The sequence below is a fragment of the Shewanella sp. AC34-MNA-CIBAN-0136 genome (genome assembly GCF_040309945.1).
GTDB lineage: Bacteria > Pseudomonadota > Gammaproteobacteria > Enterobacterales > Shewanellaceae > Shewanella.
The window spans coordinates 1-115,343 of sequence record NZ_JBEOPJ010000007.1 but is presented as its reverse complement, the minus strand read 5'-3'; the positions used below and the strand labels follow the sequence as shown (position 1 = coordinate 115,343).

The 115,343-nt window shown below is 41.0% G+C and carries 89 protein-coding genes and 2 tRNA genes (1 of these 91 running past the window's edge); 59 read left to right on the top strand and 32 right to left on the bottom strand.

All coding sequences use genetic code 11. The annotated features are described in order from the left end of the window. From AAEY94_RS09030 to AAEY94_RS08970, 13 genes are all read left to right on the top strand, one after another. A protein-coding gene (locus tag AAEY94_RS09030) for a tetratricopeptide repeat protein (RefSeq protein WP_350978498.1) crosses the window boundary here: on the top strand, positions 1-57 show its 3' end. The gene continues 666 nt to the left of window position 1, outside the view; only the last 57 of its 723 coding nucleotides appear in the window; its start codon lies beyond the left edge, outside the window; it ends in the stop codon at positions 55-57. Between the two features lie 999 nt (positions 58-1,056). Further along, complete coding sequence (locus AAEY94_RS09025) at positions 1,057-1,449, top strand: hypothetical protein (RefSeq protein WP_101087119.1); 393 nt, start codon at positions 1,057-1,059, stop codon at positions 1,447-1,449. An 85-nt stretch (positions 1,450-1,534) separates the two neighbouring features. Then, complete coding sequence (locus tag AAEY94_RS09020) at positions 1,535-2,293, top strand: CpaB family protein (protein WP_101087120.1); 759 nt, start codon at positions 1,535-1,537, stop codon at positions 2,291-2,293. Positions 2,294-2,334: 41 nt separating this feature from the next. Further along, on the top strand, positions 2,335-3,678 hold the full coding sequence (locus AAEY94_RS09015; RefSeq protein WP_101087121.1) for a TadA family conjugal transfer-associated ATPase: 1,344 nt from the start codon (positions 2,335-2,337) through the stop codon (positions 3,676-3,678). Continuing rightward, entirely contained in the window at positions 3,665-4,531 is an 867-nt protein-coding gene (locus tag AAEY94_RS09010; protein WP_101087122.1) for a type II secretion system F family protein, read from the top strand. Before AAEY94_RS09015 ends, AAEY94_RS09010 begins: the two co-directional genes overlap by 14 nt. Further along, positions 4,528-5,352: a type II secretion system F family protein gene (locus tag AAEY94_RS09005; protein WP_101087123.1), complete on the top strand. Its 825-nt coding sequence runs from the start codon at positions 4,528-4,530 to the stop codon at positions 5,350-5,352. The genes AAEY94_RS09010 and AAEY94_RS09005 overlap by 4 nt, the downstream gene beginning before the upstream one ends. A 12-nt stretch (positions 5,353-5,364) precedes the next feature. After that, positions 5,365-6,573 (top strand): hypothetical protein, encoded by a 1,209-nt coding sequence (locus AAEY94_RS09000; RefSeq protein ID WP_350978496.1) that lies wholly within the window; start codon positions 5,365-5,367, stop codon positions 6,571-6,573. A gap of 11 nt (positions 6,574-6,584) precedes the next feature. After that, the gene (locus AAEY94_RS08995) at positions 6,585-6,923 is read left to right on the top strand and encodes a hypothetical protein (RefSeq protein ID WP_350978495.1); all 339 of its coding nucleotides are present in this window, start codon (positions 6,585-6,587) and stop codon (positions 6,921-6,923) included. 575 nt (positions 6,924-7,498) lie between these two features. Continuing rightward, positions 7,499-8,035, top strand: coding sequence for a Csu type fimbrial protein (locus AAEY94_RS08990; RefSeq protein ID WP_101087126.1), 537 nt, complete (start codon positions 7,499-7,501; stop codon positions 8,033-8,035). Between the two features lie 67 nt (positions 8,036-8,102). Beyond that, positions 8,103-8,612: a Csu type fimbrial protein gene (locus AAEY94_RS08985; RefSeq protein ID WP_101087127.1), complete on the top strand. Its 510-nt coding sequence runs from the start codon at positions 8,103-8,105 to the stop codon at positions 8,610-8,612. Between the two features lie 12 nt (positions 8,613-8,624). Beyond that, a complete protein-coding gene (locus AAEY94_RS08980; protein ID WP_101087128.1) occupies positions 8,625-9,362 on the top strand; it encodes a fimbrial biogenesis chaperone in 738 nt (245 codons plus the stop codon). Positions 9,363-9,364: 2 nt separating this feature from the next. Then, a complete protein-coding gene (locus tag AAEY94_RS08975; RefSeq protein WP_101087129.1) occupies positions 9,365-13,165 on the top strand; it encodes a FimD/PapC C-terminal domain-containing protein in 3,801 nt (1,266 codons plus the stop codon). Then, on the top strand, positions 13,162-14,085 hold the full coding sequence (locus AAEY94_RS08970) for a spore coat protein U domain-containing protein (protein WP_335691966.1): 924 nt from the start codon (positions 13,162-13,164) through the stop codon (positions 14,083-14,085). The genes AAEY94_RS08975 and AAEY94_RS08970 overlap by 4 nt, the downstream gene beginning before the upstream one ends. A 55-nt stretch (positions 14,086-14,140) precedes the next feature. Here AAEY94_RS08970 and AAEY94_RS08965 read toward each other — a convergent pair whose 3' ends face one another. The 3 genes from AAEY94_RS08965 to AAEY94_RS08955 form a co-directional block, all read right to left on the bottom strand. Further along, entirely contained in the window at positions 14,141-17,029 is a 2,889-nt protein-coding gene (locus AAEY94_RS08965; RefSeq protein ID WP_350978492.1) for a DEAD/DEAH box helicase family protein, read from the bottom strand. 10 nt (positions 17,030-17,039) lie between these two features. Next, positions 17,040-17,627, bottom strand: coding sequence for a class I SAM-dependent DNA methyltransferase (locus AAEY94_RS08960; RefSeq protein WP_350978490.1), 588 nt, complete (start codon positions 17,625-17,627; stop codon positions 17,040-17,042). A gap of 80 nt (positions 17,628-17,707) precedes the next feature. Next, a complete protein-coding gene (locus AAEY94_RS08955) occupies positions 17,708-18,298 on the bottom strand; it encodes a hypothetical protein (RefSeq protein WP_335691963.1) in 591 nt (196 codons plus the stop codon). Between the two features lie 354 nt (positions 18,299-18,652). Between AAEY94_RS08955 and AAEY94_RS08950 the strand changes: the two genes are divergently transcribed. Next, positions 18,653-19,657 (top strand): DUF4382 domain-containing protein, encoded by a 1,005-nt coding sequence (locus tag AAEY94_RS08950; protein WP_350978488.1) that lies wholly within the window; start codon positions 18,653-18,655, stop codon positions 19,655-19,657. Between the two features lie 195 nt (positions 19,658-19,852). On the opposite strand, the gene AAEY94_RS08945 is transcribed toward AAEY94_RS08950, so the two are convergent. Further along, the gene (locus tag AAEY94_RS08945) at positions 19,853-20,206 is read right to left on the bottom strand and encodes a YkgJ family cysteine cluster protein (RefSeq protein WP_101031310.1); all 354 of its coding nucleotides are present in this window, start codon (positions 20,204-20,206) and stop codon (positions 19,853-19,855) included. Between the two features lie 228 nt (positions 20,207-20,434). Then, entirely contained in the window at positions 20,435-21,115 is a 681-nt protein-coding gene (locus AAEY94_RS08940; protein ID WP_350978486.1) for an Hpt domain-containing protein, read from the bottom strand. Positions 21,116-21,334: 219 nt separating this feature from the next. Here AAEY94_RS08940 and AAEY94_RS08935 point away from each other — a divergent pair, with 219 nt between their 5' ends. The 3 genes from AAEY94_RS08935 to AAEY94_RS08925 all read left to right on the top strand — a co-directional run bounded on the left by AAEY94_RS08935 (position 21,335) and on the right by AAEY94_RS08925 (position 24,945). Next, positions 21,335-21,742 (top strand): response regulator, encoded by a 408-nt coding sequence (locus tag AAEY94_RS08935; protein WP_182743462.1) that lies wholly within the window; start codon positions 21,335-21,337, stop codon positions 21,740-21,742. A 3-nt stretch (positions 21,743-21,745) separates the two neighbouring features. Then, positions 21,746-24,496 (top strand): PAS domain-containing protein, encoded by a 2,751-nt coding sequence (locus tag AAEY94_RS08930; protein ID WP_350978484.1) that lies wholly within the window; start codon positions 21,746-21,748, stop codon positions 24,494-24,496. A gap of 281 nt (positions 24,497-24,777) precedes the next feature. Beyond that, positions 24,778-24,945 carry a hypothetical protein gene (locus AAEY94_RS08925; RefSeq protein ID WP_350978482.1) on the top strand — a complete coding sequence of 56 codons (168 nt, stop codon included), beginning with the start codon at positions 24,778-24,780 and terminating at the stop codon, positions 24,943-24,945. A gap of 232 nt (positions 24,946-25,177) precedes the next feature. Here the strand turns inward: AAEY94_RS08925 and AAEY94_RS08920 are convergent, their stop codons facing one another. The 4 genes from AAEY94_RS08920 to AAEY94_RS08905 form a co-directional block, all read right to left on the bottom strand. Then, positions 25,178-26,056, bottom strand: coding sequence for an NAD(P)-dependent oxidoreductase (locus tag AAEY94_RS08920; RefSeq protein WP_101087147.1), 879 nt, complete (start codon positions 26,054-26,056; stop codon positions 25,178-25,180). A gap of 597 nt (positions 26,057-26,653) precedes the next feature. Continuing rightward, complete coding sequence (locus tag AAEY94_RS08915) at positions 26,654-29,638, bottom strand: TonB-dependent receptor (protein ID WP_350978480.1); 2,985 nt, start codon at positions 29,636-29,638, stop codon at positions 26,654-26,656. Between the two features lie 649 nt (positions 29,639-30,287). Next, a complete protein-coding gene (locus AAEY94_RS08910) occupies positions 30,288-32,528 on the bottom strand; it encodes a peptidase U32 family protein (protein WP_162023181.1) in 2,241 nt (746 codons plus the stop codon). Positions 32,529-32,819: 291 nt separating this feature from the next. Further along, positions 32,820-34,421 (bottom strand): ABC-F family ATPase, encoded by a 1,602-nt coding sequence (locus AAEY94_RS08905; protein ID WP_101087233.1) that lies wholly within the window; start codon positions 34,419-34,421, stop codon positions 32,820-32,822. A 303-nt stretch (positions 34,422-34,724) separates the two neighbouring features. Here AAEY94_RS08905 and AAEY94_RS08900 point away from each other — a divergent pair, with 303 nt between their 5' ends. The 4 genes from AAEY94_RS08900 (at position 34,725) to AAEY94_RS08885 (ending at position 41,604) form a co-directional block, all read left to right on the top strand. Next, entirely contained in the window at positions 34,725-35,867 is a 1,143-nt protein-coding gene (locus AAEY94_RS08900) for a PcfJ domain-containing protein (protein WP_350978477.1), read from the top strand. 256 nt (positions 35,868-36,123) lie between these two features. Next, positions 36,124-36,900, top strand: a complete 777-nt coding sequence (locus tag AAEY94_RS08895; protein WP_350978475.1) for a hypothetical protein — start codon at positions 36,124-36,126, stop codon at positions 36,898-36,900. Between the two features lie 509 nt (positions 36,901-37,409). Next, entirely contained in the window at positions 37,410-40,124 is a 2,715-nt protein-coding gene (locus tag AAEY94_RS08890) for an EAL domain-containing protein (RefSeq protein ID WP_350978473.1), read from the top strand. Positions 40,125-40,701: 577 nt separating this feature from the next. After that, complete coding sequence (locus tag AAEY94_RS08885) at positions 40,702-41,604, top strand: homocysteine S-methyltransferase family protein (RefSeq protein WP_182743454.1); 903 nt, start codon at positions 40,702-40,704, stop codon at positions 41,602-41,604. A gap of 523 nt (positions 41,605-42,127) precedes the next feature. Here the strand turns inward: AAEY94_RS08885 and eat are convergent. From eat to AAEY94_RS08870, 3 genes are read right to left on the bottom strand one after another with little or no spacing between them, the layout of a single operon-like run. Continuing rightward, positions 42,128-43,531, bottom strand: a complete 1,404-nt coding sequence (gene eat / locus AAEY94_RS08880; protein ID WP_101087155.1) for an ethanolamine permease — start codon at positions 43,529-43,531, stop codon at positions 42,128-42,130. Between the two features lie 49 nt (positions 43,532-43,580). After that, the gene (gene eutC / locus AAEY94_RS08875) at positions 43,581-44,474 is read right to left on the bottom strand and encodes an ethanolamine ammonia-lyase subunit EutC (RefSeq protein WP_101087156.1); all 894 of its coding nucleotides are present in this window, start codon (positions 44,472-44,474) and stop codon (positions 43,581-43,583) included. Beyond that, entirely contained in the window at positions 44,474-45,877 is a 1,404-nt protein-coding gene (locus AAEY94_RS08870) for an ethanolamine ammonia-lyase subunit EutB (protein WP_350978470.1), read from the bottom strand. The genes eutC and AAEY94_RS08870 overlap by 1 nt, the downstream gene beginning before the upstream one ends. A gap of 215 nt (positions 45,878-46,092) precedes the next feature. Between AAEY94_RS08870 and AAEY94_RS08865 the strand changes: the two genes are divergently transcribed. After that, positions 46,093-47,052, top strand: a complete 960-nt coding sequence (locus AAEY94_RS08865; RefSeq protein WP_335691953.1) for a helix-turn-helix domain-containing protein — start codon at positions 46,093-46,095, stop codon at positions 47,050-47,052. A gap of 192 nt (positions 47,053-47,244) precedes the next feature. After that, entirely contained in the window at positions 47,245-48,135 is an 891-nt protein-coding gene (locus AAEY94_RS08860) for a dienelactone hydrolase family protein (RefSeq protein WP_350978468.1), read from the top strand. Positions 48,136-48,157: 22 nt separating this feature from the next. Here AAEY94_RS08860 and AAEY94_RS08855 read toward each other — a convergent pair whose 3' ends face one another. Continuing rightward, the gene (locus tag AAEY94_RS08855; protein ID WP_182743451.1) at positions 48,158-49,066 is read right to left on the bottom strand and encodes a sensor histidine kinase; all 909 of its coding nucleotides are present in this window, start codon (positions 49,064-49,066) and stop codon (positions 48,158-48,160) included. After that, positions 49,059-49,604, bottom strand: coding sequence for a heme NO-binding domain-containing protein (locus tag AAEY94_RS08850; RefSeq protein WP_162023172.1), 546 nt, complete (start codon positions 49,602-49,604; stop codon positions 49,059-49,061). The genes AAEY94_RS08855 and AAEY94_RS08850 overlap by 8 nt, the downstream gene beginning before the upstream one ends. A 185-nt stretch (positions 49,605-49,789) precedes the next feature. On the opposite strand from AAEY94_RS08850, the gene AAEY94_RS08845 reads away from it, so the two are divergent. From AAEY94_RS08845 to AAEY94_RS08835, 3 genes are read left to right on the top strand one after another with little or no spacing between them, the layout of a single operon-like run. Further along, positions 49,790-50,155 carry a response regulator gene (locus AAEY94_RS08845; RefSeq protein ID WP_162023171.1) on the top strand — a complete coding sequence of 122 codons (366 nt, stop codon included), beginning with the start codon at positions 49,790-49,792 and terminating at the stop codon, positions 50,153-50,155. Continuing rightward, positions 50,152-50,730 carry a chemotaxis protein CheC gene (locus AAEY94_RS08840; RefSeq protein ID WP_101087163.1) on the top strand — a complete coding sequence of 193 codons (579 nt, stop codon included), beginning with the start codon at positions 50,152-50,154 and terminating at the stop codon, positions 50,728-50,730. The genes AAEY94_RS08845 and AAEY94_RS08840 overlap by 4 nt, the downstream gene beginning before the upstream one ends. 14 nt (positions 50,731-50,744) lie before the next feature. Continuing rightward, positions 50,745-52,037 (top strand): PAS domain-containing sensor histidine kinase, encoded by a 1,293-nt coding sequence (locus AAEY94_RS08835; protein WP_350978465.1) that lies wholly within the window; start codon positions 50,745-50,747, stop codon positions 52,035-52,037. Here the strand turns inward: AAEY94_RS08835 and AAEY94_RS08830 are convergent. Continuing rightward, positions 52,026-55,130, bottom strand: a complete 3,105-nt coding sequence (locus AAEY94_RS08830; RefSeq protein ID WP_350978463.1) for an ATP-binding protein — start codon at positions 55,128-55,130, stop codon at positions 52,026-52,028. The two genes, AAEY94_RS08835 and AAEY94_RS08830, sit on opposite strands and share 12 nt — an antisense overlap. A gap of 90 nt (positions 55,131-55,220) precedes the next feature. Then, on the bottom strand, positions 55,221-56,555 hold the full coding sequence (nosR, locus tag AAEY94_RS08825; protein WP_350978461.1) for a response regulator c-di-GMP phosphodiesterase, NosR family: 1,335 nt from the start codon (positions 56,553-56,555) through the stop codon (positions 55,221-55,223). A gap of 100 nt (positions 56,556-56,655) precedes the next feature. On the opposite strand from nosR, the gene AAEY94_RS08820 reads away from it, so the two are divergent. The 3 genes from AAEY94_RS08820 to AAEY94_RS08810 are packed head-to-tail and all read left to right on the top strand — an operon-like array spanning position 56,656 to position 60,378. Continuing rightward, positions 56,656-57,258 (top strand): response regulator, encoded by a 603-nt coding sequence (locus tag AAEY94_RS08820; protein WP_350978459.1) that lies wholly within the window; start codon positions 56,656-56,658, stop codon positions 57,256-57,258. Positions 57,259-57,262: 4 nt separating this feature from the next. Further along, positions 57,263-59,248, top strand: a complete 1,986-nt coding sequence (locus tag AAEY94_RS08815; RefSeq protein WP_350978457.1) for an EAL domain-containing response regulator — start codon at positions 57,263-57,265, stop codon at positions 59,246-59,248. After that, positions 59,245-60,378 carry an HDOD domain-containing protein gene (locus tag AAEY94_RS08810; protein WP_335691948.1) on the top strand — a complete coding sequence of 378 codons (1,134 nt, stop codon included), beginning with the start codon at positions 59,245-59,247 and terminating at the stop codon, positions 60,376-60,378. Before AAEY94_RS08815 ends, AAEY94_RS08810 begins: the two co-directional genes overlap by 4 nt. A gap of 186 nt (positions 60,379-60,564) precedes the next feature. Here the strand turns inward: AAEY94_RS08810 and AAEY94_RS08805 are convergent, their stop codons facing one another. Continuing rightward, positions 60,565-61,479 carry a LysR family transcriptional regulator gene (locus AAEY94_RS08805; protein WP_335691947.1) on the bottom strand — a complete coding sequence of 305 codons (915 nt, stop codon included), beginning with the start codon at positions 61,477-61,479 and terminating at the stop codon, positions 60,565-60,567. A 402-nt stretch (positions 61,480-61,881) separates the two neighbouring features. On the opposite strand from AAEY94_RS08805, the gene AAEY94_RS08800 reads away from it, so the two are divergent. From AAEY94_RS08800 to AAEY94_RS08715, 18 genes are all read left to right on the top strand, one after another. Continuing rightward, a complete protein-coding gene (locus tag AAEY94_RS08800; protein WP_101087171.1) occupies positions 61,882-62,616 on the top strand; it encodes a histidine phosphatase family protein in 735 nt (244 codons plus the stop codon). A 54-nt stretch (positions 62,617-62,670) separates the two neighbouring features. Then, positions 62,671-63,441, top strand: coding sequence for an SDR family oxidoreductase (locus AAEY94_RS08795; RefSeq protein WP_350978455.1), 771 nt, complete (start codon positions 62,671-62,673; stop codon positions 63,439-63,441). Between the two features lie 65 nt (positions 63,442-63,506). Next, the gene (locus AAEY94_RS08790) at positions 63,507-64,631 is read left to right on the top strand and encodes an NADH:flavin oxidoreductase (protein ID WP_350978453.1); all 1,125 of its coding nucleotides are present in this window, start codon (positions 63,507-63,509) and stop codon (positions 64,629-64,631) included. Between the two features lie 90 nt (positions 64,632-64,721). Next, positions 64,722-65,933, top strand: coding sequence for an acyl-CoA dehydrogenase family protein (locus AAEY94_RS08785; RefSeq protein WP_350978451.1), 1,212 nt, complete (start codon positions 64,722-64,724; stop codon positions 65,931-65,933). 210 nt (positions 65,934-66,143) lie between these two features. Continuing rightward, on the top strand, positions 66,144-67,178 hold the full coding sequence (locus tag AAEY94_RS08780) for a phosphotransferase family protein (protein ID WP_335691941.1): 1,035 nt from the start codon (positions 66,144-66,146) through the stop codon (positions 67,176-67,178). A gap of 162 nt (positions 67,179-67,340) precedes the next feature. Continuing rightward, on the top strand, positions 67,341-68,102 hold the full coding sequence (locus AAEY94_RS08775; protein WP_101087176.1) for an SDR family NAD(P)-dependent oxidoreductase: 762 nt from the start codon (positions 67,341-67,343) through the stop codon (positions 68,100-68,102). Positions 68,103-68,205: 103 nt separating this feature from the next. Further along, entirely contained in the window at positions 68,206-70,011 is a 1,806-nt protein-coding gene (locus tag AAEY94_RS08770) for an acyl-CoA dehydrogenase (protein WP_101087177.1), read from the top strand. Positions 70,012-70,396: 385 nt separating this feature from the next. Continuing rightward, positions 70,397-70,858: a MaoC family dehydratase gene (locus tag AAEY94_RS08765; RefSeq protein WP_059743536.1), complete on the top strand. Its 462-nt coding sequence runs from the start codon at positions 70,397-70,399 to the stop codon at positions 70,856-70,858. Between the two features lie 74 nt (positions 70,859-70,932). Further along, complete coding sequence (locus tag AAEY94_RS08760) at positions 70,933-71,853, top strand: SDR family NAD(P)-dependent oxidoreductase (protein ID WP_350978449.1); 921 nt, start codon at positions 70,933-70,935, stop codon at positions 71,851-71,853. Between the two features lie 121 nt (positions 71,854-71,974). Further along, the gene (locus AAEY94_RS08755) at positions 71,975-73,156 is read left to right on the top strand and encodes an acetyl-CoA C-acyltransferase (protein ID WP_101087179.1); all 1,182 of its coding nucleotides are present in this window, start codon (positions 71,975-71,977) and stop codon (positions 73,154-73,156) included. 89 nt (positions 73,157-73,245) lie between these two features. After that, positions 73,246-74,916: an AMP-binding protein gene (locus tag AAEY94_RS08750; RefSeq protein WP_182743437.1), complete on the top strand. Its 1,671-nt coding sequence runs from the start codon at positions 73,246-73,248 to the stop codon at positions 74,914-74,916. Between the two features lie 54 nt (positions 74,917-74,970). Further along, positions 74,971-76,035, top strand: a complete 1,065-nt coding sequence (locus AAEY94_RS08745) for a patatin-like phospholipase family protein (protein WP_182743436.1) — start codon at positions 74,971-74,973, stop codon at positions 76,033-76,035. Between the two features lie 84 nt (positions 76,036-76,119). Then, the gene (locus AAEY94_RS08740; protein WP_182743435.1) at positions 76,120-77,118 is read left to right on the top strand and encodes an NADP-dependent oxidoreductase; all 999 of its coding nucleotides are present in this window, start codon (positions 76,120-76,122) and stop codon (positions 77,116-77,118) included. Positions 77,119-77,319: 201 nt separating this feature from the next. After that, positions 77,320-79,434: a molybdopterin-dependent oxidoreductase gene (locus AAEY94_RS08735; protein ID WP_182743434.1), complete on the top strand. Its 2,115-nt coding sequence runs from the start codon at positions 77,320-77,322 to the stop codon at positions 79,432-79,434. Between the two features lie 74 nt (positions 79,435-79,508). Next, positions 79,509-80,342: an AAA family ATPase gene (locus tag AAEY94_RS08730; RefSeq protein ID WP_101087184.1), complete on the top strand. Its 834-nt coding sequence runs from the start codon at positions 79,509-79,511 to the stop codon at positions 80,340-80,342. A gap of 6 nt (positions 80,343-80,348) precedes the next feature. Beyond that, positions 80,349-81,521, top strand: coding sequence for a vWA domain-containing protein (locus AAEY94_RS08725; protein ID WP_101087185.1), 1,173 nt, complete (start codon positions 80,349-80,351; stop codon positions 81,519-81,521). A gap of 142 nt (positions 81,522-81,663) precedes the next feature. Further along, the gene (locus tag AAEY94_RS08720; protein WP_182743433.1) at positions 81,664-82,572 is read left to right on the top strand and encodes a haloalkane dehalogenase; all 909 of its coding nucleotides are present in this window, start codon (positions 81,664-81,666) and stop codon (positions 82,570-82,572) included. Positions 82,573-82,674: 102 nt separating this feature from the next. Continuing rightward, positions 82,675-83,466 (top strand): SGNH/GDSL hydrolase family protein, encoded by a 792-nt coding sequence (locus AAEY94_RS08715; RefSeq protein ID WP_259395378.1) that lies wholly within the window; start codon positions 82,675-82,677, stop codon positions 83,464-83,466. A 614-nt stretch (positions 83,467-84,080) separates the two neighbouring features. Here the strand turns inward: AAEY94_RS08715 and AAEY94_RS08710 are convergent. After that, positions 84,081-84,419 carry a cytosolic protein gene (locus tag AAEY94_RS08710; protein ID WP_350978570.1) on the bottom strand — a complete coding sequence of 113 codons (339 nt, stop codon included), beginning with the start codon at positions 84,417-84,419 and terminating at the stop codon, positions 84,081-84,083. Between the two features lie 1,034 nt (positions 84,420-85,453). Beyond that, positions 85,454-85,753, bottom strand: coding sequence for a phage integrase N-terminal SAM-like domain-containing protein (locus AAEY94_RS08700; RefSeq protein WP_350978569.1), 300 nt, complete (start codon positions 85,751-85,753; stop codon positions 85,454-85,456). A 422-nt stretch (positions 85,754-86,175) separates the two neighbouring features. On the opposite strand from AAEY94_RS08700, the gene AAEY94_RS08695 reads away from it, so the two are divergent. Then, the gene (locus tag AAEY94_RS08695) at positions 86,176-87,198 is read left to right on the top strand and encodes a hypothetical protein (protein ID WP_350978444.1); all 1,023 of its coding nucleotides are present in this window, start codon (positions 86,176-86,178) and stop codon (positions 87,196-87,198) included. A 1,076-nt stretch (positions 87,199-88,274) separates the two neighbouring features. Here the strand turns inward: AAEY94_RS08695 and AAEY94_RS08690 are convergent. The 9 genes from AAEY94_RS08690 to AAEY94_RS08650 all read right to left on the bottom strand — a co-directional run bounded on the left by AAEY94_RS08690 (position 88,275) and on the right by AAEY94_RS08650 (position 98,526). Next, positions 88,275-89,372 carry a PQQ-dependent sugar dehydrogenase gene (locus tag AAEY94_RS08690; RefSeq protein WP_350978442.1) on the bottom strand — a complete coding sequence of 366 codons (1,098 nt, stop codon included), beginning with the start codon at positions 89,370-89,372 and terminating at the stop codon, positions 88,275-88,277. Positions 89,373-89,444: 72 nt separating this feature from the next. Continuing rightward, entirely contained in the window at positions 89,445-90,230 is a 786-nt protein-coding gene (locus AAEY94_RS08685; protein ID WP_182743429.1) for an alpha/beta fold hydrolase, read from the bottom strand. A gap of 90 nt (positions 90,231-90,320) precedes the next feature. Continuing rightward, positions 90,321-91,175 carry a crotonase/enoyl-CoA hydratase family protein gene (locus AAEY94_RS08680; RefSeq protein ID WP_182743428.1) on the bottom strand — a complete coding sequence of 285 codons (855 nt, stop codon included), beginning with the start codon at positions 91,173-91,175 and terminating at the stop codon, positions 90,321-90,323. 10 nt (positions 91,176-91,185) lie between these two features. Next, positions 91,186-91,878 carry a crotonase/enoyl-CoA hydratase family protein gene (locus AAEY94_RS08675; RefSeq protein WP_162023146.1) on the bottom strand — a complete coding sequence of 231 codons (693 nt, stop codon included), beginning with the start codon at positions 91,876-91,878 and terminating at the stop codon, positions 91,186-91,188. Positions 91,879-91,912: 34 nt separating this feature from the next. Continuing rightward, positions 91,913-92,824, bottom strand: coding sequence for a bile acid:sodium symporter family protein (locus AAEY94_RS08670; protein ID WP_101088248.1), 912 nt, complete (start codon positions 92,822-92,824; stop codon positions 91,913-91,915). 86 nt (positions 92,825-92,910) lie between these two features. Next, positions 92,911-94,116: a DUF2855 family protein gene (locus AAEY94_RS08665; protein WP_350978439.1), complete on the bottom strand. Its 1,206-nt coding sequence runs from the start codon at positions 94,114-94,116 to the stop codon at positions 92,911-92,913. 125 nt (positions 94,117-94,241) lie between these two features. Beyond that, positions 94,242-95,246, bottom strand: coding sequence for an alpha/beta fold hydrolase (locus AAEY94_RS08660; protein ID WP_350978437.1), 1,005 nt, complete (start codon positions 95,244-95,246; stop codon positions 94,242-94,244). Between the two features lie 25 nt (positions 95,247-95,271). Next, positions 95,272-95,934, bottom strand: coding sequence for a nitroreductase (locus AAEY94_RS08655; protein ID WP_350978435.1), 663 nt, complete (start codon positions 95,932-95,934; stop codon positions 95,272-95,274). Between the two features lie 141 nt (positions 95,935-96,075). After that, positions 96,076-98,526, bottom strand: a complete 2,451-nt coding sequence (locus tag AAEY94_RS08650) for a TonB-dependent receptor (RefSeq protein WP_350978433.1) — start codon at positions 98,524-98,526, stop codon at positions 96,076-96,078. A gap of 576 nt (positions 98,527-99,102) precedes the next feature. On the opposite strand from AAEY94_RS08650, the gene AAEY94_RS08645 reads away from it, so the two are divergent. Beyond that, positions 99,103-100,899: an acyl-CoA dehydrogenase C-terminal domain-containing protein gene (locus tag AAEY94_RS08645; RefSeq protein ID WP_335691905.1), complete on the top strand. Its 1,797-nt coding sequence runs from the start codon at positions 99,103-99,105 to the stop codon at positions 100,897-100,899. 270 nt (positions 100,900-101,169) lie between these two features. Next, a complete protein-coding gene (locus AAEY94_RS08640; protein WP_101088255.1) occupies positions 101,170-102,909 on the top strand; it encodes a DUF885 domain-containing protein in 1,740 nt (579 codons plus the stop codon). A gap of 126 nt (positions 102,910-103,035) precedes the next feature. On the opposite strand, the gene AAEY94_RS08635 is transcribed toward AAEY94_RS08640, so the two are convergent. Further along, on the bottom strand, positions 103,036-103,644 hold the full coding sequence (locus tag AAEY94_RS08635; protein WP_101088256.1) for a flavin reductase family protein: 609 nt from the start codon (positions 103,642-103,644) through the stop codon (positions 103,036-103,038). A gap of 587 nt (positions 103,645-104,231) precedes the next feature. On the opposite strand from AAEY94_RS08635, the gene AAEY94_RS08630 reads away from it, so the two are divergent. Next, the gene (locus tag AAEY94_RS08630) at positions 104,232-104,519 is read left to right on the top strand and encodes a sll1863 family stress response protein (protein WP_101088257.1); all 288 of its coding nucleotides are present in this window, start codon (positions 104,232-104,234) and stop codon (positions 104,517-104,519) included. Positions 104,520-104,706: 187 nt separating this feature from the next. Beyond that, a complete protein-coding gene (locus tag AAEY94_RS08625) occupies positions 104,707-105,174 on the top strand; it encodes a hypothetical protein (protein ID WP_101088258.1) in 468 nt (155 codons plus the stop codon). A 131-nt stretch (positions 105,175-105,305) separates the two neighbouring features. Here AAEY94_RS08625 and AAEY94_RS08620 read toward each other — a convergent pair whose 3' ends face one another. Then, the gene (locus AAEY94_RS08620) at positions 105,306-105,518 is read right to left on the bottom strand and encodes a hypothetical protein (protein ID WP_011637494.1); all 213 of its coding nucleotides are present in this window, start codon (positions 105,516-105,518) and stop codon (positions 105,306-105,308) included. A 380-nt stretch (positions 105,519-105,898) separates the two neighbouring features. Here AAEY94_RS08620 and nhaA point away from each other — a divergent pair, with 380 nt between their 5' ends. The 7 genes from nhaA (at position 105,899) to AAEY94_RS08585 (ending at position 114,147) form a co-directional block, all read left to right on the top strand. Continuing rightward, positions 105,899-107,260 (top strand): Na+/H+ antiporter NhaA, encoded by a 1,362-nt coding sequence (gene nhaA / locus AAEY94_RS08615; RefSeq protein ID WP_350978428.1) that lies wholly within the window; start codon positions 105,899-105,901, stop codon positions 107,258-107,260. A 151-nt stretch (positions 107,261-107,411) separates the two neighbouring features. Further along, positions 107,412-107,627 (top strand): TetR/AcrR family transcriptional regulator, encoded by a 216-nt coding sequence (locus AAEY94_RS08610; RefSeq protein ID WP_157822837.1) that lies wholly within the window; start codon positions 107,412-107,414, stop codon positions 107,625-107,627. Positions 107,628-108,551: 924 nt separating this feature from the next. Then, the gene (locus AAEY94_RS08605) at positions 108,552-109,709 is read left to right on the top strand and encodes an iron-containing alcohol dehydrogenase (protein ID WP_335692379.1); all 1,158 of its coding nucleotides are present in this window, start codon (positions 108,552-108,554) and stop codon (positions 109,707-109,709) included. Positions 109,710-109,721: 12 nt separating this feature from the next. Further along, on the top strand, positions 109,722-110,756 hold the full coding sequence (gene curA, locus AAEY94_RS08600; RefSeq protein ID WP_350978425.1) for an NADPH-dependent curcumin/dihydrocurcumin reductase: 1,035 nt from the start codon (positions 109,722-109,724) through the stop codon (positions 110,754-110,756). Positions 110,757-110,887: 131 nt separating this feature from the next. Then, complete coding sequence (locus AAEY94_RS08595) at positions 110,888-112,270, top strand: NAD-dependent succinate-semialdehyde dehydrogenase (protein WP_182745088.1); 1,383 nt, start codon at positions 110,888-110,890, stop codon at positions 112,268-112,270. Between the two features lie 580 nt (positions 112,271-112,850). Further along, the gene (locus AAEY94_RS08590; protein WP_350978422.1) at positions 112,851-113,129 is read left to right on the top strand and encodes a substrate-binding domain-containing protein; all 279 of its coding nucleotides are present in this window, start codon (positions 112,851-112,853) and stop codon (positions 113,127-113,129) included. A gap of 301 nt (positions 113,130-113,430) precedes the next feature. Beyond that, positions 113,431-114,147 (top strand): NUDIX hydrolase, encoded by a 717-nt coding sequence (locus tag AAEY94_RS08585; protein ID WP_310734201.1) that lies wholly within the window; start codon positions 113,431-113,433, stop codon positions 114,145-114,147. A 994-nt stretch (positions 114,148-115,141) separates the two neighbouring features. Here the strand turns inward: AAEY94_RS08585 and AAEY94_RS08580 are convergent. Next, positions 115,142-115,218: transfer RNA gene (locus tag AAEY94_RS08580), tRNA-Val, on the bottom strand. Between the two features lie 48 nt (positions 115,219-115,266). Further along, positions 115,267-115,343: transfer RNA gene (locus tag AAEY94_RS08575), tRNA-Val, on the bottom strand.

Below are 115,343 nucleotides of genomic sequence, written 5' to 3'. Positions count from 1 at the left end.
AGACTGCTGTATTTAAGTGACCATCCTGAGTGTCGAGTCCAGTTAAGTAGTCTGTAATGTCATTATTCAGCTTGTAAAAGTCCCCAAATGGGGACTTTTTGCTTTAGGCCAATGCTCTTATCTGTAATACAGAGCTGACTAACGATTCGCTTAAGCCAAAACGTTGTCGTTGGTAACGATAAGCCAGTAAATATCGTATTAATTTGCTCTGTGTAAGAGTATTTATAAAAATTTACTCAACAGCTCAACAGCTCAACAGCTCAACAGCTCAACAGCTCAACAGCTCAACAGCTCAACAGCTCAACATTCATATACTCAGCAACTCAGTATCAGTTAAGTGATTACAGCATGGAATTGATTAACACCTCAGTTGTCGCAATAGGCTGCAAAAAATCACATTAAGAGAATATGCCCAAGCCGTTATTCCTGGCACCAACAGCAACACGGTAATAACGGATGACATTGGCCTTAATCACTTATTACCTTGAGCCAAAAATTTAGAAATGCAGCAACACTAACCGCAAACCAATGGAGCTGCTAAAGCCGTCGACAATAGCCGCCAATAAGGGCCTCAGTTATCTAACAATGTAATTACTAATGACAGGTGAATGTAGATCCGATTGATGATTCAGGCGTTAAGCATGGAATGCAAACGTACTGACAACCGTACTAATAACACTCACAGAACCAGTGTTCATGAGTCACGCTATTGAATTAATGGACTGCGCAAAAATTGGATTAACAGTAGATTTGCAACTTTTCGCATTTTGCCATTCACTCTGCAATTCATATCCATTTTCAATCCGATACTGTTGATAATCTCATTGTATGTAAAATTAACTTAAAATATGTAAGCGCATGACAAATAACAAGTTTAAAATTTATTTTATGAATATCCTATATTGGCATGTTGTTCGCAATTACTTATACAGAGGCAATTTATAGCAGTATCTAGATTCCTCTTAATGTAACAGAGCAAGTTAATTCTCTACCCAATTTCACAATACAACATTTGATGGCTGTGAACATGATAGTTAATAACATGAGGTAAACATTATGAAATCTATTAAATCAATGATTAAAAACAATAAGAAGCAAGGCGGTTTTGTTATGACATCTGAGTTGATTTTATTATCAACTGTCATGGCAGCAGGCTTAGTAGTAGGACTTACTACAATGCGAGATTCGGTTACTGCAGAACTAGAAGATGTTGCAGAAGCGATTGGTTCGCTAGACCAAAGCTACGCATTTGACGGCATCATTAATGCTGAAAATACGGCAGAAATCAGTGGCTCAGGCTTTATCGATGCTGTGGATGTGAATGCTGGTGATGGTGCAACCTTCCAGTTTGTTGCAACCGACTTCGCAGAATCTGCTGTGTTGATTTCAAATTCACCTAGTGCAGGTGCTGCTTCGGCCTCTCAGGCTGACGGTAGTTTAGATAACTAATTTAATCTAAGTCTACGTCGGTTGTCTCACACAGAGGCAATCGGCGCCTAATCTTTAGATTAACAACATAACGCAAAGGTGCATCATGAAACGCAAATTCACAGGTAGTACGACAATAGCCATTGCACTATTCGTCACCTCCGGCGTATTGGCTTCAGCACTGGGTATTCGTCAAGTAGACCGTTTATCTACAACCACTGCGGTAGTGTTAAGCCAAGATTTGAAAGCCGGTGACACTATTACTTTATCAACACTAACAAGGAGCAAAACAGATAAATCGGATACAGAACAAAGTGTACAAAATCCACAGCAGTTACTTGGCAAAGTACTTAATGTAGCCAAACGCAAAGGTGATGTGGTTTTTGCTAACGAACTCATTTTACCCACAGTTAAATCGTTATCGTATGCAGTACCAGAGGGCCGGGTGTTATTCACACTTTCACAATTACCTACAGGCCTGCCGTTTGCCAAGCTTAATCAAGGCGACCGATTCGATATTTTAGTTCGCGGACGTAAAAGTGTCAGAACCGTTGCTCGCAACGTGCAATTAATTGGTTTACTTAAGCCGCCCAAAAAGGCCAATAACAGTAAAGGGGCAATCGACCGTTTAAATGACCAAAGTACCAGTTCATCCAATGGCGCATTAGCGCTAGTTATGGCCGTTAGACCAGGAGATGTTTATCCACTAGCCAGTATTGGTGCCAGCGATATTGTGTCTATTGTATTACACAGCGCCTACGATATTGCCAACGGAACCCAGCCGTTACTGGGAATGGCCCAAACGCACAGAGACATCATTATTCACAGTGGTAATAGCCGCAAAACGGTCAGTATTGAACGTTAATAATCCGCACAAATGGAAGTCACAATGCAGTGAGGTGAGATATGTTTAATTCCGAACATAATATTTTTTCCCCGACAACATTGAACGTCTCATCAATTCCCAACGATGAAATGCGTCGACTTAAGCAACTGCTCCATAACAGCTTAATTGATGATATGGACAACGACGACTCATTGCATTTAAAGCAACCCACTCAGCTTAAGCAGCAGCTTGAGCAACTAATCGATTTATTGCCAGGGCAACAACAACAGCCATTAAATACTTCAGATAAGGCACTCCTTATCCAGCAAGTTATCGAAGAACTACAAGGGCTAGGGCCAATTTCTGAATTAATGTTAGACCCAGCCGTTACCGACATTTTAATTAATGGTCCTTTTTCAATTTGGGTTGAGCGTCACGGAGCATTACGCAAAACAACTCAAGCGTTCGATAACGACTCGCACCTAAGACGATTTCTAGAGCGTATCGTGAGTGCGCAAGGTCGCCAGTTAGATGCTAATAATCCTATGGTGGATGCAAGATTGGCCGACGGCAGTCGTTTACATGCGGTTATACCACCGTTATGTACTATTGGCGCTGTAGTATCAATACGCCGTTTTCATCATGAAACCATTAGCGCAGAGACATTAGTGTCTAGTGGGTTTATCAGCCAAGACATTCTAACCTTTCTAGAAAAAGCCGTTATTGCAGGCATTAATATCGTTATTGCTGGTAGTGCGGGCTCAGGTAAAACCAGCTTACTTAATGTGATTTCCGGCTTTATCCCTAACAGCGAACGCGTTATCACCATTGAAGAAACGGGCGAGCTGCAACTACATCATCCGCATGTTATTCCACTGGAAAGTCGTGGAACAAACGGCGAGGGTAATGGCGAAGTGTCATTACGAGACTTAGTGAAAACGGCATTAAGAATGCGCGCTGACCGCATTATTGTTGGCGAAGTCAGGGGCGGTGAAGTATTTGATATGCTCCAAGCCATGAACTGTGGCCACGATGGAAGCCTAACGACTGTGCATGCCAATAACCCACAAGATGTGATCAACCGTCTACGCTCATTGGCCCAAATGGAAGAAGCGGCAATATGCCGTGACACCATTGATCATATGATCAGCTCATCAATACAAGTCATTGTTCAAGTTAGACGTTTTAGAGACGGTAGCCGTCGAGTAGTGAGTGTATGTGAAGTGATACAAACCGCAGCTATAACGGAGGTAAAACCACTTTTTGAGTTTCAACAACAACCGCAAACAGATCATAACCATATCGTAGGCCAACATGTTTGCAGCGCAACACAATGCCAGTTAAGCGAACAAATTGCAGCCAAAGGCTTTGATGTTACCGAGCTTAACTCGCTATTTTCGGAGGTAGATTATGCCTTGGTATGAAGTGATTGTATTGGTGGTGTTATTGGCTGTGATGCTTGTGTGTGCCAGGGCTTGGTGGTTTGCCGATGTCCAACCTAAGCAGCAAGAGCTAGAACCACAAACTAAATTAACTAGCGGAATACGCCAAAAGTTACGATTATTAGACATTAACTTAGCGCCAATTAGTGTGCTGATTGGTATTTTAACCCTATCCATATGTGCCTATATGGCGATTCATACGGCGTTTCCTCAACATCAAAGCATCGCGGTGATCATGGCATTAGCCATATTAGTCAGTAGTTATTTTGTATTAGATGACTTAGTCACATGGCGTATAAAACGGGTAGAAACTGAATTAGTAGATGCAATGGATACCATGCATTCATCACTACAAGCGGGGTTGTCACCACTACAAGCTATTTCAACCGCAGCCAGTTTAGCCAAAGGGCCATTAAAAGCAGAGCTGACAGAAATTGTCACGCGGTTGTCATCGGGTTATGACGCCAGCCAATCGGTTAATCGATTAGTCAATCGCTACAACACCGAAGGCACCCGATTATTTGCTCAAGCATTGGTAGCAAGGCATCAAACCGGCAGCGACTTTAATGCCATGTTACAAGCAGTAACGAAGCTTATGCGTCAACGTATTCAGCAGTATCACTTTATTAATAGCCAAATGTCGGGCACACGTTATGCGGCGTTCTTTTGTGGGCTTATGCCTTATGCACTTATTCCATTGTTTGTGTCGCAGGAGCAGCATTGGTTTGCACCATTACTAGATCACCCTAATGGCGCTAACTTCTTAAGCACTGCGTTGTTATTACAAATTATTGGCTTCTTTTGGTTACGTAAAGTATTAAAGGCCAACTTATGAATACATCACTTTTTACCGATCTTATTTTAGGCGTGTTATTGGTTCTAACTTGTTGGTTATTTTACTTATTCCACAATACTCGTGTCGACGATAAAGACATTACTTCTTTTGGTGACTTACTACCTTTAGACAACATTTATCCAGCAAACCTGATTAGACAAGCAGGTTTATCGGTATTTCGTAACCGGTTGCTGTATTGGTCTATTAAAATCAGCTTAGCGATTACAGCCGTTATCATGGTGCTTGAATTTATGCCGACAATGCCGGTATGGCTTCACATTCTGGTCAGCGTTATTGCCTTTTTCATGCTAGATGGCTGGTTACTGTTAAAACGCCAAATGAGAAAACAGCGCATCGATGCATCATTAGAATTTTTTATCAGTTTATTAGTGGTCTATTTACAATCCGGAACACCTCTAAGCCAGGCATTTAGACTGTCGGCAAAATATGGCTTAACCAAAGAACACCCATTAGCAGATGAGTTATTACTGCTGTCTTTAGAATTAGAGTCTGGTCGTGATAGACAACGCGCTTTTGCGGATTTAGCCAAACGAACCGGGGTGCAAAATCTGAATAAATTGGCGGCTATTATTAACATTGGTTTGCAAATTGGCTCACCATTAATCAATTGTCTGCAATCACAACTCAGTGCAATACAACAGCAACGCCAGCAATTGGTAAACAGTAAAATTAATCGAAAGTCGCTAGAAGTATTATTGCCGATGTTATTGGTGTGTTTTCCGATGTTTCTGGTGTTGGTTTTTTTCCCCGCCGCAATTCAGTTTATGGATTTGCTGAGCGTTTTAGCCGATTCATTATAAGAGGCCGCCACCATGATAAATAACATATCAACCAGGTTAAGGAAGCAGGCTGGTTTTGTACTGACCATTGAACTTATATTAATCACAACCATTTTAATTATTGGCAGTTTTGTGGGTATATCGGCGGTAAGAAACGCGCTGGTTAAATCTCAAGTGGCACAGCAAAACAGAGACATCACCGTTGCTGACAGTAATGGGGTTAAGTTAGGTAAAATGCTCAGTTTAAATGAGCACGAAACCCCAATTGTACCGTTTATTGATGGCGGCGTTGCACCATTAGCGCCCGATCCTGCACACAAAAACTACCGGGCAATTTTAGGGGTAAGGGATGACCGTTTTACCTCACGTGAACCAGTTTATTACGATTCACCTAACTGTACTGGTAACCCTTGTATTAAAGGAATTAGCGATGAAACCTCAGACAATCGAGGCGTTGATAACATTGATGCTTCCGGTGCCGTGAGTTATTTGCATGCGCTTCAAGGCGGGCCTAATTATGCCATTGGCCGATCAAACAATGCTGTGACTGGGTATTTATTTCGTTCAACACCGCAGCAATGTCCGGTGAATATAAGCCAAATTGAGTCACGCTATTTATCGCAAAAAGTGGTCTCAGGTATGCCATGCGAGTCATTTAGTGTAGAGCAAGCCGAAGCCGATGTGAGTTGCCTGGTGGGGGTAGAGTCGGGGTCATCGATCATTAATATCGGTTCTACAATTGATAACCCAGTGTGCGATCAATGCCCTGCAGGTACCGAGGCGCAAGGGGACACGTTAGACAGAAATCGCTCAACGATAGAACCACTCATCAATACTGTTTTTAGTACGTTATCGTTAACCGGTTTAGTCCCCAATGTCGATGTCACGTTAGGCGAGGTATGTTGTCCTATTGGCACTCGATTGGACGAAAACAACGATCTCATTAGCTCTGTCACCTATATTGCATTAGCCAACGCCTTTGATCTGCTAAACGTTAATTTAATCGATAACCCATTGGTCTCAAACTTACTTGCAAGTTTGGGCATACAACAAGGGACACTCAATTGTGTCGCCGATATTAATTTGCTCAGTGCTGAGCAAGTGGTTGATCTATTTAACGATAATCAAAACGTATTACAGCGTTTTACCGCGCCATTTAAGGTTAATTTACCGAGTATCAATAACGAAGATAGCTGGATTTATGTCGCGCCAGATGGCGAAGGCGATAACAGCAGATTATAGGGGAATAGGTTATGCCGCAATTACATGAGCAAACGTTGCAACAAATGTACTTAGCGTCGTTAACTTTTATAGCGGCGCATAATGAAGATAAATCAAATCAATTACTCACCCAATTAAAGGGGGATACCCAATCATTATTAGCTTGTACATGTCGGCCATTACAGGTGTCGGAGCTGCATATGCTTGAGTTTTGCCGCGATGTATTAACCTGTTTGTCTAAAGAATCAACACCGAGCCATGTGCAACATAAAATTGATCATTTGGATATTGTAGGCTGTTCTAACGATGATAATGCCGCGCCACTGGCTGACGAAGAACTTGCGTTTATTCAGCAGCAATTTAATGAGTAGATGAGTCATGATCACATATTGACAAAGCCAGTCAATGGTATCCGACAAAACCTAACATAATGGTCATCTGTGGAATCATTCCATGCCAGCAACAGATTAAAATGAGTATTGCATGACTTCATGTTAGCCACACTTATTGTTCATCAAGTTCCCCTTAAGCCTTCCTTTAAGTTTTACTTATATCAACCTAACCACTCAACAATTCTATACATCATTACGCAAATGCTATCTAAAAGAACGTCCATTTTCATATGGGCTTAACCCTAGTTCATCCCAAATATCTGAACTCTCACCTCTGATCATATTGCAGTGATGAGTGCAGTGACGAGAGCTGTGATGAATTCGTCGCGGTTTAACAATCAACCCATCGCAAATTGCTCATCATTTGCAAATTGCGAATACAGCGTTGCATTTTGCAAACCTATCAGAGTAGTAAAGCACAGTCAAAAACCATTAATCAATTTAAAGCCTTATAAAACAATGTCTTAATTTTTTGTTGATAGTTGGCATCCTACCTGCAATATCTTAATCGAGTTCCAAATAACTCTTAATTTAAAACAACACCGAGGTGACATATGAAAAAACTACATATCGCAATCGCAGCATTATTATCTTCTTCTGTAGCTATGAGCCCATCATTTGCAAGTGAAATACGTGGTGATGTTGATGTATCACTCGTTATTGGTGAAGGCTGTGCCGTAAACGGTACTACAGATGCCGGTGCTGGTATTAATAAATTTGGGTCAGTCGATTTTGGCGAGCAAAGCAACTTAGAGCTGTTTATTGATGCTGAATCGGCAGGTGCAGCAGGTGCAGGCAGTATTGAGCTGACGTGTAACACCAGCTTAGCGTACAGCGTCGCGCTTGATGATGGTTCAAACCCGCAGGCCGGTCAACGTCGTGTATCTCGCGGTGGTTTAGATTTTGTGAACTATGAACTTTATCAAGATGCAGCCCGTTCGGTTCGTTGGGGTGAAGGTCCACAGTCACAAGCCTTAACCGGAACAGGCGCAATACAACCATTAACTATTTATGGTCGTGTATTAGCAGGACAAACCACACCGGCGGCAGGTAACTATTTAGATACAGTGCGCATGACTATCTCGTGGTAAGCAACCTGCAGGGCGTCATTTTAACTCAGTAAATGACGCCGCATTCTTCATCAAACGAGGATGAACAATGATGACCAAGACATTAATCGCACTACTCAGTATGACCCCGCTGATTGTCATCGCTGAACAAGCTCAAGATATTAGCGAAATTAGCATACAGATTGAACAAGGCTGTGTGTTAGACAACGGCAGCGGTGCAACGGCGTTTGGTGCGATTAATTTTGGTGAACTGAGCAGTTTATCATATGGAGCACAAGCCACATCGACACCCGGAAGTGGTTCTATCGGCTTTAGATGCTCCCCTAATTTAAGTTACAGAATTGAACTAGGCAACGGGTTAAACGGCACCGACAGTAGCAACCGCCTGCTACTCAATAACGTGACCGGAGAAACCGTGCCATATCAATTATTTCAAGACCCTGGACGTGCGCAAATATGGGACAGCACTAATGCCGTCAGCGGTAACGCCAGTGGATTATTTGAATGGCTGCCGATATACGCCGCTATTTCGCCTCAAGCAGTGACTCCCTCAACCGGGAACTACCAAGACAGCGTAGAGGTTGTACTTATTTTTTAAGGAGAAACAAAAATGAAGCATTTAGCATCGATGATATTCGCCGGCGCATTAGTCATGAATCCTCTCAACCTTACTGCCGCTGAGTTATTGATTTCACCCGTGAATATTGATATTGCCCCAGGTGAAAAGGCAGCACTACTCAAATTGCAAAACAACAGCAATACCGCAATGAAAATTCAAGTGCGTGTGCGTCAGTGGGACGCACACAACAGTAAACAAGATAAACCCAAAGTGGTGGTGAGTCCGTCATCACTCAATATTTTACCGGGCAAACAGCAAGTGGTGAGAATTGTTAACACCGGCCCCGCAAGTGATATTAACAACGAACGTTTGTATCGGGTGTTTTTAGATGAAATTCCAGATATGCAAAACACTTCTGATCAAGGGTTATTACTGCAAGTTCGTTATGCTTTACCGTTGTTTATTGGTGGCCCAGACTTATCGGTCGCGCGCACTGAAAATTTTGACCAATTAACCAGTATCTGGAACCGCGCGTTAACCTATTCGTACAACAAGCAATCCAATCAGTTGGCTTTTAAGAACCAGGCAAACGGCCACGCCAGAATATCTAAAGTTCGTTACACCAACGGCAGCGACAAAGAGAGCGTTGTATTCGGTGGCTTACTTGGCTATGTCCAAGCCAACAGTCAGGCAGCGTTTAATGTGTCGCCCGTTGCGCTTACCTCTTCGTCGAAACTATTCGCAGAAATCAATGGTGTCGATGTGGAGATTAACCACGATGGGAGGTAACAATGAAAAAACTAACCAAAGTTATCTTAGTCGCTGCAAGCACCTACACCAGCGCTGTTTCTGCTGAAACCTTATATTTAGACGTGTACCTTAATGGCGTCCAGGTTAACCAACTTATTGAGTTTAATCATATCCAAAATCATTTTTGGAGCACTGAAAACGTTCTAGGCGGTTCATCTTTAGCTGAGTATGCCAGTGGCTTAAGTGGTCGTGTAGACTACTGTAATTTACAAGCCGTATCGTGTGTTTATAGCTACGAAACTCAACGCCTTTATCTTACCGCTGACATCGATTTATTTCCTGCCCAGGTGATTAACAGTAAAAAAAGAACCTCTATTCCTATTACGCGCTCAAGCGGTGCCCTGGTGAATTACGATATGTATTATCGCGATTACCAATCTGGCACAACCACCGTTGATTTACTGCAACAATGGCGTGCGTTTGGCGATTTGGGCGTATTCGAAACCACGGCAAATTACCGTAAAGAGCTCGGTGGAAGTGATAACAGCACCGTTGATGAAGGGATGATCCGCTACGACAGTTTTTGGCAATATAACGACGAAGAAAATATGCGTTACTGGCGTGTCGGTGACATGATCAGTGGCGGTAATCCTTGGGCTCGTCAAGTCAGAATGGGCGGGATTAAACTGTCGCGTCGTTTTGAGCTAGATCCACAATATGTAAGTTACCCATATCCTGAATTTATCGGGAGTGCTGTGTTGCCGTCAGATGTTGAAGTGTTTGTTAATAATTACAAAATGTATTCTGGCAATGTAGAACCCGGAAATTTTATTTTAGACAGCGAACCCACGGTGAATGGTTTCGCCAGTGCTAGCATTGTCACCACTGACATTAATGGCCAGGCGGTTAGCCGAGATTTACAATTTTATGTTGCGCCAGAGCTGCTTAAGCAAGGCGTGTACGACTACGACCTTAACTTAGGGGTACTAAGACAAGGTTTTGGTCTTGACTCATTTAACTATGACTCAGATCTCACCGCTATTGCCGATGTACGTTACGGCTTAACCGACAACATGTCGGTGTCTTCGCATGCCGAACTGAGCAAAGATGTGTACAACGTAGGTGTTGGTGCCGATTTTACCCTGGGTAATCTGGGGGTATTTTCGTTTGCGGCAGCCCATGGGCAAGACAAAAATAACAGCGGTTGGTTAGGCCTCGCTGGTTATCGTTTTCAAGCCAATAACTGGGGGTTTTCTGCCCAAGTTAAGCAACAGCAACAAGGTTATCGTGACACGGGGTCAACCCAATTTGTGTCGCAAATCGAACGTGAAGTGCAAGCTAATGCCGCATACTCATTTGATAATGGCGTTTCTGTTGGTGTGGGTTATTTTGATATCACTAAGTTCGATGACGACAACCGTCGCCTGGTATCTGCTTTTTATAATCAATCAATCGACACAGCCTCTATTTCAGCGAGTGTTAACTGGGATCCAGACCGCGACGATGTTAGTGTTGGGTTAAATTTATCGATCCCATTTGGTACTCGTTCACGTGCTAGCGTCAGCCATGTGCGTGACAATAAAGGTGAAGACCGGACCGTTGCCTCAGCCTCATTTGCCCGCAATGGCAACCGTGGTTTTAGAGGTAACGTAAGTAATGTTGTTGGCACCGGTGATTTTTCAGCTAACGGCAGCTGGAGAGGTGACAAAGTTGAATTAACCGGTGGGTACTATAACCGTGGTGGTTCAAGTGGCCATTGGGGTCAAGCATCGGGGTCATTAATTTGGTCTAAAAGTCGTTTCTTGTTAGGTAATCGCGTAGCAGATACTTTTGCCGTGGTATCAACAGGTGGTATTGCAGATGTGCCGGTATTAATTGAAAACCAGGAAGTAGGTGAGTCAGACGATGACGGTATGTTATTGGTTACTGGCCTTGCATCATATAATCCTGTCAATATCAGCATTAACACCAAATCATTACCGTTAGACACCAATGTGGTGAACGATCAAATACAAGTGATGGCAGCAGAAAGCCATGGTGTAGATGTCAATTTTGAACTGTATCAAACCAAAGCGGCCATTGTGATTGTGAACGACGAGCAAGGTCAGCCTATTCCTGTTGGTGCATTAGCGACCCTTAATGGTGAGCAAAATGGAGGCTTTGTTGGCTGGGATGGTGAGTTATATCTTGAAAAACTACTAGACAACAACACCTTAACCCTTATATGGGACGGTAAGCAGTGTGTACTTGAGTTTGCCTACAGCAAGCAAGAAGATGACATTCCTGTTCTTGGCCCATTGGTATGTGCGCCTGAAGTAGCCAATGCACTGGTAATGATAAACGATCAACAAGGCCAACCGGTACCCGCAGGAACCTTAGCCATTATTAATGATCAACTTGAACCACAAGTTGTCGGTAAAAATGGTCAGTTGTCATTATCATCGCTTACGGCGCAAAACATCGTCACCCTTAACTGGGCTGATCAGCAATGTTCTGCAGAGTTTGAATACCGTAAAACGGATGAGCAAACACCCGTAATCGGCCCAATTACCTGCGAACCTAAACAGTTCATTGCGACTGTGATTGTTAACGACAGCAAAGGTAACCCAATCCCTGCAGGTGCCAGCGCCATAATTAACAGTGATGAGCAACCACAGACTGTAGCGCATCACGGTGAAGTTTATCCGCAAGCACTACAAGCGGAAAATCAAATGGTATTGCAATGGGATAATAAACAATGCTCAGTTGAGTTTAGTTATACCCAAATCAATCATCAAAAAGCCATCATTGGGCCATTGGTATGCCAACATGCAGACAGTATGGCTAATGTCGCATCGCCTGAAACCCAGACAGACTCTAAGCCTGAAACGCTTGACGCCATCAACACGGTTGCTATCGATGTTCGTCCAAGTCATACAAACACGCCAAGCCATGTAGAAAAGCAAACTCATGTCGACGCACAAAGCATGCAAGCCATGGTTAACACTCAGGCATCTGTGAGCTTTTATGCTCCTGTTGATACTCAAGTAGCCGTAGATACTCAAGCTGTATTGGATACACAAGCAGCGCAGAGTGCAGAGGATGCAGTGAATACTCAGGTATCAGTCAGTAATGAGGCATCTGCTAATGAGGTGATAGTGAATACCCAAGCGGATATTAACACTCAAGCTAGCGTTAACGTTCGAACTCATGTTAACACTCAAGCATTGGTTATAGAGCAACATCAGAACAGTATAAACCTGGAGTACATATCAGCTACAGTGCAACAGGTTGCCTCACAGTTAACGTTAACCGCTCAAACACCAGCGATAGCGTCAACCGACTACCCCGCTATTACAGAGATGAGCCAAATCCATAGCGATACCTTAATCGTAATAGCACAACAATTTGTAACAGATACAGCCAAGTGGTTTTATGAAAACAAGCGACTTTATGCAAACAAGTGGATTAAAGAACAACAAGTCGCTGTTTATACCGCCATCGCTGGTACTCAAAGCATCGACGTTACTCATACCACTATCCCGAAAGCCGCTAAACAGGCCGGAAGCATGAAAAGGCTTAATCAAGCAACCATTAATGCTATGGAACTTAATCGGATAAACGAAGCGTTGCTTGCAAAGGGCAACAGGTATGCAGTTAAAAAAATGAGAACAAGCATGGCCTCAATGGTATACATGCCTAATGCGCCGAATCGGTACAAGCAACGGCGACGGTATTACGCCAGTATCCATCATTTAAAACACCATGACTCGAAGCTACAACAAGCACCACCACAACGATATTTAATGTACCAACCACGCACAAGTTTCATTACACAGCAAAGTAAAGGGGAAACAGTATGAACATAATAAGCAAACTGTGTTGTACAGCCGTTATGGTGTTCACATGCCAACATGTTTACGCAGACTGTGTTGTGGGCGGTAACAGTAATCAAAACCTAGGCACGTTTAGTTCAGCGTCAATTTCCACCGGTATTGTAGAAACATCGTTTAGCTCAGACTTTGGCTGTTCAGGTTTTGTTAACTTATTGGATTTTAGTGAAATTGATGCCACGTTAGTGGGAGCTGATTTTCAATTGAGCACTGTTAATGGAGATGCAATACCATATACACTTTATACCGCACCAGAACGTACCGACCCGTTTACCCTTAACGAAACAGTCAGCTTTGGCTCTTTCAATCTATTGGATTTACTGGGCCTATTTGGCGACGATGGTACCATTCCTATTTACCTGTCTACGGGAACTGCGAATGTAGGTGTGGGTACCTATAACGACACCATCTCAGTGCTATGGCAATGGGATTATTGCTCAGGAATTGGCTTATTGGGGATCTGCTTAGGACGTGACAATGGCTCAGCCACCGTGGTGATTAACGTACAACTTACCGTAACCGCAAGTTGCAGCGTGCAAACATCAGACGTGTCGTTAGGCGCTGTGTCGTACCTAGGCGCAGCCCACAGTGCCATATTGCCGCTAGACATTAACTGTACCAAACAGCTGAGCTATCAATACTTTGTCGACGGTGGAGACAACTTCAGTACCGGTACACGTAACATGGTATTTAACAGCGATAATATCGGTTATAAAATCACTACTACCGATGGCAATACACTCATCGGCCCAGACTTAGCAGCAAGCGTTGCCGGTGTTGGTATTGGTAACAACCAAGCCTTCCAGTTTTTGGTTGAAACTCTAGTAGAAGACCGATTTCCCGCCCCTGGCTTATATCGTGATCAAGTCAGGGTAATAGTAGAGTTTTAATCTGAGAGCTAACGTTATTAAAATAAGCAGCCAGAGCTGCTTATTTTTTTATTGTTTATACAAAGTCAGCCTTGTCCAAGACTTGCTTTAATCTGGCAAAGGTCTGCATTGAGTCATTTGCTAGTATTGATGAGTACGCTGGATTATGGGCATTAAGTTGATACTGACCATTAGTGAGTTTATTCACTTTACGCAATAAATATTGGTTATTACCTGTATCATCTTGGATTTCAATCGCGATGATTTTATCAGTAATCGAACCAGCATTGAGTGCTGTTATGCGCTCTAATAACAATAAATCACCGTCTTCAATTGGATTTTTACCACCGTTCATAGAATCACCACTGGCTGGGGCAATAAAGAAAATCGATGGATCGAGTTTACTAAAAGTCGTGTTTAACGTCAGAGTTTCACTATTGTCGTCAGTACCCGTTTTAAAATGACCGCAGGCAATTTTTAGATCTGGGTAATAACTAAGGGATGCCTGTTCATCGCGACTCACTTCAATTGGAAGTGTAACCACATTCGATTGTACAGTTTTGCTTATTGGAGTGAGTGTCGATGCTGATTGGCGTTGGCTATAACGCGCTAACAACAATTCGCTTAATTCGCTCATTGCGGTAGACATTACTTCAATATCATCAACTTTTACATCAACATTTGCATGTAATCTATTTTCTTTTACAGCAAACCAAGACTGTGTGTCTGACTTATCTTGTTTGCATAAAAACGTAATTGGGTTGTCTAACCAATACTTACGCCATTTTGGGGAATCGGCGTCGATTAGCTGTAAATCGGTTTTAACATCTTGAGTCCACAATTTCGGATAACGTTTAAATACCTGCCAACTCTTAATGCATACCGCTTCAATTGTGGGGGGATAGTTTAATCCGTCTAACTCAATAAATGCTTCGAGTAAAATGGCTTTAAAGCATTTCGTCATTGTGGCTTTTTCAACGCCTAGACTCAAAAATGGCAAATAGGGCGTTAACGCCAGTAATGTTTTGTCTTCACGTTCTTGGGTTAATACCAGTTCAAACCAACTACCATTTTGCTTGGTCATTTTACTCCAAACATAACCATTGTGATAAAACTCAGTGGCAGTAGGGCGGTGACCTAAATCATCTTTGAGTAATTGGTATTGTTGATCTGCTTTGGTGTAATCAAGTTTTAGCTGTTGCCAAAAGTCGACCAATTCGGGATCGATATTGATTAAGCACTTAGAATCGATTTCAGGATTGTTAAGACGCTTAATCGCTTCATTGGCATTCGCTGCTTGCAATAACGCCATTGGACGATTTAAAAAGCTGATGTGATTACCGATGAAATCGATAACCGAGACAAAGGTTTTATTGGTTTCGGCAGATGTGCGTAACCCACGGCCTAACTGTTGCAAAAATAGAATTTTAGATTCAGTCGGACGTAAGATTAAGATAGTGTCTATTGAAGGTAAATCAGTACCTTCATTGAACAAATCGACTGAAAATATCACTTCTATTTCACCCGATTTTAATTGGCTAAGTGCTTCGCCGCGTCTAACTTCTGAGCCGCTATGCACCGACACCGCTTTAATACCTCGAGCAGAAAACCATTGGGCCATAAAGTCGGCATGAGCTTTAGAGACGCAAAATGCTAAGGTGCGTTGCTGCTTGTGGGTTTTCCAATGGCCAAACACGTGTTTAGCACGCTTCTGTGTAGCAAATAGATTCATTAATTGTTGCGGATCAAACTTACCATTGCGCCACGGTAGTTCTCGGTAATCGACCGTCTCGTCTTTAATACCTTGGTAATGAAATGGTACCAGAATGCCCGATTCAATTCCGTCGATTATGTTTTTTTCAAACACCAAATTATTATCACATAACGATAGAATATCAGCTTGATCCGTGCGCTCTGGCGTGGCCGTTAAACCGAGTAAAAATTGCGGGGTAAAGTGGTTGAGTAATAACCGATAACTGACGGCGCCAGCATGATGAAACTCATCAACAATGACGTAGTCGAAGTGAGCTTGATCTAGTTTATTAAGATATTCCGGTTTGCCTAATGTTTGAATCGATGCAAATACAATGTCAGCATCAATGACTTTAGTTTTGGCATTAAAGTGGCCAGTTGTACTTTGAGGTAATAAGGTTCTAAAAGTCCGTTCTGCTTGAATTAATATCTCTTCTCTATGAGCAACAAATAGCACTTTTTTAGCGTTGAATTGCAATACATCAAATGCAGCTAACCATGTTTTACCCATGCCTGTGGCTAATACAACCAGTCCCTTGGATTGCTTAGCTAAACGTGTATCCGCTAATGCTATCAAGGCTTCTGCTTGGGCAGAATTAGGTACAGGTTCTTCTGGCTCTGTTTCATGAACAATAGCTAAAGGTGGTTTACACAATTTACGTTTTTGGGCATAGTCGTTGATGAAGGTATCACTTAGATCGATTGCCTGCGAATGATTGAAAATATTCAAGAATTGTTGGCGGATATGGTTAAACTCTTTAGGATCTTGATTCGGCAATAAGTCATGGCGCAAGCACCATTCAAATGCGTGTGTGAATGCAGCTTTACTGATGTTATTTGAGCCAATAAAAGCGCTCCCGATATCTGCTAATCCGGTTTGTTGCTGGACGAAAATATAGCTTTTCATATGAAAGCTTTGATTGCTATTACAGGTAAATATTTTGGTTTTTGCACCACGAGATTGCAAAATCATTAAGTGTCGCAATGCAACTGGGTCGGTAATCAAAAGATAGTCTGAAGTGATAATTGAAATGCTAGCATCGCGCTCTAATGCATCGGATAAAGCATCAAAAATTAAATCTAGCCCAGATCGTTGAATAAACGACACCGACATTTCAATGCTAGTCGCACGGTTAATGGCTTGCGTTAATTTTGGTAAAAAAGGGTCATCCAAACCACCGCTGGTTAATACAGGTCCTTCTGCTAGCTTCATTTTTACATCTCTATTTTAACGTCTTGATGAGGATGGCATTGAGCCATTTTTCGTTTTCACGACCCGAGCGCACATCTGTAGTCACCCAAGTCTGTTTAATCATTAAACCTGTTTGTTGAATCCACTGTTCTACTAGTGACTCATTAGCATCGGTAAAAAACCGACCGTTATGAATTCGCTCTTGATCACCATATTTAAATGAACAATAGAATACGCCACCATTAACCAAACTGTTAGCCAAAATTTCAAAGGTGTTGGGTAGAGCGCTTGCTTCAACATGAAGCAGAGATGCACAAGCCCAAATGCCGTCAAACTGAAGCGATGTGTCTATTTCATCAAAGGTACAAACCGTGACATGTTGGCCAATATAATCAGATGCCGCTTTGGCTAATTCGGCACTGGCATCAATGGCGGTAACATTGAAGCCCAATTGAGTAAAGGCTTTACTGTCACGACCAGAACCACAACCAGCATCCAATACACGTGCGTTAGAAGGGAGTTGTGCGACAAAGGCTTGATACAATTCGCTGACATCAGCATTCACAGTCGACTCGAAAAAATCATGCGAATGTTGATCATAAAACGCAATAGTAGACATGGTTAACCCTATAATTTAAATCGTTTAAATATGAATGATTAAGTCTGAATGCTTCAGTGTGATTTTATAACCTATTACAATCAATAACCCACTTGCTGGATCACCGCGATTGCCGTTTCATCACGGCCTTTTTTAGACGGTACGCGATGGCCGGTCTCGGCATTGGTTTTCATGGTTTGTATAAATTGATTCATTTGCGGGCCAATGCTGATGTGTATCGGTCGATTTTTACCGTAGTAGTACAGGCGATCAAATTTCAGGTTTTCACACATCCATAGTGCAACTTGCTGCATATTAATCGGTTGGCCATTGTTGCTGCTTACTAGGGTAAAGTCACAGGCGGCACCTAGGCGGTCGCAGATGATTTTTTGATTTTGATTGAGTTCGTGCGAGCAATGTTGATCAAGCTTTGGGGCAATATGCGGATTACGATTTTTAGCTATTTTTCTAACAAGCTCGGGTGAACAAAAACCATAAGTTAAACGCAATGGGCCAAATTTGTCGACAATTGGGTCCAGTATTTGAGTGGCCAATAAACTCAGGGCGCGCCAGGTGTCAGGTTGTAATGGCAGGTTTTCAATATTATGTTCGAGCGCGGTTGCACCACAATTAATGAGATCTGCGTAAGTGAAAAAGCGGCTGGCTTTACCGTTGATATTATAGGTAAACAATCAAAATCCATCGTGTACGTTCATTTGGGACAACAATAGCGCTTATTGCTCAAGCTGGCTAGATGGAACTGTGGGATGGTTGTGAGATTGATTAAATATCGTTTAATATCATATTTTTTGAAGTGAAATGGGTGTTAAATTGTCGTTAATTTTTGTTTATCAAAAAATATAATAATTTAATTATTTACTGAGCTTTGTTATAGAGCTCAGTAAACAGCCCATATTGCTGAATTGAATACTTACAGGGTTATTGAGTTTTGGTTGTATAAAAATCGAACATGATTTATTTAGTGATCAATACTTTTTACAGTTGTAAAACAAACAGTAAAAAATGCACGATTAATGAGGTTTATTATGAAAAAGCTTAATACGTTACTTGCCGTCTCGATATCGGCTTTACTGGTAGCTTGTGGGGGGAGTGACGATAAAACAGACTCTCCTCAAATGGGGGTATTTAGTTTAGGTGTATCAGATAACCCAAGTGATGCCAAAGACGTGACGATCGCTTTTAAACAAGTTGTGTTAAAAAATGACTCGGGGAGTATTTCGTTTGATGTGTCAGATGATGGTGCTTTGAAACAAGTTAATTTACTTGAATTTCAAGGGCAAGCAGTTGACACACTTGTGAGTGGGCAAAGTATTCCTGTTGGTGAATACCAAATGTGTATTTATATGCAAAGAAGTGAAACCCCGAATGCGGACAGTTCATATGTCATAACCAAAGACGATAATTTATTTGGTTTAACGACCAACAGTAATGGTTCATGTGGCGGAGTCGGTGCAACGGATACCGATACTGGACGGCTATTTTTTAATAAGGCATTTACGATTGCAGCAGGCACAAATAGCTTTGTTGCTGAGTTTGATCTGTCTAGTGGATTACAAGACCCCCATGGCAATAAAGACTATTGGACTTTAAAACCTACGTCGGTGCAGTTACATAACATTTCTGAAGTTGGTGCGATTGAGGGAAGTATTCCTGCTGACATGATGACTCAATGTGAAGTTGCCGCTGGCGGAAGTGCATTTAGCCATGCGGTTTATTTATATCAAGATACTGCGCTATTAGAAAATATGGCTGATTTTAATATTGATGCCGTCGTTGCTCCAGACGCTGCGCCTATTGCTTCTGCAAGAGTTAACGCTATTTTAGATCAAAACAATCAAGTGATAGGCCAAGGCTATGAGTTTGGTTTTGTGGTAGCGGGTAATTATAGTCTGGGTTACACCTGTGTTGCACAGTACGATGATCCAGATGTAAAAAATACACTTGATGATGTAGAAAGTCCTTTCTTTTTACATGCTGATTTACAAGATATTGAAGTGACAAATGGTACTGTCGCGAATGGTGAGTTTTAAGCTCATCTAACATTTAGTCTTATGCTGGCATTTTCGTGAATACGAAAATGCCTTTATATCAGCATAATCATTGTACGTGTGTCGTTGGCATGCCTTGTTAATGCATTGACTGGTATTCCTATGCCGCCTTACCAGACATAAATATTATCTGTTCTGGCAGGTTCTATCACTGCTGTATTTACTACCGATTAAATGTCAAACCAGTACTTGGCGGGTGTTGGCGATATAGTGATGGATCTGCGCCTCCGTTTTTGTATCAATCATCACTTCCGGTCGACGGTGCTCAGGGCAAGGCATACGTGGTGTTGTACCAAAAACACGACATATCAATGGGCGCTCTTCATAAACCTCGCAACCATTTGGACCTAAGTATACGCAGTTCCACTCTTTTAATGCGGCTTCATGTTGGGCGTTAGTTTTAAAGGGGAGGCGTGCCATTTCTTCTGAAGATGTGGTTACTGGACCACAACAATCGTGACAACCTGGCTTACATTCAAATGACGGAATGCGTTCACGCAGCAGATCGACTATCTCTATGTTATTTTTCATTAATGCCTAACGTTTAAAGAGTTCGCGGACATTATACGTCGATAGTGGGTTCACTAAAAGTTGCCAAGGTATATATTTGGCCGCAACTTATTTAGTAGCCACTTATTTAGTAGCAATGGACCCTTTGTGCAGGATGGTATATTAGTGGAATAACACTTTTTGTTTAATATTTGCCTAGTGGCATCAAAGATAAATCTGCTTTTACACCAAGTAACGGCTAAATGGCTATTACAACTTGTTGGATAATGAAGATAATGCAACAAGTGCATTGTCGAAATCTAATATTTCTACTGCATCATATAGCACTGCTAATTCATGCTTAACCAATAAATTATTTGCCAACATATTTTGCAGGTTTAGGATGATATTCACCGCTTCTAGATTGTTATTTTCGAGGTGTTGTTTCAGTTCTGCGAGCATAGCGGTGAGCTCTGGGATTGAATAATCAACTGTTAGGCGTTGTGTTTCAACTTCTTTTTCTGCTAATAAAGCATGGATTTTTGATAGTTCAGCTTGTGTCACTGAATGTAACTGGGGCGCCAGTTCGACACAAAGTATCTCAAAAGCATTTGAACTATTCGCGTCCTTGAGTTTTATCTCCCAGGCACATAAGGCTTGATAGATTGATGTTAAGCCAGCTGTCCCAGAAGTCCCTTTAAGCGTATGAACAATGACCAATATCTCATTGGTGTTGTTTTGCAAGATCATCTGTTCTAGATTATTCAGTTGCTGATCCAGATTTGCTTCAAAAACCTTAAGTAAACGCCGATAAAACTTTTCATTACCACCAAAAGGCTTAAGTAAACTTTCTAGCTCCTTATTATCAGATTCTGATCTAAAATTATTAACGTCATGTTTATTCATTTCATCAAGTGGCTGCTGATGAGCAGTAATTTTAGTAGATTTCATATGTATGACTCTCGGAACATGATGACTTTCTAAGTACACTATAGAAAAGATAACAGCAGTTTACTGTATTATTGAGTTTCAATGGATGTCCTATCATCATAAAAAGTTAGGATTTATTGTTAATCAATAGCTTAGTTTGCTTCAACAAAAATTATAATGCAATATTAGTCGATATAATTCGACATATTTGGGGTTTACGCCAATCAAACTGGAGTCGGCATGCAATTAGATAAAATTTTACACGTAGAGGATGATGAGTCGATTCGAATCATTGTTGAAATGGCTCTCGTTGATATATCTGGATTTACCCTGTTGGCTTGTGATGGCGGACATGAGGCCATTAGCCAAGTGGAGGCTTTCGCACCAGATTTAATATTGTTAGACGCCATGATGCCGGGTATGGATGGTATACAAACGCTGATTGAAATTCGTAAAAAACCAAATTGTTTAAACATTCCAGCTGTTTTTATGACCGCGAGGATTCAGGAGTCTGAAAAACAAGAATATTTGGATGTTGGTGCCGTTGCTGTGATTGAAAAACCCTTCGATGCTATGAGTCTAGGTGATAGGTTAGAATCTATTTATCAAGCTAGCTTAATCTCTCAAGAAATCCACAATCAAGAGTAACTTATGCAAACTCCTGTATTTCCTATTTCCGAGACAGAAAGACTTACCGCGCTAAATAATACTGGGCTGTTAGATACGGGCCCAGAAGAACGTTTTGATCGTTTAACGCATTTAGCTCAACTTTGTTTAGGCACGGAAATTGTGCTTATTTCATTGGTAGACTCCAATCGCCAATGGTTTAAGTCGAAACAAGGTTTAGATGCATGCGCGACAAGCAGAGATATTTCATTTTGTGGCCATACCATTTTAGGCGATGGTATTTTTGAAGTTGCTGATGCTCTGCTTGATAGTCGGTTTGCTGACAATCCATTAGTTGTCTCAGCGCCGTTTATTCGATTTTATGCCGGTGTGCCTTTAGTGTGTAATGGTGAAAAAATTGGCACACTTTGCTTTATTGATAGCAAACCTCGCCAGTTCACTGACAAAGAACGAGATATTGCATACGGTTTTGCTAAAAGTATTGAACAAGAAATTATTGATAGATTACAAGATCAAGCACATGAGCAATTAGTGGCAAGCGAGCAAATGTACAGGTCGGTGCTTGACGGAACGAGGATCGGTACTTGGCAGTGGAATATTCAAACGGGTGAAACCCATTGCAACGAACGTTGGGCTGAGATTATCGGTTATACGCTTGCCGAGCTAGAACCCATTACCATTGATACTTGGTTATCCATGATACATCCCGATGATCTCGACTATTCAGATGCAGCTTTAGATGATCACCTCAATGGCTTAATTCCATTTTATGACGTTAAATGCAGAATGAAGCACAAAGATGGTCATTTTGTATGGGCGCATGATCGAGGCAAAGTCGTTTCTTATACCGCAGATGGTAAGCCACTGATGATGTATGGCACACATGCTGATATCACCAAAGAAAATAATAGTAACTTAGCATTATTACAAAGCCGAGATCAGTTTAAGACCTTGGTTGCCAATATACCGGGAATGACTTACCGATGTCTGCATGATGAACATTGGACCATGCTGTATATGAGTGAACATATTTATGCACTTACAGGCTATCCTGCCAGCGATTTTATCAATAACGGTCAGCGCAGTATTGTTAGTATGGTTCATCCTGATGACAGGGCATTGGTATTTGAAGTCATCGAAAAAGCTGTGCTTAGTCATTCTAGTTGGGTATTAAATTGCCGTCTTTTGCATAAAAATGGATCTGTTATATGGGTAGAAGAACGCGGCGCTGCTGAATATGACAGCAATGGTGTCGTTCAACACCTTGACGGTTTTGTTATGGATGTTAGCAAAGAAAAAAAACTGCAAGACCAATTGTACAAACTGACACAGCAGCTTCCGGGTGTGGTTTATCAGTATCAGGTGTGGCCAGACGGACGCAGCGCATTCCCATATGCTAGCTCTGGAATCGAAGATATTTATGGTGTTAAACCGGAAGATGTTCTTACAGATGCTTCCAATGCATTTTCTACAATTTACCCTGAAGATGTACCTGCAGTTGTTCAGAGTATTGAAGTCTCTAGCCAACAACTGACTATATGGGAACAGGAATATCGTGTTTACCGGGATGACAAATCGATAATATGGTTATTAGGCAGAGCAACACCGGAAAGGATGCCAGATGGTAGTACGTTATGGCATGGCTATATTCATGATATTACCCAAACTAAAGAATACTATCTCAAACTTGAGGATCTCAATCTTCAGCTGAATGTTACTCAGCAAAGCCTTGATTTAGCGAGTGAGCAAGCCAAAATTGGTTATTGGCATGCATCGCTTGAGCATGGAACATTTTGGTGGTCACCTATTATTTATCAAATTTTTGGGTTTAACGCTGAAGATGTGGTGCCGAGTTCTACATTGTTTAAAAATGCTGTTCATCCTGACGATATCGATAAAGTGCTTAAAAATGAGCAGCAGACTCGTTCGACAGGTATTGTTAACGAAGTTTACCGAATCATCCGCCCTAATGGGGATGTTCGCTGGGTACATGAATTAGGACAGCTGGTCGCCGAAGATCAGAATCCGGATAAGATAATGATAGGTTCTGTGCAAGATATTACCGAGCGGATGACATTACAGAAAATTAAAGATGAATTCATTTCAACCGTGAGTCATGAGCTTCGCACTCCGTTAACATCAATTTATGGCGCATTAAGTTTATTGCAGTCTGGTAAGTTGGTCACACTACCTACAAAAGCGGAGAAATTGGTTGAGATTGCGAGCAGTAACTGCAAGCAGCTTAGTCGTTTGATTAATGACTTATTAGATATTGAAAAACTGGCTGCTGGTAAAATGTTGTTTGAAATGAAACGATTAAATGTAGTTCCACTTTTACAAAGAGCTATCAATGATCATCAACCATACGCCGACCTGCATAAAATTACTTTAGCGTTACATGTAGATAAGCAAATAGATGAATTGTTTGTATATGTTGATGAGCATCGTCTGTTACAAATTCTGACTAACTTTCTATCCAATGCGGTTAAATTTTCTCCCGAATCGGGGAGTGTAATATTGTCTGCGACTGTCACTTCTGATGAAATTGAAATTGCTGTACAAGACCAAGGAGCCGGAATCCCTGAAGATTTTAAGAGCAAAATATTTGCAAAGTTTTCGCAAGCAGATGCAAGCAGCTCTAAAGTGAAAGGAGGCACGGGTTTAGGCTTAGCCCTTTGTAAGGAGCTTGTTGAAGCAATGAACGGAAGCATTGACTATCGCTCCGAACCCGGCTGTGGCGCTCGGTTTTTTGTTAGATTACCCTTATCTGTTTAACGAAAAAACAATATCGTGAGTTTGATCTACCGCTACATAAGTGTGGATTTGGCAACATATTTAGACAACATTATATTTAGAGCAACCGACTAGTATTGACCATTAGTGATAATAATAAAATGGTGACTTAATCTTAGTGTGACTTAATCTGAGTGAGATTTGAAACAACCGTTGTCGACATACATGACTCGAGAGAGCCAATGGTCCTGATCCATTGTTAAATAATATCAATACAGAAGAAGTGATGGCTGTAATCGTCTGGCAAATCAGTTGGTGTTTTCATGCACTCATGGATATTGAAGTCTGCGATTATATTATGTTTAACCAGCATGCATTGGTGTTACGCGGAACATAAAGTCGAAGCGTTGATGAGTATTGAAATCGATACTGTAGACGTTAGCGGTATTGGCAGCAGTATTGGCAGCGGTAATAACACTTATACCGAATGACTTTATACAGAGTGACTTTTTTAATCAACAGAAGTGTAGTGAAGAATGGTGTAGTTAAAAGTAGTGAAGTTAAAAGTGCTGCAGTGAAAGGTTGTGTAGCGAAGGGCAATGTAGAGTCTTAATGATAGTTTAAGTTTAAGTTTAAGTTTTAGTTTTGGCTTTAGTTTTGATATAGACCTTTTCATCTGCAATCGTCACAGATGAAAAGGTTTTATTCACTCAGCTTTATGAATTACTTGGCTAGTTTTACAAAGTAGTCAAATATCTCAGGTACATTGCCGTTACCTAAACCCGCGTCAAATGCAGCTTGTAGATTAGCAGATGAACCTTCAGCAATTTTAGATTCTGTGCCTAAGTCTTCTACCATTTTTAAGAAGTAGCCAAGATCTTTGTTAGCGTTAGCAATAGAGAAGCCTAAATCGCTTACACCGTCTACTGCATAGTTTTTACAGAATTTCATGAACGGTGAGTTAGATGGACCCGCTGACATGATGTCGAACAGTTGCGCACGGTCAACACCAGCAAGATCTGCAACAGCAAAGGCTTGAGACATAGCACAAACGGTAGTCATACCCATAAAGTTGTTGATTAGCTTAGTCGTGTGACCTGCGCCTAATGCACCTAAATGGAATACGTTTTCGCCTTGCTCGTCTAATACTGGCTTAACCTTATTAAAGGTCTCAAGATCGCCAGCTGCCATGATGTTTAGTAAACCGTCTTTAGCGTGAGCAGGAGTACGGCCGAGTGGGGCATCAATCATACCTGCGCCTTTTGCTGCAAGGTCTGCACCAATTTTACGCGTAGATGACGGAATTGATGTACCAAAATCAACTAGTACAGAACCTTCTTTAATGCCCGCGAGAATACCATCGTCACCATAAACCAGTTTTTCAACTACGGCAGATGTGGTTAAGCACAGCATAACGATGTCGCTAGATGCAGCAAGTTCTTTTGCTGTCGTTACGGTTTTTGCACCGCGAGCAACACATGTAGCAACCGCTTCTTTGTTAAGGTCCATTACATTTAGCTGGTAACCTCTGTTTTGTAAGTTCTCAACCATGTTGCCGCCCATAAGGCCAAGGCCGATAAAACCGATGACTGGCTTTGTCATGTCTAACTCCTAAATATATTGGTAAATGCGTATTTCAATTTTATTCAGCTCACCGAATGTGCCAGTGCGCTATGTAATTTGTATAAAGAGCCATCTTGAGTTCAGGATTGCTATAAGCCAATTGAGTGGGTTAATGTCCTTTCAAATGGTGTATTCCTGTTTACTCTTCAAAAACGACTCATTATTTATCATTTAATATTGCCGGACTGAAAATATCGGTAACAATGATGCTTACTCTTGCTTGAATTGGTTATCAAGTGGTATTACAAAATTGTAAGTAATACTAAGATTATTGTCAACCAATTATCTTACCAAGGTTATACCAAAAATGTGATTGGTAAGGGTGGCGTTGTTGGTTGTTAACTAAAACTAGAATTAATGATGGTGTGGTAGCAAGGTATCGCTATTTGTAATTCGACATTTTTATCAACTAATAAATCGTTTATATGACCCTGCACATACGTACCGCGTTAAGCCGCTGCTAGTGTCAGATCCATTTAACGCTCTAATATCGTTTGTAGTGACGGTCAATAATATTGTTGTCGTTAATGGTAGAGCCTATCAATTTGATAGGCTCTACTTTAAGACATCAGTTGATTAAAACTTAGCTCGAACACCAAGAGTGTAGCGACGGTCTGCTTCACTGTAAGCCCAGATAGAATCTAGCTCAGTAGTATAAACAATTGGTTCACCCGTTAGGTTTACCGCATTGGCTACAACAGTGAAGTTTTCGTTGATATCCCAGCTAACTGAAAAATCAAGTTGGCCTCTATCTTCTCGGTAGCTGTTACCCACGGTAGGGTCGTAGTTATCAGCAGAAGGGTCATTCTGGTTGAAAACGTTATAACCTAAAGCGCCAACAGTTTGTACACGCTTGGTGCTTTGGTCGTCTAAATAACGGTCACGCCAGTTGTAGGCTAAACGTAACTGAACTTCTTCACCTTCCCAGTAAACTTGAGTGTTAGCGGTGTGCTTAGAAATATTCAGTAATGGATTGCCATCGGGTTGCTCACTATCTGCATAGGTATAGTTTGCGTTAACACCTAAACCTGCCCAAATGCCGGGTAAAAAGCTGAACTGTTGCTGGTAACCTAATTCCAAACCTCTGACTTCACCGCTACCACCATTCACATCAGTGTCGATGACGATACCCGTTTGACCTGCGGCTTTTTGAGCATCAACATATGCTAAACCTTGGTCTTGAGTCGCATTAACAATGTCACCTTGGCTTTGACCCGCGGTGTTAAGTAAACAAATATTATTCCACTGCGTGGTATTTTGTCCGCTTATCGTGCTTGAGTCAGCTAAACAGCTGCTGTCGGTTTGGGTGAACGAGTTAACGTCTTTATAGAAAATTGCTGCAGAAAGTAAACCACCATCGCCGAAGTAATGCTCTACAGAAAGGTCATATTGAGTAACACGATACGGTTCTAACTGGTACGAACCTTGAGTACCGGTAACTAAAGAGTTATCGATTGATAATGCAGGACTTAATTCATCAAAATCAGCACGGCGCATCACTTTAGCAGCCGCAAAACGCATTAAGGTTTCTTCTGATAAAGTATAAGTGACATTCAAGCTAGGTAAAAAGTCTGAATAATCGTTACTACCAGTATTGAGGATTTTGTTACCGTTACTGTCTACAGAATCGACAATGCTTGATTCTAATTCTGTTTGAATATAACGCCCACCAACCACTGCAGTAATGTCATCAAAATCTAAATGAAACTGTGCATAGATAGCACGAGTCTTTTCGTTGATGAACTTATAGGCGCCAGTGTCTTCAACCATGTTGTCAGCTAAAGTACCGTTCATTGCATAAGTGGTACCTGCTAGCATTTGCTGAGCTAACAAATAGGTTGCTTGAGCATCTTGCAGCTTTTCAGCGTCATACACGTTGTATGTTAATAAGTCGTTTTGACCCGCAATACCGGTTTGGTCGAATGAGTTACTGGCGTTTATTGTTTTAAAGCTATCGCTGATAATGGGGTTATCAATCCAGGTTGGGCTGTATAAACCGTCTGCGTTTTTAGCTTTTTTATAAGCATCTTTAAGCGTGGTTCCGTTAGGTGCTAAGTCAAAGCGATTTGAACTGTAATCTCTATCGGTAAAACGAACGCCCGTTTTTATTGCAGAGATAAAATCTACACCTACATCATGGATTTTAAAGTCAAAGCGTAATGCTTGTTCTTCGTTATCTGTGTCTAATGTTTTGTGGTAAAACTCACGGAATACCAAGTTGTCTGGATTAGTTAACATACCGGTGTCTTCAAAGACATAAGATGGAATGCCACTACCATTAGTCATGCTTGCTGTGCTGGTATGTGTGACTAAATCAAGGGTAGGGTCTGTGCGTTCAATTGGACGTAAGTTAAATTCAGAAGCTGTTTGACGTTCTTCTGATTTCGAAATTGAATATTCACCCGAGATTTCGATGTTATCAGTAATATTCCACTCACCACCAATAGCATGAGAAGTTGTTTCTGATGTTGTAAAGTCACTCCAGGTTTTAGGAATAACCAATACGCCACTTAGGTCGTAATTTTGCAGTTGTCCATTACCATCGTAGTAGGAATCACTTCTTGGCACCACGGTACCACCAACATCGAGAATTGAATAAGCCGCTTGGCCGCCATCCAGTTTTGTCGAGTTCATGTCAACGTAGAAATTAAGCTCTTCGCTGGTTGGCGCCCACTGTAGTGATAAACCAAATGCTGTACGTTCACGTTGTTCTGTTTTTTGTTCTACTGTACTTTCTGTTCTACGAAGGTATTTGCCGTTAGGGCCACCAGATACATCAACAGTGCCATCACCGTCTAAATCGATATCGTCTTGTAAATCAACCTTGTTAAAATACTCGTCACGACGTAATTCACGGTCTTGGTACGATACGTTAGCTGCAGCACCGAAGGTACCGGCATCACCTAAATCCCAGCTATTACCGATTGCGGCGGTAAAGTTAGGTGCAACATTTTCAGTTTTGTCTGCGTATTCACCGTCGAGGGTAATCGCAATTAGCGGCTCACTAAGTTCTAATGGGCGTACTGTCTGCATGTTAACTGTGCCACCTAAAGCACCTTCAATCATTTCAGGCGTTGGAGATTTAATCACTTCAACTGTTTTTAAGAAACTAGCAGGGAAGTCATCTAAACTAATACCGCCACGTCCTGGGCCTGCTGTTGAGCGGCCATTGAGCAGAATAAGGTTTTCTGATACACCACGGATAGTGACAGATTCACCGACACCAAAATCAGATTCAATAGAAACACCTGTTATGCGTTGCAATGCTTCGGCAATGTTGTTGTCAGGTAATTTACCAATATCTTCAGCAACGATAACATCGACAATACGTTCGTCAGTACGTTTAAGTAAGTTAGCGGCTTTTAAACTGCCAAATATACCTCGAACGGCTATAACTTCAATTTCACTTGTATTAACTTTTTCCGCTTCAGTTTGTGCTACAGGTTCTGCTGCAAATGCTGGCATCGTTAACATGGCTGTTAAAGTCGCGCCAAAAATGGTTATATTGTTGGCTTTGTTTTTTGCGCCACTGAACATGGCGCTTATTTTATTCAACTTCATAATTCCCCCCAAAGAAATTTTTTGATTTGGTATTACCAATGTTGTTGTTTTAATCAACAGGTACATTTATATAACACGTTACCAACAATTGCAATTGATCATTACCAAATAATTTTATTTGTCTTACCAAAATTAATCGCGCTAATCTTTATGTTGATGAGAGTTACTTGTCAGCCATTATTCTACAATGCAGTCATACTCTGGCTTGTGACTATCGCGTTTAAAACAGAGATTCTTCACTTGATGCGGTCGATATAAGGCTTATATGTGATGAATACTGGTTTTACAGAGTCAGATTTAGAGATGAATATTGGTAAGGTAGGTTTGTGTATTGGTATTACAAGTGGTCGGCGGTTGTTGTCGTCGCTGTGGTTAACACATCAAAGTAGCCACTTTTAGAAGGTTGCTAGAGGTTTTCGCGAGATAGCTTGCCAATATGTTAGCTTGAAATTAATGTCGATAAAAAGTGTTACAGTCGGAATTAACCGTGGATCACTTCAGAAACAACAAGGGTCGCACTAATGCGACCCTTGTTGTTTCTATGATGGACAATCAATACAGAGTAGCTATATTCTCATCTCTATCCCGAGTTGAGGTTATTGAGTTAACCATTTACATGCTCTATTGATTGAGTCATTAACAAATTTTATTACAAACCTTGCTGATACTGGGCGTTAGTAGAAATGGTCACAAGTTGATTTAGCTCTACTTTAGATTCGGTGACGCCTTTAAGGACGTTTTCGAAGTGAGCGACCAGCTGAGTTTTATCGATTTCCGCTTTTGAGCCAGATCCTATGTTGGTGAGATCGATAAAGAACTCATCAAATAAGTGTGATAGATCTTCAACGGCTTCGATGTTTAAAAACTGCTCGTGGTTATAGATGCTCGGGTAACCGCCTTTTTGTTTGTCTACTGCAAACGAAATACCTTTCACATTAGTGATGGTAGTGGCTTTTTCACACTTGAGCATGCAACCGTCTTCAATGCTGGGCTTATTACAGCCTACCGTTTGTTGGAAAAAGCATTGTCTGCTGGTCATCATCAAAATAGGGTGATAGATGCTGTAAAGCAGTTTGAAGTTTTCTGGTCTGGCGATGTTTTTAATTTGGTTACGATTTATCTCGTTCGAAATAAACGCACCAGCACAATTCAATTGCTCTTGTAATGTTAGCAAGGCATACGAGTTAGTGGTGTTTAAAAACGGCCCCGCAATCCACTCGATGTCCATTTCATAGGCTTTAAACGCAACGCCAGTATTATTTGTGACAATACGCTTAGGCTTTACTACTTCTAACACTCTTACCGCTTCGATGTAATCTTTGCCTATAAGTACAGCCGGAAACCACGGGATTAACCTTGGATTACGTAAAAAGATATCAATATACTTGTTGTCGTTTTTCTTAAAGCTTTCTGGCAGCTTAAAGTAAATATCGGCATCGGTAACATCACACAAGTTGACGTCTTTTTCATCACTAATAAGCAAAGACAATGTCGGTGTGTCGGTCACTTTAGGATGTTTAGGTAACTTGGGTAAGGTTACTGCGCCTATGTATTCTCTTTGTGTTAGCTGTAATAACAGTTGGTTTTTAAGCTGAGTTAACTGACTAAACGGCAGGCTTAAATCAGTCTGCAAACCGTCATAATTAAACGCTTGTAACAAGTAACCACTGCCTTTTAAGCTTTTAAAGCGTTTTTCAATTGCGGCTTCATCAACCCGTGATTCTGTTGCTTGGGTTAGAGAGATAGATGATTCAATCACAAAGTGTTGATCTGGCGTGGTCACAGTGATCGACAATGGTTGATTGACTTGACCAGAAAATGCCAGTGCTAGCGTAGGCTTGGCAATGCTCAGGTGATTAATTTTTTCGGCAACCAATTGCACAATGGCGTCTTTTTCTGACGACAGTGTTTGTTGGGCTTCTTGAATTTGAACCACTGATATCGCGTTACTTTTGTCGTTAGCATGTTTAAAGCTGTTATCGCGTGGATTATCGATAAACATGTCTTTGGTGAGGTTACCCTTTAAAAACGAGTTGGTAAAATCACGGTTGAACACTTTATGTAAGTTTGAGTCATCGGCTAATAGCTTGCCTGTTTCGATAAATTTGTCGATCTGTTTGCGCCAGCTGTCCACCACGGTATGGACATATTGTGCACCTTTAATGCGGCCTTCAATTTTGAGCGAGTCGACACCGGCATCAACCAATTCTGGTAAATCAAAGTAAGCTGAGTTGTCTTTTAGATTCAGCGGAAACTTGTTACCGGCTGCTGTGACTTCGTATTCATCACGACATGCCTGGCTGCAGCGGCCACGGTTGCCAGAATTACCAACACTGACTGAACTTGAATAACATTGACCCGAGAAGGCAATACATAATGCGCCGTGAACAAAAACTTCGGTAAGCACCTCGTGGTCGTGGGCGAGGGTGGTAAGGCTTTTAATTTCGCCAAGGTTTAGCTCGCGAGATAAATTGACACGAGTGGCACCGATTTTGGCTAAGAAGCCAATTTGACCTTCGTTATGAGTTGTCAGCTGGGTAGAAGCGTGAATTGCTAGGCTTGGAAAATGCTTAGTGACTAGATTAAACAAGCCTAAATCCTGGACAATAATGCCGTCGATACCCGTATTCACTAACTGATTGAGCAATTTAACCAATGTCGGAACTTCGTTTTCTAAAATAACGATGTTCATGGTGAGAAACACTTCACACTGATATTGGTGAGCAAGCGCGATAACACCAATTAAGTCATCGAATGACAGGTTGGCCGCTCGGTTACGGGCGTTGAAGGTATCTAGGCCACAATAAACGGCATTTGCACCGGCTATAATCGCAGCTTTGATCGCATCGACATCTCCACCGGGTGCCAATAATTCGATTTTTCTATTCATGATATTTTCGCTATTTTATGTCGTTGGTTATTAATTTTACAGGCCGATTTTACGTGTATCTGCAACGGATTACTATTGATTAGGCTTTTCGAATATAAATAACCTGAACTCGGGATAACAAACGTCGCTCAAACAGCCCTTTGTATTGCTTTGCTAACTGCTTAGCTTTCATCTCTATGATGAATTAAACAAAAAAGGTCTTCGTCATTGCAACATTATGCAACATGAAGACCTTACTTTAACGATGTTATCCGTTAATGGACATTGAGTAATGCATGCCCAAAAAAGATGTTAGCCTCTGGCTTCTGCTTCAGCTTGGCTTGCAAGGTATTCATCAAATGTACCTTGGAAGTTTATCAATCTTTTGCCTTTTACATCAATAATGCGTGTTGCCAAAGATGACACAAACTCACGGTCATGGCTGACAAATATCAATGTGCCTTCAAATAATTTCAAGGCTTGGTTTAGCGCTTCAATCGCTTCCATGTCCATGTGGTTGGTTGGCTCGTCCATTACCAGTACGTTAATATCCATCATCATTAACTTACCGAATAACAAGCGGTTTTTCTCACCACCTGAACAGTTGCGGACTTTTTTGTTGGCGTCGTCATCAGAAAATAATAGACGACCTAACATGCCGCGAACCATTAAATCATTGTGCTTTGGTGTGCGCCATAATGACATCCAATCAAATAAAGTCATGTCATTATCAAAATCTGCGGTGCTGTCTTGCGGGCAGTAACCAATTGCAGCATTTTCAGACCATTTAATTCGGCCATGATTGTGTTGTAATTGATTCACTAAGCAGCGTAATAGGGTCGTTTTACCCACACCGTTTTCGCCAATAATCGCCAGTTTAGAACCCGCTTCAAGAATAAGGTCGCCGTGTTCGAATAACACTTCGTCGAATCCGTGTGACAACTCTTCAAGCACGAGTGCTTGGCGATGCAGCTTTTTGCTTTCTGCAAAACGAATTGATGGGGTAATACGGCTAGATGACTTAACATCATCTAACTTAATTTTGTCCATCTTTTTAGCGCGTGAGCTAGCTTGTTTTGCTTTAGATGCGTTAGCACCAAAACGGTTAACGAAGTCTTGCAGCTCGTCAATTTCAGCACTTTTCTTGGCATTGCCCGCTAACAGTTGCTCGCGAATTAAGCCTGATTGAGCTAAGAAATATTCGTAATTACCTGGGTAAACACGTAATTCGCCGTAATCGATATCAGCCATGTGGGTACAAACAGAGTTTAAGAAGTGTCTGTCGTGCGAAATGATGATCATGGTGCATTTACGTTTGTTTAGCTCTGTTGCCAACCAACTAATGGTATGAATATCCAAGTTGTTGGTAGGTTCGTCGAGTAACAAAATGTCTGGGTTAGCGAACAAAGCTTGTGCTAATAGCACGCGCAGTTTCCAACCTGGAGCAACCTGTTGCATTAAACCAAAGTGAAATGACTCTTCAATACCGGCTTCTAGCAGAATTTCACCCGCACGACTTTCAGCTGTGTAGCCGTCCATTTCAGCGAACTGACTTTCTAGGTCGCCTACTCGCATACCGTCTTCGTCGGTCATTTCTGCTTTGGCGTAAATGCTGTCGCGTTCTTGTTTGACTTTCCACAGTCCGACATCACCCATGATCACTGCGTCGACAACACTATATTGTTCAAACGCGAATTGATCTTGACTAAGCGTACCGACTTTAAAGCCTGGTGTAATCGACACGTTTCCTGATGTTGGAGCCAAAGCACCACTCAAAATTTTCATGAACGTGGATTTACCACAGCCATTTGCGCCGATTAAACCGTAACGGTTACCGTGACCAAATTGAGCCGAGATGTTTTCAAATAATGGCTCAGGGCCAAACTGCATGGTGATATTAGCGGTAGAAATCAAAGCAATGTTCCAACTGTGTACTACTGAATATTTATCAACAATAGGCAAGACAACAGCCACGTGTGAATAAGACAGACATGAGTATATGTAAGTAAATAGGCCGCGGATTATACAGGTTAGTGCTAAGTTGTCGATTTATAATCTGCTTATATAGCAGACAATGGCGTTAACGCGGGGCTAGGAAAGCATTGAACTGAGTAAATTGGCTGATATCTGCGCGGTTGAATCGTTTGCAATAGAAACTGATGCCATATTAGTTTCAATATCAGCTACATTATTGATTTGGTTGTTTTAGGAGTCGACATGACCGCTGCATTAACCATCCCTATGCGTGATTTGGGTTTTGATTATGATGTTGAATTACATAGCTGGCATGATGGCTTAGCTGGTTTTAGAACGTTTAATCATCAATCTAATGAGCAACTTGAAGGCGGGTTAGGGCTGGGACTTGATTTAGTGACTCAAACCGAAGCAGGTCAAGCCTGGTTGACGTCTATTCCGGCACATTTATTGAAGATCACCGCGCCCTTTGCTGAGCATCAATACCAAATGCTGTGGTTGGCTGCTAATTGTGAACCCGCATTACAAATATTACTCAGCAGACCTGTGTTGTTATTGCTTATTTGCGAGCAATGCTGTGTCGATAATCAACAAGCGTTGGCATTTTGCTTACTTGGACAGCGCCAAATTCTATCGGCATTAGGCTATCACAGCAGTAAAGCGGCACTTAAGTTTATTGATAAGTTAACCTTAACCTATCAACGAGAAGCTGATCTACTGCATGTTAAACGTCAGTTAGATGTCCGTTTTTGTCACTTTAGTCGGTTTAAGCATTATCAACAGATTAACTTAAATGCTTTGAGTGTTGATCACATGTACCCATTTTTTACTGGCACTCCGCTCGGGCTCGATTTGGCGTTTAATCAGCAACAAGGTCGCAGCCAATTAATGGCGTACCTTAATGACACGTTACACATGGGAATAACATTAGGGATTTTCGATCCGCTGCAACGGGTTAGTCAATTGTCGTCGATTAGTGATTTACGCCAGTTACATGATCGCTGGGTGGTTGAACGCAATGAAATGGAGCTTGTTAAAACTCGTCCGCAAAATGCTGATTTCGCCTATCCTCAATTGCTTACAGCCAATGGCCAAATTAAGCCTATTAGCCGTTATGATGAGCTCGTCGCAGAAGGTCGCGAACAAGGTCACTGTATTGCTATTTATCATCAAAGCATTGCCAACGGACATTATTGTGCGTTTAAAATGGCTAAGCCTGAGCGAATGACTATTGGCATCAAAATCACTAAAACCGAGCCGCTGATGTGCGAAATCGACCAGATTAGAGGCGCATCTAATTCAATGCCATCGGAGCAAACACGCGAGATTGTTTATCAGTGGTTTGAGCAAACTAAAGCACAATTAAAGCAACGCAAAGCTGGATAACGTGAGCGTTACTTTATGCTAGCTTTGATACTGCGGTTGTTTGTGCGGTGTCATCAGCTGAAACGCAACTAGCATTAACGCAACTAACACTAATGCCACTAACTTTAACGCGACTAGCATTAACGCCACTAACATCGATACAGCTGTGAATAATGTGTGGCGTTAATACTAACCGCAGATGTATTTATAATAATCACTTACTCGCGACTAAAACTTCGCTTGTTAAAGAACTTCACTATCGCAATAGGAAACCGTAATGGTTCAACAAACGAATATAAACGACATTGCCAAACATCTTTTTTCACAGAGGCATTGTGTTAATCCTGAGTCAAATTTACTACTTGAACAGCATATAGACAGTATTGAAACGGCACTTGAAATCCAAGTTGCGATGATTGCCCTGAATCAACATAATGTTACTGGCTGGAAATGTTTAACGCCGCGAGACAATGGCGATTTGATTGTTGCACCTATTTTGGCGGATGCCATTGTTAATCAACATGATTGCGCCATTTTATCATCGGCGCAGCTAGCCCTGATTGAGACTGAAATCGCTTTTGTTGTTGGTCAAACTTTTGAGGCTCATCGTCATTACTCTGAAGCCGAAATTAATCAGCAAATTAGCGCTACTCATATGGCATTGGAGTTAATTCAACAACGATTTAGCCGAGATTATCCAGCCACATTTGTTGAAAAATTGGCTGACGGACTCAGTAACCAGGGGTTGTATTTAGGCCCTGAAATTGACAAAGCTAAGGCATTAATGGCTAGCAAAATTCAAATATTGGTCACTCAACAACACACTACCAATACCTATGACGGATGTCATCCGTGCCATTTACCTGCATCACCTTTGTACTGGTTAGTGAACTTTTTAACCGCTCGCGGCATTGAGATTACTGCCGGCCAGGCCATTATTACTGGTTCATATTGCGGTGTGCTTAAAGTCGACATGGATAAACCACTGCAGATTGAATATCAAGGATTAGGCAAGATGTCGTTGTCGTTTAGTGAGTTAAGCTTGAGTCAATAATCGACTGTGCTGTTATTACTTAGCGATAACGGGTAAACCTCAAGGCAAAACACTAATAGCAGTCCTAAACGACGACTGCATGGATGCAGGAGATAGAGTAACGCAGGAGCAGTTACCGACGACGCAGTTTGTCTATCGCAAGTATCACACCGATAACAGTACAACGAATGGTTGGCTGACCGTTTACACTCCCTAGCGGGGCTTACAAAGCCTGCTTTAGTACCTGATCGCAAACATGCAGTTTACTAAAGATTATTGAATAAAATACTCATTAAAGTTTGTATATTGATAATCTTTTTTGTATAAATAGATTCATTAAACTGATTAGAAATGTTGATTAAAAACTCGCGTTATTTATAGCTAAGTGATTGAAAAAATTTATTTAATGCTTAAGTCTGCTAGTTATTATTTTAAATATGGTACGATCCTCTAAGCAGTTCATTAATTCATTACATTTTACCGGTGTTAGTTTTAGCATTGGCTATATAAGCACCAGGAATAAAATAATAATGCCAAATAAACCCTATGTGTATGCAAACGTCTTTTTTTGTATATTGTTATTGCTGTCATTCGCTAACTTTACACGTGCTGATGTTGTCGAGATGACCGCTGTTAGGCCAATAACCCTTAATGAACATGAGCAACAATGGCTGAGCGAACATCAACCAATCCGTGTGGGTGTGGATGGTTATTTCCCTCCTTATACTTATATCAATGAAAACGATCAAATTGTTGGAATGGCAGTTGATACTTTGTTGTTGATTGGGCAAAAGTTAGGCATAGAGTTTGTCATAAATGATGAACATCGCTGGCCGGATGTCATCAAAAATCTGCAGCAAAAAGAGATTGATATGGTGTTAACCATGGTCAACACTCCTGAGCGCGAAAACCAATTTTTGTTCACTAGTCCAATTGTTTATAAATCGCTGGTGATTATTGGTAAAAAAAATAACCATCAAATTCATAACCGCAGTGATATTGCTAATAAAACCATTGCGATAGTGAAGGATTATCAATATTCCGATAAACTTATTAAAGAGTTCCCCAGCGTAACGCCATTTGTGGTTGATAACATGCGTGAAGCAATGGAAGCTGTGCAGGCTAATCAAGCCGATGCTGCAATCACCTTTTTAGCTGCAGCAAATTATTACCAGTTAAAGTACTCATTTTCTGATTTGAAATTCTTCGCCTTTTACGAAAAAAACAATGCTAATGAATCCATTGCAGTCAGACAAGACTTTCCCATTTTAGCCAGTATTATGCAGAAAGGGTTGAGCTCGTTGAGCTCTGCTGAAAAAATTGCCATTAATGAAGCTTGGGGGGCAAATATTACGCTGCCGAAAGATAACCAAGATTTGATTGAGTTTGCGGCGGTGGCAGGTGTATTAATTTTGTTGCTTAGTGTGTGGATTTTGCAAGCTAGACGGAATAATCAAGCCTTAACCATTGCGAATATTAATACTGCAAATGCCAATATGGCATTAAACGAATTAAAAAATAATCTTGAAAAAAACGTCTTGGAACGGACGCTTCAGCTTACCATTAGCGAAAATAGATACCGTGGTTTGGTTGAGTCGTTAGAAGATGAATACATTTTTTATCAGCACGATACTGATGGTTTTATACAATATGTCAGCCCTTCTGTGACTCATATTTTAGGGCTCACTATTACTGGATTTGGCGAATATTATTATAAATTGTTAACTGACAATCCGAAAAACCAACTGATCTCAGGATATATCCAACGCATTATTAACGGAGAGAAATTAGCGCCATTTGAGATAGAAATATTTGATGCGAATGGCGTTATTCATACCTTTGAGGTGCTTGAACGACCTATGTATGATGAAGGTAAATGCATTGGTTGCGAAGGTATTGCCCACGATGTGACATCGCGTAAACAGCAACAAGATATGTTGTATCAGCTGTCGCACTATGACGACTTAACGGGCTTAATTAACCGTTACTTTTTTAAGATTTTACTCGACGAAAATATTCAAACATGTCTGCAAAATCAACAGCCACTGGCATTACTATTTTTAGATCTTACTCGTTTTAAAATTATTAATGATAATTTTGGACATAGTGCTGGCGACTATATTCTACAGCAGGCGGCTACACGCATTAGTACTACGCTAGATGGAACCTTCACAGTGTCACGTTTTGGCGGTGATAAATTTTGTATTGCATTACCCAATAAAGCTGCCGATGAAGCAAATGCCATTGCGACAGAATTAGTTGAAGTGTTTCAACAACATTTTGAGTTTTTAGAACAAACCATTATTTTAGGTTGCCGTGTGGGTATTAGTCTTTTTCCTGAAGATGGCCAAGATGCTGAAGCGATATTAAGCCAAGCTGATTCAGCCTTGTATGAAGCGAAAAAAAGACCGTTTGGGGTGGCATTTTGTAACAAACAACAAGCGATACATAATAAACGCCGTCTCATTATTGAGCAGGGGTTACGTAAAGCGTTAGCTGAACCTGTTATTGAACATTATCAATTGTTTGCGGTATATCAGCCTTTAATCCTTTTACCAAGCCAAGGCCTAGGTGGATTTGAAGCGTTGATGCGTTGGGACCATCCAGACTTTGGGCTTATCTCTCCGGCTGAATTTATCCCTATTGCCGAAAATACTGGTTTAATCTTTGAATTAAGTCGTTGGATGCTCAAAACGGTATGCCAACAGTTAGTGAAATGGCATGAGCAAGGTTTTGACTTTAAGAGGGTCTCAGTTAACTTGTCAGCACTGGAACTGATAAATATAAATATAGCTGACGATTTACTGGCTGTTATTACAGATACTGGCGCCGAACCTAAGTGGCTTAAGTTTGAAATCACTGAAACCGCATTGATGGCCATTCCTGAGCAATCAATCGAGATTTTACATAAACTGATCGAAGCAGATATTCATGTCGCTATCGACGACTTTGGTACCGGCTATTCATCACTTGCTTATCTTAAATCACTACCTGCCAACATGTTAAAAATTGATCAGTCATTTATCTCCAATCTGATTCATTCAGCCGAAGATCAAGCCGTGGTAAAAGCGGTGATAAGCATGGCTCACTCATTAGGTAAATGCGTCACGGCTGAGGGGGTAGAATTACAAGAACAATTAGATTTTTTGATTGAATATCAATGTGATGTGGCGCAAGGGTATTATTTTTCAAAACCGATGAACGTTGATGATGTTTATCATAAATACGCTTTAACAATCGAATAGACCGCTACTGTCAGCATAAATATGTATTTCGCTCAGTCGTGCTAATCGACATTAGACTATTGGGCTTTACTAATTTAAATAACGACAAAAATGTCCAAATAAAGACTCATCTTACTGCTAACAACTTCATCATGACAGTTCCAACAACCTATGTGAGTAATGCTATCTGGTTGTACTTCACACTTTATTTGATAGTTTTTATACCTATTTAAATTATCCAATTCTATTCAAGCATCATTCATCTAAGCTGCTGCGGTCATTGATTTGTTATCCTGAGCTCAGGTTAATCAATATTGGACACGATTTAATGGTGTTGGTTAAGCTAAGCCGTATTTAATATCGATTTAATACCTCGTTTAGGTTTTTAGAATGAGTGGATATCAATAACAAAGTTATTTAATATTTTCGGTATGGTTGATTGCAGTATCCCATTTATACCTTTACACTTTAGCCATCTAGACGTCTTATTTTTTTTGGTCGATTTATTCGTGTACTCGACTGTGTCATTGAGATCTATTTCAGCATCACTCGGGATAAAGATTTGTAGAGACATCTTAATATTATGGAGTCATTAATAATGGATAAGCAGGAATTGTGGGTGCTTGATGGTGGTATGGGACGCGAATTGGCAAGCCGAGGTGCTCCATTTCGTCAACCTGAATGGTCCGCTCTGGCTTTAATAGAAGCACCACAAACAGTGGCTCAAGTGCACCGTGCTTATGTCGATAGTGGCGCTCGAGTTATTACAACCAATAGTTATGCCTTGGTGCCGTTTCATATTGGAGCCGAGCGTTTTGCAGCAGAAGGGGAAACATTGGCCGCGCTTGCGAGTAAGTTGGCACGCGATGTGGCCGACGAGCTGGGGAGTTCTGTGTTAGTTGCGGGCTCATTGCCGCCATTGTTTGGCTCATATCGGGCCGATTTGTTCGATGCTGATAAAGTCAGTGAGCTCGCTACTCCGCTGATACGAGCAATGTCACCCAATGTGGATCTGTGGCTGGTCGAAACAGTGAGTCTTATCGCTGAACCGCTTGCGATTAAAAGGTTACTGCCAAATGACGGTAAACCGTTTTGGGTCGCTTTTACGCTTGAGGATGAAATAGTCACAAATGAACCTAGATTACGATCTGGTGAATCCGTCGTGTATGCCATAGAGAGACTGATAGAAGTAGGTGTAGATGCCATTTTGTTTAATTGTTGTCAGCCTGAAGTCATTGAGGCTGCACTAAAGGTAGCCTCAGACTGTCTGGATAAGCTTGGCCGAAATGACATCCGATTGGGGGCTTATGCGAATGCTTTCCCTCCGCAAGCAAAAGATGCTACGGCCAATGATGGTTTAGATGAGATCCGTAACGATCTTGGGCCACTTGATTATCTAACATGGGCAGAACGCTGGCGTGCCGTGGGGGCATCACTCATTGGCGGTTGTTGTGGGATTGGTCCAGAACATATTGAAGCACTGACCCATCGTCTGCGCTAAGCGTTTGGACGAAAGATAACAATAATCGGTTTCTGAGCAAGCAAGGAAATGGGTTGATGACAATAGTGGCATTAATGGCTAATGGCTAATGGCTAATGACTAATGACCAGTGGACTGTGATTACTGATTACTGATTATGGCTACTTTATGCTGCTGGAGGCGAGTAGTTGTTATTGTTATTGCTGCTTTATGGAACAGGTTTATGTTGTTTATCTACAGTAGGCGATAGCTTGGGAAGGACGTACGCCTCAGCTGTGCAGTGAGATTTCTTGCTGGCGATACTCTTCTGAGTTTGATTCCAGCGTTGTGGCCGTTCAGTTAACCATAGTGCTAATCTTACAAAATGCTTGTAAATGCACCCTGCATTAATGTGTCTGAACTGACAGCATGGCTAGTGCAACATTTAACTCGGGATCGTTAGAGTTGAGCATTAAATCAATTAATTATATTGGTTAGATGAGGAATACGTTTTTGATATTATGCGATCTGTTATCACAACCAGATCGCATTAAGCGTTGTTTGATTAGTTTTCCATGACTAGTTCTGATTCAGCCGCAGCCAACATCGCAAACTCTTCATCAGCATTTTTTGCTACCAACCTAGTTGAGCTGTAGCCAAAGTAGTATGCAGCGCCAATGACAAATAACCCTATTGTGAATAAGAATGCCCGTGGGTCAAACGCATACACTCCGGTTAATGCTATTAAAGACAGGACTAATGCAATACCTGATGTTACGACACCACCCGGTGTTTTGTATGGACGGACTAATTCAGGCTGTTTTATGCGTAATAATATATGGCTTAATGCCATTAATGCATAAGATACTGTTGCGCCCACAACGGCCATAGCAAGCAATAAATCACCTTCGCCGCTGAGTGATGCAATAAAACCGAATATTGCCGGGACTATTAATGCGCGGGCAGGGACTTTGCGCGAGGTTGTAATTGACAGTGAACGCGGAATATAGCCTGCACGTGACAACGCAAATACCAAACGGCTATAACCATAAATAATTGAGAAAAATGAGGCTACTAGACCTGCTAAACCTAAAATATTTACCATAGTCGCTAAGGTATGATTACCGGTCACATTTAATGCATCAACGAGTGGTACAGCACTTGCTCCCATAGCCGCGGCACCGCCAGCGCCAGGGACTAATACTACAACCAGCAGCGCAGTAAACAATAAAAATATCATTGCACCAATAATACCTTTAGGCACATCTTTGGCCGGATCTTTGGCTTCTTCTGCTGCTAATGGAACACCTTCTACAGCTAAAAATAACCACATGGCAAAGGGCAGAGCAGCCCAAACACCGTACCATCCTAATGGTAAAAACTCACTAGCACCTGCTGCATCAGTAACAGCAACATCATAAAGTCGGGTAGCATCAAAGTTGCCAATCAACACCACTGCAGTGGCAATAATGGCTACAACAGCTAAACCACTGATCACCATCATGACTTTTAGTGCTTCTCCAACACCCGCGAGATGAATACCGACAAAGACGATATAAAACAGTGCATACACCCAAGGGCCGTTAAATCCCAGTAACTCCTGTACCGCAGAGCCAATAAAAATAACAATAGCAGCAGGGGCCAGAGCATACTCGATTAACACCGCCAGTCCGGTTAAATATCCTCCAGCCGGTCCCATTGCTTGGCGAGCAAAGCTATAGCCGCCACCTGCAGCGGGTATTGCTGCTGACATTTCCGCTAAGGACAAGACTAACGCTAAATACATGATTGCCATCAGTACAGCTGCAATGGCAAATCCTCCCCAGCCAGCTTCGGCTATGCCGAAGTTCCAACCTGCGAAATCACCAGAAATAACGTACGACACGCCTAAACCTGCCAATAAAACCCATCCAGCGGTACCGCTTTTAAGTTGCCTTTTGGCAAGATACTCTTTGTTGTTTTCAGACATGATTGTTTCTCCGGTGGTATTTACATTTTTATGTAGAATTTATTTAGGGTTATTCAGCAATTAAAAAGTTTTGAGTTTGTTGTTGGTGTTCAATCACATCGTCTTGAGTGCGATCTTTTAAATTCACTCCTGTTAGTTTGAGTTTTTTAGCTTGTGTTAATAGGTAAACAGCCCGTTTGGCTGCTTCGGTATAAGGCAAGCCAGCAGGGCGAATGTTTGAAATACAATTTCTGCAGGCATCATTAAGCCCCGTTTTAGGCGCCCAAGTGAGATATAAGCCAAGACTGTCTGGTGAGCTGAGTCCCGGGCGTTCGCCGATAAGCACCATCACCACTTGGGCATTTAACAGCTGGCCAATATCATCACCTATGGCAACTCGACCTTGTTCTACTATGGTGATGGGGGCGATATTCCATCCAGAGTGTTGCTGATGCAGTTGACTTAATAACTCGTTGATAAATGGCTTGGCGTTGTTTTGTACCGCTAATGATGACAAACCATCGACCACTACTATGGCAAGGTCGTATTGAGTGTCGGCAGCTTGACCTTGACTGTTCATGTGATGTAGTAAGGTTTTGCGGCCGCTTTCAGCAAGTTTTCTGCCAAGGTCAGGTCTTTGTAAATAGGTGATACGATCATCAACCTGACTGTTAACTGTCATAGGATAAGTCACATTATCCAGTAATAAGATATTGCTTAGATCAATTGCCAGAGCATCGATATTTAGCGGTAAATTCACCGCGTCGCGAGCTTGCGCGTGTGATAATTGGAACGCTAATAACTCTGATGTGGGCAAGCTAATTCCGGCTCTACCAAGGCCAATTCGTGCATCAGTAAAACGGCGAAGGTCGCGCCATGGATTGGAGACTACATTGCCATGTTGATGATGTGATTGAATTGAATCGACAAGGTTGTTCTGTTTATCTACACAATTGGAGTCCATTAATAGTCTCCTTGTAGTGCATACAGTGGTTTAGCAAATGCATTGGGTACCGTGTTGGACAACTCAAAATCTGCCGAATTTTTCATAATGTTCATTTTGCTTAACCAGTGTTCAAATTCTGGCGCTGGGCGAGAGCCCAATACACGACGAACATATAAAGCATCATGAAAAGAAGTGGTTTGATAATTCAGCATGATGTCGTCTGAACCTGGTATCCCCATCACAAACGAGCAACCGGCAACCCCCAATAAGGTGAGAAGATTATCCATATCGTTTTGATCGGCTTCGGCATGGTTGGTGTAACACACATCACACCCCATAGGTACACCAAGTAGTTTTGCGCAAAAATGATCTTCTAATCCGGCCCGAGTAATTTCTTTACCATCAAATAAATATTCAGGACCAATAAAGCCAACCACTGTATTCACCAGTAGCGGATTAAACTTGCGCGCGACAGCATAGGCTCTAGCTTCGCAGGTTTGTTGGTCTAACCCATGGTGAGCATTAGCAGACAACGAGCTGCCTTGGCCGGTTTCAAAATACATTACGTTATTGCCAACGGTGCCACGCTTTAGACTTAATGCTGCATCTTGTGCTTCTGCTAAGGTATTTAAATTAAACCCAAAACTGCTGTTTGTGGCTTCGGTGCCACCAATTGATTGAAACACCAAATCAACCGGTGCGCCGGCTTCTATACATTCAATGGTGTTAGTGACGTGGGTTAAGACGCAGCTCTGTGTTGGAATATCATATTTTTGGATCACGTCATCCATCAATTTCATTAGTTTTATGGCTTGCGCTACGTTGTCTGTTGCTGGATTAATGCCAATCACAGCATCGCCATTGCCATACAACAAACCGTCAAGTATTGAAGCTGCAATCCCATTGACATCATCGGTAGGGTGGTTAGGTTGCAAGCGGGTCGATAAATGACCGGGCAAGCCAATGGTATTTCTAAATGCGCTAGTGACATGACATTTTTTAGCCACAAGAATAAGATCTTGATTACGCATAATTTTGCTCACAGCCGCTGCCATTTCAGGTGTGATGCCCATTTTTACTGCGGCTAAAACCTGTGGTGTTACGTAGTCGCTAAGTAGCCAGTTACGAAAATCGCCAACCGTTAAATGGCTAATATAAGCAAATGCACGAGTGTCATGTTCGTCTAAAATTAATCGTGTAACTTCGTCTGTTTCATATGGAATAAGCGCTTCGTTAAGGAAGGTTTTTAATGGCACATCTGCAAGTGTCATTTGCGCAACAGCTCGTTCTTTCGCTGATTGAGCCATCACTCCGGCTAAGCGATCACCGGATCGCTGTGGCGTTGCTTTAGCCATTAGGTCTGCAAGATGTCGAAATTGATATGTTTGGCTACCTAAGGTGTAGCGATACGATTGACTCATTAATGACCTCGAGGTTAACGATTGAACTTTGGTACAGGTTTTGCTCCTGTAATCGTTAATCAATTAATTTATAAGTTTACACGAGCTTAAATCGTACCAAGTGGCTATCAAGTTTTGGCAAAGTCATTTTTTGTGATTAATTTCAGCTAGATAAAGTGCTTTTTCTTCAGGGTTAGAGTTTGGGTTAACAGTGTTATATCAAGAGGACGTGACAGATGGAGCACCATATTAATCAGTGCGCACCACAAAAGAGCGTGGTCACAACCAACGATATTGATGAGCAGGCGCATAATTTAACTCAATGGCAGCAAGTTTATGATCAAGTCAGTAACGGCAGTTTTTATGGTTGTATAGAAGGGCTTGACTATCCTGAGGCGCATTTATTTAAAGAATTTACTCAGCGTGCACTAAGACAGCAATGCAATATCGCGCCTGAATCAATCTGGTTAGGCATTCCACGTTTTTCAGACCAAAGTAAAATCAATGGTTTACCAGTTGATACTCATCAGTTTATGTGTCGTAGCAGTGATTGTGATTTTGAGTTAATGACCCCAGAACAGTTTACTATTTATGGTTTGGTTATTAATAAACAGATCTTATTTACTATGGCTGAGATACAAGGTTTGTCACTTAAGAGTTTAACGTCGCAAGGGGCGGAGCGATTAAGTACTAATCCAATGCAACTTAACCAAACCCGTTTTATGATTGAATCACTGATTAACCAAGGTGAATTAGGCTTACATACTGCGTTACAGCAAGATATGTTAAGCACTTTAGCGCTGAATTTATTAACCCAGGAATCATCAAAACAAGTGGTGGCGCCTAGCTATCAACATCGTTTAGCCGTGGTAGAGAAAGTAAAAGAATTCTTGCATGATTATCCTCAACAAGCGGTGACGATAACCCAGCTTTGTGAGCTTACTTTTGTGAGCCGAAGAACCTTGCAGTATAGTTTTGAGAGTATTTTAGGCATTAATCCATTGCGCTTTTTGCGTCTTACACGCTTAAATAATGTCAGGCGTCAACTGAAACAACCCGACCAAGATACGCCTATTTCGGTGATTGCGGCCAATTGGGGCTTTTGGCATGCTGGCCAATTTACCAAATATTACACACAACTCTTTGGAGAAAATCCATCACATACGCTTAAGCGATATCAGCCAGCTCAACCATGACTCATCACAATTGATAGAGTCTTAAATTGTGATAAGTAGGCGCACCAAATCAGTTGACCTTAAGCGGCTAATTAAGCGTATAAAATCGGCTGACGATGGTGAATACATTATCTTCAGGTAACATTAACGGTTATCAACTAATATTAATAACCATCAATTAGCGTAATTACATTTGATCAGAAGAGGGAACTTATGCAGCACAAATCCGTCGATAATATTCCGCAACAAGCCTTTGATTGGTATGACTCCTATGCTCATGGTGGCATGGACCGTCGGACATTTATGACTAAATTAGGCTCGTTAGTGGCATTAGGTTATTCAATGAGTGTGCTGACTTCGGCATTATTGCCTAATTATGCGCTAGCTGAGCAAGTTTCATTTAATGATGCCGACATTAAAGCCACTTACACTCAATTTGATTCGCCTTTAGGTTATGGCAAAGGCGAGGGCTATTTAGTCGAGCCCACAAGTAAAACAGGGTTATTGCCCGTTGTATTAGTCGTTCATGAAAATCGTGGTTTAAATCCATATATTGAAGATGTTGCTCGCCGTTTAGCGAAAGCGGGGTTTATTGCTTTTGCTCCTGATGCACTTTTTTCACTAGGCGGTTATCCCGGTAATGATGATGAAGGCCGGGCAATGCAGCAATCATTAGACCGCAGCAAAATTGAACAAGACTTTGTTGCGGCCGCCCAGTTTTTAAAATCGCATCAACGCAGTAATGGTAACTTAGGTGCGGTGGGATTTTGTTTTGGCGGCTATATTGTTAATTATCTCGCGGCAGTTGATTCAAATTTGATTCAAGCCGGTGTTCCATTTTATGGCACTCCAGCAGCAAAAGAATTAAGACAAAATATTAAAGCGCCATTATTAATTCAATTAGGCGAGTTAGATGAAAGGGTTAACAATACTTGGCCCGAGTACGAGCAAGATTTAAAAGCATTTAAGGTACCCTATACCATGCACATGTATAAAAAAGCCCATCACGGATTTCATAATGATTCGACCAGCAGATATGATGAAATTAATGCAGAATTAGCATGGCAGCGGACTGTTGATTTTTTTAATAAAAATATTGGCTAAGTACTTATTTATAATTTATTTTCTATATAGGTGCAGATAAATTAAAGCCAATTTTTATGATGGTACCTTTGTCTAATTCAGACTGTACATCAATCGTCGCATTGTGTTGTTTTAATATCTGCAACACAATCGACATTCCTATACCTGTGCCAGTGCCTACAGGCTTGTTAGTATAAAAAGCATCAAACATTCTTTGTTGCACTTCAGGAGACATACCACAACCATTATCGATAATATTGAGTTGAATCATACCGTCATGCTGCGCCAGTTTGATGGTGATGATCGCGCTATTATTTGCTGGCTGTTCACAGGCTTGAATGGCATTAACCAAGATATTGACCAGCACTTGGTTAAGCTCTCCTGAATTAAACCGAATTTTAGGTACCTTGCAAAGTTCTTGTTTAACTTGAATATTTTTTAGTTTTGGGCCTAATAACTTGACTGCCATATCAATGGCACCAGACAAATCAATTTCTGTTAATTCTTCGGAGTCTGTTCTGGCAAAGAACAGCAGGTTTTTAACAATATCTTTAATGCGAAAAAAACCTTGATCGTTATCGGTGATAAGCTCTGGTAAGTCTTCTGTAATAAAATTGATAGTATTTTGGTCGCTTTGACTTAACTGTTCTTTAGGGATTACCTCAATTAAGTCGTTCACATAACTGTTTAACGTGGTGACATTACTGATCACAAACGCTAATGGGTTATTGATTTCATGAGCTACACCAGCAGCGAGAGTCCCCAATAAGGCTAATTTCTCTTGTTGTATCAGTGACTGCTGTTGATTTTTAATTTGTTTAATCTGCTGTTCTAACAACATATTTTTTTCATACACTTGTCTAGTGTAATCTTCTAACAATTGCTCAACTTCAACTCGGGCTTTCTTTTCTCGATGGTAGGCAATGTAATATGGGTTAGATTTATCAATCATTTTTTAACTCTATATTTAAGATGCACTGTTCAGCACCTTGATGCATGCAGGTGTCATGTTTGATGCTAATATTTTGATGATAATAATCAGCTGCACCAAAGATAAGCCCTTCAGCACAAAAACATAATTTACGCGGAGAATAGTATTTGAGTTCAATATTATGGTCATCGATCATTGTCGACATGATGGTAGGTAATGAGGGCTCATCGTAAAGCTTATTCACTTCTACGTGGATGATATTATGAATGCCCATAACGAGTGACGTAAAGTCTGTGAAACGTTCAACAACGGCAGTATGGTTTGCAGCCAAGCCTGAAAATAAAAATTGGCCAAAGGCTTTTATGACATCTTGTAAAGGAAGACCTAAAATCTCGGAGACTTCTGTGGCGATGGCAAATAACTCATTTTCTGGATAGTTGATAGCCGAAACATATACTCTGTCCGCAGGCGCATGTTTTTCCATTAAGTCATTCCATACACCCATACCACATTGTTCAACTATCATGTCTTCAAGTACGTTAAAAATGATACCTTTCATAAAAACCTCAATAGTAATAGATGCTTAATTTGTTAATGGAAAGTTGTGTCTTATTTGTCTTCTGCTGATTATGTCAACTAAAATGAATTAACACCACTGTTTATAAAAAATACTCTATTAAATTTTGACTTTCTGTAAGACTACATCATAATCTAAAGGACAAATGAGACAACCTGGAGATTATAATGCCTATACCTGTAACCATTGCAGATGATTCGATGATGTCAAGAAAAGTAGTTAGGCGTGCACTCCCTGTTGATTGGGATGTTGAAATCACCGAAGCCAAAAATGGCAAAGAGGCAATTGAAGCGGTTGAAGCAGGCAAAGCAGAAGTGCTTTTTTTGGATTTAACTATGCCCGAACTGGACGGATTTGGTGTCCTAAGCTATTTACAGGAACATCATGCTAAAACAGTTGTTATTGTGATTAGCGCGGATATTCAACCCGAAGCTAAAAAATTAGTCGATCGACTTGGGGCATTTCGCTTTTTACATAAACCGCTACAAGCAGAGCAATTATCGCAGGCTTTATCTGACGTGGGGTTAATATGAATGACTATTTAAGTGAAGAACAGCGTGATGCTTTGCAGGAGCTAATGAACATTTCTATGGGGCAAGCAGCCAATTCTCTTGCGAGACTGATTGGCGCTAAGATTACACTTTCTATCCCTCAAATATCGTCAGTTACCCCTACAGAGTTTGTTGAGATGATCAACTTAGACACCATGTGGCATACCAGGCAGTCTTTTCTGGGTACAGTGAAAGGGGAAGTACTTTCCCTGCAATCCAAACAGGGCTGTGAAGCCATTGCTGAATTGATGGATTACGAATTGCCATTGTCTAACATTACCCAAGAAGAGTTATTACTGGAATTATCTAATATTCTTGCAGGGGCCTGCTTAAATGGTTTTGCACAACAATTAACACTGAATACAAAATTAAGTATGCCAACAGTATTTGACCCAACACTTCTTTCTGCGGGTCATTATCGCTGGGGCAACACATTATTAATGGAAGTTGAATTTAAAATAGAATCTAGTCGATTTGATTCTAAAATCATGATTTGTTTAGAAGCTGACTCAATTTCGATTGTTTTAACCAAATTAAATGAGTTATTGGAGTCATGATGGCAACAGAGTCCATGTTACAGAATCTAACCGCAAAACTTCCATTAGGTGTTTGTGTGCTTAATGATCAGTTTGAGATTGAGTATTGGAATGACTTTTTTGCCGATCGCCTCAATATTAGCAGCGATGATGTTAGAGGGCTGAATTTATTAGAGATGTTTCCAGACCAAGCCACGTATTTAAAGAAAAAAATTAACAGTGTCTTTATATTAAATAATGCCAGTTTTTCTTATTGGGAACATAAGCCGCACGTTTTTGTTTTTGGCAGTAGCCGTCCAATTACGGGTGAAGAAACCTTGATGTATCAAAATATTGAGTTTCTACCATTGGATGTGTCTAATAATACGGTTAAAACAGTCTGTATGATTGTGCAAGATGTGACTGAACTTGCCAGTTATTATCAAGGCCAAAAAGGATTAACTCAACAACTGGCGCAAGAACATTCTGTTTTGCTAGAGTTAAACAATAAACTTGAAGCTGCACAGAATCAATTATTGCAATCAGAGAAGATGGCTGCAATTGGACAATTAGCCGCTGGTGTTGCGCATGAAATTAATAATCCGATTGGCTTCATCTTTTCAAATTTACAAATTTTACAAGATTACTCGAGTAAGCTACTAAAACTGGTTAGTTTTTATGAAAAAGTGATAGATAAAACCAAAAATCAAACTTTTATTAATCTTCAACAAGACATGCAACAACGCATGCAATATCCTTTTTTACGCGACGATATGCCAGATTTAGTCAGTGAATCTATCGAAGGTATTGAACGGGTAACCGATATAGTCAGAAGCTTGAAAGCATTTTCTCATGTTGATAGCAGTGAATGGGAAAACTGTAATGTCATTGATGGCATCGAAAGCACCTTAAAAATTGCCAATAGCCAATTTAAACACAAAATCGAAATTCATCGCGATTATCAAGAGTCTGTACCTCTATTGTTATGCCAGCCAATGCAACTGAATCAGGTATTTCTTAATATATTGGTCAATGCGGCACAAGCGATCGAAAATAAAGGCCACATTTATATCTCAGTGCGCGGCGATGATACTGAGGTCACGATTGAGATAAAAGATACCGGCAGTGGTATTAGCGACAGCGCGATACGTAAAATATTTGAGCCTTTTTATACGACCAAACCCGTAGGTCAGGGCACTGGTTTAGGCCTGTCCTTGTCCTACAGTATCATTCAAAAACATAACGGTAAGATATCGGTTAGTTCGTCTGTGAATGTTGGCACGACTTTTACCATCATTTTACCCTTATTACCACCAGGTGAAATTGATAAAACACATCTAAGCATCTGAATCTGTAATTAATTTATTTAAACTAGAATTGAATTTTTTACATACGTCATGTAGGTTTTCTCCAGCCTTTAAGCCTATTTCGGCTTGTTTTGCTGATTCGCTGACATTATCTAACCCTAAGCAAGCACTGGTTCCTTTAATTTTGTGAAATAAATTCTTAACTTGATCGTGATCTGCACTTGATGCAAGTAAGATGAGTTGGTCGGGCATTGCTCGTAAACTATCTAGATACTCTAGGCGTAAGTTTTTAATTTCATTTAACATGTCTAATTCGTCTTGTGTTTTTACATCGTCGTTATCTGGTTTTGATGCGTTGGTTTGATGCTTGTCAAAACATCGAGTGATGGTTTGCAATAATTGCGTTTTATCAATGGGTTTGTTCAATACTGCATTGAAAGGCGAGACGGTATTCGGTGAGTGTTCTTCTTTAAATACGTCCGCACTTAATGAAATAATGGGTTTGGTAAAGTGCCTGTTTCTTAACACTTGGGCAGCCTGGTATCCGTCCATAATGGGCATTTGTTGATCCATGATAATAATATCTGGCTGATCTTTATCGACGATATCAACAGCCTGCTTACCATTTTCAGCAAATAATATTTTCATCTTTAACGGTTTGACATAAACAGCAATGAGTTGGCGTATATCCTCTACATCATCAACAATAAGCAGTGTGCCGCCTAATACTCGTTGAGTAAATGTTGTCGAGTTAACGTGTTCTAGTGGCTTACTCATGGGTCTTGTATTGGTAGTAGGCAACGTTAGTGTGAAAGTGGATCCTTGACCCAATTTACTTTTCACGGTTAATAATAACCCCATGGCATCAGCGAGTTGTTTACTGATATACAATCCTAGGCCAGTGCCACCATAATCCCGGCTTATACTTACGTCTGCTTGCTTAAATGCTGCAAATAGAGTGAGTTGTTGTTCATCACTCATTCCAATACCTTCATCTATGATTTGAACAGTACAAGTATTATCAGGTGATTTATGTGCTTTTAGTATAATAGTGCCATTGGCTGTAAATTTAACGGCATTACTGAGTAAATTAAGTAAAATTTGTTGTAGCCTAAAGGGATCAACCATGACATATAAGTCAGATATGTCCTCTATTGCGCACTGTATTGATAGCCCTTTAGATTTAGCAATTTGTGATGAACTATCAATTGAATTCACTAGAAAGTCTCTAAGGCCGATAGGCTGTAAATCAAACGTCATTTTACCTTCATCAATTTTAGCGGTATCTAAGATGTCGTTAATAACATTTTGTAGATGTAAGGTATTTTGCCGAATACGATTCAACACTTGTTGGGTTTCACCATTTGTGTGGTTAAGTAACTCTTCTGTGAATCCTTTTATGATAGTGATAGGCGTGCGTATCTCATGGCTCATATTCGCTAAAAAACGAGTCTTGATAGCTGCTAATTGATTTGCTCTGTCGCGCTCTTGTTCTAGTTGTAATGTTCTTTCTTTCACTCTGTCTTCTAATTGATTGTTCAACGCTTTGACTTCAGCCATTGAATTCATCATTGCTTCTCTTGAATTAATAACACGTTCATTAAGGTTATTTATACTTTGAGTCAGTATCTCAAATTCTCGCGCTGAATAGTTAAAATGCAGCGGTTGATTGATTCGTTTATCAGTGCCTAATTGATGTGTGAATTCTGTAATTTTTTCGAGTGTTTCCGTATAGTTATGCACTAAACGACCTGATAATGCCGTGATATATTTCAATACTAATAATGAAGATAGCATTGCGATACTAAGATAAATTAAATAGCGAACAACAAAAGGGGTTGTTTCTTGATAATGTATTGTTGACCAATTTAATTTATCTAATTGGCTTTTTACTAGAATGTAATGAGCATCTGTTGTGAAAACAATGGATTTTGCCGTATTAAAAAACAACTGTTGCAGTAATGAGGGATGATATGGTTCAAATATTGCGTGTTCATTCCAAACATTGCCTAATTCCCCTAAGTGATTGCTTCCCCATATCTTTTTTGACTGTCGATCAAGTATAATCGTGTTTGGACTGATGTTATCAGTAAACGATAATGTTTTGGTGAGAGTGTCTAGAACGACCGAAACTTCGACCACGCCATCAAAAATACCGTTTAGATAAATAGGTGCACTCACGGCAAAAAGCAGGTCTTCTCCGAGGGCTCTACCTTTAAAACTCTCACTCACAAAGCTGGTATTAATTGTTTTGGGTTGACTGAAATAACTGCGGTCAGTAACAGACACATTGTTAATCGGTAGTTTCGATACACCAGCTTTGTAAAATTGCGTCACGATGCCATTTTTATCGGTCACCAATGTCGAGATAAATTCAGGTTCCTGGCCGTTAAGTGTTTGTAGAGTATGTGTATCTATATTTTTATGTCCTAAGCTGGCAACGAGCTCAGTATTACTGATATATCGTTCTATATGCCGCTGTATTTTTGACACAAACACATTTTGCTCATCTTGATAAAATTGTAGTTGCGATGATAAATGCAGTCCGATTGCTGCTTGCAAAATAAATGCAATCAATATTGTGCATGGCACTGCACTGTATAGTCCAATTCGGTGACTCAGTTGAAGACGCAAACTTTGCTGTTTTTGATTTAATGGGGTGATGGTGATGGTATTAAGCATCAATGCGGTTTTGGTACACAGGGCAAAAATACAGCAATGTAACATGGTGGCAATGATCCATAACATCGTTGTACTTTTTAAAGAATCATTACCCAATAGGTAATCAAGGGCAAAGATTGATATGGAATATACACAAAATATAGGCCATAAAGACTGCTTAAGATTGAGCCTAAGCCACATAAGAAACATTAATTGTAAAACGCAATTACCAATAACTAATGGGCTTTCTAGTGGTAAGCAAACAATGATTAACGATAATAACGACCAAGTGAAACCTAATCGAAATAGTATAATTGAAAACGCAATATTACCCACAAGAAACGGCACAACAATGGGAATGTCAATTGCCATGGTATTAGCAATCAAGCCAAGTGATGTGGCGTAGATAAAAAACCACATGCGCCTTGTAGAAAATGCCTTTGAGAAAAACAGTTTTATTAACATGTTTTTCATAATAATTCACCGTTAAAACATATGTGGATAAATAGTAACAATGTAGATGCGATTATCGAGTTATACATTCTTTTGTTCTGCCTGATCAGGTCACTTTTCAACTTTCTCTGCTTTTATCAGTAACGTTTCTTTGTGTCTCTTTTCATAACTCTGTAAGTTATTGATTGTTTTAGTACAAAAGACATGTCCCTTTGGTAGTAATAGCATATGCTTACGATTATAGAGATTTTGACTAAGTCGCATACCAATAGATATTTCTCCTATGTGTATGCCATTTGAGAACTCTTCTTCAGAATAATGAATATTTTCTTTATTATTTTCATTACTAAATATTAACTTACCCAATGCTTCAACCACTTTTGGGTCGTATAAAATACCTTGTTGAAGCATTATCAGTTTATATACTTGTTCTTTTGTCGGCTCTTGAATATTTTTTTTAGGCAGAAATTCATGCCAAAAATCTCTAGCAACGGATAAAATTCGCGATCCTATGTGAATATTTTTGCCCGCTCTCTGTAATGGCTCTCCGGTACCATTATATTGTTCATATTGACTAGCAATAATTTCACTCATTACAGATAAATGAACGGCAGGTGTTAAAATTTCTTCTGCTAATTGAGGGTGACGCATAAAATGTTTTTGGTCAGCACTAGTCAGTTCATCATATGGCTTATTTAGGCAATAAGAAGGTAACCCTAATTTGCCTAGCTCGGAATATAATCCTGCTTTAGTAATAATTTCGACTCCAGGTGGAGTGATGCCTAATAGGTTAGCGATGTTATTGCAGGTTTCACTGATTTTAAGTGCAAACTGACCGTTTATTTCCGGATTGATACTAATTAAATTATAAAGCACTTCTAATGTGGCTTTCTGTTCATTACCTCGATTATTGGCCAAGGTTTTATATTGTTGTAAACTTTGTTTTAGTTGTTGGGTTCGTTGCTGTACCGTGTCTTCTAGATTGGTATTCAATTGTTTTAGTTGCTTATTTTGAACTGCAATTTTCTTTGTCAGTTCTTTATTTTTTTTAAGTAGGCGATAAGTCTCTAGCCCCTCATTAACTTGTGCAAGTAGTTCAGTATTATCCCAAGGCTTTTGAATATAACGATGAATTTTACCGATATTAATGGCCGCAACAGTAGATTGAATATCCGAGTATCCAGTCATCAAAATACGATAACTGTCAGGCTGCATTACGGCTGCTTGTGCAAGAAACTCTGCACCTGTCATATTCGGCATTCGCATATCAGAAATGATCAGGTTCACTTTGTGTTGTTGCATTATTTCTAGTGCTTGTTTACCACTAGAAGCTTGTAATAGTTGAACATTTGATGAAAAAAATACACGTTGTAAAGACTTTAAAATACTGGTCTCATCGTCTACACATAAAATTACAGGTAAATCTGCAGTTTCTAATTGTTTCATATGTTCCTAAATTTCCGATGTCTTCAATGTCTCATTTGTCTCATTGATTAAGTTATGCTATAAATGACAACTAATCAAGTTTTATGATGAGTGATAAAATATGAAAACGTTACGACCCAGTGTCATTGCGCAGTATTGTGATGTGCATCATAGGACTGTTAGTCGTTGGATTTCGCAAGGTCGGTTAAAAGGACATAAATTGCCGGGTAGGGGTAATTACCGAGTGCTACTGGACGATTTTATTTTGTTTTTACAACAACAAAAAATGCCAATGCCTGAAGAATTAATGAGTTACTGTGAGGATATAGAGACTGATTCCGACTTAGGTTCTGCATCACCAAAACGTATTTTAATTATTGATGATGAAACTGAAATTAGAAATGCAATACGCCGAGTTTTATCATCAAGCGGTTATTATTTCTCTTTTGCCGCAGATGGATTTCACGCGGGTGTTAAATTACTCAGTGATAAACCTGATTTGATTACACTTGACCTTGCAATGCCTAGTTTAGATGGTTTTGAAGTATTGCAATTTATTCGTCAACAGCCAGAATTAGCGGAATTAAAAATCCTTGTGTTGTCTGGATTATCTGAACATGAATTGCAAAAGGCCTTAGATTTAGGTGCTGATGCGGTATTATCAAAACCGTTTGATAACGACAAGCTGCGATCTTTAGTTAACAGTCTTTTAATTAATGGGTAAAATTATGAAGCAAAAGCTACTCATTGTTGATGATGAACAGTCCATATTACGAGCGTTAAAAAGATTGTTCACGCGTGTAGGTTATCAAGTATTTATTGCTGATAACGGTAAAGAAGCCTTAGATATCATGTCTAAAGAAGCATGTCCTGTCGTTATTTCAGATTATCGTATGCCTATGATGAATGGGTCTGATTTACTGCTAGCAATAAAATCTATGCAACCTAATACGGTGTGTATGGTGCTTAGTGGTTCGTCTGATTTTAATTCTATATTAACGCTGCTTAACTCTCGTACTGTATTTCGTTTTTTACAAAAACCATGGGACGACAATGCACTTGTTATTGAGGTCGAGAAGGCCTTTTGTCAATACCACAGTAAACAACAAAGAAGTATTATTGCTGATCTACTCGCCAGCAGTGATGAAGCTGTAATCGAGCTTTTTCCACATGGTCAAATAGGTAGGTTCAATGGCTTATCTAAAAAGATACTTGCAATAAGAAACGAAAATACATTATTAAATGACCTGTTTCCGTATTGTACTGATCGTTGCATTGACTATTTATTTAGCCCTAACGTTGAAACCCCGACATTACAAACGACTCAAGGCGAAAGTGTCATGTTTAGCCTTAAGCATGTGACCGATAATTCTAGATTTTTTTCCATTTCAATGGCGTCAGACGTTGATAATAATGTCCTTTGTGAGTCAAAAACGCTAATCGATCAAACAAGTTTATTAAGCACTGCGCAAACATTACTTGAGACAGATAAATCATTTGCTTTGGTGGCTATACATCTAAAAAATTATGGCTATTGGGCTGATATGCTAGGCGATATTGATTCTGTTGCATTATTTAATGAGATACACACAACATTAATAATGGAATGTGAAAGGTTTAATCACCGAATATCTGTATTACCGAATGAATATTTTGTGATTCTTGTTGCTAACTATGTATCGGAGATTGAATTACACAGTCAACTAGATAATATTTTTTCATCGTTTACTGACAAAAAATATGCTGAAAAAACCGTACGCATTGAATTTACGATTAGCTATTGCATTGCTCCAAGCGATGGCGCGAGTGCACAGCAGTTATTCAGTAATGCATTGGTCAGTAACAGACTGCATAGTAATGGAAACTCTCATTTTTACATGCGTTTTGACGACTCTATCATCGAGCAGAAACGCAAACAATTATTTACAAGTAAAGCCTTATATCATGCCATTGAAAATCAAGAGTTATTTTTAAACTTTCAACCTAAGTACGATTTAAGATTACGTAAAATTGCTAGTTGTGAAGTACTGTTACGCTGGAATAGTCCAGAGTTAGGAATGGTCTCTCCAGACGTATTTATTCCAATAGCGGAGCAAGAAGGGCAAATTATTGAAATAGGCTACTGGGTAATTGAAAAAACCTGTTTAGCGATTTCAAATTGGCTTAAAAACGGAATCGTTCTCGATCATGTTGCTGTTAATATCTCTGGAAAGCAATTATCTGAACCCGATTTTATACCAAGAGTCGAAGCGTTATTGAAAGGTTTCGATATCGACATGTCAATTCTCGAATTTGAATTAACAGAGTCATGGTTGGTTGATAATATTGAAGAAAGTGCAGAGAAACTGGCTAGACTTAAAAAAGCAGGGATCAGTATTGCGATTGATGATTTCGGTACGGGCTATTCATCTTTGTCTTATTTATCAAAATTGCCAATCGATGTGCTTAAAATAGATCGGTCTTTAATAATCGACATTGCCAGTAATTTAAACACTCAAAGCATGATCGCTAACATTACTCGTATGGCCCATGATTTAGGAATGAAAGTGGTGGTTGAAGGAGTAGAGTATTTTGACCAAATTCCAATTCTTGAACGGCTGAATTGTGACATTATCCAAGGCTATGTTATTGCTCGCCCTCAAATAGAGGAGCAGTTTATTTCTTTAATTTCTGATCCTAATTTTTCAGTTGCCAGATTAATGGGTGATTTATGAAAACATTAACTGTACTGTTTATTGATGACGATATTTTTATGCTTAAAGCGCTAAATAGAGTCGCAAGTCGTCTCAAACCACATTGGCAATTTTATTTATGCAGTGATCCACTTCATTGGCAGCAGGCTTTGCCTGATGGGGCCATTGTCGATACCGTGATTTGTGATTACTTAATGCCAGATATTAATGGTGATGAGCTGCTAAAACAGGTTTCTCAAATAATGCCGTCGGCATTACGGGTGTTATTAACCGGTGACACCGCCGAGGATGTTGTGTCTAAAGTAACAGAAATTGCCCATTTTGTGTTGAAAAAACCTTTTACACAACAAGACATAAATGATGTTTTTTGCTCATTAGAACACTTAAATACCCTAGATATAGAACAACCTCTACGAAATAAACTGGGTCGTATCGGGTACTTTTTTGCATTACCAGATATCGCGAGACAAATTCAGTCTATGTTCGCCAATGAAGACGTTGATATCTCTCATGCCGCGGACATAATTCACCAGGAAAGTGTTATCGCTGCCAAGCTGATACAAATTGCAAACTCAGCTTTCTTAGGCTACAGCCGCAAGACTGTGAGTTTGGAAGAGGCCATAAAACGTTTAGGTCTTAAAATGACTGAAACGATCGTTGTTAGTATGGTCGTTGATCAAGCATTAGCCTTAAGAGTGCCAGAAAAAGCACATAAAAAAATTAATGAATGGTCATTTAATTATTCTCGATTATGTCGTCAGTTAAGTAAGTCGATGGGATTTAGCATTGAGCAGCAAGATGTTGTTTTTATAGCTGCTTTACTCAGTGGTATTGGTCATTTAGTGCTAATGTCTGAAACAAACGAGCATGTTGATTTTGATTCAGATGACACTCATACCATGCTTGCAGATGCGACTGTCTTGACGGTTTATATCTTGACACTTTGGGGTTACCCACTTGATCTATGTGAACTGATTTTAATGCAAGATAAACCGGATTTTAATGCCACAGGATTAAACGTGAATACTCTGGGATTAATTTTGTATGTTGTCAATTTATCATTAACTCATCAACTCGATGAACCGTCAAAAAATGAGCTGTTAAATTTAGTTGTCGATGTCGATATTAGGCAATGGATCAGCAACTCTTAGTGTATAAAATTGATTGAACAGTATTTAGGTTTATTAGGTGAACATATCAATTTACTGCAAGAACACAGTTTGATGGATAATTACCTGCAGTGTTAATTAAACGGCAATATATAAGGGGGCATGCCCTTATATATTGCGTGAAAAAATATAGTTGGCATTTAAGCTCAATCATTACCTATATGAATGTCAATTTTTCTCTATGCGAGTATTTGTTGCCGCAATAATCATTTTGTTTCTCAGCCATTTGTTAGCCGGTTCTTTGTCGACGTTAACATGCCAATATAAATGCACGCCAATATCAGGTAATTCCACTGGCATAGGGTAAATAGCAATATTAAGCATCTTGCTATACATGGCTGCGGCGGTTTTGGGTAATGTGAGCAACATATCGTTATTTAAGATGACTTGGCACGCTGATAAAGCATGCTGGCAACGTAATGAGATTTTACGATGCAAACCAATGCGAGAAAGTTCAAAATCTTCCAAGCTAGGGCCCGTTGAGCGAGATGAAACTAGCACGTGATCTAACCGAAGGTAAGTATCTAAATCAAGTTCTGGTGTAATAGCTGGGTGGTTTTTACGAGCAACAACAACCAGTTGGTCTACTTCTAATTGGGTGTGCATAATGTTATTGCTGACAGGGATTAGGGTATCAATTGCCAAATCAATATCACCACTGGCGAGTTTGTTTTCAAGTTCCGTTCGTCTGACCCTTTTATTACTGCGTAAATTGATTGCCGGAGACTCTAACGACAAACTTTGCTGCAATATCGGTAAATAGTAAGGTTCTAACGAGCCATGTAATGACAGTGAAAAACTCTTACGTGAGGTTAAGGGTTCAAACTGCCGCGATTGTACTAAACACACCTGCAGTTGATGTAATGCTTCGCGCACGTCATCAATGACATTCTTTGCCACCGGTGTTGGCCGCATTTCATTGCCTTGCCTGATAAACAAAGCATCATCAAAATGAGTGCGCAATTTACCTAATGAATGACTCACTGCTGGTTGCGATAAATTTAGCACTGACGCTGCTTTGGTTATGTTTCCTTCACAATAAATCGCATCGAAAACCACAAACAAATTCAAATCAATTTTCATACTCACTCCGGTGATCTCACGGTGTACGTTGATAACACCTCAACTCATATCTGCTATTTTTGATCTAACATCTACTATTTAAATTATAAATAGTAGGGTATTAGAACTATTCATTTGTTCAATTTAGATGTTGCTATTAGCATAGTCAAGTAGATTCGGTGCAGTACAAAAAATGGCTAAATATCCGCTAAAAGCATTCTTTATTAACATCTACTACAGATATTCGAAAATAATTCAATATTGCTTTCAAGGTTGTTAAACCTAGATTAACGACAATCTAAACAATAAGTTAAACAATAAGTTAAACAATAAGTTAAACAATAAGTTAAACAGTGAGTTAAACAGTGAGTTAATTTTTTACTTTTGTATCGAACCATCATTTTAATCAGTTAGAGACCTAATATGGCAGCAATTTATTTGATTCGACACGGGCAGGCATCTTTTGGAAGCACTGATTACGATCAACTGTCAGATAAAGGTAGCCAGCAAGCGACAATATTAGGTCAGTACTGGCGCGCTAGGGCTATCCCCAGCAAGTTTTATAGTGGTGATTTATTGCGTCATGGCCAAACGTTAACCAGCTTTGTAAAAGGATACCAAGGTGAATCAACACCCATGATTATCCATTCTGGCTTTAATGAATTTGACCATGTAGATATTTTAAAAAAGTACAATGACCAGTGGCAAAACTTTGCAGAAATGAGTCTAGAAATTAGTCAACGTAATGAACCGAATAAAACGCTACAAAAAGAATTTTCTCAAGCACTCAGTCGTTGGATTGCTGGTGATAAAGATCATGAATACAAAGAGAGTTGGCCACAATTTAAAGCGCGTTGTATTCGGGCTCTGCACAATATTATTGAACAAGAATTAGCAAAAAAGCGTGAGATTACCACCGCTGGAAATAACACAAAAAAATCAAAAGACATTTTAGTGTTTACTTCAGGAGGGACTATTTCAGCAATCGTGCAACACATTTTACAATTGAACGATCAGCAAACATTAGCCTTGAATCAGCAGGCTAGAAATACAGGTGTCACTAAACTGTTATTTTCTGAAAACATGTTGAGTGTTGATTATTTTAATAACTACAGTCACTTAGAGCAGGCTGGCGATGACTGGGTAACCTTTAGGTAATCACGAGGCTCTTTAGCGCTTTGAACCATTAATCAAAAATATAAAGGAAAAAACATGAACAATGTCAATTTGTTTGATTTAACAGGGAAGGTTGCCTTAGTGACTGGTGCAAGTCGTGGTATTGGCGAAAGTGTTTCCAAACTATTAGCTCAGTACGGCGCTCATGTGATTGTATCAAGTCGAAAAATTGAAGCTTGCCAGATAGTGGTTGATGAGATTGTTAAATCCGGCGGCAGTGCACAAGCCATCGCGTGTCACATTGGCGACATGGATCAAATAGATGCTATTTTCGCCGCCATTACAGAGCAACATGGCAAATTAGATATTCTGGTGAATAACGCTGCTGCTAACCCATATTTTGGTCACATTATTGATACAGACTTAATCGCCTTTCAAAAAACCGTCGACGTTAACATTCGTGGTTACTTCTTTATGTCGACCAAAGGCGCAAAATTAATGAAAGACAGTGGCGGTGGTTCAATCATTAACGTGGCGTCTGTTAATGGTGTTATCCCAGGAGATTTCCAAGGTATTTACTCTATTACTAAAGCGGCTGTTATTTCAATGACACAAGCATTCGCAAAAGAATGCGCCCAATTCAATATCCGCGTTAACGCATTACTCCCAGGTGGAACTGATACTAAGTTTGCTTCTGCATTAGTCGATAACCCAGCCATTTTGAAGCAAATGATGCACCACGTGCCAATGAAGCGCGTTGCTCAACCAGATGAAATGGCAGGCACAGTGTTGTATCTCGCATCTAACGCATCAAGTTACACCACAGGTACCGCCATCAATGTCGACGGCGGTTATCTGATTGGGTAATAGATTGATTAGTATCAGAAAAAATAACAGATCAATAAAAAACTATAACACGCTAGGACATCCACATGAACAGTGACAAAAACACCAGCATCGATAAGTTATTTGAATCATTCAGCACTAAATCGTTGTCATTGAAAAATAAAACCGTCATGGCGCCGATGACCCGTGCGTTTTCACCTAATTATGTCCCTAATAAAGATGTTGCAGCATATTACCGCAGACGTGCTGAAGGTGATGTGGGATTAATTATCACCGAAGGGACGTTTATTTCTCATAAAGCGGCCAACGGTTATGAAAATGTACCTGCAATTTATGGTGATAAAGCGTTAGCGGGGTGGAAACACGTAGTGGATGAAGTGCATGCGGCAGGTGGAAAAATTGCTCCACAGCTTTGGCATGTGGGTTCAGTAAGAAAACCTGGAATTGGACCAGATAAAGAAGCACCAGCCTATAGCCCATCAGGTTTATATAAACCCGGTGCTAAAAACGGCGTCGCAATGACCCAGGATGATATTAATGAAGTGGTTGCCTCTTTTGCACAAGCCGCATTAGATGCCAAAAACATTGGCTTTGATGCCATTGAAGTACACGGCGCGCACGGTTACTTAGTGGATCAGTTCTTTTGGGAAGGCACTAACCAACGCGATGACCAATACGGTGGTTCGTTAGAAAATCGAACTCGCTTTGGCGTTGAAATTGTTAAAGCCATTCGCGCCGCAGTGGGTGAGGCGTTTACGATTATCTTCCGCTTTTCACAGTGGAAACAACAAGATTACAGTGCAAAACTGTGTCAAACCCCTACAGAGTTAGCCACCTTTTTAGGTTTGCTAAGCGATGCTGGCGTCGATATTTTTCATGCCAGTACCCGCCGATTCTGGGTACCCGAGTTTGAAGGTTCAGATCTTAACTTAGCGGGTTGGACCAAAAAGCTCACTAATAAGCCCGTCATTACCGTTGGCAATGTAGGGTTAGACGCTGACTTTATTGGTGAAGGCAATGCCGATTTATCTGGCACGTCTAATCCAACTGGCATTGATGAGTTATTAGTGCGTTTAAATAATGACGAATTTGATTTAGTCGCAGTTGGCCGAGCCTTGTTAGTCGATCCGCAGTGGGTCAATAAAATTAAACACAAAGCCATCGCGGAGATTAAACCGTTTAACAAAAAATCATTAACGTCACTCAGTTAACGTTTGCTGATCTGCTTGAGTCTTAATTGAAATATTAAGCCTCACACTAGCACTGCTATTACACCGTAATGACCAATAGAAGGGTAGAACATGAATTTTGAATACAGTGAAAAAGTTCAAGCATTAATCAAACGTGTAACCGATTTTATGGATTTGAACGTGTTTCCGGTTGAAGACGAAATGCACCGACAGGTAGAGCTTGATCCTTGGTCAACGCCTCCGTTAATGGAAGAATTAAAAGCCAAAGCGAAAGCAGAAGGATTGTGGAATTTATTTCTGCCCGTTGCTTACGGTAAATACAGTGCTGGATTGACCAATTTAGAATACGCACCGCTGGCTGAAATTATGGGCAAAGTGATGTGGGCGTCAGAAGTGTTTAACTGTGCGGCACCCGATACCGGCAATATGGAAGTATTGGCTAAATACGGTAATGAAGCACAGAAAAAACAATGGCTAGAGCCATTGCTGGAAGGCAAAATTCGATCCGCATTTGCGATGACAGAACCTGAGGTGGCCTCAAGTGATGCGACTAATATTGAGTTAAGCATTGAACGTGATGGTGACGAGTATGTCATTAATGGCCGCAAGTTTTACATCAGTGGCGCGTGTCGTAAGCAATGCGAAATTATGATTGTGATGGGCAAAACAGACCCAACCAACAGCAATCGTTACATTCAACAATCACAAGTGCTTGTGCCAATGAACACGCCTGGCGTGACGTTAGTGCGGCCAATGAAAGTGTTTGGTTATAACGACGCTCCCGAAGGTCACGGCGAAGTGACGTTTACCAATGTCCGCGTACCGGTTGAGAATATTATTGTTGCTGAAGGTAAAGGTTTTGAAATTGCCCAAGGCCGCCTTGGCCCTGGACGTATTCATCACTGCATGCGTTCAGTTGGTATCGCTCAGCGCGCATTAGATTTAATGTGTAAACGCGTTGGTGAACGTATTGTGTTTGGTCAACCGATGATCAAGCAACAGTCGGTTCGTGAAGACATAGCTAAATCTGCCTGCCAGATTGAACAAGCCCGCTTAATGACCTTAAAAGCGGCGCAAAAAATGGATACCGACGGTAATAAAGCCGCCAAAGAACTGATTGCCATGATCAAAATTGTCGCGCCGAATATGTCACTTGATGTGATTGACCGTGCTATTCAGTGCCATGGTGCTGTGGGTGTGAGTCAAGACACCTTCTTAGCACACGCATGGGCAGGCCAACGTACTTTGCGTTTAGCCGATGGTCCAGACCAAGTGCATATGATGCAGTTAGGCCGTGATTTAGTGAAAAAGATTGCAGAGTAAATCGATACGTTGTAGACATTGAGCAACAGATTGAAACGCATTTGCGTTTCAATCTGAATGCCGTGTCACCAATCAGATGGCAATCATTGAGTCATAAAATTGGATCGTAAACACTGATTCAAGCTGACTAATTTTAATGACTGCGATCCAATGACTGCGATCCAATGACTGCAATCTAATGACTAAGAATAACAACAAGAGTATTGCTAAATGCCCCAAGTATTATCAATTAATAATGAACAGCTGACTGCTTACTTACAAGATCAAGTTGAGGGTTTTGAAGGCCCGATTACCTTAGAAAAGTTTGCCGGCGGTCAGTCTAATCCAACATTTAAAGTCACCGCAAAATCGGGTGTGTATGTATTACGCCGTCAACCTTCAGGCAAGTTATTAAAGTCTGCTCATGCGGTTGACCGAGAGTATCGGGTTCTTAATGCATTAAAAGACAGCGAAGTTCCGGTCGCAAAAGTATTCCATCTGTGTGAAGACATCTCTGTTATCGGTTCGATGTTTTACTTAATGGAATATTGCGATGGCACCGTTTATTGGAGCGCATCGTTAGCTGAGATTGGCACCAATGAGCGCCGCTCAGCTATGTATAACGAAATGAACCGAGTATTAGCTGCATTGCACAGTGTTGATGTGAATGCGGTTGGCTTAACTGATTATGGTAAAGCAGGAAATTATTTTGAGCGTCAATTAACTCGCTGGACATCACAGTATCGGTTGACCGAGCTTAAAAAAATACCCGCGATGGACCAGCTAAGTCAGTGGCTTGAAGATAATTTACCCGAAGATGATGGCCGTGTGTGTTTAGTCCATGGCGACTTTAGATTAGACAACATGATGTTTGCCAAAGATAAGCCACAGGTTATTGCATTGCTCGACTGGGAATTATCGACATTAGGTCACCCATATGCCGACCTTGCTTATCAATGCATGCAATTACGTATGCCAGCAGGTATGGGCAGTATTGATGGTTTAAAAGACGTCGACCGTGGCAGCTTAGGCATTCCGACTGAACAAGAATATGTCGATTTATATTGCCACCGCATGGGCATTGAACGGATTGAAAACTGGGTGTTTTATCTTGCGTTTAGTTTTTTTCGTTTAGCGGCGATTGCCCAAGGAGTAGCAAAACGCGCTGCAGAAGGCAATGCATCAAATGAACATGCTAATAAAGTGGGATCGTTCGTTGAACCGCTTGCACAAATGGCGTTGCAGGTTGTCGCACAAGAGAAATAACAGCGTTCTATCAACGACATCTACCGTGATAACGCGACGTTAACACTCATTTTTAATCTTTAATACTTAATACTTAAGATTTCAGCTAAAAACAAATGATAAAAAATTGATAAACAGACACTCAATATAACAATAAGACCATCAATTACAGGAGTTACTCGCATGGATCCATTATTAGACTTTACGGGCAAAGTCGCCGTTATTACGGGCGCAGCACAAGGTTTTGGTAAATTATTGGCCGAAGAGTTAGCCAAACGTGGCGCTAAGTTAGTCATCAGTGACATTAACGAAGCTGGCGTGCATCAAGTGGCAGATGCTATTGCCGCGACCGGTGCTGAAGTGGTCGCAATGAAATGCGATGTGTCCAAAAATGAATCTTGTAAAGCGATGGTCGATACCGCGATTGAATATTTTGGTCGAGTGGATATTGGCGTCAATAATGCCGGTATCGCGCACGAGTTTATGCCGCTGCATCACATTGACGAATCCATTATGGACAGCCAATTTGCTGTCAACGTCAAAGGTGTGCAATTTGGCATGCGTCATCAAATACAACAAATGCTTAAACAAGGCGAAGGCGCTATTCTCAATGTCAGTTCAATGGCCGGTTTAGGTGGCGCTGCTCGAGGCAGTGCTTATTCTATGGCAAAACATGCTGTTATTGGCTTAACTAAAACCGGTGCAGTTGAATACGGCCGCGAGAATATTCGTATTAATGCAATATGCCCATTCTTTACCCTAACGCCGATGGTGACCAACTTTGCTGACGAAGAAAAGCAAAAGAAAATGGCCCGTGGCGCGCCAATGAATCGTTTAGGTGAGCCAAAAGAAATCGTCGCGGTGATGTTAATGATGTTATCACCCGCCAACACCTATATGACAGGACAATGCATTGCGGTTGATGGCGGCGTGTCAGCGTTTTAAGCCTCAGTGGGCAGTCAGCAAATATTTGTCACTATCCATTTAACAATACATTGTGAGCAGATGTCATGACATCTGCTCAGTAACAAGATAAGAAGAGACTATTATGCCTGCAACGTTAATGAATGAACGCGATCTTGAATTTATGCTTTACGAACTGTTTGACAGTGAAGCGTTAACGAGCCGAGCGCGTTATCAAGATCACGATCGCCAGACCTTCAATGAAGTCGTCACCACGGCTAAAGCGATCGCAGAAAAATACTTTCTTCCTATCCGTCAAAAACTTGATACTCATCAACCAACATTTGATGGTAAAAAAGTGCATATCATCCCAGAGCTTAAAACCGCGATAGATGCGGTTAATGAGTCTGGTATTGGTGCTGCAACAGCTGATTATGATTTGGGTGGTATGCAATTACCCCCGATTATCGCCAGTGCAGCAGCCTCATTTTTGAGTGTGGCTGGCGGTGTGGGTATGGGTTACAACATGTTAACCACAGCCAACGCCAACTTGTTGCAAGCACATGGCAGTCAAGCACTGATTAACACTTGGGTTAAACCCATGCGTGAAGGCCGTTTTATGGGCACCATGGCCATGACGGAACCGGGCAGTGGCTCAGCGTTAGGCGACTTAATTACCAAAGCGGTAAAGTCGGACGACGGTACTTATCGCATTACTGGCAATAAAATTTATATTTCAGGCGGAGACCATGATTTAAGCGAGAATATCGTTCATTTGGTGTTAGCACGAATTCAAGGCGCACCAAAAGGTGTTAAAGGTATTTCGTTATTTGTGGTACCTAAGTTTTTGCTTAATCAAGATGGTTCCGTCGGTGAAGACAATGAAGTGGCTCTCGCTGGGCTATTTCATAAAATGGGTGGCCGCGCGCAAACGTCTACTGCACTAAGTTTTGGTGAGAAAAATGGTTCAATTGGTTATTTAGTCGGTGAAGAACATTGCGGTTTAAAGTACATGTTCCACATGATGAATGAAGCTCGCATTATGGTGGGTACTAGTGGTGCGGTATTGGCTGTGGCCGGTTATCAATATTCAGTCGATTACGCTAAAAACCGTCCGCAGGGTCGACTACCCTCGTGTAAAGACCCGCAATCCCCAATGGTCAACATCATTGAACATGCTGACGTAAAGCGCATGTTATTAGCGCAAAAAGCCTATGCAGAAGGCGCTATGGCGTTAGTGTTGTATGGGACTCAATTAAGTGATGATGAGCGTACTGCAGACACCGTTGAACAACGTGAACATGCCCATACCTTATTAGACTTTTTAACCCCAATCATTAAAACCTGGCCATCTGAATATGGCCCTAAAGCTAACTCTTATGCTATTCAAGTTATGGGCGGGCATGGTTACATCAATGAGCATCCAGTTGAGATGTTCTATCGTGATAACCGTTTAAATCCGATTCATGAAGGCACCACGGGAATACAATCGTTAGATTTGATTACCCGTAAAGTGCCGATGAATAAGATGCAGGGTTATAAAGCAACCCTGCATGAAATTGCCCAAACCATTGAGCAAGCCAAACAATACGACAGCTTGAGCGAATATACCCAGAAGCTAAGCGAAGCGGTAGAGACATTAACGCTGACAACTGAAGCGGTACTCAACGGCATGGCGACGAAGAACATCGACTTAGCCTTAGCCAACTCAGTTAAGTATTTAGAGTTGTTTGGCCATGTGATTATTGCGTGGTTATGGCTTAAGCAAAGTATGGTTGCTACCAAAGCCTTAGCACAGCAACCGCATCAAGCAGATGAGTTTTTCTATAAAGGTAAGTTACAGGCATCGCAGTATTTCTATCGCTTTGAATTACCCAAAATTGCGGTGTGGTCATCTCTGTTGATGAGTACTGACAGTACCAGTTTTGACATGCAAGCCGACTGGTTTTAACCTAAATTGAATGATGTACAAGTTGGTCATAGTCATCATAGGTTATCACTGACTGAGCTGAGTTATTTGTAGGTAGGTCGATTCCCTAGATGAGTATTACCAGTCAGACTTTACCTATAGTTGGATTTTGATTCGCGAGGTAATTTCTCAATTCTAGCTAGTATAAATACTTTATTATCAACGCATTACTCATTAATTGGGTAATGTGTTTTTGTTATAATCTCCCTGACGTATTACTTCCTTTCAACACGCTAGACTATTCATATTGCGAATGTCTTGGTATTAAAACTATTCATTTGTTTAATGTGTCCACCCCAACTAGCATGAGATATCGCTTAAATTTCATTCATGGACAGTACCTGAACGTACAAGAGGAAAGGGAACAATGCCGACAGTCATCAATCGTAACGACATCACAAACTATATTGGCTTCCAAGCCGAGCCAACAAGCTGGTATCAAATCACTCAAGATCAGATTAATCAGTTTGCGGATTGCACACTGGATCATCAGTTTATTCACGTAGATGAAGAAAAAGCCAAAGCCACGCCTTTTGGCTCGACCATTGCCCATGGCTTCCTGTCACTTTCCATGCTGTCACATTTTGCTGAAGAATTTAGCGTCATCATTGACGGTTTTTATATGGGCTTGAATGCCGGTTTCGATAAAGTGAGATTTTTACAGCCGGTTACCGTTAACAGTCGCATTAGAGCACACGCTAAAACCCTTTCAATTGAAGAAAAGAAACCAGGGCAGTTCCGTTTATCAACCGAAGTGACCATTGAAATTGAAGGTGTTGATACTCCGGCATTAGTGGCTGAGTGGATTTCTGTGCAAATGGTTAAGTAGATTTCTATCATTTGTCACCTTCACATGAACATAAAACAACAATAAAAAATCAAAAAAAGCGTTAAGGAAACATTATGACGATCAGTTTTGCAGGACAAGTAGCCATAGTCACAGGTGCCGGTAATGGTTTAGGTCGCTCTCATGCGTTGGAACTCGCCAGACGTGGTGCTAAAGTGGTGGTAAATGATTTAGGTGGCGCACGTGATGGAAGCGGCGCATCTTCTTCAGCATCGCAAGATGTGGTTCGTTTAATCGAAGAAATGGGCGGTGAAGCCATTAGTCATGGTGCAAACGTCGCTAATTTTGAGGAAGTGCAAGACATGGTGCAACAAACCATGGACAAGTGGGGCCGCGTTGATATTTTAATCAATAATGCTGGAATTTTGCGCGATAAGTCGTTTTCTAAAATGACCTTAGATGACTTTAAGTTAGTCATGGATGTCCACGTGATGGGCTCGGTTAACTGCACCAAAGCAGTGTGGGAAATCATGAAGCAGCAAAATTATGGTCGTATTGTGATGACCACATCGTCAAGCGGCATGTACGGTAATTTTGGTCAGTCTAATTATGGTGCAGCCAAAATGGCCGTGCTTGGGTTAATGAATACCTTAGTGCTTGAAGGTGCAAAAAATAATATCCACATCAATGCGCTAGCTCCCACTGCGGGGACGCGTATGACTGAAGATTTAATGCCTGAAGAAATCGTTAAAGCCTTCGCGCCAGAAGCGGTAACTGCGGGGATGTTGACCTTGTGTGATGAACACGCGCCAAACCGCTTTATTTTATGTGCCGGAGCGGGTGGTTATTCAAGTGCCAGTATCTTTGAAACAGAAGGTTGTTTTATCCCTAAAGCATCACAAACCCCAGAAACGGTGCGTGACAACTGGGAGAAACTCACTGCGCAAGATAATCAAAAAGCGTTGAAATCTGGTGCTCAACAAGGCGAGAAGTTTGTGATCAAGGCGATGGCATTTATGAAATCGCAGCAACAGTAAATGATTCTAATGTAGGTTGAGCTGTTTCGTTAACTGTTCTTGTGATTATGACTAATACTTAGCTCAACCTCAAAACCTGATTAAATACATGTCTTAGAAGACATATAAACAAGGAATTATTATGAGAGAAGCCGTCATTGTATCTGTAGCGAGAACCCCCATTGGTAAGGCGTACCGCGGTGCGTTTAATGATTTATCTGCTCCAACATTAGCTGCAGTTGCTGTTAATGCAGCCGTTGAGCGTGCGGGTATTGACCCAAATGAAATTGAAGATTGTATTTTTGGTGCTGCACTAACTCAAGGTAACCAAGGGATGAACTTTGGTCGTCAAGTGGCAATGGCGGCAAAACTGCCTGTGTCTGTGCCAGGTATGACTGTCGACCGTCAATGTTCATCAGGGTTAATGTCTATTGCTATCGCTGCCAATTATATTGTTTGTGATGGCGCCAACGTGGTAGTTGCTGGCGGTTGTGACTCAATCAGCTTGGTTCAAAACGATAAAATGAACATGCACCGAGCGGTCGACCCAAGTGTTAAAGCTTATCGTCCAGCGATTTATATGCCGATGCTTGATACCGCCGAAGTGGTTGCTAATCGTTATGGCATCTCGCGTGAAGCACAAGATGCTTATGCATTAATCTCGCAACAACGCACTGCTGATGCACAAGCTGCAGGTAAATTTGATGACGAAATTGTGCCTGTTACGTGTACAAAATTGGTGATGGATAAAGCCAGCAGTGATATCACTAAAGAACAAGTCACCTTAACTCAAGATGAAGGTAATCGTCCTTCAACCAATATTGAAGGCTTAGCGGGTTTAAAAGCGGTAAAAGATAACGGCTCAATTACTGGCGGTAACGCATCGCAACTGTCTGACGGTGCTGCCGCTGTTGTGGTAATGGAACGAGAACTCGCTGAGCAACGCGGTCTTAAGCCGTTAGGTGTTTACCGAGGCATGGTGGTTGTAGGTTGTGAGCCAGATGAAATGGGCATAGGTCCAATTTTTGCTATTCCTAAGTTGCTTGAACGTCATAGTTTGAATATTGATGACATTGGTTTGTGGGAAATCAATGAAGCGTTTGCGGTTCAGGTCATTTACTGTGCCGAAAAATTGGGCATTCCATATGATCGTTTAAACGTCGACGGGGGCGCAATTTCTATTGGTCATCCTTATGGCATGAGCGGTACTCGTATGGTGATGCACGCGTTAATTGAAGGTAAACGTCGTGGTGTTAAATACGTCGTGATCAGCATGTGTATTGGTGGCGGTCAAGGTGCTGCAGGTTTATTTGAAGTGTTGTAAAGCTGGATGTAGGTTAAAAATAACAATAATAATCACAGCAGCCGGTAATGTAGGCTGCTGATAATTTTGTAATAATTGGGGACAGTATTATGGAAAGGATTTGGTTAGAAAAGAGTTATCCGCCTGGGGTTGAGTTTGAAATCGATCCAGATAAATACAACTCATTGGCAGATTTGTTTTTAAAATATACCAAGTTATATGCCACGAATACGGCATTTATCAACATGGATGTTAGCATTACTTATACGCAGCTTGCCCAGCAAGTAACTGACTTTGCAACCTATTTACAGCAAGACTTAGGTTTAGTGAAAGGCGATAAGTTTGCCATCATGATCCCCAATACACTGCAATATCCGATCGCATTATTTGGTGCACTTATCGCAGGCTTAACTGTGGTGAATGTCAATCCACTCTATACCGCCCGTGAGTTAGAACATCAATTAAAAGACTCAGGCACGAAAGGCATATTAATTTTAGAAAACTTTGCTCATGTATTACAGGCTGTCATTGATAAAACCGATGTTAAACATGTTATCACCACTGGGGTGGGTGACCGATTAGGTCTTATTAAAGGTGCATTAGTCAACGGCGCGATTAAGCACGTGAAGAAATTGGTGCCAGCGTTCGATTTACCCAATGCGGTTAAATTTAATGACGCCATGGCAAAAGGCAGTAAAAAAACCTTTATACCGGTTGACGTTATCGGTTCTGACTTAGCCTTTTTGCAATATACTGGCGGCACTACAGGTCCATCAAAAGGTGCCATGCTAACTCATCGTAATATGGTTGCTAACCTTGAACAGTCAAATGCGGTTACCAAAAACGTCTATGAAATTGGTAAAGAGCTGATTATTACCGCATTACCGCTTTATCATATCTACGCGTTAACTTCTAATTGCTTAGCCTTTTTACCTTTTGGCGGCACCAACTTATTAATCACCAATCCAAGAGACATGGCCGGCTTTGTCAAAGAACTAGCTAAATATCGCTTTACTGTGATTACAGGTGTAAACACCTTGTTTAACGGATTATTGAATACTCCAGGATTTGATCAACTCGATTTCAGTGCATTAAAGATGGGCTTTGGTGGCGGAATGTCAGTTCAGCGACCAGTTGCAGAACATTGGGAGCGAGTCACTAAAAGCCGTTTACTTGAAGGCTATGGTTTAACGGAATGTGCGCCTTTAGTGACAATGAGTCCTTATAACCAAAAAAGCTATAATGGCTCGATTGGTTTACCGGCATCATCAACCGATATTCGTTTAGTCGGTGCAGATGGTGAAGATGTGGCATTAGGTGAACCAGGTGAGATGTGGGTTAAAGGCCCACAAGTGATGAAGGGATATTACAATCGCCAAAAAGCCACTGACGAAGTGTTAATCGATGGTTGGCTAGCCACCGGTGACATTGCCACCATGGACGAGAATGGTTTCTTTAAAATTGTGGATCGCAAAAAAGACATGATTAACGTGTCTGGTTTTAACGTGTTCCCTAACGAAATTGAAGAAGTAATTGTGTCGCACGAAGGGGTATTGGAAGCCGCCGCTGTGGGCGTGTCTTGCGACATTACTGGCGAGCGCGTCAAAGTGTACATTGTGCGTAAGGACCCAACATTAACAGAACAAGATATTTTTGATCACTGCAATAAAATGCTCACTAACTATAAACGCCCTAAAATCATTGAGTTTATGAATGAATTGCCTAAAAGCAATGTCGGTAAAGTATTGCGTAAAGATCTTCGTAATCAGTCACAAGCGTAAAATAACAAGAGCTGCTGTCGGCATGTATTGCGACAGTCCAATAATAAGAGTCATATGTTAGAAATATACGCTGGTGAAACGGCTTTAAAATCGATACAACAACAGGGTTTTTCTCCAGATTTATTCAGTTCTTTCCTTGGTGCAAGTGGTGGACCTAAATGGTTCACCTTGCTGGGATTAGACAAATACCTTTTTGGGGAATTCTTTAAAGGCAGACAACAACCTTTAAACCTGATTGGTTCAAGTGCCGGTGCATTTCGCGCCGCGTGCTTTGCCCAAAATGACCCTGTCGCGGCGATAGAACGCTTAGCCAAAAATTACAGTGAAACCGTTTATTCTAATGACACTAAACCGCAACCGGATGAAATTACAGCTAAAGCAGTTGAATTACTCGATGAGTTATTTGGTGACAGCGGTGCAGATGAGATTATCAATAACAAAGTCTTTAAAGCCCATTTTATTGTGGCTAAATGCAAAGGACTGGTTGCGTCAGAAAATAAACTGCTGCAAGGGGCTGGCTTATTCAACAGTTTTGTCAGAAATTCCATCAGCAGGCCACTGCTTAACAGTCAGTACGAACGCTACATCTTTCAACATCGCCAAAGCGATTTGGCGATTTATGATCCTGACAATATCGCCACAACGTCTATGGCATTAAGCCAGCGTAATATCAAAGCAGCGCTATTAGCGTCTGGCTCGATTCCTATGGTGATGCAAGGGATAAAAGACATTGCTGATTGCCCTCAAGGTATGTACCGAGATGGTGGAATTATTGACTATCATTTTGATTTTAATATTCAAAATGAAGGCTTAACTCTGTATCCACATTTCAGCTCGACATTAAAGCCGGGTTGGTTTGATAAAAACCTGTCTCGCAAAGTGCGTTTACAACACTACGACAAAACTGTGCTCCTGTGTCCATCCGCTGAATTTGTCGCATCACTGCCGTTTAGCAAAATCCCCGACCGTAGTGATTTTGTCGAAATGAAACCGACGCAGCGCTTAGAGTATTGGCAGCAGGTGTTTGTGGAAAGTGAAAAGCTAGCCGAGCATTTTAAACATTTTTATCAACAGCAAAATATTCACAGCATTAAAAGTATTGAGCAGTTACTGGCTTAACGGCAATAAGATTTCATTTTTGGATATCAATTAAAAACGCGTCATTACTATGTTGACGTTAACTCATTAAAAAAGGATTTGAACATGACCACATACAAAGCCATTAACTTAATCGCCCGTCCAACCGGTGGCCCAGTCGGTCCTAAATTATTCGAAGTGGTCCAAAAAGACATGCCGAAAGTGGCACAAGGGCAATTTTTGGTAAAACAGAATCATATGTCACTGGATCCTGCCATGTTTGGTTGGATGAGCGCAGACACCGAAAGCTATATTCCACCAGTTGAGTTAGGTGATGTGATGCGCAGTTCTGGCATTGGTGAGATTGTTGAAAGCAATCACCCAGATTTTAACGTGGGCGACCGCGTAATGGGCATGATGGGCTGGCAAGAATACTTTTTAAGTAATGGTGCAGGGTTAAATAAAGTCACCGCGCCATTACCAGACGAAGCTATTTTATCGGTATTCGCCTTACCGGGCTTAACAGCAACACAGGGACTTTTCAACGTAGGTAAACCACAAAAAGGTGAAACTATTGTGGTTTCTGGCGCGGCAGGTTCTGTTGGCTCTATTGTGGGGCAGCTTGCTAAAGCAGACGGACTAAGAGTGATTGGCGTTGTCGGCAGTGACGAAAAAGCAGATTGGATCGTAAATGAGCTTGGTTTTGATGGCGCAGTCAATTACAAAACCGATGATATTGCAGCAAAGCTTGCCGAGTTAACCCCAGATGGCGTTGATGTGTATTTTGAAAATACTGGCGGCCCAATTCAGCATCATGTGTTTGCCAGAATGAATGCCCATGGGCGTATTGTGGTGTGCGGCATGATTGCGGATTACCCAAAAGCGGTACCTGATTTAGGCCCTAATTGGATCCAAGTGATTAAAAAGCGCTTGATTATCCAAGGTTTCACTATGCCAGATCATTTCGGTGATGTGCCCGCATTGCTCGAAAAATTAACCCCTTATGTGATGAAAGGGCAAATTAAGCATCGTGCCCACGTATTAAATGGACTCGAGTCTGCAATGACTGGCTTGAATTTGTTTTTCACTGGTAAAAACAAAGGCAAGTTAATCGTCAAACTGTAAGTGTTATGGCTATCAGCAATCGATAAGCCTTAGTTATTAATGGGGCATAACGGAGCTTAGCAACCACATAACCTCGCCAAATAAAGCCTAATAGCACCGTCAGCATTGTGTTATTAGGTGTGTTATTAGGTGCGTTATTAGGTGCGTTAACGTTGGCAGTTCAGTTACATTCACATTCATTTTCCAAGTCAGGCGATATATATGAGCGACATAAAAACCCATTATAGAAATTGCAATATTTGTGAAGCCATGTGTGGCTTGGAAATAAAATATCAAGACAAACAAATTTTGTCGATCAAAGGCGATCAGCTCGATCCCTTTAGCCAAGGTTACAACTGCCCTAAAGCATTGGCGCTGGAAGATTTTTATACGGATAAAGATCGCTTAAAAACCCCAATCAAACGTACCGATTCAGGTTGGCAAGCCATTAGTTGGGATGACGCATTTAGTGAAATCACCGCTAAGTTTAAAAGTATTCAACAGCAACATGGCAACAATGCTTTAGCAGTTTATTTAGGTAATCCTAACGCCCATAGCCTAGGCAATGCGTTAGTGCTTAAACCTTTTATGAAGTCATTAGGCACTGTCAATCGCTTTAGCTCAGCTTCGGCTGATCAATTACCCCATCATGTAGCGTCTAACTTTATGTTTGGTGCAGGTATGCTAATTCCGGTACCGGATATTGATAGAACTGACTTTATGTTGATCATTGGCGCTAATCCGGTGGTATCAAACGGCAGCATGATGACCGCGCCAAACGTCATTGGGCGAATGAAAGCGATTCAAAAGCGTGGCGGAAAAATTGTTGTAGTCGATCCGCGCAAAACCCGCACCGCTAACATTGCTGACCAGCACTTATTTATTCGACCTGAAAAAGATGCACTGTTGTTACTGGCATTAATTCATTGTGTATTTGCCAATGATAAGGTCAATTTACGCCATTTAGAGAACATGGTTGAAGGATTGGATGATGTAGCTAAGCTTGCCAAAGGTTATTCGCCAGAAGCGCTAGCAGAGTTTGTCGGTATTGATGCCGCTAGTATTCGTACGCTTGCAGATGACATGACGGCGGCCGAATCTGCGGTCTGTTATAGCCGCATGGGCGCCTCGACTCAAACGTTCGGTGGCTTATGTTTATGGCTCACCAATGTACTCAATATTATTACTGGCAACTTTGACCGTGCCGGTGGGGCGATGTTTCCACAACCTGCGTTTGATTTATTACGTCATCATAAACGAGGCCATAAAAGCTCATTTGGTCAGCATCACACTCGTGTTCGTCAATTGCCATTCTTTAATGGCGAATTCCCGGTGGCAACCTTAGCAGAAGAAATACAAACCGAGGGTGAAGGGCAGATTAAAAGCCTCATTACCGTCGCGGGCAATCCTGTATTGTCAGCGCCCAGTGGTCATAAATTGGCACAAGCCTTTGCTGGGCTTGAATACATGGTGTCGGTAGATATCTATTTAAATGAAACTACCAAATACGCAGACATTATTTTACCGGGCACTACAGGAGTCGAGAACTCCCACTTTGATATTTTCTTTAATTCATTTTCGGTGCGAAACACGGTGAAATACTCAGCACCATTATTTGAAAAACTGCCAGAACAACGCAGCGATTGGCAAATTCTAAAAGAGATTTCAGCCAGAATGCTAAACCTGCCTGCCGATGACCCAATGCAAAAAGTCACCCCAGAGATGATACTGGACATGGAACTCAAAAATGGTCCGTATGGTGAACAAGGCATCAGCTTGCAAAAGTTAATAGACAATCCGCATGGTATCGACCTTGGCCCGTTAATGCCCTGTATTGAACAACGCATTAAAACCGCAGACGGTAAGGTCAATTTATTCCCACAAGTGTATGTCGATGACTTACCTCGTTTAGACGCGATGATGACACCAACTGCACGCGACAAGGCTTATCCATTTGATTTAATCGGTCGTCGTTTAGTGAAAAGTCATAACACCTGGACACAAAACTCGCAGCGCTTAACTAAAGGTAAAAACCCTTGCACTTTAGAAGTGCATTCTGAAGATGCAAAAAAATTAGGTATTGAGCAGGGACAAGTGGTAACGGTGACTTCTGCTGTTGGAACAATCAATATCGAAGTGGTTATTACTGACGATATTCAACAAGGTGTTGTGAGTATGCCGCAAGGGTGGGGCCATAATCAGCAAGGCACTAACATGTCAGTGGCATCTGCGCAGCCTGGCGTGAGCATTAATGATTTAACGGATGCCGCTAGAGTTGATATGCTAACAGGAAATGCAGCATTTAATGGCACGCCGGTTGCCATTAACGTGGCTTAAAGCCAGATATATGCCCAAACAAATACATGAAAAAGCTTTGCTACGGCAAAATGACATAAATGAAAAGGTTGACCATGTTTAAAAGTACACAGAACTACATTGCCTCAAACGAGCTTACTTTAGCGGTAAATGCCGCTATTGCTTTAGAGAAACCGTTATTAATTAAGGGCGAACCGGGCACGGGTAAAACCCAGTTAGCAGAAGAACTTGCTCGTTCTCTTAATTGTAAACTGTATCAATGGCACATTAAGTCGACCACCAAGGCGCAACAAGGTTTATACGAATATGATGCTGTGTCCCGTCTACGTGACAGTCAGTTAGGTGATGCGCGTGTACACGACATCGGTAACTACATCGTTAAAGGTAAGCTATGGCATGCGTTTGAAGAAGAACAAAGACCGATATTGCTGATTGATGAAATTGATAAAGCGGACATCGAGTTTCCTAACGACTTGCTACAAGAACTCGATAAAATGGAGTTTTATGTGTACGAAACTCAACAGGTTATCAAAGCTAAACAACGTCCCATTATCATCATTACCTCTAACAACGAAAAAGAGCTACCAGATGCGTTTTTAAGACGGTGTTTTTTCCATTACATTAAATTTCCCACCAAAGATGAAATGGCAAAAATTATCGACGTGCATCATCCTAATGTTAAGCAAGACTTGTTACAGCAAGCATTAGAGGTGTTTTTCGATTTACGAGATGTCAACGGTATTAAGAAAAAACCCTCAACATCTGAATTGATCGATTGGCTTAAGTTATTAATATCGGATGATATTTCTCAAAGCACTTTGCTAAATAAACAATCAGACATCATTCCTTTGTTTGGCGCATTGCTTAAAAATGAACAAGACGTTTCATTGATTGAAAAGCTTGCTTTTATGAGCCGCAGAAACAGGTAGTGCATCGTGTTTATTGATTTTTTTCTGATCCTAAAAAAGCACAAAGTGCCTTGTAGCTTACGTGAGCTATTAGATTTGATTGCGTTACTAAAAGCTGGGGTGGTGTTTGCCGATGTGGAAGAGTTTTATAACCTTGCCAAAATTGTCATGGTTAAAGATGAAATCCACTACGACAAGTACGATAACGCCTTTGCTGAGTATTTTAAAGGCATCGAAAGTATTGATGTATTTGATAAAATTTTGCCCGAAGATTGGCTAAGAAAGGAGTTTGAAAAGCACCTTTCTCAAGAAGAAAAAGACAAGCTTAAATCTTTAGGCGGGCTTGAAGCATTAATGAAGGCGTTAAAAGAACGTCTAGAAGAACAGAAAAAACGTCATGCAGGCGGCAATAAATGGGTTGGCACAGGCGGCACATCTCCGTTTGGCGCTTATGGCTATAACCCTGAAGGGATTAGAGTCGGCCAAGATAAAAACCGTAATAACAGTGCCGTGAAAGTGTGGGATAAGCGCGAGTTTAAAAACTTCGACCAAGACCGTGAACTGGGTACTCGAAATATTAAATTGGCACTTAAAAAACTCAGAAAATTTGCCCGCACTGGGGCCAGTGAAAAACTGGATATTAATACCACTATCAGTTCAACCGCCAAGAACGGTGGAATGTTAGATGTTCACATGGAACCGGAACGTCACAATGCCGTTAAAGTGTTGATGTTTTTCGATATTGGCGGCTCAATGGATGATTATATTCATACATGTGAAGAGCTTTTTTCTGCGGCGCACAGTGAGTTTAAGCATTTAAAATTCTTTTATTTTCATAACTGTGTGTACGAAAATCTCTGGCAAGATAATAACCGCCGCTTTGATAAAGTGATTAATTTAGAAGAGATCATCAGAACATTTGGTGCCGATTATAAAGTCATTTTTGTCGGTGATGCGACCATGGGGCCTTACGAGATTATAGCTAAAGGCGGCAGTGTTGAACATTGGAATGAAAAGCCCGGCATTGAATACATGAATCGATTGCTGGGGCATTTCAATAAAGTGGCATGGCTTAATCCACAACCGGAAAATCGCTGGCCAATACATCATTCTATTTCCATTATTCAACAGTTGCTGAACAATAAAATGTATCCATTAACGGTTGATGGAATAGGACGGGCGATTAAGGATCTGAGTTAATGTCAGTTCGTTGCATGCAATGAACTAACGCCGTGACGTCAACATTCAAGGTTCAGTGACAGTCAGCAATGTGGCTTATTTAGCGCGAGGTTACATTACTCAGACAATATTGATACAAAACACAATAAGGAAGGGAATTAATATGGATTTTTTACGCACCGACGACAGTTGTTTCGCCAATTTACCTGATTACCATTTTACTGCGAATTACTTAACCGTTGATGACACTGAGGGTGGTGAACTGAGAGTCCATTATCTTGATGAAGGCCCTAAGGATGACGCACCAATATTGTTATTACATGGTGAGCCGACCTGGAGCTTTTTGTACCGCAAAATGATCCCCATTCTCGTTAAAGCCGGTCATCGTGTTATTGCACCTGATCTTATTGGTTTTGGTCGCTCAGATAAACCGACAAACCGTAACGATTATACTTATCAACGTCATGTCGATTGGATTAAATCACTGATGCTGCAACTTAATCTCACTAACATTACCTTGGTTTGTCAGGATTGGGGCGGATTAATTGGTTTACGTTTAGCGGCTGAAGAAAGCGAGCGATTTGCACGGGTTGTTTGTGCCAACACCATGTTACCCACTGGTGACCATGAGCCAGGTGAAGCATTTAAAAAATGGCGTCAGTTCTCACAAGACGTTGAGATATTCCCAACGGGCAACTTAATTAACAGCGCTTGTGTATCGACTTTACGTGCTGAGGTTATTGCTGCGTACGATGCGCCGTTTCCAGATGAGCGCTACAAAGAGGGCGCGCGTCAATTCCCGTTATTAGTGCCAATAACGCCTGACGATCCTGCTGCAGATAAAAACCGCGCCGCGTGGAAAGTATTGTGCCAATGGCAAAAGCCATTTTTAACCGCGTTTAGTGATTCAGATCCGATTACTGCGGGTGGTGATGCCTTGATGCAAAAACTCATTCCAGGAACAAAAGGGCAAAAGCACACCACTATCATCGCTGCAGGGCACTTTTTGCAAGAGGACAAAGGCGAAGTATTGGCCGACGTTGTAGTGAACTTTATTGCTGATAATCGTTAAGGGTCTATTCAACATTAATGATTAAGCCGTGCTGAGTGACAATATTAGGATTCGTTTAATAGTGAATAAAGGATAACCATGCTGTATCAAGGAGTGTCACTCATGTTAGCCCCGTTGTTGGTGTTTCAGGGGCTTAAGGTTCGCCGCACTACGCCAAGATTACCGGAACCCGAGGGCGAGCGTGTCGGGCAAACTGGGCCCAATCCTGCGTTGAGTTTGCTTATTTTGGGCGACTCAGCCGCTGCAGGAGTGGGAGTGGCATTTCAACAGCATGCTTTGTTAGGGCAGGTTATTGAGCAATTAAGTCCTCAACTCGAGTTTAGTTATGGCTTATTTGCTAAAACAGGCTCGACTACATATACCACCTTACAAGCCTTACAACAGCAGATTGATAACGCACATCCCATACTCGGGCAAACGCATTATGATGTCATCGTGACATCATTAGGGGTGAATGACATTACCTCATCAATCAGTTGCGAGAAGTGGTTGCTGCAACAAAAAGCGTTATTTGAACTGATTACAAAGCGATACAGGCCCAAATTGATATTGGTCACTGCGTTACCGCCTTTGGGGCTATTTCCTGCATTGCCTCATCCACTTCGTTGGAGTTTAGGCCAGCGAGCAAATCAATTTAATCGCCAATTACAGCAATTACTTATTAAGTTAAATCAACAAGTCGACCAATCCACAAGTTTCAGATTAATCAAATTGCCACTGGAAAACCCACAACCTGACATCACTATGCTGGAGTTTATGCGCCAAGTGATGGCTACCGATGGGTTTCACCCAGGTGCACCGATTTATAATGCATGGGCAAAGTTAGTGGTAGAACAAATAGTTGGTGGTATTTGTGCTTCAACATGTGTTTCACACAAGGCCTGCGGCCACTAACGTCGTGACGGTTCACCCACACCAGACCAAGAGGAAACCAACGGCTGTTCCCTCTTTACTCTTTATAAAAGAATGGGCCCAGCCGCCCCGCAACATTTTCTCTATTTACAAAACAACAGCTGCGAAAAGGTCGCCATGGGATTTATCTAGCTTTGAACTTCGTTTGTAGACTGCTTTGGTCCATCTGTAATAAGGAGTGAAAATACTAACGCTTCCGATGGGAATCTGATGTGAATGGATTCACGAATGTCGTGATGGCAAGGTCAATGATGTTCCCGACATCATAATGACATTCCCCATATCCATTGGGTCAGATGCCAAAGAACGACCTGTACCTCGAAAGCTAAGCTCACATCTGATAGGCAGGATGCCTGAATGCCTTGTAGCACATGGTCAATGATGTTCCCTACATCCTAATGACATTTCCAATATCCTTATCGGTCAGATGTGCGAGAAAGGCCATGTGAGCTTCACGCATTCTTGTATAAAGAGTCTTCAACGCCCTCAAGTTCAGAGTTAAACCCGTCCATGTTAAATTATGGCCGGCTGACTCATTTATGCCCCATTCCTTGCTAGGGATGCCAATTCGCCAATTTCAACTTACTGAATAATTTTCAGTCTATTCGGGTAATAAAGGTTTGCTCGTCATCCACAAAAGCTACAAAGCCGCCGTGATAGATAAATACCCGACTATGCCCCTCAACTAAGCAGGCAAGCTGTGGGTCCAAATCTTCTTCGTTACCCTGTCTTTGATATGTACCGATATCGGTGATTACGCCGCTGAGAGTAGGCAAATATCTATAAGTTCGCTTTGCCTGATCAACCAGGTTCAATTCGCTGGCGGTAGAGAAGCAAGAGGGTATCGTACCGGCTTCTTCGATAAACATAGTTTTCAGTTCTTCAAAAGCTGTGATTACTAGCCAGTCGATGCCGTTAACATGATGGATAAACATTGAGTTTCTCGGTAATTCTGATGCGGAGATTTTAACATGATCAGGGGCAGAACATAGTAGAGATTTAGTAATTCTGTGCAATTTACGGTCATTCACTAGGCCACCTTGAAACACGTCTTTGTCCCAAATTTTGTTTAAGATATGGCCTGCGGCCACTAACGTCGTGGCGCTTCGCCCACACCAGACCAAAAGGAAACCAACGGCTGCTCCCTCTTGGATCACCCAGCCGCCCCGCAACATTTTCTGAAAAGCGAAAAGGTCGCCATGGGGTTAAATTTAACTTTGACCTGCATTTGCAGACTGCTTTGGCCTTATTCGAAAATACTAACGCTTTCGATGGTACATCCTGTACCGCGAAAGCTAAGCTCACATCTGATAGGCAGGATGCCTGAATGCCTTGTAGCACATGGATGTGCGAGAAAGGCCATGTGAGCTTCACGCTATTTTCTTCAACGTCCTCAAGTTCAGAGTTGAATGACGCCAATTGCAAGCAAGGTATGCAAATCATTTATGCCCCAAAGTTACTTAGAACCAAAGCCCTATTTAAAAATGGTTCCCTTCGTTTTACATACAAAATTTAATTGATAATACTCTTTTACAGAAACCATTTTTTATTTGCTAGATTACATAACCTAATGAGCTGGTTTTATATACAGGTATAAATAGATTTAGCTTAATTAAAATCAAACAACTCGTTAGGTAGGCCTAAAGTTGTAATGCAGATTTATTTAGAAAAGTATAATTGATTGATAATGTTGCAAATAAATTTAATCGTTTGTTTTTTAAACGACATTAATGCGCAATCTATCAGTGAGTCAGGTTTACCGTCTTTACCAGGAAAAACATGCCGGGGATGACGATGAGTTTGCCAATAATACCGCAGCGCTAACAATGTGCGTTATGGTAAGGGTACAAGCCTATCCTTGCCGCCTTTGGTGTCATGAATATGCACCTGCATCAACGCAGAATCGATATCGCCAACCTGCAATGAAATTGCTTCACCGAGACGCAATCCCATGCTGCACATGGTTAAATCACACTTGATATCGCAGCTTATGGGTGAGGCTAATGACGATTGAGACTTCGGCAGAGGTTAGAATATCCGGTAGGCGTTTGACCTGCGGTGGCTTAACAAGCCTCAGCCACTCCCAGTGCTGGTTAAGAACATATCGATAGAAAAACGGTAATCCATTACGGTCGAGTTTTACGGTGTTCCAGGAGTGAGAGGCAATTAAATCAGCAAAATAGCGCTTTAAATCATCGATTGAAAGGTTGTCAGGGCAATAGTCAAAATAAGCACTAATGCGCCTGACTGCACGGCTATAAGCATCGATGGTAGCAGGCCGCTTGCCTTGCAGCGTTAAATTGGTAAGATGTTGTTATAAAGAAAATCAAAGCGTTGTTGTTCAGATGCGTTCATGGTGATACTCCTAGATAAATGCCAATATTGGCAGGGTCTAGTAAGTATTTATGATGGGACTAAAGATGTGTTTTTATCTTTTTTTGCCGCAGAGCGGCTTCGTTCAACAAGCTGTTCAAGCGGGACAAATTACCGTTGGCTGTTTCGCTCCTATCACATTATAGCCAACAATTATCAGCCCCTTAAATGGGCGTTAGTTGCTTGCGGTAAAACTATTTTCGGAGTTTGTCGATAGTTAGAGAAAGTTACTTTATTAACAGTTACTTATTGAGTACAATCTCAGGCGATTAGTTGTTAATTCAACAAAATCACAAATGGAAATTAAAGGATTAAAACATGGATGCACTGCCTAGTACACAAAATAAAGCAATACATATAGTTGAAAAACAGATGCCTGTTGATCAACTGATTATGACTATGTACAACTCTCCCTCCGAGAATACTTACAAACACTTTAAAATGGTTAATTCCCATATTAAGAATGGAATTGTTCAAGTAGGACAGGTGGTATTGCTATCTCCAGCAGATGCTCAAGAATGCACAATTGAGGAAGCTGAATTTTTAAATGTCGCTAAAGCAGTTGATTTAACTTTATTAAAATTGAGTAACTCTGAAAAGCAATTGCTAGTAAATAGATATGAGTTTTTCTCAAATATTGCTAGTTATAACGGCTTATTGATAGGCGTAAGTAATACCGCGTGGAATGCTCATACAGCCCAAGTTAAATCTATTTTGAAAGATATAGAGCGAACCTATGTTACTAGTTATAAATCAAATGGTAACCTACATAATAAGAATTTTTTCACCCAACGTAAAATACAATTTGCTAGATTGGATGCAGCATTAAGTCGTTTTGGACAACCAAGTTTAGGTGGAAAACTTGTGGCTGGTGATATCCGTAGTAATTTGGGACTAAGCAGTAAAAGCATCATTCAACAGTGGAATAAGCAGCCTGCAAATGCCATAACTGTACCCAACTTTCATAAGAACTATGCAGCAGTAGCTGAAATGTCACGTAATTTGAAACGTGTAGGCTATTTAGGAATTATGCTAACAGGTGTTGATGCAGTATCTAACATTCAAAAAGCTTGTACCGTTGGTGATGATTCTCAATGTAGTAAATCGAAATATACCCAAACAGGGAAGGCTGCTGGTAGTATTGGTGGTGGGGCTTTGGGTGGGTTAGTTGCTTATGGCGGCTGTAACATTATATTTGGTGCACCAAGTGCAGGAACCAGCCTCTTTTGGTGTTCTTTAGTCGTTGGTGCTGGTACTGGTTTTGTCGGTGGGAAGTATGGGGGCTCTGGAGGAGAGTATTTAGGTGAAGAGATCTATAAATCAAAGAGTATAATTCGTTGATATTCAGCAATTTAAGTTTGACAACTCAAATATCACTCATCTTGTTTTGTGCAGGAATATGCCTACTTATTACTAGTGTATTACTTATTTTTTTTATAAAAAACAAATGGCTACCCATGGTTGAGGACATTATTGATGATAACTACTATTTGTTTTCATTGAATATATTCTCAGCAACTTTAGGTGTTTCACGTTACGGACTGATATTTCAATTTTATTGGCAGGCAAAACGTTGTGATAGATTAAAGCAAAGAGATAAAGTACCTAAAGAAGTCCAAAAGTTATTTATTGCAAGTAATGTTATACAATTACTTAGTTTTATAGTCTTTTTTAGCGGCATTGTTATTATTAATATTTATAAATAATTTAACCTATCATCTCTAACGTTGTTGCAACTAATCGGGTAGCCGGAGGTATTTAGCCTCCAGTCCCCACACTACCCTGCATGCGGCTCCGCACACGTCTAAATGGATTTAGGAGGTGAGAGCGGTTCATTTATAACGTCTAGCTAAGCTTTCTGGTTAGCTTCTTGTTTCAAGAGTGAATTGCGATCCATCTTTTAGTGAACATAAACTCACTTTCTTAAGCTAATCATTAGCAATGATAATGTGAACCGTAAATTTTAGAGCCTAAGATCTAACCGATTTCAGTCCATAAATGAGTCAGAAGACATTATTGGGAATGGATAAATTCAACTCTGAACTTGAGGCCGTTGAAGAAAATAGCGTGAGCCTGACAGGACGTCAGGCTAGCTTTCGCGGTACAGGATGTACCATCGAAAGCGTTAGCATTTTCGAGTAAGGCCGAGGCCGATTACAAACGAGATTCAAAGATGGATCAATTCCCATGGCGACCTTTTCGCAGTTCTTGTTTTGTAAATAGCGAAAATGTTGCGGGGCGGCTGGGAGTTCCAAGAGGGAACAGCCGTTGGTTTCCACTTGGTCTGGTGTGGGCGAAGCGCCACGACGTTAGTGGCCGCAGGCCATATCTTAAATACACTTTTGTCCAAGAGTGAGTTTGATAGTGATCAAACTGTATCCCAGTCGTACAGCTAAAGCTTAACGCTTGGCTTTTTATTACTTGGTATAACTAATCCGATACACAGCATTGGCAAAGTCATCAGATACCAAGATAGAGCCATCTACCAGGGTCATCACATCAACAGGTCGGCCCCAGCTTTGTTCGCCTTCAAGCCAACCCGTGGCAAACGGCTTATAATCAATCACCTTATTCCCCTCAAGTGCCACCTGCATAATGCGATAACCCACTTTGTTAGTGCGGTTCCACGAGCCGTGCTGGGCAATTAAGATTGATTGTTTATAAGTAGCAGGGAATTGACTACCTTGATAAAACTCCATGCCTAATGCAGCAACATGAGCACCTAAGGTTAATACCGGAGGCGTGTTGAGTTTGGCGATTTTGGGGTTAGTAAAATCTGTATCGGCAATATCTGTGTTGTGAATATAAGGAAAACCAAAGTGTTGCCCAGTTTGAGTGACTCGATTAAGCTCATCATCGGGTAAATCATCGCCCATCATGTCGCGGCCATTATCGGTAAACCATAACTCACCTGTTTGTGGGTGAAAATCAAATCCGACACTGTTGCGTACACCTTGAGCGACGATAGTGGTTTGTTTTGTTTCAAGATCTAATTGTAAAATACTGGCAAAGGGAAGCTCACTTTCACACACATTACAAGGCGCGCCGACGGGAATGTACAGCTTTCCATCTGGGCCAAAAGCGATAAATTTCCAGCCGTGATGGGATTTGTTAGGCAGCTTGTCGTACACCAATTCTGGTTTAGGGATCTTGGGTAATGATTGTTCAATATCAGGATAACGCCAGATTTTATCGACTTCAGCGACATACAAACTGCCATTATGGTAAGCAAGACCGGATGGCATAAACAAATCCGTTGCGATAATGATTTTCTTGTCAGCTTTGAAGTCATTATCACTGTCTATAAGCGCATAAACATTGCCTGCTTTGCGACTGCCTACAAAAACAGTTCCGTTGTCACCAAGCGCCATCTGGCGCGCATTTTCAACATTTTCAGCATACACATCAATGGTAAACCCTGCTGGTAATTGGATGTTATTTAACGGCAGTGCATAGACTGAATAAGATAAGCCCAAAAGCGCGAGGGTAGATAGCAAACTGATTGGTTTAATCATATTGGGCCTCTTAAAATAGATTGTTTATCTGTTTGAGTTATTTGAGTTAGTTGCCAAGTGTAATGGTAATTATCACCAGTCTTTAATGATCTGTTTGACCATATTGGCGGTGTTTTCTGGTTGTTCTAATGGAAACATGTGTCCGCCATTGGGTAGCGTCATTAACTCGATGTCGTTCAGTTTTGCAAACCGAACAAAATGTTTAATCGGGAATATCTGAGTCTTTTCACCGTAAATCAGTTTTGCTGGCACGGTCAGTTTGTTTTTGTATTTAACAAGGTTGGTCGGTAAATGCCTAAAGATGTCGGCTTCGACGGCAGGAGAGAAGCTGAGCTCTAAACGTTTATTGCGTAGCACCACACTTGATGATGCATAGTCTTGTAAGCAACGAGAATCAAAGTTTTTAAACAATGTTTTCTGTGAAAAATAATCAACTAAGTTAGTGTTTTCTGGCCAGTGATTTTGGCGTGTGTTGGCTTTTCCTGCTGGAGAAAGCTTATCAATATAAGGTGTTCGCTTAATAAAACTCAGCAAATGTGAGAATGCGCCGGTGACGACAGGTGGATCGAGCATCACTAAACCTCGAAAAAGCTCAGGATGTTGGCAAGCAGCGATAAACGATATAACACCGCCGAATGAATGCCCAACACAAATGACTTTTTCATCTTGCTTCTTAATAAATTCAACAAGTTCAGTAACAAGGTGTTGCCAGTTATTGTGTATTGGATACAGAACATTATGGCCAAATTGATTGTGGGCAACGGTACGGTAGTCGTTATCAAACTCTTGTAGAAATGTTTTATAGCTGCCAGCGGGGAAGCCATTGGCATGCACTAGGTTTATCAAAGGTTTTGTCATAGTTCACTCTAAAGGGTTAGCGCTATTAATGATTAAATTAATTCAGTCATGAGCTAAGTTAATTGGCAATAACGCTGGTTTACCCAATGCTTAGAATATTTTTAATGGGTCAATTTGCGTTAACTCTTCAAATTCAGGCGCACGATTTTGCGCTTTCGCTTTAAAGATTTCCATCATGTCGTTTTGAGGTTGGAACATGCCGCTTTGCCATACCGACATGTAATGTAAACTGTCGGCGACACTGTGGTCGCGGGCATAGTTAATCATCTCTTTACAGCCGGTAACGGCTAAAGGCGAGCGGGCGGCAATATCTGCAGCAATGCCTAATACAGCAGTTAACATTGATGCTTGGTCTTCATATACATGATTAACTAATCCGGCTGCTTTGGCTTCAGCCGCAGGCATTCTTCGGCCTGTGTAGGCTAACTCTTTCACTAATCCGATTGAAATCAATTTAGGTAAACGCTGCAAGGTCCCTACATCAGCGGTCATGCCGAGTTTGGTTTCTTCGATGCTAAAAAAAGCGTCGCTGGTGCAATAACGGCAATCTGCCGCGGTGACCATATCAACGGCGCCGCCAATACAGCCACCTTGAATAGCCATTAACACAGGCATGCGAGCTGTTTCAAGCACGTTAAAGCAATCTTGTAGCTTGAGAACCAAGCGGCGTAATTGGTCGTGTTTACGGCCTAATTCGATATTCTCGTCGCGGTTACTCGCACTGAATACGGCTAAGTCCATACCAGCACTAAAATGCTTGCCAGTTGAGGAAATGACAATGGCGCGAGCCGCCGATTGATTATTGATATCGTGTATTACGCTTGGAAATTCATGCCAAAAATCGACGTTCATTGAATTTAACGCGTCAGGACGATTAAGGATAATGTGAGCCACTTTATCGGTAATGTCGACAGTGAGCGTTTGATAGGTCTTTTGCGATATCATATTTATATCCTTATAATTTCAATGAAATTTGCTTATCTTGCTCGATGGCTGCATCCAATGAGGCGAGAATAGTCTTACGCTCTTTTAATTTGGTGCCTAAATGCGCAGCCATATTCAGCGTTTGCATGTGTTTAGCCACGGCATGTGCAGTGTCCATGAGTTGTTCTGGCTCAACCACTTGATCGAGAAAACCTGCCATTACTGCTTGTTCTGGTGTAAATAACTCAGCATTGATTACCGCGCGCGACAGATAATTTTGCGGAATACGATTACGCGCGATTTCAATGCCTGCCTGATGCATAGTCATGCCAATAGCCACTTCGTTAAGGCCAATTTTAAACGGACCTGCGCTGCCAATACGGTAGTCGCAGCTGAGTAGTAAAAATGCGCCTTTGGCGATGGCATGGCCTGAACAGGCACCGATAATAGGCGTTGGGAATGCGAGCATTCTGCGGGCTAACGTTGAGCCTGCAGTGACCAAAGCAATTGCCGCTTCAGCGCTTTGCTTCATGGTTTTAAGGTCATAGCCGCCAGATAGAATTCCGGGTTGGCCAGTTATTATGACCACTGCATTTTGCTGCTCTGCATGGTCCAATGCACTGTTGATTTGGGCGATGACTTCAGGCGATATTGCGTTAACTTTGCCATTGCTAAGGGTAATAACATGCACATTGTTTTCAATTACTACGGTGATCAGTTCCATTGTTTACCTTTGTTATTTTAATTATTAGTTTCGTCTAGGCGTTATCGGCAACCACTTCGCCATTATTTTTCGATTTAAAATACTTGGAATTTAACATACCCGCTAGAATCCCTGCGGTAAAGAGCATTGTGAGGGTGTAAATCGCCGGCGTGAATGACATCTTGTAATTAGCCAACAATGTTAACGCCATAAACATGGATAAGGTACTGTTTTGTAGGCCGACTTCAATGGTAATGGACGTTCTTTGAGCAAGATTTAATCCAAACCATTTACTTGAATAATATCCTAATAGCATGGTTGAAATATTAAGAATAATCGATACCGGTCCTGCGGCGATAAGTGCAGGAATAACGATATCTTGCTGAATATACGTTAAAAATATAATTAACAACGTCAGAAACAATATGCCAAAGCGTGATACATGGACTTGAGTACTTTCAGCAATTTTGGGAGCGTAACGTCTGATCAACATGCCCAGCAAAATAGGCACAATGGTCAGCTTCATTAAGCTAAACATGGTTGCCAGTATTGGTAACTGGAATTCATTGCCTTGCCCCATGAAGTGAATTAATGAGTAATTAAGCACCACGGGAATAGTAAACACGGTAATTAAACTGGCCACCGCCGTCATGGTGACCGACAGTGCCACATCACCTTTCGCTAAATGAGAAAACATATTGGATGTTGTGCCACCTGGACACAGTACCAGTAACATGACTCCTACTGCGTATTCTGGTTCTAATGGCATGATATTGGCTAATGCAAAGCCAATAATAGGTAACAAAAGTAGCTGGTTAGTTAATCCAATTGCAACTGCTTTAGGGTATTTAAGCACGCGTTTAAAATCGTCTGTCACTAAAGATAGCCCCATGCCCATCATAATTAAAAAGATGCACACTGGGATAACTTGCGAATTAACAAATGTCACTAATTCAATATCTTCCATAATAACCTCATTCAGATATGACCTTTATTGGGCCGATAACGTCCATTTTTATTTTTTAAACACGAGCTTGTTGATTGAGAGTTTGCCTATTGCTTACTTGGTTTGAGTGTATTTGGGTCTAACGATATGATTTGTCCAACAGATGCATCAGCTGTTCCGGCTAAAACCTGTTGGTAAATATCATTAACGTGGTGAAGATCATGGGTGTGGGAAATGGTGATAATGGATCTACAAAAGTCTATATAACGGAGTAACGATTGATTCATTTGTTTCATGGTTTCGCCAACCCCCCATTCAAGACTGCGTTTTTTCAATTGTGTTGGTGCAAAGAAGAATGTTGGAGGTGCACCTGGTAGCAGACCATCACTTTGTGTGTCTGTTAAGTCAATATCGCCATGATGGGTTGCACCGATCCGGCATGAATAGCGCAGTTGTTGGGTAAAGTGGTGATGAATGGCGGCTAAGGTGTTTTTACCACCGGCCATGTCCACTAAGATGGATGCCACATTGGCATCTAGGGTGGTGATGTCGTTATAGCTAATAACGACATCGTAACAACCTAATGATTCAACAAAACTGAGATTGGCCATTGAGGTAATGCCAACCGTGCTACGTTGGCCTCTTTGCTTGATGGCAAAGGCGAGGGCGATACTGGTTTTACTGGATGCACTGGTAATCAGATATTGCGTGGCATCGAAATAATTATTGTCGAACATAAAGTCATCCACTAACCAAGATGTGGTGAACAGTCCGCGTAATAAGATGTCGTAGTCTTCATTTTTTAGCTGATAAAAAGGATTGGCCGTAACACGATCAAAGCGCGCATAAACCGGAGATAAGCCTTCTCTGCATGGATTGATATCTGAAAACCCGCTTGGGTTAACTTTACCAGCAATGATTTTGAGATGGGTCGCCATTGGCATAAATCCCCACACTCGTTCACCGACGTTGATATCTTTGTTATTTGACGACACCACATCGGCAAACCCCATGACAGGTAATCGTCCCCATTGAGTTTGTTGAGCCGTATTCGTTGTAGACGTAATCGAATTTGAAGCTGTATCTGAAGGGACATTGTTAACAGGAAAGAATTGCCAATAACCTAATGTATCCCCAGTGATGCCATAGCTGATGTTATTTGCGGTTAACGCGAACTTACTCACCTTAAGCAATACTTCATTGTCAGCCAATGGCTGCTCAATATTCAGCTCAACAACACGTGTTTGTGACAAGTCACTTTTAGCCACTTCAAATACAAGTGTCGGCTGAGCTTGTGATGTTAATGTCGTCATAAAATCCCTTTATCGTTATTATTATTTCGTTTGTTATTTAGCGCACTATATTGAGTTTGTTTTACAACAAGCCTTTAACTAAGGATGCAATTAACTTTCTGTTTTTAAATGTATTTAAATTAATATTAATCGTTTATAAAATTATTAATGGCGACATTCACTTCGTCTGGCCTTTCATGTTGTAGCCAATGACTGGTGTCTTGAAAACGCTTTATGGTGCAGTTAGGCACATAGTGATGAATGTCATCGAGATTTTCATTAACGAAGGCAAGGTCTTGTTCGCCCCATAAAATCAATGTGGGAACATTGATCCGTATATTGGGTACTTTAAGCTGCGATGCTTGTTTAACGGGACTCGATTTAGTTGTGTCATTTTGAGTCGATGTTGTGTCTAGGGATGATGCCGTTGTTGAATTACAACGTTGATTATCTGTGTCATTTTCTGCCAGTTGTGGCATAGCGCGATAATATTGCAACATGCCATTAATTGCGCCTGCTTGGCTCCAAACTTGTTTATATTGCGCTTTTACAGCGGCGGTAAACACGCTTGGGTTGGTACTAACCATGATGTCTTCGCTTAAATAGCGATAATCATCTTGCGTTAATAATGACTCCCCCGATGCGCTGATTAATTGATGTATATAAGCACTTTTTTTGCGTTGTAGTGGATTGTTAATCATTTCTCGAGTGAAGGTACTTGGGTGAGCCGCATTAACAATTATCAGCTTACTGATTAACTGAGCATGAAACGCTGCTAATGGCCAAGCAATAGCGCCGCCCCAATCATGGGCGACTAAAATAACAGGCTGAGTAGGGCTAATTGCAGCAATAAACTTGGCCATAAAGCCGATAAGATTGGGTACCGTATAGAAGCTGACATCGTCTGGTTTATCGCTTAGATTATATCCCGGCAAGTCGGGTGCGATAACACGATAATGTGGTGAGAAAAAACTCAGTTGAGCTGACCATGTACCCCAATATTCAGGAAAACCATGCAAAAATATTATTGTCGGTTTGAGCGCAGTGATGCCAGCGACAGCAGATACGTTATTTGCTTCAGTAGATTGCCCTGATTCAACATAATGAATATTGACGTTATCCACTAAAATATTTTTATGCTCTAGTTTCATATTCAATCTCATTAGTCATGACTGGTTAATCGAAAAATGCCACAGCGTTTTCAATGGATTCACGATCGGTACGGGTATTGTTTACCGCTGCACTGTCATCGGCGTAACCAAAAGACATCCCAAATAAAATACCGCGCTCGCCAGGGAGGTTTAATAGTTCTCTTACTGGGTCGGGGAATTGCCCTAATGCACCTTGCATGCAATTTGATATGCCGTGATCTGCCATAATCAATGACAGTGTTTGAGCATATATACCTAAATCAACAGCGCCCATAATGTCTAAGTATTTATCCATAGTGAAAAACACCGCATGTGGCGCATCAAAGAACTGCCAGTTACGTACCATCGCCATTTGACGGGCTTTTTTGTCTTCTCGTGCTACACCGATTGCACTATACAACGCATTCGCTGAGCCAAATTGACGATCACGATGAATACCTTGATATTGCGGTAGCCAATTAAAGTCAGGATTTGGCGAGGCGCCGCTCATGAGTGTTTCCATAAACTTTTGTTTCAATGTGTCTTTTGTCTGACCTGAAACCACACAAGTTTGCCATGGCTGCACATTACAATTGGAAGGAGAAAGCTGTGCATGGGCAAAAATCAAATCCAAGGTTTCCTTGGCAACCGGTTTGTCGAGAAAGGCGCGTGCTGAGTAACGGTTTTTTAATATTGATTCTATAGACATATAGGACACTCTTATTGTTTTATTGATAGTGAGTTTATAGCGTTATTGGCGATATAAATCAGTTGCTTAATCTTGATGTTAATAAAAAAGTCTGCAGTGGCAGTAAAGCGCTATTACCGTCACTGCAGACTGTTTAGCTAGTTAAAATTGGTACGAAATATTGGCTCCAAAGGTACGTGGTTGATTTGGATAACCATTAAAACTGCCCGCTTGAATTGGAGGTGGGAATGCCGACAACAGATATTCATCATTGGTTAAGTTACGCACCCAAAGCTGTAAACTGACGCCATTATCAAATGCCAGTCCCGTACTAGCGTTGAAGGTGTTTACCTCGCGAGATAATGATTCAGGCGTATTTTCAGCCAGTTTAGTATCACTTTCGAAAAGGTAATCGGTACGAACATAGCCATCGGCACCATTAAATACTTCAAAGTTATACACAATACCGGCAGTGATGCTGACTTCATGAATACCAGCCGGTTTCTCGCCAGATAAATCAACCGGGCCGTTTAAACCTGATGCACCAACAAACGAGTCGTAAACAGGGTCGAGGAAGGTACCCGCTAAGGTAAATGACCAATCTTCAGTGAGGTTATAATTAGAGTCAAACTCAATACCTTGGGTACTTTGTTTACCCGCATTGGCCAGGACATAACCTGTGCCAATGAAAATAGATGACTGAAACCCTTCAATGGTTTGATCAAATATGGTTGCGCTAAATGATCCGTGTTCGAATTGAGTTTTAATGCCCAGCTCGTACACCATTGCTTCTTCAGGTGAGGCATAACGGCCGCCATAAACCTGATTGGGAAGTGCTAAACCTGCCGTTTCTAATGCAGATTGATCCGCTGCGAAAGGGCTTGAATAACGGGATAAGTTCCAAGACGTTGCTTTAAAACCTGTTGCTGCTGTAGCGAATATATTGACATTGTCATTAATTTCGTAAGCTAAGCGTAGTGACCACGTGGTTTTACTATCATCTGATTGATTGTTTTCAACAGCATTTGGCAACCCCAGCATAGGGGGTAAAAACTGCAAACTTTTAATCACTGGTACCGCAGGTGCCAACTGAGGAATACTGCCAATAGGCACGCCATACAATGTTGGCACTGTGTCTAAATCAAGTGCAGAAAGGACATCTGAATGTTGTTGAGTGATGTTGATTTCTTTTTGATCATTGGTGTAACTCACGCCAAATATGGCGGTAAAATCGTCGCTGATATGGTAATCAAAACTGGCAAATATCGAGTAAGCATCATTTTCTTGTTCGAACTCAGAACTTACTGCCGAGTCACCTGAGAAAAATGTGCCGGGATCCAGGCCATATACTCCTTCAACACCCGCTAATAAACCCGGAGCACCACCAGCAGCCATCAACACATCAAAGTAATTTCTAATGTCGTTACCATAATACAAGGTATCGCCAGTGGTAACTTCTTCATGAAAAATGAATGCGCCAAACATCCATTCGAGCTGACGTTCACCGGTAGAGGTTAAGCGAAACTCTTGGGTAATTGTTTCGATATCGGTGTAACCGCCTTCGTTCAAAATATCGAGAGAAGTGTAATCGACATCATTCATAAAATCAGAATCGTTGGTACGAAGTGCACTGATTGAGGTAAATGAATAACCATCAAAATCAACATCTAGTTGCAGTGATACTCCACCATCTTTGACGTTGTTATCGGGATTGGAATTAAGAGTAGATTGATAAGCAAATGAATCTGTTTCATCAAGGTCCATGCCCCCGAGCGCACGCACAGCGCCAGTAGTAGGGCCATTAATTGAATTCTCTACCGTACAGCATGCTTCTTCAATTTTACTATAGTCAGCAATTAATCGAAGTTTTACGTCTTCAGTTGGTTCGTACAGTGCCTGACCTCGAATATTCCAACGGTCACGGTCGTTAATATCGTCTAATCCCACCACACTTTCAGTGTAACCATCTCGTTTGTTCAATCCACCAGAAACACTGAATGCTAAATTATCGGTTATGCCATTGGTGTAATAACCTTTAATTTCTTTTTGGTTGAAATTACCTACGCCAACTTCAATTTTACCTTCTTGATAATAAGCGGGTTCTCGCGTGGTGACGCTAATGACCCCAGCGGAAGCATTTTTACCAAACAAGGTACTTTGTGGTCCACTTAGCACTTCAATTTGCTGCAGTCTTGGTAAGTCACCTATTTGAGATGCCGCACGAGAGCGATACACACCATCAATAAATACCCCAACAGAAGGCTCAATACCCGTATTGTTGGTGCCATTACCAAAGCCACGAATTGAGAAGTTGGTGTTAGTTGAACGTTGTAGTGGGGTGACGCGTAGAGTTGGTACCAGAGTTTGTAAGTCTGTTATGTCCATTACTTTAGCTTGCTCTATTGCTTTGCTACTCACTACCGTAATGGCCACAGGAGATTCCTGTAATCCTTTGGCACGTTTAGATGCCGTTACGACGATTCTTTCTATATCGTCTGCACTTTTTTGTGCTTTTGGTTTTTCATCTTCAGCATTTGCAGCTGAGCTCATTACTCCCATAATCGCAAATGCGAGTAAAGAATGCTTAAAATATGTTGATTTATTATTATTCATTTATTTCCCCAGACGATGACTAATCGTTATTAAACAAGCTTGCCAATACATTGATTTACAAAAGATATGTATGACGCTTAAGCGTTCTTATTTGTAACCTGTAAATATATAGCGTTGTAAAATTAGCGTTATTCAATAACATCAAGGGGGGATCAATCAGCTTAATTTTCTATGTTGAAAATTTATCCTGAAAATACGTCATTACCACTTTAGTGAACAATTAACCGCCAAATCATGCTAGGGGGTGTTTTATAATTAAACAAATCAATTATTTTGATAAGTAACTATTCATATAACGAATAATGCACTGAGGAATTTCACCGTCTGAGTGTTTTTAGTTATGCGTAGGATGAATAATCGTCGAGGGCTGAGGCGGTTTTGTTGCGAAGTTGTTGCTGCAAGTCTAACAATACCGACAAACTATAATTCAAACGAATGTATACATATAATTATTATGCATTTGGATAATACTTGTAGTTAACTTAGCATCGGTAGTAACAAATATTATTTGCATGGAAAAATTCATCCAAATAATCACTAACTAGATATAGATTGATAATGACATGGAGAGTAACAATGCCTGAATATAAAGCCCCCATTCGTGACGTAAAATTTGTTATGCAAGAACTGCTAGATTGTGAAGGGCACTATCAGCGTTTGGGTTACCAAGATGCCAGTATCGATATGGTTGATGCGATTATTGCTGAAGCGGCAAAATTAACCGAACAGGTTGTTGCACCATTAAACCAAATAGGCGATCAGCAAGGTTGTACATGGAACGACGGTGTGGTGACCACACCAGATGGTTTTAAAGAGGCGTACGCTCAATATGTAGAAGGTGGTTGGCCAACGTTATCTCAGTCTGAAGAGTTTGGTGGCCAAGGATTACCTCATTCATTAAATATCAGTATTGCTGAGATGTTTTCCAGTGCTAACCATAGTTTTGCCATGTATCCAGGGCTAAGTCATGGCGCATTAGCCACCATTGAAGCACACGGCACTGAATCTCAAAAACAACAATTTATGCCAAAGTTAGTTGAAGGTAAGTGGACTGGCACAATGTGTTTAACTGAGCCGCATTGTGGTACCGATTTAGGTATGTTGCGTACCAAGGCTGAGTTACAGGCCGATGGCAGTTATTCATTAAGCGGCACTAAAATCTTTATTTCGGCAGGTGAACACGACCTGTCAGATAACATTGTCCATATCGTTATTGCCCGTATTCCTGGCGCGCCAGAAGGTAATAAAGGTATCTCGTTATTTATCGTACCTAAATTCAACGTTAATGAAGATGGCACCATTTCAGATAGAAACGGCGTGAGTTGTGGTTCTATTGAACACAAAATGGGCATTAATGGTAACGCGACCTGTGTGATTAATTTCGACGACGCTACAGGACATTTGATTGGTGAACCGAATCGCGGCCTTAAGTGCATGTTCACCTTTATGAATGCTGCCCGTATTGGCGTTGCTAGTGAAGGTGTTGCGGCTGCTGAAGCGTCATTCCAGGGGGCTTTGGCATACGCAAAAGATCGTCTACAAATGCGTTCAATCAGCGGGGTTAAAAATCCTAACGGCCCAGCTGACCCAATCATTGTTCATCCAGATGTTCGTAGAATGCTGTTAACTCAGAAATCGATTGCTGAAGGTGGCCGTGCGTTAATTTCGTATCTTGCCCAGCTAGTTGATATTGGCCATGCCGAAAAAGACGAAGCCATTAAAGCTGATGCTGAAACAAAGTTAGCCTTATTAACGCCGATTGCTAAAGCATTCCTTTCAGAGCTGGGTTTTGAATGTACCAGCCACGGTGTGCAAATTTTTGGTGGTCATGGCTTTATCAAAGAGTGGGGCATGGAACAGTTAATGCGCGATACCAAGATTAGCTGTTTATATGAAGGTACTACCGGTATTCAGGCATTAGACTTACTGGCTCGTAAAATTATTGGTACTCAGGGTGAAGTATTAAAGCCTTTCTCTAAAGACGTTACCGTATTTTGCCAACAAAACATGGATAACCCAGCCATGGCTGAGTTTATTAAACCGATTATGGCTTATGCCAAAGAGTGGCATGAACTGACCGTGTTAATTGGTGGCAAGGCGATGAAAAACCCGGATGAAATCGGCGGGGCGTCTGTGGATTACTTGATGTATGCCGGTTACGTCACACTCGCTTTCTTCTGGGCGAAAATGGCTAAAGTGGCGCAAGATAAATTGGCTGCAGGCACCACCGAGCCAGCGTTCTATGAGGCTAAAATTAAAACAGCTCAGTTCTTTATGCAGCGCATGCTGCCAAGGGCTAAAGGCCATGCGGCATGTATTGCCAATGGTGTCGATTCTATGATGGCACTTGATAGCGAAGACTTTGCTTTTTAATTGAGCAATTATATCATCCGCTAAAATCGATTATATTCTCGATAGAACAAGCCGCAGCGTCAATCGCTGCGGTTTTTTATTGGCTGCGAAGTAACAATACAGATGTAACTCATGCACTGACTGTTTTTCTAATCATTACTTTAAAAGGGTCTACTTTATAACCTGATTTGTTGATCACTATTCGTTACAGATTAGTTAATTCAGCGCTCATCACTTTAGATCTTTATTCGGTTATAGTAATCACTTCATAATAAAAAAAGGACTAAGCCGATGTCAGGCAAAATACTCACGTCTGTGATTCCACTACTTGCTCTTATTCCGTTGACATCATCAGCGGAATCCTGGGTTGATGTCAGTAATGCATACACCAACAAACAAATTCAGGTAACGAGTCAATTTCAACCTGAAATGGCAAGTTCAATTGGCATTACTGAAACCGATAGTCAATGCAGCAGCATTACTAAGGCACAACAAGATAAGTATATTCGTACTCTTGAAACCAGTAAAAAGACGTTGTTACAAGCGCTTAATACTGAAAAATCATTGCAGGTTCGTCAAGACCTCAACATTATTATCAACAATATTGATCAGACCATTGCCTCAGGTAAATTAGAAGACAAATACATGTTGCCTTGGGTGGACGTGCCGTTAATTATATTTAGAGGCGTGTCGGCATTATTAGATGATCAAATGTCAGATACACGTAAACAAGCGGCTAATACTCGTTTAGCGTGTTATGTCGGTAAAACGGGTCAACCTGCGTTAACTGAACAAGCAAAAACCTTGTATGAAGCCGCATTAGCCAACAAAAAATTAATGGGGCCAACAAAAGAAGAAGTAAACCAAGCCCTGGCAAGAATCGATACCTTATTGCAAGGTTTGCAGCAGTTGTTTGAGAAAAATGAATTCATAAAAGCCGATGATAATCTGTCGCTACTAAAGCAGCAAATTGCAGATTACCGTCAGTGGGCAGAAAAAACCGTTATTCCAACTAGCCGAGATGACTTCCGCTTACCGTCAGAAATTTACGCTTTAAAACTCAAAACAGTTGGCATTGATATCGAACCTGAGTTGTTAATTGAACGCGCGAAAGCAAGCTATATGATAACCAAAGCCAACATGCAGGCGTTAGCGCCGTTGGTTGCGCAAAAGTTTAATATGCCATCAAGTGATTATCGCGATGTGATAAAAGCACTTAAAAAAGACTCTTTAGACAACGATAAGATTGAAGATCATTATCGAGCCATTAATAAAAAACTTGAAGCGTTAATCACTCAGAAAAAAGTGGTCAATTTACCTGAGCGCGACATGATTATGCGATTGGCCAGCGAAGCAGAGGCTGCGGGCAGTCCAGCGCCTCATATGTTACCGCCACCGTTTATTGGTAATACGGGTGAACAAGGGCAATTTGTACTGACAACCGGTAACCCTGCATTAACCGGGGATGCTGCTTACGATGACTTTAATTTTAATGCCGTTGCTTATACATTAAGTGCTCATGAAGGCAGACCTGGCCATGAATTACAATTTGCGGTCATGTTGGAGCAGGGCGTGTCACTCGCTCGTGTTTATTATGCTTTTAACAGCGTAAACGTTGAAGGTTGGGCACTGTATGCCGAAGCTGAAATGTTGCCATATCTTCCTATTGAAGCACAGCTTATAGCGCTTCAGCATCGACTATTACGTAATGCTCGCGCCATGTTAGATCCGATGTTGAACCTAGGTCTAACAACAAAAGAAAACGCCTATGCATTGTTACGCAATGACGTGGTATTTTCAGAAGCGGCAGTGAAACAAGAAGTGGATCGATACACCATGAGAATGCCTGGTCAGGCTGGCAGTTACTTTTATGGCTTATCACGATTATTGGAGATCAGGGCTGACGTCGAAATAGCCCTAGGCGATAAGTTTGATCGCTTGGCATTTAATAACTTTGTGTTAGAGCAAGGCTTAATTCCACCCAATTTAATGGCAGAAGCCGTTAAAGAACGCTTTTTAACTAAAAAGTAAAATACGTTGATATTGATAAATCCCATTTAGTTAAATGGGATTTATCAAATACGACTCGTATTCTGGCTATTTTATGCAGCCGCACATACTATAAATTAGCTTAAGCACGATAAAATTATGTCACCGCTATTTTTTAGCATAAGGCAAACGAGCCAGTTTATTGCCTGTGTAGTAACAATCGAGCCCGCTAATCGCTACCGTATCAATAGTGTGTAAATCTATAAACCCATCAGTTTGAACCGCATCATCGTCTACATAAACGTCAACTATTTCACCAATAACAAACTCGGTACCATTGATAGCTAAATGTTGATGCTCTACTAGCTTAACTGAATATTTTAGGCGGCTTTCTTTTACAAAAGGCGCGCTAAAGTCTGATAGGTATTCAGGCGTTAATCCCGTCGCTTCAAACTCTGATTCATCTTTATCATAACGAGCAGATGTTTGATGAGCTTGCTCATAAATAGATTGATTGACTTGATTAATAGTATACAAGCCGGTTTGTAAAATATTTTCAAAGGTATGACGCGGCACACTGTGAGGGCGGATTATCATACCAACCAGCGGCGGATTGGCACCTAGGTGAATAACCGAACTGACAATCGACAAATTAGTGTTGCCCTGTAAATCTTGTGTACCTATTAAATTAGCGCTTTTAAATCCTGACAGTGAATTGATTAAATGGCTACGGGTGTGTTTTTCAAGCGCGTCTAAGCGCTCTTTAGTAAAATGCATTAAAAGTCCTTAACACTAACTAGTGCAACCTTATCAATCAAAATTGGCTGCTTCACCAATTAACGCTACATCTGGGATATTGTTCGTCAATTTGCATTATATGATATCTAGGCCATAAATTATTGCATCTGAGTGTGTTTTTGCTTGTAAATGACTCATTAGCTTTATGGTTATAATTCATTGATATTAATGCTAAATAAATCAAACCAATATACCTCTAGTATGATTTATTCATGTTAGTTTGTTTCTAGCTACTGTATTTCGATACTGCGCAGTGCTCAATTGCCTTGATAAATAACCATCATGTATCTCATGTATCTCATATAACAGCTTAAATTTTTTAATCGCAGGCTTTTTTACGAGCAAAGGTAGCAAATAGATCCATTAACATATCTTCATAACGATATTACATGAACAAGCAATAATGAGGCAGAAGTGAGCAATATGCCGCCTTGCGTGGTAACGTAAATTTAGGCTGGTAAATTTATGCCGGTAAATAATCAAATATGCTGAGGCCCAGTGATTCAAATAAACTAGAAACACTTAAAATGTATAGCGTATCCAATGTATTTAAAAGGACAATCATTATGAGTAAGAAACAAGCATACGAAAAGAAATTGCAAGCGCAGCTCGACGAGTGGAGCGCTGATATCGACAAACTTAAAGCAAAAGCTGATGCGGCCGCAGCTGATGAGCAGCTTGAATACTACAAACAAATAGAGGAACTTCAGTCTATGAAGGACACTGCCAATAAAAAGCTTACTGAGCTTAAAAAGGCCGGTGACGATGCTTGGGAAGACATAAAAGTCGGTATTGACAGCGCCTGGGATTCGCTTGGTTCGGCATTTAAGTCTGCGACGTCAAGATTCAAATAAGCATGCTACATAATAGAAACTCGAGTTAATAGTATCCCTACATTATGGCGGCCAATCATTAATGAGTTTATGCATTAAATGATACAAGCAAGTATCAATATTGGATGAACACCATCGCTTCAAATGTGTGTACACATTAATAGCTGAATGGGCCACGTTGGTTGATAAATTCTTAGAGGGAAAAAATATGAAAAAACTGTTTAATAAGATTTTCGCTGGAGTTCATTTGTTCGCAGCTGTAGTGCTTATCATCTTATCTTTGATAATTATGCTGTGGTCCATTTATGAGGTCATTTCTGGCATACAGTATGACTCTGGATTTATTCCATTAATGCTTCAATCTGTCGCTGCTATCATTATTGCAGCAGCCATTATTGATGTAGCACAGTATATGATGGAAGAAGAGGTTTTTAAGGACAAAGAGCTGCGAGATCCCAAAGAGGCAAGACGAACAATTACAAAAATTATTGTCATTATTACTATAGCAGTCAGCATTGAAGGACTGGTTTTTATATTTAAAGCAGGAACGAAAGACCTTAGCCTTTTGCTTTATCCAGCCTTACTTATTATGGTATCAGCTATCTTAATTGTCGCACTTGGTATATATCAAAAATTAAGCGCTACTATAGAAAAAAGAGAAGAGGAAAGTATATAGTCATTTGTAAACAATGGTTTTTATGTATCGCTTAGATAAGTATTTATTCGCCGCTATAAGCGGCGATTCTCTTAAGGGAAAATGGCTAGCTAAATAGAGAGGACATCAACACACTATATTTCTTTGTTTAGCTATTTTTCAGGAATATCTTCAAGTAATTTTATGATAGTACGATTATTGTTTAGATGGGCTAGGTCAAGGAGGTAGCTTTTCTCAAGCTCTTGCATCGGTTCATCTGCCAATAATTCCTTTACTAACTGCTCTTCATCATTTGCAATGGCGGTTTTCAAGGCTGCAAAAGTCGCGATACTGTGTTTATGTTGATCAGTATTGTTAGATCCCATTAGTTTCGCTCCGTTAATTGTTCGATATTTATGTCATAGCGGGTTACCACACTAACAATATAACCGTGTATTTTGCAATCATAGTGATGGTAAATATACCGAAACAGACCAGAATACATAGTCAGTTGATTAAACCGATTACAGTCATATTCTCAGGCGTGTCTTGACAGTTTATCAGCAATGTTAATCGCTTAGCTCCGCTGGTTTGGCAAACGTGATGCTAGGTTAGCATTAAATTTCAGCGCGATTGACAGGATATAAAGCCGTTTTGTTAGCAAAGATGGTATCGTATTTACTCGATGTTTAATGTATTGATTTTAAAGGGTTCTGGATACATTCTTCGGTTAAAAAATCATGCAATAACGTGATGGAGACAAGTTATGGGTTACGAAATAAAGGAAGAAAATCGTGATCATGCTCCGTTAGAGCGTGGTTTTCTTAAGTTTTCATTACCTGTGGAGTCATTCATCGATAGCCAGATCGTAGCTGGAATCGTGTTACTGGTTTCGGCAATAGCCGCAATTCTTATGGTTAACTTAGGATGGCAACACAGTTATGAAGCACTCAGTACACTTAAATTAACTATTTCTCTTGGCGATTGGTCAATAAGTCATTCCTTACATTATTGGATCAATGATGGCTTGATGGTGTTGTTTTTTTTCATTTTAGGGTTAGAAATAAAATATGAATGTTTGGTCGGCGCTCTTAGCGATTTAAAAGATGCTGCATTAGTTATTGTTATGGCATTAGGGGGCATGGTGCTCCCAGCACTGATATATTCAAGCATTATTTGGATTAGTGACTCGTCCAATGCGTATCAAGGTTGGGGTGTTCCTATGGCCACAGACACGGCATTTGCTATAGGTATTTTAACACTGTTAGGCGCTAAAGCACCTCGGGCTGCTTACATTATTCTTACGGGTTTAGCCATTGTAGATGACATGGGAGCCGTTGCTGTTATTGGATTATTTTATACTGAACAAATCGAAGTTCTGTCATTATTGTGGGCTGCTCTGACGTTATTAGTGTTATTTTTTATCAACATTCTGGGCATAAGAAAACCTATTTTCTATTTAATGGGCGGTTTTTTTCTTTGGTGGTTTATTCTTCAATCAGGCGTACATGCAACCACGGCCGGTCTTTTAGCTGCAATGATGGTACCGACGCGTCCTTATACCAATAAAGTTTGGTTTCGTCGTAAAATGCAAAATGTCATTCAAGAATTTAAGGACGTAGACAGTGTAGACACTCCTATCCTTGAGAATGAAAAACAACACGCACTTGCTGTAAAGGCCGAAGATATTGCCAAGCAAAGTACAGCGCCGATATTACGTTGGGGCTATACGCTAGACAAACCCGTTAGCCTTATTATTTTACCTTTGTTTGCTTTTTTGAACGCAGGTGTAATGTTACCCACAATGATTCCTGAATTTAAAGATACTGTGGTCACACTAGCAATAATACTCGCATTGGTGTTGGGGAAAGGCATTGGTATTAGCCTTTTTGCTTGGTTAGGGTTAAAAGTGGGTGCGGTAAGGTTACCTAATGGGGTGACATTTCCTCATATCATAGGTATCGGATTTTTAGCGGGTGTAGGCTTTACAATGTCATTGTTTATATCAGCCTTAGCATTTGAGGGGCAGCCCGCTTTAATCGAACAAGCTAAGCTGGGTATCCTTTTCGGTTCATTATTAGCCGGGATAATAGGGGCTACTATATTGTTTTTGGTTTCTGATGATTAAGTTAAATTAGTTAGCCCCAATTAGCGTATCGAGACGAATAGATAATAGTCAATTTCAATAATGTCAACGTCAACGTCAATAATGTTAACGTCAATAATGTCAACGTATTGATAGGTACTGGAAATGGGCCAAAAGTGATGGCAAAGAACGTTTGCTACAAGCAATATTAGATTTAATGTGGCAGAGCAGCTATGGCACTCTCACTATTGATGCTATATGTGAGCGAGCCGGCGTCAAGAAGGGCTGCTACTATTTTTTCAAATCTAAATCAGAACATGTTACTGAGGCCATCCTCGACGGATTGGAGATAAAAAAGCCGAAAATGAACACCTTTTTCGCTAACCAGGCCACCTTTAGAACGACTTAAAGCCTACCTTGACGATATACAACAAACACTAATTGAAGCTATCGAGAAACATGGCCGCGTGTTGGGTTGCCCACATTTCTGTATGGATGATGAAATAAGCAGTATTGAAACTGTTGATTGTCACGCGCGTTAGGATTTATTTAAAAACGTAGATGCTTATCTATTTATCTATTTATCTATTTATCTAACTATTTATCTAACTATTTATAAATTTCAGAATTGTTATTAAGTTAATCTTATGTGGCTAATAACATACGCTGATTATTGTTAGTCCCTATCATCATTTTTATACTTAAACAAAACTTAATCCCAATCGTTAGTATTGTTAAAAGGATGTACTCAATTACATCATTTTAGTCTGAACTGTTTACAATTATTAAGATTTATTGGTCTAATTGGAAAGGCTAACATTGGTATGTTAGTGTAACTAAACAGTAAAATATAATTTGGTTTATTTAAAGCACCGCACTAACAGTGATTTTAATCATCTTTTTTTAATCATCTGGTTTTAATATGGTTAGCGTCATGCTGAAAATATATTTTAATATTATATCTAAATATAAATGTCTTAAATCAGAGATAATAACGAGTTTTATATTTAAATATCGTATTGACATATTCAAGTGGTTACTTTAGGTGGTTTACTCATTTAATTATAGTTGACCATTTAGTAAAGAATAACAATGTAGATATCAAGCAAGTGAATATGATCAACGCATTTTATTCCATCTAGGCAATTGCCATGAACGGCAAAATAGCGATATTGGCGATGCTGTTAAGTCTCTTTTTTATCGCCGCAGTTACAAGTTGTCGCAGTATATGTGTTCATCAGGTCTGCCTATATTCGAATACTAGACACAGAAAAATCGACGTATGTCAGCATAAACGTACGCCTTCACATTGAAACAGAAGGAAACATAGAATATGAACAACTTTGACTTTCACAACCCGACAAAAATTCTCTTTGGTAAAGGCCGAATCGAAGACCTTAACGATCATATTCCAGTAGATGCAAAAGTATTGATTATCTATGGCGGTGGTAGCGCGGAACGAACCGGTGTATTAGGGCAAGTGAGAACAGCACTTACTGGTCGCACATTGGTCGAGTTTGGTGGCATAGAACCAAATCCTCGTTATGCAACGACCCTTAATGCCGTCAAAGTAATTGCTGATAACAACATCACCTTTTTGCTAGCCGTGGGTGGCGGATCTGTCATTGATGCGACTAAATTTATCGCGATGGCGGCGCTTTATGCTGGTGACCCCTGGGAGATCCTTACTGCCGGCACGGCAAAAGTGACCGCGGCGATGCCGTTCGGAACGGTGCTAACATTGCCTGCAACAGGATCTGAAATGAACAATGGTGGGGTGATAACCAACCCGGAGAAGATAGCCAAGCTTCCTTTTAGAAGTCCGCATTGCTACCCAATTTTTTCGGTCCTCGATCCTGAACTTACCTATACGCTGCCTGCGCGTCAGATTGCCAATGGCGCTGCAGATGCCTTTGTCCATATTATCGAGCAGTATCTAACTTACCCCAGTGGCGCACACGTGCAGGATGGTTTTGCCGAGTCTCTGCTACGCACCATTATTGAGCTTGGCCCTAAAGCGCTAAAGACACCAGAAGATTATGACATTCGTGCAAGTCTGATGTGGACAGCCACACTGGCTTTGAATGGCTTAATCGGTGCCGGAGTGCCACAAGATTGGGCTTCTCACATGATCGGACATGAGATTACTGCGCTCAATGATACAGACCACGCCCGTACTCTTGCTGTCGTGTTACCGTCACTATTGAATGATCAGCGTGGCCACAAGCACGAAAAATTACTCCAATATGCTAGTAATGTCTGGGGCATCACCGAAGGCACAGATGCTGTGCGAATTGACGCTGCAATAGACGCCACGCGTGCGTTTTTCGAGCAATTAGGGATCAAGACTCGATTGAGCGACTACGGTATTGCCGCAGCAGAAATTGAACTTATTGTTCGCGCCTTGGAGGAACATGGCATGACAGCCCTTGGCGAACACAAAGACATCACCCCAACTGATGTCCGTCGCATTCTTGAAGCGTCACTTTAAAGGAGATTGAATATGACACAAACAAACACAACTAATCGACAATGGGTTCTTGCAGAACGTCCTAAAGGCGAACCTACGCTAGACACGTTAACTTTGATTGAGACCGCAATCCCTGTTGCTAACGACAAACAAATGCTACTGCGGACTGAATTCCTTTCGCTCGACCCCTATATGCGCGGGCGGATGAGCGATGCACCATCTTATGCAGACCCTGTCGAAATAGGCGCGGTGATGATAGGCGGTACTGTATCTCAAGTTATTGATTCCAATATCGATGGCTTTGCTCCAGGCGACTTCGTGCTTAGTTTTAATGGTTGGCAAGACTATGCTGTGTCCGATGGCACCGGGCTCACTAACCTCGGTAAGTCTTCGACCCATCTTTCATGGGCGCTGGGTATTTTAGGCATGCCTGGGTTTACTGCCTGGGCTGGCCTGAAGCATATTGGTGTCCCTAAAGCTGGCGAGACCATTGTTGTGGCAGCTGCGACTGGCCCGGTCGGGGCCACTGTTGGCCAAATCGGCAAGCTGCTGGGCTGTCGTGTGGTTGGAATTGCAGGCGGCGCGGAAAAATGTGCCTATGCAGTAGACGAGTTAGGCTTTGACGCGTGCATCGACCATAAGGTTGCTGACTTTGCAGACCAACTTGCCAAGGTGAACTCAAACGGCATCGATGTCTATTTTGAAAGTGTCGGTGGTAAGGTCCTTGATGCCGTCATCCCGCTATTAAATCCGAACGCTCGGATCCCACTTTGCGGGCTGGTGTCACAATATAACGCAACCGAATTGCCAGAAGGGCCAGATAGAATGAACTGGCTGATGGGTCAGATCCTGCGTAAGAAAATTAAGCTGCAAGGTTTTATTATTTTTGATGACTTTGGCCATCTGTATCCCGACTTCGCCGCCGAGATGACTGGTTGGGTTAAAAGCGGCAAGATTAAATACCGAGAAGAGATTATCACAGGGCTCGAAAATGCTCCTCATGCATTTATAGGCCTTCTTAATGGCGAAAACTTCGGCAAACGTACAATCCATGTTGGTCAAAAGTAACAGGTCAATATTTTACCATTTTGATGGTTCTGACTTCGCCCTCGGGCGATAGCTTTTGCAAAACAACACCGGGGGGCCGGTTGTTAAATACTCGTCTCCTGTTGGTACATTACCCAAAAAAGGTAAATATTATGACATATGAAACACGCAATCCTTACACTGGTGATCTTCTGGTAACGTTCCCAGATGCAAGCGACTCAGAAGTAAAGCAAGCAATTGAAAATGCGCATGATGCTTTTTTACTTTGGAAAAATACTGGGTTTACTGAGCGTGCGCGCATAATGCACGCCGCCGCCGAATTATTACGTCGTGACGTTGATTATTATGCCAATCTGCTCACCATTGAGATGGGTAAACTTATATCCGAAGCCAAAGCAGAAATAGCGTTGTCAGCAGATATCTTCGACTACTATGCAAATAATGCACAGAAATTGCTGGCTCCACAAAAGCTACCGGTTGCCGACGCTGATGCGGAAATTTTGTGTGAGCCGCTGGGTGTATTATTGGCGATTGAACCATGGAACTTTCCTTTCTATCAGGTGGTTCGTATCGCTGCACCACAAATATCTGCTGGTAATACACTGTTGCTCAAGCATGCGTCTAACGTTCCGCAGGCCGCGGCTGCATTCGAAAAATTAATGCTCGATGCTGGTTTACCTCAAGGTGTGTTCAAAAATCTATACGCTACAAGGTCGCAGATAGAAACGATCATTAACGATCCGCGCGTTCAGGGCGTAGCATTAACAGGGTCGGAAAGGGCCGGTGCAGTCGTTGCGGCCCAGGCAGGCAAGGCATTAAAGAAATCGACTCTTGAACTTGGCGGTGCTGATGCATTAGTTGTTCTAGCCGATGCAGATATGCAGAAAACAATTAACTGGGCGGTTCTAGGACGACATTGGAATGGTGGTCAGGTCTGTGTGTCATCAAAACGAATGATCATTGTGGATGAGGTGTATGATCGGTTCCTTGAAGGATATATTGGTGGTACTGCGAATCTCAAAGCGGGTGATCCGTTCGAGCCAAGCACAACGCTAGCGCCACTTTCATCTAGGGCGGCAGCCGATGAAATCAAGGATAAGATTCGCCAGGCGATTTCTTACGGGGCTACCGCAACTGAGGTTGGGCCAATTGTCCCTGATTCAGGCAATTTTGTTCAGCCGACCATTTTGACTGACATTGCAGAAGACAACCCCGCACGTTATTGGGAATTCTTCGGTCCTGTTTCTATGATGTTTCGCGCCAAAGATGAAGATGACGCGGTCCATATAGCCAATGATTCACCGTTCGGTCTGGGCGGTTCGGTATTTACTGCCAACCCAATCCATGGTGCAGAAGTGGCGAAACGAATATCCACAGGTATGGTCTTCGTCAATCACCCGACAATGGCTAAGGCGGATTTACCATTCGGTGGTGTTAAACGTTCAGGTTACGGCCGCGAGCTAGTCGGTCTCGGCATCAAGGAGTTTGTTAACCACAAACTTATCGCCATTGTTGACATCGACGCTCCGTTCTAGCGCTAATTGCCAATCCGATGTCTAGTCGGATTGGCTTATCCAGTAAGGACATAAATCGGTAAATAGTGAGTTGTTTAGCGATATCAACATAAACACTTCTAAGCATGCAAAAATATCAAAATAGTTAACTTTGCAACGTTTAGCGCCCTCGGCAATTAATTTTCGTTAAATAACTTAGCCAATCACGGAACACTGTCGACTATCACCACATCATCGGAGCCAGTAACCGAGACTAAAAGTCTTAATGCAAAACATATCCCCAATTCAGTACTGGCCAGCCTTGTTTGCGAAAACTGAATAAGCCTCCAATTGTCCTTATTTCAAGTACTTCTAAAGCGCTAGCATCAGCATGACACCGTCTTTTCATCATGAGAGATGAGGCTAACATTAACAAATCATCCACACGTCATCATCGTATGTGTCATCATCGTATGTGTCATTGATTATGTGTTATTGATTATGTGAATTTGTTCAAATCTAGAAATCGATTAGTGTTATTTGAAATTAAAAGATATAACTTTTTCGTCACGATAAACCCAGTGCTATTTTTGCAGCTAACGATGATATGGCTGCTGCGGTGATGTCTATTGCACAAAGCCAGGGGATTAATGTGCCAAATGATTTATCGGTTGTTGGCTTTGATGATACAACCCTCGCAACGGTCGTGTGGCCAAACATTACCACGGTAAGACAGCCTATTGATGAAATGGCAACGTTAGCTGTCAGCTTATTTACCTCAAATAAAAACAAAGACTTTTCAGGACTAAAAACAGTCAGTTGCGTCATATTCTCGAATTTGAAATTATTCAAAGAGAGTCGAGTAAATCAATTGTCTAGCAATGACCTATTCTACGGATGATGAAGTGTTTGTTTACGGAAAATACAAATACAATCAATAATTTAAGCAGGTTAATTTGTGGTGATCGTTGATAAAACGCATCTAAGCCACAACGATGATAAGTATTGTTGTAATATTGTGCATTGGTGATGTGCAGTAGAAATTGATTTTGTTTCATGCATTTACAATTATGTTTTTGGTGAGTAAAGTGATTATCAACGTCTGTTGAATATGACTTTTTTACTACTACACAGTTGTTCAACGGCAATCTCCAGAGTGTGTATGTACAACCAAGCTCGCTATATTAAATTGGATCTTACCTGTGAATTTTATAAACGAAGTTATTGATGAAGAAACCATCCCTGCTGATTGTATTAGTAACTTAACCGTTGATAATCTTATTTTTACCCTTCATGACAGCAAACTTAAAGTCTTATTGATTAAATACAATAAAGGCCTAGCAACCAATAAATGGGGCTTAGTCGGTCACTGGGTTCGCAGTGACGAAAACCTCGAGACTGCGGCATCGCGAGTTGTAAAAAACACAGCCGGGGTCGAAAACTTATATTTAGACCAACTAGGTGCCTTCGGTGATGTTGACCGTTACCCAGCCAGACGAATTATTACCATTGCGTTTTATTCGTTGGTCCGCTTTGACGAAACCAATTTATCGCATGGTCCAAATGCCATAGAATGTGAATGGTTTGATGTAAGACAAGTCCCTAAACTGATGTTTGACCATGATAATATTTTGGCCAGTTGCCTTAATCACTTAAAATACAAAGTCAGACATGAACCGATCGGTTTTAGTTTGTTACCTGAAAAATTTACCTTATTACAACTACAAGATTTATATGAATCTATTCTCGGTGTGACATTAGACAAACCCAATTTTCGCCGAAAAATATTAAAGATGAATTTATTAATTGACTGTAATGAGAAGCAACGTAATGTTGCCCACAGAGCAGCGTCATTGTATCGATTTGATGTGCATGTTTATGAAAAACTGACTCAATTTGGTTTTACGTTCGAATATTAATATTCCCTAATCTCAGATGCATCTGCAGAGCAGCAAAATCAAGTATGGTATCAACATATCTATCAACCATTACAAAATGACCCACTAATAAAAGATGCCCACAAAGCATTACTCCTATGGCGTGACAGTATGACTGTGTCATTGGTTACTGGGCTGTTACTGGTAATTGGAGGGGTAAATGTACCTTGGGTCGCAAAAATATTTGATCACTATTCTCTAAGCGTTCCCTTCTGTTTTGCCTTTGCCTTTGCCTGCGGACTTGCTGCGAATAATTGCGGTAAAAGAATGGTGACTAATACGGTTACCATTTGCTACGGCACTAAATTTCACAATCTAAATAGAAAACTGCAGGTGTTCAAATTAACCAAATAGTAGAGTTAAGTCGCTTGCCCTGAGTTGGCGGATCAGAGCTGTGGTTGAAAAGAACAAGCCATTTTGAAAAAGTACATTTATCTACTTGGTGTACATCAGGTGTTGATTGAAAGTACGTCAACTGGCTTGTGTGACTGTAAATTATTCATCGTGCCAGTAATGGAAGTTGTAGTTGTCATTCATTTCAGGTTCAAAAATCACTTGTGCCAACATGTTTGGCACGAAATGGACACAAAACGTCATTTTGGTGTTTTTTGCCTATTTTTTTGAGTTTTAACTATCTTATAGGCTAAATTTGAAATGAATTAATTTGTAAGACTTCTAGACACGAAAAATAACTGCTTGGCACGAGGTTAATGCGATTTGGCGCAGATAAATTTTTACGTAGAGAATTTGGTAATAAAAAAAGGTTTTTAAAACGAGGAGTTACTGCAAGAAATGGTACACCCGAGTGGACTTCGCTTTACCACATGAATACCGACCCCTACCGCCGCCGTTAACTAAGAGAGGGTAGTGCTCTAACCAGCTGAGCTATGGGTTTATTAGCTTGTGAATATTAACTATTAATTTTAGACACAAAAAAACCAGCTTTCGCTGGCCGTATTCTCTTGTATAAGAGAATTGGTACACCCGAGTGGACTCGAACCACCGACCCCTACCATGTCAAGGTAGTGCTCTAACCAGCTGAGCTACGGGTGTATTGTTTACTTTTATTACAATTCCAATGTTTAGACTCTTTGAAAAGAGTGGTACACCCGAGTGGACTCGAACCACCGACCCCTACCATGTCAAGGTAGTGCTCTAACCAGCTGAGCTACGGGTGT

What these genes read in the sequence shown, in the direction of transcription:
- AAEY94_RS08975 (WP_101087129.1), top strand. Translation starts at nt 9,365, where the DNA reads ATGAAAAAACTAACCAAAGTTATCTTAGTCGCTGCAAGCACCTACACC.
- AAEY94_RS08845 (WP_162023171.1), top strand. Translation starts at nt 49,790, where the DNA reads ATGCCTATACCTGTAACCATTGCAGATGATTCGATGATGTCAAGAAAA.
- AAEY94_RS09005 (WP_101087123.1), top strand. Translation starts at nt 4,528, where the DNA reads ATGAATACATCACTTTTTACCGATCTTATTTTAGGCGTGTTATTGGTT.
- AAEY94_RS08760 (WP_350978449.1), top strand. Translation starts at nt 70,933, where the DNA reads ATGACGATCAGTTTTGCAGGACAAGTAGCCATAGTCACAGGTGCCGGT.
- AAEY94_RS08810 (WP_335691948.1), top strand. Translation starts at nt 59,245, where the DNA reads ATGAAAACATTAACTGTACTGTTTATTGATGACGATATTTTTATGCTT.
- AAEY94_RS09025 (WP_101087119.1), top strand. Translation starts at nt 1,057, where the DNA reads ATGAAATCTATTAAATCAATGATTAAAAACAATAAGAAGCAAGGCGGT.
- AAEY94_RS08680 (WP_182743428.1), bottom strand. Translation starts at nt 91,175, where the DNA reads ATGATATCGCAAAAGACCTATCAAACGCTCACTGTCGACATTACCGAT.
- AAEY94_RS08960 (WP_350978490.1), bottom strand. Translation starts at nt 17,627, where the DNA reads ATGTCTACTATTGCGTTTTATGATCAACATTCGCATGATTTTTTCGAG.
- AAEY94_RS08780 (WP_335691941.1), top strand. Translation starts at nt 66,144, where the DNA reads ATGCCCCAAGTATTATCAATTAATAATGAACAGCTGACTGCTTACTTA.
- AAEY94_RS08650 (WP_350978433.1), bottom strand. Translation starts at nt 98,526, where the DNA reads ATGAATAATAATAAATCAACATATTTTAAGCATTCTTTACTCGCATTT.
- AAEY94_RS08805 (WP_335691947.1), bottom strand. Translation starts at nt 61,479, where the DNA reads ATGAAAATTGATTTGAATTTGTTTGTGGTTTTCGATGCGATTTATTGT.
- AAEY94_RS09020 (WP_101087120.1), top strand. Translation starts at nt 1,535, where the DNA reads ATGAAACGCAAATTCACAGGTAGTACGACAATAGCCATTGCACTATTC.
- AAEY94_RS08925 (WP_350978482.1), top strand. Translation starts at nt 24,778, where the DNA reads ATGCACTCATGGATATTGAAGTCTGCGATTATATTATGTTTAACCAGC.
- AAEY94_RS08595 (WP_182745088.1), top strand. Translation starts at nt 110,888, where the DNA reads ATGACATATGAAACACGCAATCCTTACACTGGTGATCTTCTGGTAACG.
- AAEY94_RS08980 (WP_101087128.1), top strand. Translation starts at nt 8,625, where the DNA reads ATGAAGCATTTAGCATCGATGATATTCGCCGGCGCATTAGTCATGAAT.
- nosR (WP_350978461.1), bottom strand. Translation starts at nt 56,555, where the DNA reads ATGAAACAATTAGAAACTGCAGATTTACCTGTAATTTTATGTGTAGAC.
- AAEY94_RS08740 (WP_182743435.1), top strand. Translation starts at nt 76,120, where the DNA reads ATGACCACATACAAAGCCATTAACTTAATCGCCCGTCCAACCGGTGGC.
- AAEY94_RS08685 (WP_182743429.1), bottom strand. Translation starts at nt 90,230, where the DNA reads ATGACAAAACCTTTGATAAACCTAGTGCATGCCAATGGCTTCCCCGCT.
- AAEY94_RS08995 (WP_350978495.1), top strand. Translation starts at nt 6,585, where the DNA reads ATGCCGCAATTACATGAGCAAACGTTGCAACAAATGTACTTAGCGTCG.
- AAEY94_RS08850 (WP_162023172.1), bottom strand. Translation starts at nt 49,604, where the DNA reads ATGAAAGGTATCATTTTTAACGTACTTGAAGACATGATAGTTGAACAA.
- AAEY94_RS08965 (WP_350978492.1), bottom strand. Translation starts at nt 17,029, where the DNA reads ATGAAGCTAGCAGAAGGACCTGTATTAACCAGCGGTGGTTTGGATGAC.
- AAEY94_RS08860 (WP_350978468.1), top strand. Translation starts at nt 47,245, where the DNA reads ATGCAGCACAAATCCGTCGATAATATTCCGCAACAAGCCTTTGATTGG.
- AAEY94_RS08765 (WP_059743536.1), top strand. Translation starts at nt 70,397, where the DNA reads ATGCCGACAGTCATCAATCGTAACGACATCACAAACTATATTGGCTTC.
- AAEY94_RS09015 (WP_101087121.1), top strand. Translation starts at nt 2,335, where the DNA reads ATGTTTAATTCCGAACATAATATTTTTTCCCCGACAACATTGAACGTC.
- AAEY94_RS08855 (WP_182743451.1), bottom strand. Translation starts at nt 49,066, where the DNA reads ATGATTGATAAATCTAACCCATATTACATTGCCTACCATCGAGAAAAG.
- AAEY94_RS08625 (WP_101088258.1), top strand. Translation starts at nt 104,707, where the DNA reads ATGAAAAAACTGTTTAATAAGATTTTCGCTGGAGTTCATTTGTTCGCA.
- AAEY94_RS09010 (WP_101087122.1), top strand. Translation starts at nt 3,665, where the DNA reads ATGCCTTGGTATGAAGTGATTGTATTGGTGGTGTTATTGGCTGTGATG.
- AAEY94_RS08620 (WP_011637494.1), bottom strand. Translation starts at nt 105,518, where the DNA reads ATGGGATCTAACAATACTGATCAACATAAACACAGTATCGCGACTTTT.
- AAEY94_RS08665 (WP_350978439.1), bottom strand. Translation starts at nt 94,116, where the DNA reads ATGACGACATTAACATCACAAGCTCAGCCGACACTTGTATTTGAAGTG.
- curA (WP_350978425.1), top strand. Translation starts at nt 109,722, where the DNA reads ATGACACAAACAAACACAACTAATCGACAATGGGTTCTTGCAGAACGT.
- AAEY94_RS08950 (WP_350978488.1), top strand. Translation starts at nt 18,653, where the DNA reads ATGAAAAAGCTTAATACGTTACTTGCCGTCTCGATATCGGCTTTACTG.
- AAEY94_RS08690 (WP_350978442.1), bottom strand. Translation starts at nt 89,372, where the DNA reads ATGATTAAACCAATCAGTTTGCTATCTACCCTCGCGCTTTTGGGCTTA.
- AAEY94_RS08675 (WP_162023146.1), bottom strand. Translation starts at nt 91,878, where the DNA reads ATGGAACTGATCACCGTAGTAATTGAAAACAATGTGCATGTTATTACC.
- AAEY94_RS08660 (WP_350978437.1), bottom strand. Translation starts at nt 95,246, where the DNA reads ATGAAACTAGAGCATAAAAATATTTTAGTGGATAACGTCAATATTCAT.
- AAEY94_RS08670 (WP_101088248.1), bottom strand. Translation starts at nt 92,824, where the DNA reads ATGGAAGATATTGAATTAGTGACATTTGTTAATTCGCAAGTTATCCCA.
- AAEY94_RS08750 (WP_182743437.1), top strand. Translation starts at nt 73,246, where the DNA reads ATGGAAAGGATTTGGTTAGAAAAGAGTTATCCGCCTGGGGTTGAGTTT.
- nhaA (WP_350978428.1), top strand. Translation starts at nt 105,899, where the DNA reads ATGGGTTACGAAATAAAGGAAGAAAATCGTGATCATGCTCCGTTAGAG.
- AAEY94_RS08935 (WP_182743462.1), top strand. Translation starts at nt 21,335, where the DNA reads ATGCAATTAGATAAAATTTTACACGTAGAGGATGATGAGTCGATTCGA.
- AAEY94_RS08755 (WP_101087179.1), top strand. Translation starts at nt 71,975, where the DNA reads ATGAGAGAAGCCGTCATTGTATCTGTAGCGAGAACCCCCATTGGTAAG.
- AAEY94_RS08990 (WP_101087126.1), top strand. Translation starts at nt 7,499, where the DNA reads ATGAAAAAACTACATATCGCAATCGCAGCATTATTATCTTCTTCTGTA.
- AAEY94_RS08985 (WP_101087127.1), top strand. Translation starts at nt 8,103, where the DNA reads ATGATGACCAAGACATTAATCGCACTACTCAGTATGACCCCGCTGATT.
- AAEY94_RS08775 (WP_101087176.1), top strand. Translation starts at nt 67,341, where the DNA reads ATGGATCCATTATTAGACTTTACGGGCAAAGTCGCCGTTATTACGGGC.
- AAEY94_RS08885 (WP_182743454.1), top strand. Translation starts at nt 40,702, where the DNA reads ATGGATAAGCAGGAATTGTGGGTGCTTGATGGTGGTATGGGACGCGAA.
- AAEY94_RS08645 (WP_335691905.1), top strand. Translation starts at nt 99,103, where the DNA reads ATGCCTGAATATAAAGCCCCCATTCGTGACGTAAAATTTGTTATGCAA.
- AAEY94_RS08830 (WP_350978463.1), bottom strand. Translation starts at nt 55,130, where the DNA reads ATGAAAAACATGTTAATAAAACTGTTTTTCTCAAAGGCATTTTCTACA.
- AAEY94_RS08800 (WP_101087171.1), top strand. Translation starts at nt 61,882, where the DNA reads ATGGCAGCAATTTATTTGATTCGACACGGGCAGGCATCTTTTGGAAGC.
- AAEY94_RS08835 (WP_350978465.1), top strand. Translation starts at nt 50,745, where the DNA reads ATGTTACAGAATCTAACCGCAAAACTTCCATTAGGTGTTTGTGTGCTT.
- AAEY94_RS08820 (WP_350978459.1), top strand. Translation starts at nt 56,656, where the DNA reads ATGAAAACGTTACGACCCAGTGTCATTGCGCAGTATTGTGATGTGCAT.
- eutC (WP_101087156.1), bottom strand. Translation starts at nt 44,474, where the DNA reads ATGGACTCCAATTGTGTAGATAAACAGAACAACCTTGTCGATTCAATT.
- AAEY94_RS08720 (WP_182743433.1), top strand. Translation starts at nt 81,664, where the DNA reads ATGGATTTTTTACGCACCGACGACAGTTGTTTCGCCAATTTACCTGAT.
- AAEY94_RS08900 (WP_350978477.1), top strand. Translation starts at nt 34,725, where the DNA reads ATGACCGCTGCATTAACCATCCCTATGCGTGATTTGGGTTTTGATTAT.
- AAEY94_RS08790 (WP_350978453.1), top strand. Translation starts at nt 63,507, where the DNA reads ATGAACAGTGACAAAAACACCAGCATCGATAAGTTATTTGAATCATTC.
- AAEY94_RS08715 (WP_259395378.1), top strand. Translation starts at nt 82,675, where the DNA reads ATGTTAGCCCCGTTGTTGGTGTTTCAGGGGCTTAAGGTTCGCCGCACT.
- AAEY94_RS08605 (WP_335692379.1), top strand. Translation starts at nt 108,552, where the DNA reads ATGAACAACTTTGACTTTCACAACCCGACAAAAATTCTCTTTGGTAAA.
- AAEY94_RS08870 (WP_350978470.1), bottom strand. Translation starts at nt 45,877, where the DNA reads ATGAGTCAATCGTATCGCTACACCTTAGGTAGCCAAACATATCAATTT.
- AAEY94_RS08840 (WP_101087163.1), top strand. Translation starts at nt 50,152, where the DNA reads ATGAATGACTATTTAAGTGAAGAACAGCGTGATGCTTTGCAGGAGCTA.
- AAEY94_RS08895 (WP_350978475.1), top strand. Translation starts at nt 36,124, where the DNA reads ATGGTTCAACAAACGAATATAAACGACATTGCCAAACATCTTTTTTCA.
- AAEY94_RS08630 (WP_101088257.1), top strand. Translation starts at nt 104,232, where the DNA reads ATGAGTAAGAAACAAGCATACGAAAAGAAATTGCAAGCGCAGCTCGAC.
- AAEY94_RS08940 (WP_350978486.1), bottom strand. Translation starts at nt 21,115, where the DNA reads ATGAAATCTACTAAAATTACTGCTCATCAGCAGCCACTTGATGAAATG.
- AAEY94_RS08815 (WP_350978457.1), top strand. Translation starts at nt 57,263, where the DNA reads ATGAAGCAAAAGCTACTCATTGTTGATGATGAACAGTCCATATTACGA.
- AAEY94_RS08915 (WP_350978480.1), bottom strand. Translation starts at nt 29,638, where the DNA reads ATGAAGTTGAATAAAATAAGCGCCATGTTCAGTGGCGCAAAAAACAAA.
- AAEY94_RS08695 (WP_350978444.1), top strand. Translation starts at nt 86,176, where the DNA reads ATGGATGCACTGCCTAGTACACAAAATAAAGCAATACATATAGTTGAA.
- AAEY94_RS08890 (WP_350978473.1), top strand. Translation starts at nt 37,410, where the DNA reads ATGCCAAATAAACCCTATGTGTATGCAAACGTCTTTTTTTGTATATTG.
- AAEY94_RS08635 (WP_101088256.1), bottom strand. Translation starts at nt 103,644, where the DNA reads ATGCATTTTACTAAAGAGCGCTTAGACGCGCTTGAAAAACACACCCGT.
- AAEY94_RS08655 (WP_350978435.1), bottom strand. Translation starts at nt 95,934, where the DNA reads ATGTCTATAGAATCAATATTAAAAAACCGTTACTCAGCACGCGCCTTT.
- eat (WP_101087155.1), bottom strand. Translation starts at nt 43,531, where the DNA reads ATGTCTGAAAACAACAAAGAGTATCTTGCCAAAAGGCAACTTAAAAGC.
- AAEY94_RS08970 (WP_335691966.1), top strand. Translation starts at nt 13,162, where the DNA reads ATGAACATAATAAGCAAACTGTGTTGTACAGCCGTTATGGTGTTCACA.
- AAEY94_RS08945 (WP_101031310.1), bottom strand. Translation starts at nt 20,206, where the DNA reads ATGAAAAATAACATAGAGATAGTCGATCTGCTGCGTGAACGCATTCCG.
- AAEY94_RS08865 (WP_335691953.1), top strand. Translation starts at nt 46,093, where the DNA reads ATGGAGCACCATATTAATCAGTGCGCACCACAAAAGAGCGTGGTCACA.
- AAEY94_RS08910 (WP_162023181.1), bottom strand. Translation starts at nt 32,528, where the DNA reads ATGAATAGAAAAATCGAATTATTGGCACCCGGTGGAGATGTCGATGCG.
- AAEY94_RS08640 (WP_101088255.1), top strand. Translation starts at nt 101,170, where the DNA reads ATGTCAGGCAAAATACTCACGTCTGTGATTCCACTACTTGCTCTTATT.
- AAEY94_RS08745 (WP_182743436.1), top strand. Translation starts at nt 74,971, where the DNA reads ATGTTAGAAATATACGCTGGTGAAACGGCTTTAAAATCGATACAACAA.
- AAEY94_RS08770 (WP_101087177.1), top strand. Translation starts at nt 68,206, where the DNA reads ATGCCTGCAACGTTAATGAATGAACGCGATCTTGAATTTATGCTTTAC.
- AAEY94_RS09000 (WP_350978496.1), top strand. Translation starts at nt 5,365, where the DNA reads ATGATAAATAACATATCAACCAGGTTAAGGAAGCAGGCTGGTTTTGTA.
- AAEY94_RS08735 (WP_182743434.1), top strand. Translation starts at nt 77,320, where the DNA reads ATGAGCGACATAAAAACCCATTATAGAAATTGCAATATTTGTGAAGCC.
- AAEY94_RS08710 (WP_350978570.1), bottom strand. Translation starts at nt 84,419, where the DNA reads ATGTTTATCCATCATGTTAACGGCATCGACTGGCTAGTAATCACAGCT.
- AAEY94_RS08590 (WP_350978422.1), top strand. Translation starts at nt 112,851, where the DNA reads ATGTCTATTGCACAAAGCCAGGGGATTAATGTGCCAAATGATTTATCG.
- AAEY94_RS08795 (WP_350978455.1), top strand. Translation starts at nt 62,671, where the DNA reads ATGAACAATGTCAATTTGTTTGATTTAACAGGGAAGGTTGCCTTAGTG.
- AAEY94_RS08785 (WP_350978451.1), top strand. Translation starts at nt 64,722, where the DNA reads ATGAATTTTGAATACAGTGAAAAAGTTCAAGCATTAATCAAACGTGTA.
- AAEY94_RS08930 (WP_350978484.1), top strand. Translation starts at nt 21,746, where the DNA reads ATGCAAACTCCTGTATTTCCTATTTCCGAGACAGAAAGACTTACCGCG.
- AAEY94_RS08730 (WP_101087184.1), top strand. Translation starts at nt 79,509, where the DNA reads ATGTTTAAAAGTACACAGAACTACATTGCCTCAAACGAGCTTACTTTA.
- AAEY94_RS08920 (WP_101087147.1), bottom strand. Translation starts at nt 26,056, where the DNA reads ATGACAAAGCCAGTCATCGGTTTTATCGGCCTTGGCCTTATGGGCGGC.